The organism is Thalassospira sp. MIT121401 (assembly GCF_047125595.1).
Classification (GTDB): domain Bacteria; phylum Pseudomonadota; class Alphaproteobacteria; order Rhodospirillales; family Thalassospiraceae; genus Thalassospira; species Thalassospira povalilytica.
On sequence record NZ_CP138926.1, the window covers coordinates 1983187 to 2094982 of the forward strand.

Consider the following 111796-nt stretch of genomic DNA (forward strand, 5'->3'; position numbering starts at 1 on the left):
TGCCCGCACGTTCCGGAAGGCCGTCACGATTGCCCATCAGCCGTTTGCCACCAACACCGGGTTGTTTGGCATAGGCGTAATTGTAGGCCCACGGAAAGGCTAGGCACAGCAGGGCATTTAACAGCAGAATGAAAAGCTCGTATGTCACAGGGCACCCGTAAAGTTATGAGAATGTTGGCTTTACGTTAATTGCAGGCATTCCGGATCAGCTAGTCTGGCGCTGGAAGTCAATCATCTGCAACAAATTCCAGCAGATCACCGGGCTGGCAGTCCAGTTCCTTGCAGATTGCAGCCATGGTTTCAAAGCGTACGCCGCGCACCTTGCCCGATTTCAAAAGCGACAGGTTTTGTTCGCTGATTCCGATCCGGGCGGCGAGATCCTTGGATTTCATTTTGCGGGTGGCCAGCATCACGTCAAGTCGGACAACAATCCCCATCAGACGAAGCTCCGGTTTTCATCATCAATCCGGGCCGCTTCACCAAGCACCCAGGCAATCACGATAATCAGCGCACCAAGGAAAAGCGTGCTGGCCTCGGCATTGCCAAGGCCAATGGACAGCATCCGTTCACCGGCCGGGCGGTGGAAGGTCGCCAATACCGATGTCACAGCCCCGGTCAGCGGTTTGGCCAGTGTTTGCACCAGAAGCGCGACGCCAAACAGTTTAAGATGACGGATCGTTTCAGGCTGAAAAATCGCGTTATGGGCAAAGGCCCCGAACATCTTGCGCAGGTGAAACAGCCCATAGGCCATGATCAATGACGGGACCATCATCACCAGCATGGTGGCATATTTCTGCCACCCCGAAAGCGCGTGCAATTCCGCAAGGCTGACCGTCATCTGGCTGGTGCTGGCTTCGACCCATCCCGGCAGATACCAGACCATCGGAATGGCAAGAAATTGAAGAACGATCGCAACCGCACATCCCCAATAAAGCAGGGTGCTGAGCCTGCGGACATTTTTAAGGGTATCGGTCTTCACGGCGTGCGACGTGGATGGGGTGGACATGGTGGGGCTCCTGTCAGGTGATGTTCACGAATCGATTTATATAATTCATGTAAAACATGAATAAATTATCGAAATTAGTCAATGTCAAATTGACCGATCGCGGTGTGGTACCGGTGCAGGTCGCGGGTATCGGACTTGCGGTGTCGAGCGTTCCCTTGTGATTTTTTCAATCGGGGCAGGGATCGGGGCAATTGGAAATCAGCGCTGTCGTGGATTGTATCACGGTGTTTTGGTTCAGTTCCCCTTGCCTTGGATCGGCTGTCATGGAAAATAGGGGCATGTCAGAAAGCAAAACCAAATCCCCGATCGCCAAATCCCCGGTTGGCAAAGCCCCGGTCAGTAAGGCCATGTCGTCGCCAACCGAAACAGATTGCCAGGAATGCGATACGGCAGCCCGCCTTGGTCTGAGTACCGAACAGGGTGAAGCCGTCACGCGCGATGCGTCACGTGCTGTGGGGGCGAACCTGTCGCTGCCCCATATAGAGGCCGCGGCAAAGATCTTTTCGCTTTTGGGGGATGCCGGGCGGCTGCAGCTGGTTTTGCGGTGTATGGAGCGCCCCCAGACCGTCAGTGAACTTGCCGATGCGACCAACATGTCGCAGTCGCTTTGCAGCCATCATTTGCGCCATTTGCGCGATCAGCGGATTCTGGCATCCGAGCGCCGCGGCCGGCATATTTTCTATCAGATCGATGATGAACATATTTCGCGCGTGGTGCGTGATGTCTTTGCGCATGTGACGCACGACTGATCTGATTTTGTTTTAATTCAGCTGCTTGAAGGATGATTGCCGGGCGGGTGACTGGCCGGTCAGGCATGGCATTTTCAAACATTCAAATACGCATTTGAATGTTCTTGACAGATAGACATATGAAGCATAGTTTGAATATAACATATGAATGAAAATTTGATTTTATGAGGTGATGAATGTCCTTCGTCGCAAAATGGGAAGACCTTCCGGCAATTGGTGACTGTGCGCAGTGCCGCGCATCATTGATTGATGTTCTTTCGCGGGCCATTCCGGGGCGTGGTATTTCCGGGGACGGGCAGGGGATATCAACATCATCACCGATCAGTGCCGATGAAGACGCCACCTTGCGGGACATTCTTGCCCGCCAGGCCGATGCCAAACGCCATTACCATTGGCAGGTGTCGGGCATGGATTGCGGATCCTGTGTCGCCAAGATCGAAACCGCCCTTGGCAAAATGGATGGCGTGTCCTGTGTCGATGTCTCGATGATGCGCGAAACCGTTACTCTTGGCCTTGTTGATGATCGCCAATCTGATCGCGCCGCGGTTACTTCGTTGCTGAACAAGCTTGGCTATCCGGCCCGCGAGAAAACGGCACCCGGTATGGCGGGCGCCCCGCGCAATACATCCTTTTGCGCCGGCGATGCATGTGGCCAGGATGGCGCCCCCAATTCGGCCAGTCACAGTCACGACGCGACCGCAAAAGTTGCGGATGTTGATACTGATGCCGGTACCGGTATCAAACGGCGGTTTGTACCCTGGTCGTCTGAAAATGATGAAATTGCCTTTGCGGCCATTTGTCTGGCACTGGGCGGTCTGCTGGGGGTGATGATCCCGTCATTCGGGTCTTATGCCATGTCGGTGGCATCGGTTCTGGCTGCTGTGCCGGTAATGAAAAAAGCGATGCGACTGGCGCAAAGCGGCGCGATTTTCTCAATCGAACTTCTGATGTCGGTTGCTGTCATCGGGGCGGTGGCGATTGGTGAAAGTCTTGAGGCCGGTATGGTCGTGCTGCTGTTTGCGATTGGCGAACGGCTTGAAGGTGTCGCGGCCGGGCGCGCACGAAGCGGGGTCAAGGCCCTGATGAAGCTGGCCCCCGAACAGGCGCGGCGCATAACCGGCAATGACGTTCAGACCGTTTCACCGGCAGAACTTGCATTGAACGACCTTGTTGAAGTTCGCCCCGGTGAACGGGTCCCGGCCGATGGTGTGGTTGCATCAGGGGCGGCTGATATTGATAACAGCCATCTGACGGGGGAATCTGTTCCGGTCTATTGCAAGACGGGCGATGACGTCTTTGCCGGTGCGATTGTCACAGACAGCCCGGTGCGGATCACGGTTACCCGTGCGGCCGGGCAGACTATGCTTGATCGCGTGATCGAGCTGGTCGAACAAAGCGAAAAGCACAAGGCACCGGTCGAACGGTTTGTGGCAAAATTTGCCCGTATCTATACACCGATCATCATGGCGCTTGCCGCCGCGACCGTTATCATCCCGCCGGTTCTGTTCGGGCAGGGCTGGGAAGAATGGATCTATCGCGGCTTGGCGTTGCTTCTGATCGGCTGCCCCTGTGCGCTGGTGATTTCAACACCGGCTGCTGTGACATCGGCCCTGGCACGTGCCACCAGGATCGGACTTCTGGTCAAGGGCGGTGCGGGATTGGAGCTGATCGGGGCGGTACGCACCATGGCGTTTGACAAGACCGGCACCCTCACCGAAGGAAGGCCGAAAGTTGCTGCGATCAAAACCACGGATGGCTATGGCGAAAACGGCCTTCTGACCATTGCCGCGGCCCTTGAAACCGTGACGTCCCATCCGTTGGCCCGTGCCGTTGTGGCGGCGGCGGAAAACCGGAACCTTGAATTGCCGGTGATCGAAGATGCCAAAACCATCGCCGGTGCCGGTGTCGAAGGCAAAATTGATGGTGTGACCTATCAGGTGGGTGCGGCCAACCGGCTTGGCATCACGCCGAATGGCGATATGGCGGGCTGGCTGACCGCACAGGAAGAAGACGGCAGTACTGCGGTTGTTATCCTTAAAAACGACCAAATCATCGGTGCATTGGCGCTGCGTGATGTGGCGCGCGCCGATGCGAAGGCCGCCCTTGCTGAACTTAACAGGCTTAACATTACCCCGGTGATGCTGACAGGCGACGCCACCCGTGTGGCCAAACGCATGGCAGCCGATCTTGGCATGGATTATCGCGCTGAACTGATGCCCGAAGACAAGCTTGATGCCCTGACGGCCCTTCGGGACGATCCTAAACGTTCTGGCCCGGTTGCGATGGTTGGCGATGGCATTAATGACGCACCGGCTCTTAAGGCCGCGGATGTCGGTATTGCCATTGGTGGCGGCACCGATATCGCGCTTGAGGCCGCCGACGCGGTCGCGGTCAAGGATCGCCTGGGCGATGTTGTCAATCTGGTCAAACTGTCGCGTGCGGCGCGTCGGGTGATCCGTGAAAACATCACGATAGCACTTGGCCTCAAGGCCGTCTTTCTGGTGACGTCGATCACCGGTTTGACCGGCTTGTGGCTGGCTGTTCTTGCCGATACAGGGGCGACTGTCCTTGTGACCATCAACAGCCTGCGTCTTCTGATCGCCCTGCGCACCGCGCGATAGGAAAAAGGTCCCGAACAGAGAAAGCGGCGGTTATCGTTTCCCGCATCGATAACCACCGCTATTCCACCTTGAGAGGCCTACGGGGAGAGAGGACCCGTAGGTGAGAGACAAGCCGTTTTGGGGACAAATGCGAATGGGTTGCATTCGCGGGCTGTGTCGAGACCTGTTATAGGTGAGGGAAAAACATTGCGCAAGTGAAAATCGTTCTCATTTGCGTAAAATTTTTAGTTGATAATTGTCTTATTTAAATAGCCCGACCAAAATAGTCGGTTAATCTGCCGGTGTTCTGCGGTTTCTATGGGGCTAAAACGATAAAACCCGCAGCATTTGTGCGGGTTTTATCAACATTCATTCGGGATGCGTTTACGCCGTAATCCGCCGCAAATGGTTATCCCAATGCAGCGATTTATGAGAATCGTCGGGAAGTTCCACGCGTTTTCGGCGAATCGCATCAAGACGCCAGCCATTGCCAAGGCCGCTGGTACCGACGAATTCACCCGGGCGATCGGTTGCGGCAAGCCCGCATCCGTCCGGGGCCGCGATATGGGTCAGGAATCCATTGGTCTTTGCATCCCAGAATGTCACAAGCCCGCCGCGCGGGCACGAAATGCCAAATACCTGGCCGGATGCATCAAAGCGCACCGATCCGCAATATTGGCGCATGCGGTACTGGACATTGTCGGGGGCCTCGATCGGGCGGATTTCCTTGCCCGGTTGCCAGATACCGACAAGCGGCACCTGATCATTGATCTCGCCCTGATACTGGAAACCGGCGGCAATGGTGCCATTGGCCGCGACATCGAGATGGCGGATGGAAAGCTGATGCCAGTCATGTTTCAGCGACGCCTGATGGATCAGTTTGCCGGTCCGTCGATCAATGATCGACAGATTGGGTTCCATCGAATCGATATTAAGGGCCGTGCGCCCGTCAAAGTCGGGATGGGTGTGCAGTCCACCATTGGCAATCACCAGCTGTTCGCCGCCGGGCATCAGATGCAATTCATGCGGCCCGGTGCCAAAGCTGTCAAATTCCGCGACCCGGCGATAACCATCCTCAGCATCCCAGACCGACACAACACCGCGCGCATGATCAAAGTCATTCTCGGTGATATAAAGAAACCGCCCGTCATTGGAATAAATGGCATGTCCATAAAACCGGCGGTCTTCCGGACAATGCAGTTTGGCACGGACATCGCCGGTATGACGGTCAAGGATCAGCCCGTAAAGGCCGGGGCGGCGTTCGACGGCTGCGACATCAACATGATTGGGGCGAAGACCGATATCATGACCGCGTCCCGGCAGGGCCTGTTCAAACAGGATCTTGCCCGATGCGTTGAACGCGCTGACATAATAATCATCGGCGTCCCCGGCACTGGCCGAGATATAGACCGCGCGATCTTCGGGTGCCGGCGTGCCGGCCGCACGGGCGATATCAATCGGCAACAGGGTAAATGCCCCGCCAACCCCCATGAGTTTCAGAAACTCGCGACGTTGATGTCTCACTTTATCCTCCGTATTCAGGCCCGGTCTGGGGTGCTCAATCGCCGTCAAGCGCATTGAACCCGCCGCCAAGCTGGGTATTGCCGCCAATATCGTTTTCAACAAGCGTGGTCAGAAAATCGATCTGGGATTTGAATTCCGCCAGCTTGTCATACCCGTCAGGCCGGGCCAGAAGGTCCTCGACCGAGGCAGGAAGACCATCAAGCGCGTCGACCACGGTTTGCCAGTTCAGCCGGAACGAACGATCCAGAAGGCTGCTGTCAATCAGGGCAGCCAAACCGGTTCCTTCGCTGCCGACATCGCCCCATTTGCCATCATAGATCGCAAACAGGCCGGTCAGGTTATGAGCGATGTTGCGAAGTGACCGTTTTGATACTTCGCTTTCTGCGCGGCTGGCCTTGGCGTCCTGCTTGTTATCGCCAAGCGGTTTGCCAAGTTTCTGGGCCGATATGATCAGGATACCTTCATGCAGGGCGCGATAAAGATCGGTCGCGGCAAATTTGGCGGTGGGGTAATCCATGCTGTCGGGGCCGGCTGTCGCCATGGCATCGGCAAATTCCGGCCATTCGTCGCGCAATTCCCCGGCAATCGTTTCAAGATTGGTGGCAATGGCAGCCCCGTACTGGCAAAGGTACACGCCGTCTTCGTCACCGCTTGTCAGATGGGCGGTGTTTTTGGGATCAAACAGAACCTCTTCAAGTGCCGGGAACCCCTGAAGGGCGGCACTGGCTTCTGACAGCTGTGCGGGATCGGTATAGCTTGCCGGTTTGCTAAACAGCAATTTCCGGAACTGGCGGGCGGCGGTGCCGTGCTTGTCTGGCCAATATTCGATATGCTGATCGCGGCCATTGGCAACCATCGGTCCCATGCGCCATGGCTGGATTTCCTGCCAGATATCCATTGCCTGATGGAAATCGTCCTGAACATCTTTCAGGTCATCGGCATCCGGATCGGCGCAGAAATCCTTGATCGACGTGCTGAGTTGCGCATTGGCTTTGTGAAAGTCATCAAGTTTCGGCGGCATGACTTCATTAAGAAGATGGTTCAGAACCGGCCGGTAATTTTCATCCGGGATATCGGCATGTGCGTTCGGGGCTGCAAAACCAATCGCAATTGCGGCGGTGGTTGAAAGAAGCATAAGACGCGAACATGATTTCAGGAGCATATGTCTTTTCCGAATATTCACTTGATCTGAGGGGCTTGGCGCCGGGGCAACCCATGCCAGACTCAAAGTGACTTGAGAAATGCAAGCAGTTTCCTGCGCTCAGATGGTGGCAGCAATGTGACAGAATTGCGCGCAGCTTCTGCTTCGCCACCATGCCAAAGTACGGCTTCAAGAATGGTACGTGCCCGCCCGTCATGCAAGAATTGCGCGCGCGGATCAATCTGTTTTGCCCGTCCAATTCCCCAAAGCGGCGGAGTGCGCCATTCGCGTCCCGATGCCTGTGCTTCGGGGCGATGATCGGCAAGTCCTTCGCCCATGTCATGCAGCAGCAGATCGCTATAGGGCCAGATCACCTGTCCGGATTGCTCGGCCATGTCGGGGCGTTGGGGCAATTGATAGCGCGGCGTATGGCAGGATGCGCAACCGATTGAAGTGAAAATCTGTTGCCCGGCAATGACATCGGCGTCATGGGCATTCGGGCGCGCAGGCGGGGCGATGTTGCGCGTATAATACAAAACAAGGTCAGTGACCTGCGAATGCGCTTCGAGATTTTCGAATTCCGGGTCATTGCCATCCGGCGCGGTCAGGCAGTTTTTCTGTGTTTCGGTGCAATCGCCCGATCCGTTGGGATAAAGCGGGGTCGACAGGCCGATATCAAACTGAAAGGCATTCTGGTTTTGCTGATCAAGTGTCGGCATCCCGGCCTTCCAGCCAAATCGACCGATTGCCAACTGTCCGCGGGCAATATCCCAGACATGATTGACCCGGCCCGAAATGCCATCGCCGTCACGATCCTGGGGATCGGCCGCCGCCAGCAACACATCGTCGGGGATGGCTTCAAGCAGGCCAAGACCGATCATCGGCGGTGCCAGGCGCGGAGAAACCATCACATCGGGATGAAGCGGCCCATAGGCCAGTTCGGTCATCTGGTAATCGGGCTTTTGCAGGGTAACGACTTCACCCCCGGCCAGGCTGACATCTTGGGTCTGGTAGGTAACCTTTACACGGCCTTCGGCCTTGATGCCCGGGATTGAAAAGTCCTGAAACTGTCCGCCATAAACCGGATCGGGAATGGTTGCGATCTTGCCATCCAGATGGTCGCGCAACTGATCGGCGGTTTGCGGCGGGATTGACAGGCGCAGCAACATCGAAGTCGCGCCGTCACCCGGGGCATTTTCATCAACCGGATGGCCGCGACCATTGCGGATATGGCATCCACTGCAAGCACGCGAATTAAACAGCGGGCCAAGCCCGTCGGCGGTTTTTGTCCGGGTCGGGGCAGTCACCCAAAGCCTTTGAAAAAGGGCCTCGCCAAGCTTGAAATCAAGCCGCTTTTCAAAGGTCATATTGGCCGAATAATGGGTAAAAACATTCCGGCCATCTGCGTCGGGCCATGTGGTGTCCCCGCCGGGCAGGGCCGATGCAGACAGATCGTCAGCACGGGCAGGGATCAACGGTGCCATCAAACTGGTCAGTACAAGACCGGATGACAGAATACAGCGCAGGGCAAAAGCGGGACGTTTCATGGCGGGTTCGGTTCTTGTCATTATTATAAAAAAGCAAAACGGCGGGAGACACATCCCCCGCCGTTCAATGCCTTCAAGGCAGGTGCCGTAAAAAGGCTTAGTTGACTGCAGACGGATTGTCGAGGCTGTCGGAACCTTCGAACTCGATGCCGTCAATGCCGACAGCGGCAATGATCTGCTCGATCGATTTGGTCTGGTCAACCAGGGCATCCACAAAGGTCTGGACAACAGCGTTGCCTTCGTCATTGCCCATGGCAATCAGCTGGTCGAAATGTTCGCCGCCCTGTGCGCGGGTAACCATCGCCTTGCCAGCCAGAACCGACGTTGCAAGCTTGCCACGCAGTTCGGTATCAAGGGCTGCGTCTTTTGCTGCAACCAGATCGGAAAGCGACGGGCCTTCAACAACCGAACCGTCAATACGGGTGTAACGGCCAAGATAAACGTTCTGGATGCCCAGCGCGTCATAGTAGTGGCTGTTATGGGTGTTGTCGGAGAAGCAATCATGTTCTTCTTCCGGATCATGAAGCAGCAGGCCAAGCTTGGTGCGTTCGCCGCCCAGTTCGCCATAGGACAGCGAACCCATGCCGGTGACGATTGCGGTCAGACCCGGAACACCATCACCTTCAAGAACGGTTTCGCGTGCTTCGCCGCCTTCGGCCCACTGTGCCGTGATCCATTCAAGGTCGGATACCAAAAGATCGCCAGCCGCCTTGAGATACGCACCGCGACGGTCGCAATTGCCGTTGGTGCATGCATCGCCAGCGGCATAGTCGGTCCATTCACGTGCACCTGCACCAGCACCCGTTCCATTCAGGTCCTGACCCCAAAGCAGGAATTCAATCGCGTGATAGCCGGTGGCAACGTTGGATTCAACGTCGTCAATTTCATGCAGGCTTTCAAGCAAAGCAGCATCAATGGTCGATGCATCAATGGTTTCACCGGAAATCACCAGGGTCGGGTTGGCGACCACATTGGCGGTGTATGCCGGGTTTTCTTCGCTTTCTTCGCCATAAAGACCGGTTTCGACATAGTCGATCAGGCCTTCGTCAAGCGGCCATGCGTTAACTTTGCCTTCCCAGTCATCAACGATGGCATTGCCAAAGCGATATACTTCGGTCTGCTGATAAGGCGCGCGTGCTGCCAACCAGGCAGATTTCGCAGCACCAAAGGTCTCTGCCGACGGCTGTGCAACCAGTGCATCAATAGCAGCCTGAAGTTCTTTGGCAGTGATCAGTGAATCTTCATAACCGGCATGCGCGATGTCGGCATAGGTCGTCAGAACGTCTTTGGCGCCCGGTGCGGCATATGCCTGCACACCAAGGGTCGACACCAATGCGGCCGTCCCGAGAATTTTTGCGATTTTCATAGGAGTTCCCATCTATCCCTGAAAGTGAGCCAAGGGCAATGCCCCGCGGATCAGAGCGGCAAAACATCTTGCGCAAATGAAGAAATTTGCTCCCCGATAGTCACCCTGATCCCTATGCTTCCGTTTAAGTGATACTGCTTGTGATAATGATTTTCAATTAGAGAATGGTTTTGTTGCCAAATTTTCACGTTTTTTGAATGTGGTAACCGCAATTTGATCTGTTCATCGGCGCAATACAGGTCATTATCACTATAGTGTTTATGACCAACAGTCCCGCCAGGAGAGGACCTGATGAGCAATCAGATGTCGGATGAAAAGCCGGATGAAAAGAAAGTCAAACTTTGGGACTTCCCGGTACGCCTGTTTCACTGGTCGCTGGTTGCGGCCATTGTCACGGCATGGTGGACCAACCGGGAACTGATGATCGATATTCACGCCATTGCCGGTTACACCGTATTGGCCCTTGTGCTGTTTCGCATCATCTGGGGCTTTGTCGGCAGTTCGAACGCGCGCTTTGCATCCTTTATCAAAGGCCCGAAAAAGGTCATTGGCTATGCGCTGCGGATCCCCCGGGGATCAATGGCGGACCTGACCTATGCCGGGCATAATCCGGCGGGCGGCTGGATGGTGATGGTGTTGCTGGTTCTTGTCGCGGTGCAGGCGGTAAGTGGCCTGTTTGCCAGCGAAGATACCTTCCTGTTCTTTGATGGTCCGCTTGTTGCCCATGTCAGTTCCGATCTTGCCAGCACGATGAACTGGATCCATCATACCAACATCAATCTGATCTATGCGATGGTCGGGCTGCATGTTTTTGCAGCCCTGTTTTATCTTGTGGTCAAACGCGAAAATCTGATCGGTGCGATGATTACCGGGGCCCGGACGGTTCCGGCCGAGCTTGCGGCCCGCTTTGCGCAGATCCGCTTTGCCTCGCCAATTGCCGGGATTGCCATTCTCGCAGTATGTGCCGTCATTGTCTGGGCGATGGTGACGGTTGCGCGCGGATAGTCGCGTGCGGATAAACGGTCGGCAGATCATCATCTGATCTGCCGTGCCAATGGGAAAATGCCCCCGGCCTGAATTTTCCGGTGTGCTGCGCTGACAGCATGGGGGGTGAAAACCGGACCGGGGGCGCCCATCCAGGGGTAGGGACGGGCCAGTGTTTGCAATTTCGTTGGTTAGCTTATTTCGACCGATAGGTCTCGTGACAGCCTTTGCACGACTTGCCAAGATTGCCCATCGCAGCCCCCATGGCCGATTTGTCACCGGCTGCGGCGGCCATTGCCAATGCTGCTTCTTTCAGTTCCGGGAACCGTCCGGCAAAGTCATCCCAATCCGACCAGACTTTGTCGGTTGCCGTGGTTTTGACGGTTGCATCCATTGTTTTGGGTTCAAAAGCTGCCGGGGCGGCGTCTGCGGCAAAGGCGATGCCATTTGCCAGATTGCGCAATACCGGATCAGGAAGGTTGCAGTCTCCCTTAAGGTAACAGCCAAGGGTCCCCATCGCCCCGCCGATACCATCCATCAGCATCTGGCGGTTCTGAACCGTGGCATTGTCCATTGTCTCGTCGGCAAAGGCGTTGATCGGCATCATGCTGCCTGCGGCAATCATGGCGCTGAACAGTCCTGCAGTCACAAGGTGCTTCATGGCTTCTCTCTGTTGTATTTTGCGGGGTCTCTCTGATCGCCAAGCGGGCGTTTGATTCTTATCTGTATAAGAAGCATCTTGTTGCTTCCTGCCCGTCGCTCGGATTAGGGTCAGGACCGATTGTCCCAGTTGCGCCCCGAAAACCGGAATCACAAGCGCGTGAGTAGATCAGTTTTTTAGTATCTCGCGTCAAAGGAACTGCCCCGTTATGTCGTCTGCCACCCCGCAAACTGTTTCGAATTCTGATGACCAAGCCATTCGCGAAGGACGCGCGCGTGCCCGCAACCTGATCCGTGAATGGGATCTGAGGCATGCCTATATCAACGGTCTGTGGCAGGATGCCGACAGCCGCGAGACTCTTGATGTGATTGATCCGGCCCGCGGGGATGTGATCGGTGCTGTTCCGTTCATGCGCACATCCGAGGCCAGGCGCGCGATTGATGCTGCCCATGATGCCTTTGCCGGCTGGTCCCGCAGACTGGCAAAAGACCGTGCCGCCATCCTGCGGCGCTGGCGCGATCTGCTTGAAACCCATCAGGAAGACCTTGCGGCATTGATCACCCTTGAACAGGGCAAGCCCTATGATCAGGCCTTGCGCGAAGTCATAGGGGCAATTGCCTATGCCGAATGGTACGGCGAAGAAGCCAAGCGTGCCTATGGTCAGACCATGCCCGCCACCCAGCGCGATCGTCGCGTTGTCGTGCAAAAGCACCCGGTGGGGGTCGTTGCGGCAATCACGCCCTGGAACTTCCCGCTGACCATGGTGGTGCGCAAATGCGCCCCGGCACTGGCGGCGGGCTGTACGGTTGTTGTCAAACCGGCCGAAGATACGCCGCTTTCGGCGCTGGCCGCGGCCAAGCTTGCCGAACAGACCGGATTCCCGGCGGGTGTGTTCAATGTGGTTACCGGTCTGCCCCAGCCAATCGGCGAGGCCCTGACGGGGGATGAACGCGTTCGCATGCTGTCCTTTACCGGCTCGACCGAGGTCGGCAAACGGTTGATGGCGCAATGCGCACCGACTGTGAAAAAGCTGTCGCTTGAGCTGGGTGGCAATGCGCCCTTCATCGTGATGGATGATGCCGATCTTGATGCGGCTGTTGCCGGGGCGATGATTTCCAAGTTCCGTAACAGCGGTCAGACCTGCGTCTGTGCCAACCGCATTTTCGCTCAGGATGGGGTCTATGACGCGTTTGTCGAAAAATTCATTGCCGCAAGCAATGCCCAGACCATCGGCAACGGCTTTGTCCCGGGGACCGAAATCGGTCCGCTGATCAATCGGCAGGCGGTGGCAAAGGTCGAACGTCTTGTTGAAAATGCGCGCAAGGCCGGTGCCACGCTGGTCTATGGGGCCGAACGGCCCAAGGACGGGCATTTTGTCCGCCCGCTGGTCATGACCGATGTACCCCATGATGCCGACTGCTTTAACGAGGAACTGTTTGCCCCGGTGGCACCGGTTTATCGTTTCGCGACCGAGGATGAGGTGATCGAACTTGCCAACCGGGTGCGCACCGGTCTGGCATCCTATCTTTATAGTCGCGATATCGGCCGTATTCAGCGCATTGCCGACAATCTGGAAACCGGTGTGGTCGGGATCAATGACGGCACCACCAGCCACGAAGGCGCACCGTTTGGCGGCGTGAAGGAAAGCGGGCAGGGACGCGAAGGCGGTCATTGGGGGCTTGAGGAATATCTTGAACCCAAATACCTCAATTACGCGATTGGCGGGCAGTAACGGCCCCGTTCGAACCGGTTCAGTCACGGGACTGAACCGGGAAAGGGGATGCGGTCAAATGCGGTTGCGGCCGGTTGAAATGGGCGGATCGCAAAACGATCATTCTACTTATTGCTCTTGTCGTTCTGCGATCCTGACAAAGCTATGCAAAATTGATGAGTCGGATTCCGCGGAAAAACCGGTTTGAATTTGCCGTGTTTGGCAAAAATCCATGCAGTGCAAAGCATCAATCATGGCTGTTTTTTCTGCGACAATGGCGTAAATCGACGGGCTGCGATGCCTCGAACCCCTTTATATTAGTGTAATGCGCGGGTGTCGGGCCGGTCGGTGTCGCAGAAAATCCAGCAAAACGAGGATGTTATTTGTCATGATACGATCATGCGTTCTGCGCATGATAAGATTATGGCGGAAATGTTTCACGATATGCGCTGTGTGCATGGGTGGAGTGAGAAAACTCTTCTCGTGGGAATGCAAAAACAGGCGTAAACCCGTTTTCAGAGAACACAACGCAAAACCCAGACGCGACAAGCGCGGGATGCTTTTGAAAGGAAACGGACATGAAAATGTATCGTGATTATGACCTGGTTGCCCTGCAGCGCGAAGCAGAACGTCTCCGTGCTGTTGCAATGCGCAACATGTTTGCTGCTCTGGTTCGCAAAGTTGGCGCACTGTTCGGTGCCAACCGCAAGCCGCACGGTGGCGTACCGGCTGGCGCATAATTTCGCCAGTACAAAGAAATTCGGTGCTGACATGATCAGCACCCTTAAAAACACCTCCGCAATCCTCCCATGCGGGGGTGTTTTTGTTTGTATGCTTCACCTTGGCCCGGCAGACGGTTATTAAGGGGGATTGCTGTCCCATTCCCGATCCCGGAAAGTTGGTTTTATGAAGCTCGCCCATTACGCCTTTGGTGAAGAAAATCGCGACAACGGTACGATTGTCATTGTCCATGGTCTGTTTGGTCAGGCCCGGAACTGGACCGCGATTGCCCGTCGGCTGGCGGAAAAATACCATGTGGTCACGGCGGATTTGCGCAATCACGGCCGGTCGGGCTGGGATATGGATATGACCTATGGCGCGATGGCGGCCGATCTTGCCGAGCTGATCGGGTCCGTTTCCGATAAGCCGGTTCATCTTGTCGGGCATTCGATGGGGGGCAAGGCATCAATGGTGCTGGCATTGTCGGCCAATGCCGGACTGGTTGCCGATCTGGTGATCGTTGATATCGCGCCGGTGGCCTATGATCATGACTATACCGGTTATATCACGGCGATGCGCGGGGTCGATTTCGATAAGATCACCCGCCGCGCCGAAGTTGAAGATGCGCTGTCATCCGGGGTTTCGGAAAAAGGCGTGCGTCAGTTTCTGGCCCAGAATGTCACAACGGACAAGGACAGCGGCAAAATGTCCTGGCAGGTCAATATTGACGCGATGGCGGCCCATCTTGATGACATTACCGGCTGGCCGCAATCGGATGTCAGCGGATCCTATGACGGGGATGTTCTGTTTATTTCCGGGGCAAATTCGCATTATGTCGATTCCCGTGATCGCGACCACATCAAATCACTGTTTCCCAAGGCGGCCTTTACCAGCATCAAGGGTGCCGGGCACTGGGTACATGCCGAAAAGCCCGAAGCCGTATTGCTGACCTTGTCCGCATTTCTCAAACGCTGAACAAAGGCGGGTGTCCAATGGTCGATCTTCCAAAAGGCTGGTCCATTCCCGATCTTGCCAATATCCGCATAGACGATATCGAATGCCTGTCTGACAACTGGTATCACCTTTATCGTGTCAGTTTTGATCTGAAACGGTCGGACGGATCTTGGCAACATCAAACCCGCGAGGCCTATGAACGCGGAAACGGGGCGGGCATTCTGCTTTATAACCGGGCCGACCGAACGGTGATCCTGACCCGGCAGTTCCGCCTGCCATCCTTTGTCAATGGCAACCCCGATGGCATGCTGATCGAAGTTCCTGCGGGTCTGCTTGATGATCGTGACCCGGCCGCAGCCGTGATTGCCGAGGTCGAGGAAGAAACAGGCTATCGCATCGGCAAACCGCAAAAGGTCTTTGAACTTTTCATGAGCCCGGGCTCGGTCACGGAACGGTTGCATCTTTTTGTTGCCGAAGTTCGCCGTGATCACCGCGAAGGCGACGGCGGTGGCCTGCACGAAGAAGGCGAGGATATCCACGTTCTTGAAATCGCCTTTGACGATATCGCATCGATGATAAGCGATGGCCGCATTCGCGATGCCAAAACAATCATCCTGCTTCAGCACGGGTTACTGACCGGCCTGTTTGACTAACCGGTTTGTTTTTGACAGAGCGGCGCGTTTACCAAGGCAATTCCTGGCCGTCATAGGCAAAGAACCCGCCGGATTGTCGGGGTGTCAGGCCGTCAATCACCGTAAGCATCCTGGCTGTGGCCTGTTCGGGGTTTTGCACATCAAGGCCCGATTTGGCAAACGGGCCGGAAAGGCCGGTATCGACCGTTCCAGGATGCAGGGACACGCAAATGGCATCGGGCTTGTTGCGGGAAAGTTCAATAGATGCGGTTTTGACCAGCTGGTTCAATGCCGCCTTGGCGGCGCGATATCCGTACCATCCCCCCATCCGGTTATCACCGATACTGCCGACCTTGGCCGACAGGGTCGCAAAGACGGCCTTGCCCTTGCGCGGCAGCAACGGACAAAAATGCTTCATCAGCAATGCCGGGCCAATCGCATTGATCCGGAACTGTTTGGTCATATAGGCCGCGTCAATCTGACGCAGGGACTTTTCCGGCTGAAAGCTTTCATCATGCAGATAACCGGTCGCATCAATGATCAGGGCAAAGTCACATCCATGTGCATCGGCCTGCATGCGGGCATCCCGTGCACAGGCGTCGATGCTTTCGGGGATGTCGAAATCAAGTGACGGACGGGTTTTGCGTCCATAGGTCAGCACCTTGGCAAAATGCCCCGATGAGTGCAGATGGGTTGCAAAGGCGGCCCCAATGCCGCCGGTTGCACCAATGACAATCGCGATCTGACCGGCCGGGATACTTTTGAAGTGCGGTGTTTCAATGCCTGACATCTGCGTCCCCTGGATTGTGCTTTGCGTGGGTGGTTGCGTGATGTTTTACGGCGGTGAAGGCCGTGCAGTTCAGGATTGATGAGTGTCGGGGGGCAAAACCAAAAAGCCGCCGGCACGGGGCTGGCGGCTTTGGCAATGTTTCGGTCGGGTCCGATTATTCGGCGGCGTTGATGCGCGCGATATTCGGGGCGCTGCGGGCGCCTTTGCCTTCGTGATCGTGGCGGCGGATGAAATCCTTGATCCGCGGGCTGATCTGTTCGCGCCAGCGACGGCCGTTAAACACGCCGTAATGGCCAACACCCTGTTGCAGATGATGCATGCGCATATTGTCGGGCAGGTTGCTGCACAGCTTGTGCGCAGCCCGGGTCTGACCCATGCCGGTAATATCATCGCGTTCGCCTTCGACCGTCAAAAGGGCAGTCTTGGTAATCGCGGACGGATCAACCGGCACACCCTGCCAGCGCATGGTGCCTTCGGGCAGGCTGTGTTCATGGAACACGACCTTAAGGGTCTGAAGATAAAACTCGGCGGTCATATCCATGACCGCCAGATATTCCTGATAGAAGGATCGCTTGGCTTCGGCGCTTTCGCCGTCACCTTCGACCAGATGCAGGAACATGTCATGATGGGCCGACACATGGCGGTCCCAGTTCATGCTCATGAAACCGGCAAGCTGCATGAAGCCCGGATAAACCCGGCGCATCACACCGGCATGGGGCAGGGGCACATGCGACAGGACATGGCGTTCAAACCAGTCAAGGCTGTGCTGTTTTGCGAAATTGTTGACCTCGGTCGGGTTTTCACGCGTATCGATCGGGCCGCCCATCAGGGTCATCGAGGCCGGCTGGCATTTTTCGTTGCCGGCTGCCATCAGGGATGCGGCGGCAACCACCGGCACGGATGGCTGACACACAGCAATCATGTGGGTGTTGGGGCCAAGTTTGCGCAGGAACCGCATCAGGTAATCGATATAGCTATCAAGGTCGAAATGGCCCTGATGAACCGGGACGGTGCGCGCATCAATCCAGTCGGTGATGTAAACATCGTGATCGGGCAGCAATGCCTCGACCGTGCCGCGCAGAAGCGTTGAAAAATGCCCCGACAGCGGTGCGACAAGCAGCACACGCGGATCATCGGGCTGGGTTTTCAAGTGATCGGTTTCGCGCTTGAAATGCAACAGATCACAAAAGGCCTCGCTATGAACGATTTCTTCGGTGATCGGCACGGTTTCGCCGTCAATGGTCGTGGTTTCAAGCCCGAATTCCGGTTTTCCGTAACGGTGGGTGAAATGGGTGAACACGTCACATGCGGCCGCTGCTGCCCGACCCTGATGGGTATAGGACAGCGGATTGGCCGGATTGCGCAGCCACTTTTTGCTGGCATCCGCAGCCATGCGAAGCGGGCTTATTGTGGCGTGCTGCAATTCATAAAGGTGATACAGCATTTACTCTCACTCCCGGGTGACCGGCCTTTGGGCCTGTATCACCAACTGGTTACGGCATTTCATCCTGTTTATGGTCGTATGGGCGTCTGGCTGTGCGATACGACTTGGTATTCTGGTTCTGATCCGGGCGCGGGATTGATTGATGCCGTTTTGATCCACAACCATCGGGTCGTGAAGATGTGATCAGAAATCCTGTTATTGCGTCAAAGCCTACGACAGTTCAGCTTACTTGCAATAGCCATAAAGTATGATGAAATTCCAAATTATCGTTTTCTTTGTTGATTCAAACGAAATTTTGCCAGCCTGTCGAGTGAAATTTTGCAACGCAGCGTAAACTGTTGCAATGCAATAAGTGTTTTGAGCCTGAAATGATTGCCCTCCGCTGGGCGGGCCGCAAAAACGATCAGAAAAGCAGACTCGCCCAAAATCGGGTGCGATATCCTTTGGCGCAATATGCGACGGCTGGTTGATCCAGCTTTACGCATAAAGAAAAGGCGCTGCTATCGGGGAATAGCAGCGCCAAGTCGTGCGGAGTATATTTTCAGTCGCCATAAGGCCCAAAAGGGAAGTCGGGCATTAGGGAAGCTCTGGCCGACAGGCGGGACAGGGTATGGGTGCGGGGTTGCCTGCCGGCCAGATGCCCGTGATGGACAAAAGCAATGGTGGCTTAAAGTCCGGGCCTCACAGATTTCAATTCGAATTCACAAGAAACGTTGCGGAACGTTTCAGACAAGACCACGAAGGCTTTGTGCCATGCCCAGGGCGATCACAAACAGGAAGAAACCTGTACTGCCGACAATCGCAACAGTGCTGCAAAGCTCGTTCAGGCGGGTCGGGTTTTCGATCAGTTTGTGCATGGTATGTCCTCCTCGATCTGTCTGAAGAAACCATACTGTTCTGATTTTGTTCTCGCAAGAACAAAATTGGAACAAAATCCGGAGGATTTAATTAAGTCATTGTTTTTAAATAAATACATTGTGTTCTCGGATGTTCTCATTTTGACCGGAAAATGAGAACATTCAGCATTGTTTCAGGCCGTCAGGTAGAATGAAAGCCGCAGAAAACGGTGCTTTTGCGCGAGTCTTTGTATTCCGGACCGATGATGGGCGGTTGGGGGCGGTTGCGGTTTTACCGATCAGCGCGCTAATCGGGTATGGCGGGCGGGTTAGGGCAGGCGGGGAATGGCGGGGCAAAGCGTCATGAAAGTTTGCATTTCATCCCGGCCGGATCTGGTTGACACTGGTTTGACAAGACATTGTCTGGAGCCGGTCAATGCGGTCAAAATCAATTTGTTGCACGATATTCGGACTGGCCTAAAATGGGGGCCAACCCGGTGGTTGTTGAAGCCGTTTCGCAACAAATTGTTACGGTTAAACCGGATTCCGGTAAAACGGTCCATTTCGCGCTTGATCGCAGTGGTCTTACCCCCTGAGATCGTGTAACAGTGCGCTTTGCGACCGGTCTGGCGCAGCACTGTTGATCAGGACACAGCATTGCTGTTTGAATCGGTACAATTGGTCAGATAACAGAATACTGCCATGACCAAATCCCGCTGGCAGATGTTCAAAATCGCAGAAATGCGTGTTGTCTGGTCATGATAAACAAGCCGGCTTTGAACCATTTGGGCACCCGTCAGAATGGTTTTGCCAGCAAATGCACAAGCACCATCGGGAATGCCGGTGGTGTTATCACGGTAAAAATGCCGTGTTCCCGTCGCCTGCCAGGATCGACTGATCCGGGGTCCCACCTTGGCGACAGGAAGGAAACGTTGGAAGGCTAAGGGCAGAATGAAACAAAGGCTTAAGCATCGTATCGCTGATATCGTGATTTTCGGTGGGACCGGAGATTTGGCGTTACGGAAACTGTTCCCCGCACTTTATGAAATGGAACGTACCGGGCGTTTCGACGATGAAACCCGCATCTTTGGCGCTTCGCGCAGCGAACATAGCGACGAGGAATTCCGCTCCAAGCTGGAAGAAGCCGGGCAAAAATTCATCCCCAAGGGCGAATTCGACGCCGAAATCTGGAAAAAATTCGCAAGCCGCATCGCTTATGTGCAGGTTTCCGCCGGCGACGAGGCCGGCTTCAAAGTCCTGTATGAAAAGCTTTCCGATCAGCCCGATCGTGATCGCGTCTATTATTTCTCGACCAGTCCGTCCCTGTTTGCCGACATGGCCTTTAACCTCAAAAAGGTCGGGCTGGTAACGCCCAATTCCCGTGTCGTGCTTGAAAAGCCGCTGGGCCACGATCTTGAAAGCTGCCGTGAAATCAACGGCCAGATCGGCGAAGTGTTCGAGGAAAACCAGATTTTCCGTATCGACCACTATCTTGGCAAGGAAACGGTGCAGAACCTTATGATCCTGCGCTTTGCCAATGCGATGTTCGAGCCGCTCTGGAACAGTGCGCATATCGATCACGTACAGATCACGGTCGGCGAAGAAGTCGGGGTCGAAGGGCGCTGGTCCTATTATGATGATGCCGGTGCGATGCGCGACATGGTTCAGAACCATATGTTGCAGTTGCTGTGCCTGGTCGCCATGGAACCGCCCTATGTTCTTGATCAGGACGCGGTGCGTGATGAGAAGGTAAAAGTTCTCAAGGCGCTGCAACCGATCAATGACAGCAATATCGACAGTTCCACCGTGCGCGGCCAGTACCGCAAGGGCGCGGTGGGCGGCAAGGAAGTGCCGGGCTACCTTGAAGAAGAAGGTGCCAATGTCGACAGCACGACCGAAACCTTTGTTGCCATCCGGGCCGAGTTGAACAACTGGCGCTGGGCGGGGGTTCCGTTCTATCTGCGCACGGGCAAACGGTTGCCCAAACGTCATTCGGAAATCGTGATCCAGTTCCGCGACGTCCCGCATCAGATTTTCCCGCTGGCCAAATCGATGACCAACTATCAGGCCAACAAACTGGTTCTGCGGTTGCAGCCTGACGACGGCATTCATCTGGTTCTGAACAACAAGAACCCGGGGCCTGGGCTTGTCCGGTTGCGTCCGACCGCCCTTAACCTGTCCTTTGCCGAGGCATTCGGGGGCCGTAGTCCCGACGCCTATGAACGTCTTTTGCTTGATGCGATTGATGGCAATAACACGCTGTTCGTACGTCGCGATGAACAGGACATTGCATGGCAATGGGTTGATGCGATCCAGGAAGCCTGGAAAAACAATCATATCACGCCCAAAGGCTACACTTCTGGAACGTGGGGCCCGTCCGCGGCCATTGCGCTGATCGAACGTGATGGACGGACCTGGAACGAAGAAGCCGGGTTCTAGGATGGTGCGGCCCTGGCCAAAAGGCCGGGGCACCACATATTCAGCATGACCCCAATTCGGGAAGAAAACATGATTAACGAACGCATTTTCAAAAGCGGCGATGACATGCTCGCGGCATTGGTCAAGGAAACCGTCGAACGACTGGAATTTGCCATCGCGACCCGCGGCCATGCCAGCATTGCTGTTGCCGGTGGCCGGTTTCCCAAACCGCTTTTCCAGACCCTGTCGACCGTCCGTCTGGACTGGTCAAAGGTAACAGTTACCCTTGGCGATGATCGCTGGGTCGGGCTTGATGATGATCAGTCCAATGAAAAGCTGGTGCGCGACAATCTGTTCATCAACGAAGCACAGAATGCCCGCTTTGTGTCGCTTAAAACATCCGATAGCAGCCCCGAAGACGCGGTTGCCACCGTCAGTGCGCGTTTGCGAACCGAACTGCACTGGCCGCTTGATATTGTCTTTTTGGGGATGGGGGATGACGGCCATACCGCATCACTTTTCCCGTCCTCAACCCCCGAAGCCCTGCGCAAAGGGCTTTATCCCGAACATGGCGAGGTCGTCGCCGCTGCACGCCCGACCGTATCCCCGGTCCCGCGCATCAGCATGACGTTACCTGCCATTCTTAACGCCCGGTATATTGGGATCCATATTACCGGACAATCCAAATGGTCGACCTTTGAAACCGCGAAAAACGGCACCGATATTGAAGAAATGCCGGTTCGCGCAATTTTGCAACAGACTGACGTCCCCGTCGATCTGTGGTGGAGCGCCGAGAACCCGAAAGGCTGAACCCCATGAAACGTGAAATAGAACAGATTACAAAACGCATTATCGAGCGTTCAAAACCAACCCGCGAAGCCTATCTGGCCAAGATCGAGGCTGCTGCGTCTGATCGTCCGCATCGTTCTTCCCTGTCCTGTGGCAACCTTGCCCACGCATCGGCGGGCTGTGGTGCGGCTGAAAAGGCCCGCATCAACGGGGACGAGGGTGCAAACCTAGGCATCGTTACATCCTATAACGATATGCTTTCGGCCCATCAGCCGCTTGGCGTCTATCCCGACCTGATCAAAAAGGCCGTGTTCGAAGCCGGGGCAACCGCACAGGTTGCCGGTGGTGTGCCTGCCATGTGTGATGGCGTGACCCAGGGCCGCCCGGGCATGGAGCTCAGCCTGTTCTCGCGCGATGTCATCGCGATGTCGACGGCAGTTTCGCTGTCGCATGATGTGTTTGACGGTGCGCTTTATCTTGGTGTCTGTGACAAGATCGTTCCCGGTCTTGTGATGGGGGCACTTTCCTATGGTCATATCCCGGCGGTGTTTGTTCCGGCCGGTCCGATGCCATCGGGATTGCCCAACAATGAAAAGGCCCGCATTCGTCAGCTTTATGCCCAGGGCAAGGTTGGCCGCAAGGAACTGCTCGAAGCCGAAACCGCGTCCTATCACAGCCCGGGTACCTGTACTTTCTATGGGACGGCGAACTCCAACCAGATGCTGATGGAAGTCATGGGCCTGCATCTTCCCGGTGCGGCGTTTGTCAATCCGAACACCGAACTGCGCGATGCCCTGACCGAAGAAGCCGCACGCCGCGCACTTGCCATCACCAAGCTTGGCAATGACTATCGCCCGATTGGCAAGATCCTTGATGAAAAGGCCTTTGTGAACGGCATCGTCGGTCTTCTGGCGACCGGTGGTTCGACCAACCATACCCTGCATCTTCCGGCAATGGCACGTGCCGCCGGGATCGAGCTGCGCTGGGATGACTTTGACGAACTGTCGCGTGTCGTGCCGCTGCTGTGCCGTGTTTATCCGAACGGCCAGGCCGATGTGAACCATTTCCATGCTGCTGGCGGCATGGGCTTTGTCATTTCCGATCTTCTGAAGAACGGCATCCTGCATCCGGACCTGGAAACCATCCATACCGGGGGCATGGCGGCCTATGGCACCGAGCCGTATCTTGATAATGGCAAACTTGCCTGGCGTGATGCGCCGGCCAACAGCCATGATGAAGAGATCCTGCGCCCGACCGAAAAGGCATTCAGTGCCGATGGCGGTCTGCGTATGCTGTCGGGCAATCTTGGCCGTGCCGTGATCAAGGTTTCTGCCGTCAAGCCGGAAAACCGCGTGATCGAAGCCCCGGCAGCGGTGTTTACATCGCAAGAAGCTATGATGGATGCCTTCAAGGAAGGCAAACTGCATCGTGACGTTGTTTGTGTTGTGCGCTTCCAGGGGCCGAAAGCCAACGGCATGCCGGAACTGCATAAACTGACCCCGCCGCTGGGCGTGCTTCAGGATCTTGGTTACAAGGTTGCTCTTGTTACCGATGGTCGGATGTCGGGTGCATCGGGCAAGGTTCCCGCTGCGATCCACGTCACGCCGGAAGGCATGATGAACGGCCCGATTGCCAAGGTCAAAGACGGCGATATCGTCCGTCTGGATGCCGAAACCGGCGAATTGATCCTGAATGTCTCTGATGCCGAACTGGCCAAACGCGACTTTGCGACCTTTGACAACAAGGCCGAACATCAGGACGGCTTTGGCCGTGAAATGTTTGGCGTGTTCCGTGAACATGTTGGTCTGGCAGAATTGGGTGCCAGTGCTGCCTTCCCGGGGGAGGCAGAAGTCGCGTAATGCAGCTGGTTGGTGATATTGGCGGGACCAATGCCCGCTTTGCCTGGCTTGACGATGCGGGCAATCCCCATACGCCGATGACATTGCCGGTGCGCGAATATGCGACCATCGGCGATGCCATGCGGGACTTTATGGTCAGGACCGACTGTTCGGACTTGCGTGAATTCGCGGTGGCCGTGGCATGCCCGGCCATGGCCGATACCATCAAGTTCACCAATAATCCGTGGGTCTTCTCCAAGGAGGCGCTCAAGGCCGAGTTCAATCTTGACCGTCTTGTCGTGGTCAATGATTTCACCGGTCTTGCCATGTCGGTGCCCTATCTTGGGCCGGAAGACCTGATTACGCTGTTTGACGGGCCGGGGCGCCCGGGGCTGCCACTGGCGGTGATCGGGGCGGGCACCGGTTTGGGTGTTTCGGGTCTGTTGCCCCACGAAGGTCACTGGTTGCCGATCCAGGGCGAAGGCGGGCATGTGTCCCTGCCTGCGGTGGATGATCTTGATTACGAAATCGTCAAATTCCTGACCGGTGAACTGGGCCGTGTTTCGGCCGAGCGCATCCTGTCAGGCATGGGGATTGAAAACCTGTATCGGGCGCTGGCAGCGATTGACGGTATTGCGGTAACCCCCAAAACAGCAGCCGAAGTTGTCGATGGCGCACTTAAGGACGGGGATGCCTTGTGTCTTAAGGTGCTTGAACGCTTCTGCCTGTTTATGGGCGGGGTTGCCGGTGATCTTGTCCTGACGCTCGGCGCCTTTGACGGGGTCTTTATTGGTGGCGGCATTGGTCCACGTATTGCCGATTACATGAAACAAAGCGGCCTGAAAGAGCGCATGATCGCCAAGGGCCGCTTCCGTGATTTGATGAATGATGTGCCGGTACGTCTGATGACGGCGAAATACCCGGCCCTGATTGGCTGTGCCAAGATTTTGACGGCCTGATCAGGAAACAGGAGGAATATTTATGAGCCTTTCATCGCGTGAAATTCTGTCCAAAGCCCCGGTTGTGCCGGTTCTGGTGATTGAAGACGCCAACGACGCCGTTCCTTTGGCCAAGGCACTGGTTGCCGGTGGTTTGCCGGTGCTTGAAATTACCTTGCGGTCCGATGCCGCCGAAGAAAGCATCAAGCGCATCATCGCCGAAGTCCCCGACGCCATCACCGGTGCGGGTACCGTGATCAATGCCAAGCAGATGGAACGCATGGCTGAAATCGGCTGTGCCTTTGCCGTGTCGCCGGGCCATAGTGAAGGCTTGCTCAAGGCAGCGGCCGATACCGGATGCCCGTTGCTTCCGGGGGCTGGTACGCCGTCTGAAATCATGAACCTGCTTGATCATGGCTATGACACGTTGAAATTCTTCCCGGCCGAACAGCAGGGCGGTGTTTCGATGCTTAAGGCAATTTCGGGTCCGCTGCCCCAGGTCAAATTCTGCCCGACGGGTGGGGTTTCGCTTAATAATCTCGCCGATTATTTGGCGCTGCCTAATATTATCACGGTCGGCGGGTCCTGGGTGGCCCCCAAGGATGCGGTCAAGGCCGGTGACTGGGACCGGATTACCAAGCTGGCCCAGGAAGCAACCGACCGGGTCAACGCCCTTCGCGGCTGACGATAATCAAATCATCATACAAATAAAAAGGGACCCGTCCGGGTCCCTTTTTGCGTTTGCGGGGCAAACATTGTGCGGTGGTGGGCGCGCGGGGGACTAGCGGTTTTGCAATTGGTTCCGGTTCGGGAACGGACGATCGGTGATCCGTTCGACATACCAGCGTTCGCCATCAAATTTCCGTTGCAGACCGACATCTTCAAGTTGCGCGTCGCTAAGCGTGCTGAGCACTTCGCGCTGGTTCTTGCGTTTGCGGGCCTCGATCGAATAATTGACGATCCTGTCGATCAGGGCGCCAAACGGCATGCGTTTGGCAAAGGGATCGGTCGCGACATCGAATGGTTTTTGGGTCGAAATCTGGTGCGCCATATCGGCCTCCTGATATCTCTGGTTGAGTTGTCTTGTTGATGGTTTGATCGTCCCATATGCAAAATAAAACAGGAATTCGGTTGTTTCGCAGATTTAATGTGCAAAAATAACCAGAATGATTTGGATCGCGACCGACAGGGTGCAGGGATGAACTGGAACGATTTACGCTATTTTCTTGTTCTGGCCGAGGAAGGCAGCCTTTCCGGGGCGGCCAGACGGCTGCGCAAGGAGCACACAACTGTTGCGCGCCGCATCGAATCCCTTGAAAGCGATGTTGGGACCAAGCTGTTTGATCGTCTGCCGCGCGGCTGGCAATTGACCACGGCGGGGCAGAACCTTGTGCCGGTTGCCGAACGGGTCGAACAGGAAGCGCTGAGTTTCGAACGTCAGGCCAAGGGCGATGAAGCCGCCCACGGGGTGGTGCGGATTTCCGTGCCGCCGGTTGCGGGGCGTGTGCTGTTTGCGCCGCGGCTGGCGCGGCTGCTGACCGCGCATAAGGGGCTTGAATTTGAAATCATCGGGGCGGCGAATGTGGTCAATCTGGCACGGCGCGAAGCCGATATTGCCGTGCGCATGGTGACCCCGCGTGAACCCGGCCTGATCACGCGCAAGCTTTTGGAACTTGGCGTCGGGCTGTATGGGGCGGCGGGATATCGTGACCAGGTGCCGGAACCCGATTGGGAATTCTGCGGCTATGAAGATACGGCCTACGGGGCCTCGAAAAAGGAATGGGTGCGCACGGTTCTCGGGCGGGAATTGCCCTGCCGTTTCCGTGCCGATGATACCGAAACCGTTCGCCAGTTCATCGCAGCCGGCCACGGGGTTGGCGTCCTTCCCCGCTATCTGGGTGACAAGGATGACCGGCTGGAACTGATCCATGCCGATACCGACGGGCATGGTCGTGAAACCGGCTGGCTGGTCGTCCATCCCGACATGCGCCGTTCCCCCGGGGTGCGGCTGGTGATGGATGCGCTGATCAAGGCCGCAGATGAAATCGCCGAGGAATTCCAGATTTAAAACCGCCACCGAGCCCGCCGTCTTTCTCCGGCATCGGAGTTGCGAGTTGGGACTTCGGGGTTCAGCGTTCCGAGCTGAAAGGTCTGAGTTCCGAGTTCGGAACTTGCGGTGGGCGCTTGGGGCGCGCGTTTTGGTATGGGCCCTGCAACAGTTACAACGTCAAAGACAAAGGCCTCCGACTGGCGGAGGCCTTTTCCATGCCCTGAGGGAGGCATTGGCCGCAAAGCCGATACCCCTATCGGTTCTGAGGCCGGTATCAAAGCGTGTCGATTGCCGCAGGTCGGACCCTTGGCCGCTTTGATCTGGTTATGCGGACCGGCGGTTGATCCGGCCATCGTCGGACCGTTCAAGACCGATGTCGCGCAATTGGGCTTCGCTCAGACGGGTCAGGGCAACGCGACTTTGATACCGCTTATAGGATGCCGCCAGAGTTCCAATAATTGCCGTGATGATAGCGCTAACACCCTTGGAAATGCTGGGGCGCGAGGGTGGGGTGGTCTGGCGTGACGCAGCCATCACCGACAGGCTTTTTGCCGAAACGCAACCGACGACGGGATTGCAATCGATCTGGTTATGGATAGCCATTTTGATGCTCCTTGATCGTGGGGGCTGTTGTGCTGGACCAACATTGTCATGCGCAGAAATCCCAAGGAATTCCGATAAAATGCGCTATAGTTGTGCAATATTGCGCAGTTGAGCCATCGGCCGTTAGGCAATAGAGCAAAGTGAGTAAACTTTGCGCCGGTGACCATCATCGCGAAGGGGCGGCTACGTTCGAGTATCGCGGTTTGGCGCAGATGAGGGCTGGTTCGGCTTGGTGCTGGACGGTTTGATCGGGGCCATCGAGGCTGGCCTGATCGGGGTCCGTCAGAGCAGATCAGGTCACGTCGTGTCACTTTGTGTCACGTCACGTCGTCAGGTTATCAGGTCAGCTCGGTTTGGTGAGTTGCGACGGGCTAGCCTGATGCCGGTGCTGACGGTTGAGGGCGATGGCAATGGCAATGGCACTGGCACTGGCACTGGCACTGGCAAGACAATGGCAAGACAGGGGGGATCGATGAACTGGAATGATTTGCGTTTTTTTGTCGCGGTGGCACAGGCCGGCACCCTTTCCGGGGCCGCACGCCGGTTGGGAAAGGATCACACCACCGTTGCCCGGCGGATCGAGGCGCTGGAAGCCGATCTTGGCGCACATCTGTTTGATCGTCTGGCGACCGGCTGGAAATTGACCGAAGCGGGCGAGAATCTGGTGCCGGTGGCAGGCCGGATTGAAGAAGATGTTCTGGCGTTTGAACGTCAGGCCCGCGGTGATGAAACCGCACACGGCGTTGTGCGTATTGCGGTCCCGCCCGCCGCCGGACGTTTGCTGTTTGCCCCGCGACTGGCCGAGCTGCTGCGTGATCAGAAAAATCTGGAATACGAGATTTTGGGATCAAGTGTCATCGCCAACCTTGCCCGCCGCGAGGCGGATGTGGCGGTGCGCATGGCAACTCCGGATCAAAGCGGCCTGATCGTGCGCAAGCTGACCAATCTGCGTTTTGCGGTCTATGCCGCCAAGGGCTATACCGACCGGGTCCCGCGCAAGGATTGGGAATTTTGTGCGGACGGGCGCAACACATTTGGCGATTACCAGCAAGGCTGGGTCTGGGAAACGCTGGAACAGGAATTGCCGATGCGGGTCAAGGCCGATGACAGCCAGACGGTTCTGGCCTTTGTTGCCGCCGGGCATGGGCTGGGATTGTTGCCGCGCTATATGGCCGATCTTGATGATCGTCTGGAACTGGTTTTCGATGACACACTGGGCGAGGTCAGCAAGCCGGTCTGGCTGGTGGTCCATCCCGATATGCGCCGGTCACCCGGGGTCCGCATGGTGATGGATGCCCTGATCAAGGCAACCGAAAGCATCCCGGCCCAATTCAAATCCTGAACGCTCACACCCCCGCAGGCAAAGCCCGATCCACAGAAAGACCGATCAGCAGAAGGCAAGGCCGGTCAAAGCCATCCCATCTGGCGGGCTGATGCCAGCAACAGCATGACCCCGAACAGGGTGATGGTCGCCGCACCGGCAAAGCCGACACCACGCCGCACGATCCCCGATGTGCTGTCGGACAGATCAAACAGATGCCGGGTGCCGGTGCGAATGCCGATTGCGGCAAGCCCGATCAGGCTGATGGTCAATGCCACCCCGGCAGCCATGGCAAAGGCAGCTCCGATGCCAATCAGAAACATGCCGTTGGCAAGGGTAAAGAGCAGCACAAGAATCGAACCCGTACAGGGACGCAGCCCGACAACCACGCCACTTGCAATCATCTGCCAGCGTGTTTGCGCCGTCGGAGCAGGGGCGTTTTGATGCGCATGTGCATGGGTGTGTTGATGGCTGTCGTCATGTCTGTGTTCGTCATGCCCGTGCCCGTCATGCCCATGACTGTGATGATCGGCATGGCCGGTGTGGGCGTGATGCACGTGATGGGTATGGTCACAGGCATGGTGGGAGTGGGTGTCATCATGGTGGTGATGATGATCGTGGTTGTGATCATGGTGGTGATGTTGATGCGTGTGCCCGCCATGGTCGCAGCAATCATCCCGGCCCTGAAGAATGCGCAGGCACATCAGCCCGCCCAGAAGGGCGATCAGGGCATATGACACGACCTCCATCACCAGTCCGTTGCGGGTAATGGCCGCCGGGCCAAGATTGAGAACAAGCGTAAGCGACCCGACAAGAATGATCGCCGAGACGGCCTGCACGGCTGCGATCAGGCTGCCCATGGCGACACCCTGTTTCCAGCCGGCATCGCGCGACAGGAAATAGGTGGTGGTGATCATTTTGCCATGACCGGGGCCTGCCGCATGAAAAACGCCATAGGCAAAAGACAGGGCAATGATCATCAGTCCGGGCCAGAAACTGTCACCGGATTTGGCTTCGCGCAGGGTGGCGGTGATTTCGCGGTTAAGTTTGGTCTGGATAATGACGGTTTGACCGACAATGTCTGACAACCAGCCGGGCAGGGTGATCATGCTGTCTTCTGCCCGGGATGGTGCGGATGGCGCGGTCGGGGCGGTGTCGGTACTGTCCGACGCACCGCGGCCCAGAAGGTTTGATGACTGGGCGGCTGCCGGATTACTCGACGCGAACGAAATCACCAGGAGCAAGGCCGCCAGAACTGCCGCCATCCGCCACCTTGCCTGCGCAAACAAGATCGGCGCGGACCGGTGCGACAAGGTCAAAATAGATGCGGTTCTTTTCATCTTCGCTCATCTCGAAATGGCAGGACAGGTTCTTGGTGCCGACAAACAGTACGGGATCAACCTGTGTGAAAGCGACATCGATGTAATATTCAGCGTCATAGACAGACAGGCTGATTTTGTCCTTTTTGGGGTCAAGCGGCTGGTCAAGGGTCAGCGTGAAATCATATGTCACGCGCCGGTCATCGGTGATGTCGGCCTTGAAATCGGTCGCACCGGCAAAGGCAAGAAGTTCTTCGTTGCGGCGCAGATGGGTCAGCCAGGAAACTTCGGCAAGGGCGGCAAAGGCATTGTCGCGCAAATTGGTGTTTTCATCGCCAAAGAACCGGGTGTCATGGTTATGGTCGAATTCGTCAATCAGCGTCATGCTGAACAGATCGTCAAACAGCCAGTGCACACGAATTCCGGTAATCCGGTCATTTTCAAACACAAATTCGGCGCTGGCATCGATCCATACATGGGGATGCGCCAACGCCGCCTGACCGGTTGCCAGCAACGAGGTGCCGGCAACCAGAGCAGTCATAACGGTTTTACGAACCCTGTCCGAGGCAATCGACAAGGGCGTCAACATTCTGTGCAAGGATTTGCTGATAGGTGTCCAGCCCCGCTTTGAGATCGGCACCCAGCGGGTCAAGCGTTCCGGTACGGATGCCGGTATCTGACACAACAGCCTGAACAACTGCTGGACGGAATTGCGGTTCGGCAAAGATGCAAACGGCACCGGTATCGCGAATTTTGTCTTCGATCTCATGGAGGCGCTTGGCTCCGGGCTTCTGGTCGGGGGACACGGTGATCGACCCAACCGCTGTCAAACCAAATCCGGCTTCCAGATACTGATAGGCATCATGGAAAACGACATAGGGTTTGCCCTGAATCGGGGCGACCTTCTGGCGCAGATCATTGCCAAGACTGGTCAGGCTGGCAAGTAACGTTTTCAGATTGTCGCGATAGGCATCGGCGTGTTCCGGGTCGATTTCGACCAGTTCATCGGTGATTGCGATGGCAATGCTCGCGCCATTGGCCGGATCCATCCAGATATGCGGATCAATGCCGCCATGTTCGTGATGGTGATCTTCGTCACTGTCATGGGCGTCCGCGGCGTGATCGTGGTCATGATCACCTGCTTCTTTGGCGTCGTCATGATGATGGTCTTTGTCATGATCATCATGAGCATGCTCATTGTGATCATCATGGTCGCCGTGCGCGTGATCATCATGTTCGTCATGGTCATGGTGATCATCATCATGGCCGGCATGATCTTCATCGTGATCGCCATGCTGGTGGGCTTCCCATGCGCCACCATCGCGCATTTTACGAAGCGCCATGCCTTCGACAGCGACCAGTTCAAGCTGATGGCTGGATTTGGACAGTGTCTGCAACGGTTTTTGCAGGAAACCTTCCAGTGAATGGGAAACATAAACAACCAGATCGGCCTCGCTAAGCGCACGTGCTTCGCTGGGGCGCAGGGAATAGGCATGCGGGGAAGATGCCCCGTCAACCAGCAAGGCCGGTTCGCCGATATCCTTCATGATGGCACTGGCGATCGAATGGATCGGCTTGATGGATGTGACAACCTTGGGGGCATCATCACCGTGGGCCGATGCCGACCCGGCCGGGATGGCAATCAGCGGCAAGGTGGCAAGGGACGCGGCAAAAAACGCGCGGCGAAAAACAGGGGAGAAGTCAGGCATGTAACCGATCCGGTCTGGAGTGGGGAAGATTTCGATGACCTGATGTTGTTATGATATAACATAACAATCGGTCAAGCGAAAACTCGATACCGGTACTCATTTCAGGATGGAAATGACCGACCGACTGTGAAGCAGGCCACTGTGTTCCGGCGACCGGCGACCGCTTTGAATTACCGATTTCAGCCGTAAGCAGCGTGACGGACGGGGCCGGACCGGTCGAAGATAAATATGCAAATAGGAAAATCATTCCGCGCAAAAGGACCAAAATCGACGTTACTAGGTGAAATTTGATCCAATTAGAATTTACCAATTGATCCAAATAGAAAAATTGCACAGTCGAAACAAAAAATCTGCGAATGGAGTTGCGGCGATCCGTGCCCTGGACCGCGGTGTTGTCGGCCCAAAACAGATGCCCAAAACATAAGACTGTGCGACCGGTCGGGACTTTAATTGATGGGGTGTGATACCAATCTACCAGAGGTAGATGTTGTTCATGTTTTCGGGTTTGAGGAACGGCGTGCTTAAATTTTGCAAATGGTTGATTGTCCCGGCGCTGGGATTGTTTGTTATTGGCATTGCAATTTCAAAGCCGTCGCAGGCCGAGACATTCCGCATCGCACTTGTCGGTGACCCGAAAAGCGGGCCTTTTTCCTATCAGTACAAGTTGCTTGAACTTGCTCTTGATCATGCGGGCGGGGACCATCAGGTCGAATATATCGCATTTGACCGGGCGACGGCCAAACGCATCATGCAACAAATGGAAGATGGCCAGATCGATGTGATGTTTGCGGGCTATCGCCCCGAATTCGAGCAAGATTTTTCCCAGGTTTATGTGCCATTGACCCGCGGTATTCTGGGGCATCGGGTTTTTGTGACCCGGCCCGATATGGCCCAGGCGCTTAATGAAGTCGAGACGCTGGATGATCTGAAAGGTCATTGCATCGGGTCGGGCGCGGACTGGCTGGATACCAGAATCCTTGAAACCAACGGATTTTGTGTTGAAAAGGCGACATATGAAAATCTGTGGCGGATGCTTGATCACGGGCGGTTCGATCTTTTGAATCGCGGGGCCCATGAAGTTCATGCCGAAATCGGTCTGGCCCTTGATGCGGGGATGGATCTGGTTGTTGATCAGAATATCCTTCTGATCTATCCGCTGGATTTCTTTTTCTATGTGCGGGCCGATGACCGGGCCCGCCATGCAATCATCACAGAAGGGTTGCAGGCGGCCTATGAGAACGGGGCCTTCATGCGCAATTTCTATTCCGATCCGGGAATTGCCCGGTCGCTGCGTCTGATCCGTGACAGCAAGCGCAAGGTATTTCGCATCCCAAATCCCTATATGTCGTCGCAAACCCATGCGGTGGCCAACAGCTATTGGGAAGGCTATTAGGCGGGCTTGAAACCAGTTGGGCGGCCCAGTTGGATGGCGGGGCATAGACCGCGGGTCACAAGATCAGGAAGTCGCCAGATCTTCGGGCGTGTAATTCATTTCATGAAGGATCTCGCCGGTTTCATAATCAACCGCCTGAAGTGTCACGCCATATCCCCACAATTGCCCGATATAGCCAAGCGTCATCTGGGCTTCGGCTTTTTCAAGGCGGATGCCTTCATGTTCGGTATGCTGGACATAAAGCTGGCGATTGCCGCGGATATCGACATCGACCACCTGCATGTCGGGTTCACGTACCGAAATATCATGCATCCGGGCCAGTGACCGGCGGACCTTGCGATAGCCGTTATCATCATGAATGGCCGCGACTTCGAGATGCGGGGATGTGCTTTGATCATCGATCATGAACATCCGCATGTCGCGCATCAGCTTGGGCGACAGGAATTGCAGGATGAAGCTTTCATCGCGGTAATGTGCCCAGGCTTCCTTGAGCGTTTCCACCGGCTCATTATTCCCGGCGATATCGGGGAACCATTTGCGGTCCTCGTCGGTCGGATCGATACAGATGCGGTGGATATCCTGCATCATGGCAAAGCCCAGCGCATAGGGATTGAACCCGGAATAGCGCGGATCGTCATATTCGGCCTGAAACACGACGCGCGAATGGTAATCGATGAATTCCATCATAGCACCTTCTGAAATCAGGCCCCTGTCATACAGGCTGTTCATGATGGCGTAATGCACATAGCACGCACAGCCTTCATTCATCATTTTGGTCTGTTTCTGGGGATAGAAATATTGACCGATATTGCGCACGATCCGCAGGATTTCACGTTCCCATGCCTGAAGCGACGGTGCATTTTTTTCCAGGAAATAAAGCAGGTTTTCTTCCGGAAGGCCGAATTGGGCGCGGCGTTCCTCGATCCGCATTTTGCGTTTGAGCTCGTCCATATCCTGATCGCCCTGATCGGGCTGGGGCAGGGTGCGCCATAGATCGTTATAGGTTTCGTCTTCGTATTTGGCCCGTTCGCGTTCACGTTCCAGTTCGACCGCAAGATTGGGCTTTTCCGGATGGGAATAACGGTTAACCCCCTGTTCCATCAGGGCATGGGCGGCATCAAGTACGCGTTCGACTGCGTCAAAGCCATACCGGTCTTCGCATTTGGCGATATAGCCCTTGGCGAATTGCAGATAATCCAGAATGCCTTCGGCATCGGTCCATTGTTTGAACAGATAGTTGTTTTTGAAAAAATGGTTATGCCCGAACGCGGCATGGGCCATGACCAGCGCCTGCATGACGATGGTGTTTTCTTCCATCACATAGGAAATGCAGGGGTTCGAATTGATCACGATTTCATAGGCCAGCCCCTGATAGCCCTTGCGATACATGACATCATCGCGCACGAAGCGTTTGCCGAACGACCAGTGGTGGTACATCAACGGCATGCCGATCGATGAATAGGCGTCAAGCATCTGTTCGGAGGTGATGACTTCGACCTGATTGGGATAGACATCAAGTTTGAGTTCATTGATCGCGATGTCTTCAATCGCGTCATAGGTCGCCTTGAGCGTTTCGAAATCCCAGTCGGCACTGGTGAAAAGCAGTTTGCCATTATCCGTTTCGGAGGATCTGGTTTTGGTGCTCATAGCCGTGCCTCCGTGCGGTTTTTGGCAAAGAGTTCCCGGAATACCGGGAAGATATCGGCGGCCTTTGTTACCCGTTTAAGGGCAAAGCGCGGATTGTGCGACGCCAGCGGGGCATAGGCCTTCCACAGGGCGGTTTCGCCTTCGGCAGCGGCGAAAATCTCGGCCTCGCGCTCATCGGTGATTTCGATATAGGCGTAATACTGGCATTTCGGCAAAAGGTCTTCGGCCAGCAGGCTGGTGCATTTGGCGCCGTCATTGGAATAGTTGTCGCCGTCGGATGCCTGTGCGGCATAGATGTTCCACTGATCGGTGGGATAGCGGTCCTTGAGCACCTTTTTCATTTCTTCAAGGGCGGTGGAAACAATGGTGCCGCCGGTTTCGCGCGAATAGAAAAAGGTTTCTTCATCAACTTCGGCGGCGCGTGACGTGTGGCGGATGAACACCACTTCGACATGTTCGTAGCGACGATGCAAAAACAGATGCAGCAACATGAAGAACCGCTTGGCCAGTTCCTTCATCTGTTCGGACATCGATCCCGATACATCCATCAGACAGAACATCACCGCCTGGGTGTTGGGATCGGGGATTTGCTGGAACTGGTTATAGCGGGTATCGATCGGGTCAATGAACGGGATTGCCTTCATGCGGCGTTTGGCTTCTTCAAGATCGGCCAGCAATCCGTGCAGGCTGTCTTCGTCGGCCTTGGTCAGTTTGCCATTGGGGCGTTTTTCGGCCTTGGCCTGAAGGGCTGCGATCTTTTCTTCGAGTTCGCGGACTTCGGTGGTTTTGGGTCGTCTCAGGCCAATGCGCCGGGCCAGTGAATTGCGCATGGTGCGCACAAGGCTCAGGTTGGCGGGCGTGCCTTCAACCGAAAAGCCCGCACGCGCATTGCGAAACGCGGTGGTCTGTTTCAGGCTTTTTTTCAAAAGGTCGGGCAGTTCGAGATCTTCGAAAAAGATATCAAGGAATTCATCGCGGGTCAGGGTGAACTGGAAATCATCCTCGCCGTCGCCATCGGGGCTTGCCTGTGACCCGCCAGCCCCGGCGTCACCACCTTGCGGGCGGGCGATGCGGTCGCCCTGAACGAACTTCTTGTTGCCGGGCAGGACATAGTTGCGGTTGCCGCCCCGTCCGGCATGGTGGAAGCCCGGTTCTTTCAATGTCTTGCCGGGAATGGTGATCTGATCGCCGCTGGTGATATCGGTGATGCCGCGCGACCGGATGGTGTCTTCGACGGCTTTTTTGATCTGGGCCTTGGCCCGGCGCATGAAACGCTGTCGGTTGCCAAGACTTTTGCCTGTCGGGTTCTTGCGGCGGTCAACGATATACAGCATGGGCATTCACATCCTTGGACCGACATGCCGGGATAAGGGGCCGTCATGTCATGTGCAGGTCGCTTGGGCCTTTGGTCTTTGACAGGATGGGCGAACGGGTGCCCATCCTGCGACGGGATTAAAGCCGGGCGGACAAGGGAGAAACCGCCCGGCAGGGTCGGTAAGCCGAGGGCGTGGCTTAGCCGGCCTTATTGACGCGCATATACCATTCGACCAGACGGCGGGTCTGACGTTCGGTATAGCTTCGATCGATCATGCGTTTGACGAACTCGTTATGTTTCTTCTCGGTTTCGCTGTCTTTTTTCGAACCGAATGAAATCACCGGCAGAAGGTCTTCGACCTGGCTGAACATGCGTTTTTCGATCACATCACGCAGTTTTTCATAAGACGTCCAGGACGGGTTTTTGCCCTTGTTATTGGCACGTGCGCGCAGGGCAAATTTGACGACCTCGTTACGGAAGTCCTTGGGATTGGCGATGCCGGCCGGTTTTTCGATTTTCGAAAGTTCCTGATCAATGATCTTGCGATCAAGAAGCTGTCCGGTATCGGGGTCCTTGAAGTCCTGATCCTCGATCCAGGCATCGGCATAGGACACATAGCGATCAAACAGGTTCTGCCCGTAATCGGAATAGCTTTCGAGATAGGCCTTCTGGATTTCCGCCCCGATGAATTCGGCATAACGCGGGGCCAGTTCGGACTTGATGAAGTCCATATAATCCTTTTCGCGTTCTTCGGGATATTGTTCGCGCCGGATCGCCTGTTCGAGCACATACATCAGATGCACCGGATCGGCGGCGACTTCGTGGGTGTCATGGTTGAAGGTTTCAGACAGAACCTTGAAGGCAAACCGGGTGGAAATGCCGTCCATGCCTTCGTCGACACCGGCGGTATCGCGGTATTCCTGCATGGATTTGGCTTTGGGGTCGACATCCTTCAATGTCTCGCCGTCATAAACCCGCATCTTGGAATAAAGGTTGGAGTTTTCATGTTCCTGCAACCGCGACAGGACCGAAAACTGTGCCAGCATCTTGAGCGTTCCGGGCGCGCAGGCACCCTGTTCAAGTTCTGATCCCTGAAGCAGCTTTTCATAGATCATGGTTTCTTCGGTAACCCGCAGGCAATAGGGGACCTTGATCACCGAGATACGATCAATGAAGGCTTCGTTGTTCTTGTTGGATTTGAAGGTCTGCCATTCGGCTTCGTTCGAATGGGCAAGGATCAAGCCCTGAAACGGGATGGCGCCAAGGTTTTCGGTGCCGATATAGTTGCTTTCCTGGGTTGCAGTCAGAAGCGGATGGAGCATCTTGATCGGGGCCTTGAACATTTCGACAAATTCAAGCAAGCCCTGATTGGCGCGGTTCAGACCACCGGAATAGCTATAGGCATCCGGGTCATTCTGACTGAAATATTCAAGTTTGCGGATATCGACCTTGCCGACCAGTGACGAGATATCCTGATTGTTTTCATCGCCCGGTTCGGTTTTGGCGATTGCAATCTGACGCAGGCGCGACGGGATCAGTTTGACCACCGAGAATTTGGAAAGATCACCGCCAAATTCGTCAAGACGCTTGACTGCCCAGGGCGACATAAGCCCGGTCAGGCGACGTTTGGGAATACCGTATTTGTCCTGGATGGCGTCGCCCATTTTGGCGGGATTGAACAGGCCAAGCGGGCTTTCAAACACCGGGCTGACCTGGTCGCCGGCCTTCAGAACATAGATCGGTTCGCGTTCCATCAGTTCCTTGAGCCGTTCGGCAAGCGAACTTTTGCCGCCGCCAACCGGGCCGAGCAGATAAAGAACCTGTTTGCGTTCCTCGAGCCCCTGAGCCGCATATTTGAAGAAGCCGACAATGCGTTCGACGGTTTCTTCCATGCCAAAGAAATCAGCAAAGGCAGGGTAACGTTTGATGGTTCGGTTCAGGAAAATACGGCCAAGGCGGGGATCGGTCGATGTATCGATCAGTTCCGGTTCGCCAATCGCCGTGATCATGCGTTCCGCGGCCGAGGCATAGGCCGTTGGATCTTCGCGACATAGATTAAGGTAGTCACGGATGGTCAGTTCGGTTTCTTGCTTTCCGTCATACCCTTCCGCATACAGCTCGAAGATGTCCTTGTCTTCAGCCATGGCGCGGTCTCCTTTCAAACGTTATCCCTTTGGTATCGAACGATCGTTTCCTGTCCTGCCTGTTTTGCGTTGCAGCAGACCTGTTGATGGCCGCCTGATTCTGTATACGTCAGCAAATGGTACAAAAGTTCATTTGCCAGACAGTAAATATTTTAACGAAGACTATTTAGCTTCTGGTTAAAATCGGCAGAAGATGCCAAGAGTTTGAAGTTGTTGTCTTTGCCGGTTCGCAAGTTAATATTTGCTACTTTGGGTTGTTGTCTTTTGGCCCCGTTTCGGCAGCCCTTTGATAAAGACTTCAGACCTGAATGGGCGTCGACCTGTCGCCATGACCCGGATCGTTGCCGCTGGAAAATGTCCTATTAAATGACTTGGGAAGCAGCGACCTGTTCCGCAAGGTAAGATACAGGTATTGGCGAAAGAATTTCCATTCGGGTGATCACGGTTGAGTGACCGGAACGGGCTGTGCGCAAGGCAGTTGCCCGTGATCAGACCTGACAAAATTATTTTGCGTTTGCACAGTCGGCGGGTCGGACGTTATCACTGCACCAATCGCGAAACCGGCGGCGGTTATGGTCGCGCCGCCCAGCAGGAAGAATGAAATGACCGATGGTGCTGTAAAATTTGTCGAACCCCACGAGCTTGATCTTCTGATCGGCCAGGACGCGGTGACTGTCATCGACGTGCGTGAACCCGATGAATTCGCCACCGGCCATATCGAAACCGCGATCAATATGCCGACATCAAATTTTGACATTTCGGCACTGGTTGACCTGACCGATGAAAATGAGACCGCTCTGGTATTTGTCTGTGCGGTGGGGCAGCGATCCTTTGGCGCGGCCAATGCCGTTCTGCCCCATGTTGATTGCGCGGTCAGCAACCTTAAGGGCGGCATCCAAAGCTGGACCCGGGCCGGATTTGATCTTGAAGGTGGCAAATAAGCCCGGAATTGGTCGTCGGGCAGGGAAGGCTGTTTAATGCTGCCTTTCGCCAGACCCGTAGCTTGGTCCGTCCGGTACGCCCAGTTTGCCCAATCCGCCCGATCTGCCGGGGCCAGCCGTGAATTATCTGTGTTCTTCTTTGACCAGAACCCCAGATGCAAGGCATTCGAATGCTGAAATTGCCTTGTGAAGTGTTGCTTGCGGATCATCGCTTGTTGCAACCCAAAGGGCCGCATTCAATGCCACGCCATTCAGCATTCTTGCCAGGGCTTCAATATCGACGGATTTGATCGCGCCCTGATCGGCCAGTTCCCCAAGTGTCGCAATCGTCGCCTGCAAGCAGCGATTTTGACTTGGCCAGTTTGACGGATCGCCAAGGAAAGCCGGACCATCGCGAAGGACGATGCGCTGGATCTCGGGATCAAGGGCCAGTTCGATATATGTCCTGCCTTCGGCCATTAACCCGTTCCAGCCACCCCCGGCGGCCTCACCCGCATCTTTGGCCTTTTGGGCCATGGCCGAGTCAATTTCATCGACAACAGCCGCAAGCAGCCCGAGCTTGTCACCAAAATTATGATAAAGCGCGCCGCGCGTCAGGCCGGCGGATGCTGTCAGCTCATCCATTGACGCATCTGCATATCCCTTTTGGGCAAAGGCCTTGCGCCCTGCAGCGATCAATTTAGCGCGCGTTTCTTCCATCTTTTCAGCACGGGTCTTGGCAGTCATCAGGCACTCCGATTTTAACATACGGCACGTATGTTAATTGACATACGTGATGTATGTGAATATATCTTTGCTTCACATACGCAGCGTATCTGAATTGAGTCTAAAACGCCACATCAACTGAATTTATCTGAACAGGAGGGCTTTATGTCCCTTGCACACCAAGCAATCTTTCCCCCGAACCGTCATGCCCTTTATGAGGCGCATGGCTATTCCCCGGCCATCCGGTCTGGCGATCTTCTGTTTGTTTCCGGTCAGGTTGGCAGTCGCGAAGACGGAACCCCGGAACCGGATTTCAAAAAGCAGGTCGAACTGGCGTTTGAAAACCTAAGAGCGATCCTTGAGGCGGCTGGTTGCAGCTTTGATGACATTATTGATGTCACCAGTTTCCACACCGATCCGGAAAACCAGTTTGGCGATATCATGGCGGTCAAAGGGGTGGTCTTTGATCAGGCCCCGTATCCGAACTGGACGGCCGTTGGGGTGACCTGGCTTTCCGGTTTTGATTTCGAGATCAAGGTTGTTGCGCGTATTCCCGATGGGCAGGTTTGACGACGCAATTGATCCGCACAGCAAAACTGGCGTGATTTGATCAAATTAAAAAACCGGTCCTGTGTGATGAATGCAGGGCCGGTTTTCTGTCTTGACGAATTCTCATAAATGGAAAAATATCCCGATATTGAGATTCGAGGTTCAAGATGGAAGAAATCGAAACACGCCTTGCCCGACGCCTGTCACAACTGCGAACCGAACGCGGTTGGTCGCTTGATGAATTGGCAAAGCGCAGCGGGGTCAGTCGCGCCAGTCTGTCACGCATTGAAAATGGTGATGTCAGTCCGACTGCCAGTGTTCTGAGCAAGTTGTGCGTTGCCTTTGGTGTCACGCTGTCGCGTTTGATGCAGATGGTCGAAGATGATTTTACGCCACTGGTCAGACGTCAGGATCAGGAAATCTGGACCGATCCGGAAACCGGATATCGTCGCCGTCTGGTATCGCCAACATCGCGCAATCTGGCGGGTGAAGTCCTGGAGGTCGAAATTGATCCGGACACGCGGATTGAATATGGCGGATCGCCACGCGACGGGCTGGAACATCATCTTGTGATGCTTGACGGCATGCTGAGCCTGACGGTGGATGGCAAGCGCCATGAACTGGGGGCGGGGGATTGCCTGCGCTATCAGCTGCGCGGCGGCAATGTGTTTGAAACCCCGTCCACGTCCGGGGCGCGCTATCACCTGTTTATTGTCGAATAACCAACCTGAAAGCATCGCGATCATGGGCCAGACCAACCGGACTACCCCACCACGCATCATCACCCTTGATGCGGATGCGCTTGCCGATCGTCTTGAGGCATTTGGCGCGATGCTGCATGCCTGTGTGCATGACGGGGCCAGCATCGGTTTTATTGAGCCTTTCCCGATATCCGAGGCGGTGGCATTTTGGCGCGACCGGATCATACCGGCAGTGGCCGGGGGCAAAAGAACGCTTTTCGTCGCCCTTGATGATGATCGGGTGGTTGGCACGGTGCAGCTTGATATCGATACCATGCCCAATCAGGCCCATCGCGGAGATATCAGCAAACTGATGGTCCATCCCGACTGTCGCCGACGCGGCATTGCCCGTCTTTTGATGCAGGCCGCCGAAAGGCGAGCAGGGGAATTGGGACGCAGTTTGCTGACCCTTGATACCCGTACCGGCGACAGTGCCGAGACACTTTATGCATCGCTTGGTTTTGAAACTGCCGGGGTCATTCCGCAATTTGCCCGCGATCCGTTTTCCGAAAAACTCAGTGCGACAACCGTGATGTATAAACGCCTGCCAATATCAACGTCCCGGGCCGGGTGAACGGCGCAAATAGAAGCTTGCCTAGCCGTTTGAAACTGGGCGCGATTCTCTGAATTGTATTCAAAACAAACATTCTGGCATGCCACATTCGACTGCCGGTCCTGACCGTGCGGTGCGAATTGTATTGTTGCATTGCGGAAATTGTTGCCCGGAACAGCCCAGACTCCCTTTATTCCATGGTTTCAGCGGGTTGTGCGCCGCACTAAGGGTTTTCTGATAGATCGCCCATACCGTGCGAAACATGTTGAACCGCGCCAAAAAATAGGCGCATCTTTGCGGTCCGGCATTAAGAATTAGAATAAAAGTTCCTGGAGGAAGTCCATTATGAAGAAATTTGCCCTCGCCGCGGCCCTGATGACGGCCGTCGGATTTTCCGGTGCTGTGCATGCGGCTGATCTGACCCTGCGCATTTCGCTGCAGCTGCCGATGAAAAGCCACCTTGGCCAGAACCTTTTGATGTTCAAGAACGAGGTCGAGGAAAAATCGAACGGCGATATCGAAGTTCAGATTTATGACTCGGCCCAGCTTTACAAAGATAAAGAAGTCCCCGCAGCCGTCGGTTCTGGCGCGATCGAAATGGGTGTGGCATCGCTGACCCGTTATGTCGGTGACGTTCCGGCCGTTGACGTGTTCTATCAGCCGTTCCTTCTCGATACCGAAGAAAAGGTCCGCAAGGCCGTTGCCCCGGATTCCCCGGTTCGCGCACCGCTTGATGCGGCGATTGCCGATACCGGTGCCACGGTTCTGTGGTGGCAGGCATATGGCGGATCGATCATGCTGTCGAATGGCGGCCCGATCAAAGGTCCGGATGGCCTCAAAGGTCAGAAAGTTCGCGTATTCTCGAAAACCCAGGGTGATTTCATCTCTGCGGCTGGCGGCGCGCCGACCCTGATTTCCGGGTCCGAGCAGTATATCGCCTATCAGCGTGGCACGGTTGATGTCGGCATGACCGGCATGTCGGGCGTCAAATCCCGTCAGCTCTGGGAAGTCATGGACACGGTGACCACCACCAACGATGCCGATATCGAATTCATCGTGGTTGTGAATACCGAATTCTGGAACGGTCTGACCGAAGAACAGCGCGAAATCATTTCGACCGCGGCGGTAAATGCCGAAAACGATGTGCGTGATCGCATGTCGGCAATCGAAGCTGCTGCCTTTGACGAAGCCAAGGCCAACGGCATGACCATTTATCATCCGACCGAGGAAGAAATGGCTGCATGGCGCGAAGCTGCGAAACCGGTTTACGAGGCATTCCTTGCCCATACCGGTGATCTCGGCAAGCAGGTCTTTGAAGCTGCGCAGAAGTTCTGATCATAAAGCCGGTCCCGCCCAATTTCCGGTGCGGGACCGGATGATCTTTTTGAATGTGATCATGTCATCACTTGCCATGCCGCCGATCATGACGATCCATGTTTCGCGCTTCCGTCACCCGGTCGGCAATTGATGATGATTTCCCGCCCCTTTATCGAGATCAGGAGATGTCCGTTTCACGGTCGCGCATGATCAGCCATCCGGGTAACGGCATTTGTTTTACGATGTTTGATCGTTTTATGCTTTTTCTGGCATGGGCTGCCGCCATCCTGTTCGTGTTGGCAGGCTGCATGCTGACTTATGAAGTTATTGCCCGTTATTTCTTTATCCGTCCGACGATCTGGGCGGCTGAGCTTTCACAGCTTTGCCTGATCTGGGGGGCGTTGCTTGGCATGCCCTGGGCGCTGGCAGCGCGCCGCCATATTGCGGTTGATGCGGTCACCCGTCTGTTTTCACCCACAGCCCAGCGCGGAATCGAAATTGCCGCGATGGCGTGCATTTTCGCCTTTTCGGTGATGGTGACCTACAAGGGCTGGGAAATCTTTTATGAAAGCTTCGAGCGTGGCCGTACCAGCGGCACCATGCTTGATCTTCCGGCCTGGGTGGCAGAGCTTCCCGTTGCCATCGGCTTTGCGCTTCTGGCCATTCAGGCGGTGATTGAAATCGTCGGCCTTCTGCGCGGCAAGGATATTCCGAAAGGGGCACACGAATGACCATTCTTCTGACCCTTGCGGCGATGTTTGCGCTGTTGCTGGCGCGTGTTCCGGTGGCCTTTGCGCTTGGCGGGCTGGGGCTTGCCATGCTGTTGTTGGGCGGTTTTTCGCCCTTGATGGCGCCGCAGGCGATTCTGTCAACGCTTGATGGCTTTATCCTTCTGGCGGTGCCGCTGTTTCTTTTGATGTCGAATATCCTGTTGCGTGCCGGGGTGGGCAATGACCTGTTTGCAGCGGTCAGCGCCTGGGTCGGGCATTGGCCGGGCGGTCTTGCGGTGGCAACCATCCTGTCATGCGGTGTGTTTGCCGCCATTTCCGGATCGTCGGTTGCAACAGCAGCCACCATCGGCACGGTCGCCATCCCGGAAATGATCAATCGCGGCTATAACAAGAAATTCGTCTATGGCCTTCTGGCGGCGGGCGGCACATTGGGCATTCTGATCCCGCCATCGATCCCGATGATCATTTACGGCTTTGTGACCGAAGAATCGGTGATTTCGCTGTTTCTTGCCGGGATCGGTCCGGGCATCGCGCTTCTGGTTTTCTTCATCCTGTTTTCGATGGTCTATGCCCGCATGGGCGGACAGGAACGCGAACCCAAACAGGGATGGGCAGAACGCCGTCGGGCCACGCTCAAGGCGCTGCCTGCCGTGATCCTTGCGGTTCTGATTATTTCGGGGATCTATTCGGGGGCCTTTACCCCGACCGAGGCCGCGGCGATCGGCTTTGCCGCGTCGCTGATCATTACCGGCCCGATCATGCGGGTTCTGACATGGGATGCGCTTAAAAAGGCGGTATTCGATTCCATGGCAACCACGGTTGCGATCATTCTGATCATTGCCGGGGCCAAAATTTTTGGCAAGGCGATCACGCTTTATCGAATCCCCCAGGACATCTCGATGATGATCACCCAGGGAATCGACACCGATCTTGGTTTCATTCTGGTGGTGACGGCGGTTCTGCTGGTGATGGGGCTGGTGTTCGAAGCACTGTCGATGGTGCTGATCATGACGCCGGTTCTGCTGCCAGCGGCTCTTGCGCTTGGATTCGATCCGATCTGGTTCGGCGTCTATATGGTGATCATGGTTGAATGTGCCCTGATTACGCCGCCGGTCGGGCTGAACCTTTATGTCATCCAGTCGGTTGCCAAGGCCCGGCTGGGCGAGGTCGCAAGTGGCGTCGCACCGTTCCTGATCCTGATGTTCGTGACAGCGGCTATTCTGTACGTCTGGCACGACCTTGCACTCTATATCCCATTCAAGCTGTAAAGACCGATGACACATATAAAGACACCTGCCGATCAATTGCGTGCGCTGCTTGCCACCGGCGATCTGATCACCATGCCGTGCTGTTTTGATGCGCTTTCTGCCAAGCTGATCGAACAGGAAGGCTTTGCCCTGACCTTCATGTCCGGATTCGCAACATCGGCCGCCCGGATCGGCGAACCCGATCTTGGTCTGATGTCCTATGGCGAGGTTCTCGATCAGGCACGCAACATTACCGATGCCATTTCGATCCCGCTGATTGGCGATGGCGATACCGGTTATGGCAATGCCATGAATGTCCGGCGTACCGTGACCGGCTTTGCCAAGGCGGGCTGTGCGGCTGTGATGATCGAAGACCAGCTGGCGCCCAAACGCTGCGGCCATACCAAGGGCAAGGAAGTTGTCGGCCGCGACGAGGCCTTTGACCGTATCCGTGCGGCGGTGGATGCCAGGGATGCCGGGGCCGATATCCTAATTCTGGCGCGCACCGATGCCCGTCATCAGCATGGCCTGTCCGAGGCGATTGACCGTGCGGCGAAGTTCAAGGAACTGGGGGCGGATATCCTGTTTGTCGAAGCACCCAAAAGTGTTGATGAAATGCGCACCCTGTGTGCCGAACTGCCGGGGCCGAAAATGGCCAATATCGTCGAAGGTGGTGAAACCCCGGATCTGTCGCCCGAAGAGCTCAAGGATATCGGCTATCAAATCGCGGCCTATCCGCTGTCGCTGATGGCAGCCGCCATGAAAGCAATGGTGGAATGCCTGCAAACCATGAAGGCCGGTCAGCCACGCGATGAAAAATTGATGAACTGGGCCGATCTGCGCAACCGCATCGGGTTTGATGATTATTATAAAGAATCGGAACGCTATGCGTCATCCAGACGGGATGGCTGACAGTTCGCCTTCCTGAACAGAATGGTCTTTCGACGGGCGGTGCGTATATTGATATCATGCACCGCCCGCACTGTTTGCAGACAAATTGCGGGCAACAGACATTCAGGGATCAGCAGATGACAGAGAAACATCACGGCAGTTGCCAGTGCGGGGCGGTAACATTCGAGGTTACCGGTCGCTTTGACAGTTTCTTTTTGTGTCATTGCCAATATTGCCGCAAAGACACGGGATCGGCATATGCCGCGAATTTGTTTTCCCGGCAGGCAAAGCTCGACTGGCGTTCTGGCAGGGACAAGGTTGTGACCTATACTGTGCCCGATACACGTCACGAAAAATCATTCTGTCAGACATGCGGTGCAGCGGTGCCGCGTGAACAGTTTGGCGGTCGTCTGGTTGTCGTGCCGGCGGGATGTCTTGATAGTGACCTGATAAAGCGCCCCGATGCGCATATCATGCTGGGCAGCAAGGCTGGCTGGGATGATGATCTGCACGAAATAGAGCGGCTTGACGGCTTGCCGGAATAACCGGACCGCACAGACAAAAGAAAACCCCGTAAGCATATGCTTGCGGGGTTTCTTTTAATGGTGCCGGCAGAGAGACTCGAACTCCCAACCTTCTGATTACAAATCAGCTGCTCTACCAATTATAGCTATGCCGGCGTGAGCGGCGCGAAACATAATCCGGGCCGCCGGGGAAATCAAGTGCTTGTAGGCCGAAACTGACAAATGGTTTTCATGCCCCTGCGAACCCCGTGTTTATCGCAGTTCCTTCTGACCGGCAGGGGTGGTTATCAGCGTCTGATAGCAAAGATCGGGCCCCTTGATGACCGTAGGGGCGCGATCAATCGACAGGCCGTTATAAAGTGTTCTGATCGCATCCGGATCAGGGTGCGCCAGTGTTAGTGATTGCAGTCTGGCGCCAAGGTCGGGAATCTCGGCCATCGAGGTCGGGTCATTGCGGTGATCAATAAGCGACGGCACGGCTCCGGCCAGCGGCAGCGACCCGTCTGCCGGGATGGCAAAACTGAACGTCGGATTGTCGAACGGAAGGTCAACACGTTCGCCGAAAATGCCGTCATATTGCGCAAGAACACTGTCAATTCTGGTGGTGCTGGCAACCCAGCCACGCAGGCGCTTGCCCGCTTCCCAATCGGCCTGGACCTGTTTCGGGTTATCGAGGCCAAACCATCGCGGTCGATCCGGGCGACGGGCGACCGGATCGGATGCGATGATTTCCAGATAGACAGTGTCGCCCAGCTGAACACGATGATTGTGCGTGCCCATGTAATCGTGGCGGGTTCCAAACGGAATATCCAGATCAAGGCAGCTTTTAACGTGATCGACTCCTTCCGCCAGGGTCGGCGCGATCACAGTAAGGTGGTCCAGCTTGAGCACAACAGCATTCCCCGTACGCTAGGACGGCAAGTGGATGGGCGGTCAGCTTTTGGTACGATACAGCTCGTAAAGCGCAACCGCGGCGGCGTTGGACACATTAAGGCTTTCGATGCGGTCAGACATCGGAAGCTTGACCAGAAAATCACAGCTTTCGCGGGTCAGGCGACGCAGGCCTTCGCCCTCCGACCCCATGACGATCCCCACACGGCCATGCAATTTGGCTTCGGCCAGGGTCTGTTCGGCATAGCCATCCATACCGGCCAGCCAGAAAAGCGCGCCTTTGAGTTTATCAAGTGTCTGATTAAGGTTTCCGGCATGAATATAGGGCACGGTTTCAAGCGCACCGCTGGCCGATTTGGCAAGTACACCGGTTTCAGGCGGGGCGTGCCGGTCCGGTACGATGACGGCCGCAGCCCCAAAGGCGGCCGCACTGCGCAGAATCGCGCCGACATTGTGGGGATCGGTGACCTGATCAAGAACCAGCACGGTGCATTGTTCCGAATCCCTGTGATCGGCAATCAATTCTTCGACTGAAATCTGGGGCAGGGGGGCACAATGCATGGCCATGCCCTGATGGACTGTGCCCGGTGGCAGCATTTCATCAAGGTCGGTACGGCCGGCGGCATCGACGGCAACATCATTGCGATCGGCCTCGGCGAGGGCGGCGACAATTTCATCGCGGACATTTTCGGTCGCCCAGATTTTGTGAATCGTGCGTTGCGGATTGGCAATTGCCATCATCACAGGGTGACGCCCGAAGAGAATCAGGCGTGAATTTCCACCCGATGATCCGCCATCGCGGCCGCGCTTTCGTCCACGGCGCGAATTGCCTTCGCGGTTTTCATCGTTGTGCGGGAGGTTGTCCTGCCCGCTGTCACCTTGATGACGATTTCCTGAACGTGATTTGTTGCGACGCGACATAATGGCGGAAACCTCCGGGCCGTAAGGAACTGAATGCACTTTGTTTGACTCTGAAAGCAGAGCTTGGGGAACATATAGGAAAGGAAATACGATTTCGTGCTTTTTTTGCTGTTGACAACACATGCCCCTCCACCGTATTCCCTCCCTCGCCGCAACGAGGCCGGGCTCAAAACCCGGACGGCGTTAAGACCCTGATGGAGGGGTGGCAGAGCGGTCAAATGCAGCGGACTGTAAATCCGCCGACTTAGTCTACGCAGGTTCGAATCCTGCCCCCTCCACCACTCTCTCGCCCTCGCGAGAGCTCGCAGATAAAAATATGCGGGTGTAGCTCAATGGTAGAGCAGAAGCCTTCCAAGCTTACGACGAGGGTTCGATTCCCTTCACCCGCTCCAATTTTATGATGCAACCCGTCGGCTCGTGCGGTGGGTTTCTACGTGTTTTTTTGGTTCGGATATAGGATCTGAGGGCAATGGCCAAGGAAAAGTTTGAGCGTACAAAACCGCACGTTAACGTTGGCACCGTCGGCCACGTTGACCACGGTAAAACCACGCTGACCGCAGCGATCACCAAAGTTCTGGCAGAACAGGGTGGCGCATCGTTCCAGGACTACAGCATGATCGACAAGGCACCGGAAGAGAAAGCTCGTGGTATCACGATCTCGACCGCGCACGTCGAATATGAGACCGAAAACCGCCACTACGCGCACGTCGACTGCCCGGGCCACGCTGACTATGTTAAAAACATGATCACTGGTGCGGCACAGATGGACGGTGGCATCCTGGTTGTTTCGGCAGCTGATGGCCCGATGCCGCAGACCCGCGAGCACATCCTGCTTGCACGTCAGGTTGGCGTTCCGGCACTGGTCGTGTTCATGAACAAGGTTGACCAGGTTGACGATGAAGAGCTCCTCGAGCTCGTCGAAATGGAAATCCGTGAACTTCTGTCGTCCTACGACTTCCCGGGCGACGATATTCCGATCATCAAGGGCTCGGCTCTTGCTGCTCTGGAAGGTCGCGATGACGAAATCGGCAAAAACGCTATCCTCGAGCTGATGGCTGCTGTTGATGACTACATCCCGGCACCGGATCGTCCGAAAGACAAGCCGTTCCTGATGCCGATCGAAGACGTGTTCTCGATTTCGGGTCGTGGTACGGTTGTTACCGGTCGTGTTGAAACCGGCGTTGTTAAAGTTGGCGAAGAGATCGAAATCGTCGGCATTAAAGACACCGTCAAAACGACTGTTACCGGCGTTGAAATGTTCCGCAAGCTGCTCGATCAGGGTGAAGCTGGCGACAACATCGGCGCACTGCTTCGTGGTACCAAGCGTGAAGACGTCGAACGTGGCCAGGTTCTGGCGCATGTTGGCTCGATCACCCCGCACACCAAGTTTGAAGCAGAAGCTTACATCCTGACCAAGGATGAAGGTGGCCGTCACACGCCGTTCTTCTCGAACTACCGTCCGCAGTTCTACTTCCGTACGACTGACGTTACCGGTTCGATCGAGCTGCCGGCTGGCACCGAAATGGTTATGCCGGGCGACAACGTCCAGATGACCGCGACCCTCATTGCACCGATCGCAATGGACGAAGGTCTGCGTTTCGCAATCCGTGAAGGCGGTCGTACCGTCGGCGCAGGCGTTGTTGCGAAAATCATCGAATAATTTTTAAGATTTTGCACGATTGAGTGCTTGATCTTGGATGTGCGGGCGGCTATAAACCGCCCGCACACCCCGCCACCCGGGCGGGGATGAGCCAGAAAGAAGATAAGCTTTTCAACTTTCTGACGATCTTGTAGGAGTGTAGCTCAGTTGGTAGAGCATCGGTCTCCAAAACCGAGTGTCGGGGGTTCGAGTCCCTCCTCTCCTGCCAATTTTTCCGGGTCGTGAAACAAAGCATTAGAAAGCGGTGTAACCCCGACAATGGCTAAAACGTCGCCAGCACAATTCGTACAGCAGGTTCGCTCCGAGGCAAAGAAAGTCTCGTGGCCGTCCCGTAAGGAAACGACTGTTTCGACCATCATGGTTTTCGTGATGGTTGCTTTGGCGTCCGTTTTCTTCTTTGTTGTCGATCAGCTCCTCGCATGGGGTGTCAAGCTGGTCTTTGGTGTTGGGGGCTAAGTCAATGGCGCATCGCTGGTACGTATTGCACGTTCACTCCGGATTCGAGAAAAAGGTCGCCCAGTCGATCCGCGAACAAGCCATCAAGAAAGGTCTTGAAGGCGAGATCGAAGAGGTCCTGGTTCCGACTGAAGAAACTGTCGAGATGCGTCGCGGCACCAAGGTCAATGCCGAGCGGAAGTTTTTCCCGGGCTATGTCCTGCTGAAGATGGATCTCACTGACGAAAGCTGGCATCTGGTCAAAAACACCGCCAAGGTCACCGATTTCCTCGGTAGCCGTGGCAAGCCGATGCCGATTTCCGAAAAGGAAGCTCAGCACATTCTGCATCAGGTGCAGGAAGGTGTTGATCGTCCGAAGCCGACCATCGCATTCGAGGTTGGCGAGGAAGTGCGTGTTTCCGATGGCCCGTTTGCATCGTTTAACGGTGTCGTCGAAGGAGTTGATGAAGAACGTGCACGCCTGAAGGTGTCTGTTTCGATCTTCGGTCGTTCAACTCCGGTCGAGCTGGAATATACCCAGGTCGAGAAGCTTTAAAAAACGATCTTGAAAATTTAAGTCGCTGCCTGTATACGCAGGCAGCAATCAAGGCGCGGGAGGTCAGCCATGGCCGGACCGCGCGCTTCTTTAAGAGGTACTCTAATGGCGAAGAAAATCGACGGCTATCTTAAGCTGCAGATTCCCGCCGGCAAAGCCAACCCGTCGCCGCCCGTCGGCCCGGCTCTTGGTCAGCGCGGCGTGAACATCATGGAATTCTGCAAGGCGTTCAACGCAGCGACCCAGCAGATGGAACCTGGTATGCCGATTCCGGTCGTCATCACCGTTTATTCCGACCGTTCCTTCTCGTTCGTAACCAAAACCCCGCCGGCATCCTACTTCTTGAAAAAGGCAGCAGGCATTGCCAAAGGTTCCGGTACCACCGGTAAAGGTTATGTTGGCAAGGTGACCAAAGCACAGGTCAAAGAAATCGCAGAAGCCAAAATGGCTGACCTCAATGCATTCGACATTGATGGCGCGATGGCAATGATCGAGGGCTCTGCCCGTGCGATGGGTCTCGAGGTTGTGGAGTAAGACGATGGCCAAGACTGGTAAACGCCTTGCCCAGGCCTATGAGGGCATCGACCGTAACACCCAGTACGAACTGGCAGCTGCTGTCAAACTCGTCAAAGAAGGTGCAAAAGCAAAATTCGATGAAACCATCGAGATTGCGATGAACCTTGGTGTTGATCCGCGTCACGCTGACCAGATGGTCCGTGGTGTTGTTTCCCTTCCGCATGGTACCGGTAAAACCATGCGCGTTGCTGTCTTCGCAAAAGACGCCAAAGCAGAAGAAGCCCAGAAAGCTGGTGCCGACGCTGTTGGTGCAGAAGACCTGATGGAAGCAATGCAGAAAGGCGATCTGAACTATGATCGCGTTATTGCTACCCCGGACATGATGGCTGTTGTCGGCCGTCTCGGTAAGGTTCTCGGCCCGCGCGGCCTGATGCCGAACCCGAAACTCGGCACCGTTACCATGGATGTTGCAACCGCAGTTTCCGACGCAAAAGCTGGCCAGGTCCAGTTCCGCGCCGAGAAAAACGGTATCGTCCATGCCGGTATCGGCAAGGCTTCGTTCAGCGAAGAGCAGATCCTCGAGAACGCAAAAGCATTCGTCGAAGCAATCGTTAAAGCAAAACCGACAGGCGCAAAAGGTCAGTACCTTCAGCGCGCTGCGATCAGCTCCACCATGGGTGCTGGCGTGAAACTGTCGATTGCTGACATCGCTTCGAAGTAAGAAGTTTTTCGAATTCTGACCGGTTTTCGGACCGGTCAGGACCGGAGAGGGCCCAGGCCCTCTCTACCTGTCTGTCCCAGACTGCAGGTGGGCGAAATCATTCGCTCTTAATCTCCTGCATAGGCAGAGGTTCCGGTACTTAGTTTTTCCCCGAACGGGGCATCACACAAGGCTTGGACATCTGGCAAACGGACGGGCGTCACAGACCGGTTCGAAAGGACTGGTCGCGTCTGTGAACCTCCTTGTGGGGTTCAGGGCAATAAGCAATGTCGGAGACTAAAAGTGAACCGCGATGATAAACAACAGTTCGTAGCAGAGATGCGCGAAGTGTTCGAAGCTGCGGAAGGCGTCGTCATCACCCAGTATAAGGGTCTGACGGTTGCTGAAATTACCGCTCTTCGTGCGCAGATGCGTGAAGCTGGTGCGGGCTTCAAGGTCACCAAAAACCGGCTTACGCGACTTGCTCTGGAAGGCACCAAATTTGCTGGTCTTGCAGACTACTTCACCGGCCCGACCGCGATTGGCTATTCAGCTGATCCGGCTTCGGTCGCAAAGGTAGCCTCCGAGTTCGCGAAATCCAACGACAAGCTGGTTCTTGTTGCTGGTGCCATCGGCGAACAGGTTCTTGATGAACAGGGCGTTAAAGCTCTGGCAGAACTGCCGTCGCTGGACGAACTTCGTGCGAAACTGGTTGGTATGATCCAGACCCCGGCACAGCGTATCGCTACGCTGACCTCCAAGCCGGCGGCTCAGATCGCCCAGGTGCTGAAGGCATATGCCGACAAAGGCGAAGCCGCGTAAACCAAATTATCCAGATATCTCAGATATCTAAGTTCAAGCCTAGGAGTTATACAAAATGGCCGATCTTAAGGCACTCGTTGAAGAGCTTTCCAAGCTCACCGTTCTTGAAGCTGCAGAACTTTCCAAAATGCTCGAAGAAGAGTGGGGCGTTTCCGCCGCTGCTCCGGTAGCTGTTGCTGCTGCTGGTGGCGCTGCTGCCGGCGGTGCTGCTGCTGAAGAGAAAACCGAATTCGACGTTATCCTCGCTTCTGCTGGCGACAAGAAAATCAACGTCATTAAAGAAGTACGCGGCATCACCGGTCTTGGCCTCAAAGAAGCCAAAGAACTGGTTGAAGGCGCTCCGAAAGCCGTCAAAGAAGGCGTTGCTAAGGACGAAGCCGAAGAAATCAAGAAGAAGCTGGAAGAAGCCGGCGCAACCGTCGAACTCAAGTAATCGACGGCTTCTTGCCAAGGTCTGGGTCGGCGTCCTCTGGGCGCCGGCCCTTCCGTCTCTGTGCTCCCTGGCAATCGGGCCGGGATATGTGCAGGGGCGCGAACAGGAATTTAACGGTTGACGCTGCCAAAGGTAATCGTACATAACGTAAGGCCGTTTAGGTCAGAGGTTATCTTTGACGGCGTCGACAGCCGAGGGATCAGTGATCTCAATCAAGTTGGATGTCAAAACACATCCACGGTCATAATCAAGTGAACGCCCGCCCCGTACGGGGCTCGGGCGTCGTTGTGCTGTATGCGTTTTGCGCAAGTCGGAAACGTATCAGGGCAGGGACGAACGAGTTCGGACGGTGTGGGGAGGCGCGATTAAAGGAACGATGATGGATAAGTCCTTTACTGGTCGAAAGCGCATCCGCAAAAGCTTTGGACGGATCAGCGAAGTCGCTCCGCTCCCGAATCTCATTGAGGTTCAAAAGAATTCCTACGACAAGTTTTTGCAGACCGGAACCCCGCAGGAGCAGCGGGACGATGCAGGTCTCCAGGAAGTGTTCAAGAGCGTCTTTCCGATTAAAGATTTTTCGGAACGCGCAACTCTTGAATTCGTTTCGTATGAGCTTGAGCAGCCGAAATACGATACCGAAGAGTGTCGCCAGCGTGGCATGACTTTTGCCGCACCGCTGCGCGTAACACTCCGCCTGGTTGTTTGGGATATCGACGAGGACACGGGTGCCCGTTCGATCCGCGATATCAAGGAACAAGACGTGTATATGGGCGACATGCCGCTCATGACCGAACACGGTACCTTTATCGTGAACGGCACCGAGCGTGTGATCGTTTCTCAGATGCACCGTTCGCCGGGCGTCTTCTTTGACCATGACAAAGGTAAGAGCCACAGCTCGGGCAAATATCTGTTTGCCGCGCGTGTGATTCCTTATCGTGGTTCGTGGCTCGATTTCGAATTCGACGCAAAAGACATTCTTTATGTCCGTATCGACCGTCGCCGCAAACTGCCGGCGACCACGCTGCTTATGGCTCTTGAAAACGAAGAGTCCGAACAGCTGCGTGCCCAGCGTGCCGAAGAAGGGCGCTCTGTCGATCCGTCGGAAATCGAAGGCCTGACCCCGGAAGAGATCCTCAACTATTACTATGAGTCGGCTGAATACCGCCGTACCGCAGATGGTTGGGTTACCGATTTCAGTGCAGACCGTTATATCGGCCAGAAGCTGGTTCACGATCTTGTTGATGCCAACAGCGGTGAAGTTGTTGCAGCAGCCGGTTCGAAAATCACCAAGCGTTCTGCTGCCAAAATCACCGAACAGGGCGTCAAGGAAATCCTGGTTCCGGAAGATCAGCTTAATGGCTGGTTCATGGCCGATGACCTGATTGACGGCGAAACCGGTGAGATCCTGGCAGAAGCCGGTCACGAACTGACCGAGGAAGTGTTCGAGCAGCTTAAGGAATGGGGCGTTGATTCCATCCGTCTGCTGATGATCGACCACAACCAGGTTGGTCCGTATCTGCGCAACACCATGGCACTGGACAAGAACAGCAACCGCGAAGAAGCCCTTGTGGACATCTATCGCGTGATGCGCCCGGGCGAACCGCCGACCCTCGAGGGTGCGGAAGCCATGTTCAAAGGCCTGTTCTTCGATGCAGAGCGTTATGATCTTTCGGCTGTTGGCCGTGTGAAGATGAATGCGCGTCTGAATCTGGAATGCCCGGATACTGTTCGTATCCTGCGCCGTGAAGACATTCTGGAAGTCGTCCGTGTTCTGATCGACCTGAAAGACGGTCGTGGCGAGATTGACGATATTGACCATCTTGGCAACCGCCGTCTGCGTTCGGTCGGCGAGCTGATGGAAAACCAGTTCCGTGTTGGTCTGTTGCGTATGGAACGTGCGATCCGCGAGCGTATGAGCTCGGTCGAGATCGACAACGTGATGCCGCATGACCTGATCAATGCCAAGCCGGTTGCGGCTGCTGTGCGTGAATTCTTCGGCTCTTCGCAGCTGTCGCAGTTCATGGACCAGACCAACCCGCTTTCGGAAATTACCCACAAACGTCGTCTTTCGGCGCTTGGCCCGGGTGGTTTGACCCGTGAGCGTGCCGGCTTTGAAGTGCGTGACGTTCATCCGACCCACTATGGTCGTATCTGCCCGGTTGAAACGCCGGAAGGTCCGAACATTGGTCTGATCAACTCGCTGGCAACCTTTGCACGTGTCAACCAGTACGGCTTCATCGAAAGCCCGTACCGCAAGGTTGTCGACGGCAAGGTGACCGCCGAGGTGATCTATCTGTCGGCGATCGAGGAAGGCCGCTATGTCATCGCACAGGCGAACGAGCCGCTTAACGGTGATTTCAGCTTTACCAACGAACTGATCAACACCCGTAAAGCCGGTGACCACTATATGGCCCGCTCCGAAGAGATCGACCTTATGGACGTCTCGCCGAAGCAGCTGGTATCGGTCGCATCCGCGCTCATTCCGTTCCTCGAGAACGATGACGCGAACCGCGCACTGATGGGCTCGAACATGCAGCGTCAGGCGGTTCCGCTGATCCGCTCCGAAGCGCCGTATGTCGGTACCGGTATGGAAGTTCCGGTGGCACGTGATTCGGGTGCAACCCTGATCGCACGCCGTGACGGTGTTGTTGAATCTGTTGACGCGACCCGTATGGTTATTCGCGCAACCGGTGACATTGCCGCATCGGAATCGGGTGTCGATATTTACACCCTGCTGAAATATCAGCGTTCCAACCAGGGCAGCTGCATCAACCAGCGTCCGCTGGTGAAAGTTGGCGATGTTGTCAAAAAAGGCGACATCATCTCGGATGGTCCGTGTACCGATATGGGTGAACTTGCCCTTGGCCGTAACGTGCTGGTCGCGTTCATGCCTTGGAACGGTTACAACTTCGAGGATTCCATTCTTCTGTCCGAGCGTATTGCCCGTGATGACGTTTATACCTCGATCCATATCGAGGAATTCGAAGTCATGGCCCGCGATACCAAGCTGGGTCAGGAAGAAATCACCCGTGATATTCCGAACGTCGGTGAAGAAGCGCTCAAAAACCTCGACGAGGCGGGCATTGTCTACATCGGTGCGGAAATCAAGCCGGGCGATATCCTTGTCGGTAAGGTAACGCCGAAGGGCGAAAGCCCGATGACGCCGGAAGAAAAACTTCTGCGCGCCATCTTCGGTGAAAAAGCATCCGACGTCCGTGATACGTCGCTGCGTGTCCCGCCGGGACAGTTCGGTACCATTGTTGAAGTCCGCGTGTTCTCGCGTCGTGGCGTTGACAAGGACGAACGTGCCCTGGCCATCGAGCGCGCCGAGATCGAGCGTCTCGCACAGGACCGTGACGACGAACGCGCCATTCTTGAGCGCAACTTCTATGGTCGTCTGAAAAACCTTCTGCTGGGTCAGCAGCTCGTTGATGGTCCGAAGGGCCTGTCGGGCGAGATCACCGAAGACAGCCTGTCGGGTGTCGCACGTGGTCTGTGGCGCCAGATTGCAGTTGCTGATGACAATGTCATGTCTGACATCGAAGCTCTGAAAAAGCAGTTCGAGGAATCGATTGCTGTTCTTCAGGCTCGTTTCGACGACAAGGTCGACAAGCTGCAGGCTGGTGACGAACTGCCGCCGGGCGTGATGAAGATGGTCAAAGTCTTTGTCGCGGTTAAACGTAAAATGCAGCCGGGTGACAAGATGGCCGGCCGTCACGGGAACAAGGGTGTCGTATCGCGCATTATGCCGGTTGAAGACATGCCGCACCTCGAAGACGGTACGCCGGTCGATATCGTTCTGAACCCGCTGGGTGTTCCGTCGCGTATGAACGTCGGCCAGATCCTTGAAACCCACCTTGGTTGGGCATCACGTGGTCTTGGCGAACAGATCGGCGAACTTGTCGATGCTGTTGCCGACGGTCGTGGCGAAATGGAAGACCTGCGTAACAAGCTTAATGATGTCTATGAAGGCGAAGAATACATCGCCGGCATCAAAGAGCTGTCCGATGGTGAAGTCATCGAGCTTGGCAACAACCTGCGTCGCGGCGTTCCGATGGCCACCCCGGTCTTCGACGGCGCTCGTGAGCCGGATGTTGTTCGTATGCTTGAAAAAGCCGGCCTTGATGGTTCTGGCCAGGTTGACCTCTATGACGGTCGTACCGGTGAGAAATTCCATCGCAAGGTGACAGTGGGCTATATCTACATGCTCAAACTGCACCACCTGGTCGATGACAAGATCCACGCACGTTCGATTGGTCCGTACTCTCTTGTTACCCAGCAGCCGCTGGGTGGTAAGGCGCAGTTCGGTGGCCAGCGTTTCGGGGAGATGGAAGTGTGGGCACTCGAAGCTTACGGTGCTGCATACACCCTTCAGGAAATGCTTACGGTCAAGTCGGACGACGTTTCGGGCCGTACCAAGGTTTACGAAGCCATTGTTCGTGGTGAAGACACCTTCGAGGCTGGCATTCCGGAGTCGTTTAACGTTCTTGTTAAAGAACTCCGTTCGCTTGGTCTCAATGTCGAACTTGAGCAGAACGAATACTAAGTGTGTGGCTGACAGGGGTGCCCATCAGGGCATCCCGGTCGCCATTTCGCATCTTTCGGCCTGAAATTGGCGAAACCCGGCGAGACCGGGCATAGCGGGAGAGCCTTTATGAACGAGTTGATGAAGATCTTCGGGCAGCCGCAGGGCACCCAGAGCTTCGATCAGATCCGGATTCAGATTGCCAGCCCGGAGCGTATCCGCTCCTGGTCGTTCGGCGAGATCAAGAAACCGGAAACCATCAACTACCGGACCTTCAAACCGGAGCGCGACGGCCTGTTCTGTGCGCGCATTTTTGGTCCGGTGAAGGATTACGAATGCTTGTGCGGCAAGTACAAGCGTATGAAGTATCGCGGCATTATCTGTGAAAAATGCGGCGTCGAAGTGACTCTGGCCAAAGTACGTCGTGAACGTATGGGCCATATCGAACTGGCGGCACCTGTTGCCCATATCTGGTTCATGAAGTCGCTGCCGAGCCGTCTGGGTCTGCTGCTGGACATGACGCTCAAGGATCTTGAGCGCATTCTGTACTTCGAAAACTATGTGGTTATCGAACCGGGCCTTACCCCGCTTAAAATGGGTGAGCTCCTGTCCGAAGACCAGTATATGACTGCCCAGGAAGAATATGGCGAAGACAGCTTCCGTGCCGGTATCGGTGCCGAAGCCATCCGCGATATGCTTGCGGCAATCGACCTTGATGAAGAACGCGAAACCGCGAAAATCGACCTCAAGGAAACCAATTCCGAAGCCAAGCGCAAGAAGCTGGTCAAGCGTCTCAAGCTGATTGAGGCCTTCCAGGAATCCGGCGCGCGCCCGGAATGGATGATCCTTGAAGTGATTCCGGTCATTCCGCCGGAACTGCGTCCGCTGGTTCCGCTTGATGGCGGCCGTTTCGCAACCTCGGATCTGAACGACCTTTACCGTCGTGTCATCAACCGTAACAACCGTCTGAAGCGCCTGATCGAGCTTCGTGCGCCTGATATCATCGTGCGTAACGAAAAACGTATGCTTCAGGAATCGGTTGATGCGCTGTTTGACAACGGTCGCCGCGGTCGTCCGATCACTGGTGCCAACAAGCGTCCGCTCAAATCGATGTCGGACATGCTCAAAGGCAAGCAGGGTCGTTTCCGTCAGAACCTTCTGGGTAAACGCGTCGACTATTCCGGTCGTTCCGTTATTACCGTGGGTCCGAACCTGAAACTGCATCAGTGCGGTCTGCCGAAGAAAATGGCGCTCGAACTGTTCAAGCCGTTCGTTTACGCGAAGCTGGAACTGTACGGGATGGCCACCACCATTAAGGCTGCAAAGCGCATGGTGGAAAAAGAGCGCGCCGAAGTTTGGGATATCCTTGAACAGGTTATCCGCGAACATCCGGTCATGCTCAACCGTGCACCGACCCTGCACCGTCTTGGTATCCAGGCGTTCGAGCCTACCCTGATCGAAGGTAAGGCCATCCAGCTGCATCCGCTCGTTTGTACTGCGTTCAACGCGGACTTCGACGGTGACCAGATGGCTGTCCACGTACCGTTGTCGCTTGAAGCCCAGCTTGAAGCACGTACCCTGATGATGTCGACCAACAACATCCTTTCGCCGGCATCGGGTAAACCGATCATCGTGCCGTCGCAGGATATTGTCCTTGGTCTGTACTACATCTCCATGGAGCGTGACGGTCAGCCGGGCGAGGGCATGTCGTTTGTCAACATCGCCGAGATCGAACAGGCACTGGACGAGGGTGTTGTCACCCTGCATTCCAAGATCAATGCCCGTTACCACACGGTTGATGAAAACAACGAACGCATCACCGTTCGTGTTGCGACCACCCCGGGCCGCATGTTGCTGTCGGAACTTCTGCCGCGTCATCCGCGCATTCCGTTCTCGACCATCAACAAGCTGCTGACCAAAAAAGACGTCTCGAACGTTATCGATGTCGTTTACCGTCACTGTGGCCAGAAAGAGACCGTTATCTTTGCTGACCGCATGATGGGCCTTGGTTTCAACTGGGCATGTAAAGCCGGCATTTCGTTTGGCAAGGATGACATGATCATTCCGGACGCCAAGGAACCGCTGGTCGGTGGTACCCACGACAAGGTCAAGGAATACGAGCAGCAGTACCAGGACGGTCTCATCACCCGTGGTGAGAAATACAACAAGGTTGTTGACGCCTGGGCGCAGTGCACCGACGACGTTTCCGAAGCGATGATGAAAGTCATCTCGGCGACGGCAGAAGGTGACAATGTGAACTCGGTTTACATGATGGCGCACTCCGGTGCTCGTGGTTCTGCCGCCCAGATGCGTCAGCTGGCTGCTATGCGTGGCCTGATGGCGAAACCGGACGGCTCGATCATCGAGACCCCGATTATTTCGAACTTTAAAGAAGGCCTGACCGTGCAGGAGTACTTCAACTCCACCCACGGTGCTCGTAAAGGTCTGGCTGATACCGCACTGAAAACGGCGAACTCGGGTTACCTTACCCGTCGTCTGGTTGACGTGGCCCAGGACTGCATCATCACCCAGCATGATTGCGGTACGGATCGTGGCCTCGACATCGCAGCCGTCGTCGATTCCGGTGAGGTTATCGAAACCCTGTCTGATCGTATCCTCGGTCGTTTCACCGCCGACGAGATCGTTGATCCGTCGACCGGTGAAGTTATCGTGCCGAAGAACGAGATGGTTGAAGAAGATCACCTCGATCTCATCGAGAAAGCCGGTGTTGAAACCGCACGTATCCGTTCGGTTCTGACCTGTGACGCCGAAACCGGTGTTTGCGGCCATTGCTATGGTCGTGACCTGGCACGCGGTACCACGGTGAACATCGGTGAAGCTGTCGGTGTTATCGCCGCACAGTCGATCGGTGAGCCGGGCACCCAGCTGACCATGCGTACGTTCCACATTGGTGGCGCGGCACAGCGTGGTGCAGAGGTCTCCGGTGTCGAAGCGAACTTCGATGCAACCGTGAAACTGAAAAACCGTGCAGTCGTTGAGAACTCGGCAGGCGTCAACATCGTTATGGCGCGTAACCTCGAGATTCTCCTGATCGACAAAACCGGTCGCGAGCGTGCGAAATATCGCGTTCCGTACGGTGCAAAACTTCTCACCGATGAGGGTGCACAGGTCACGCGTGGTCAGAAACTGGCCGAGTGGGATCCGTACACCCTGCCGATCATCACCGAGAAAGAAGGTTATGTGAACTATGTCGACCTTCTCGAGAACGTAACCATTCGCGAAGTCTATGACGAAGCGACCGGTATTGCCTCGAAAACGGTTATCGACTGGAAGAGCATGCCCAAGGCGTCCGACCTTAAGCCGCGCGTTACCCTGCGTAACGAAGCCGGCGAGGTCATCAACCTGGATAACGGTCTTGAAGCCCGTTACTTCCTGTCGGTTGACGCTATTCTCTCGGTCGAGAACGGTCAGAAAGTTCATGCTGGTGACGTGCTTGCACGTATCCCGCGCGAAGGTTCGAAGACCCGTGACATCACCGGTGGTCTGCCGCGTGTTGCCGAGCTGTTCGAAGCCCGTAAACCGAAAGAACACGCAATCATCTCGGATATCCCGGGTCGCGTCGAATTCGGCAAGGACTACAAGAACAAGCGCCGTGTCATCGTTCACCCGCTCGAGGATTCGGGCCTGACCGAACCGGTCGAATACCTGATCCCGAAAGGCAAGCATCTTGCCGTTCAGGAAGGGGACTTCGTCGAGAAGGGCGATCAGCTCCTTGATGGTTCGCCGGTTCCGCACGATATCCTGCGCGTCATGGGCGTCCCGGCACTGGCAGATTACCTGGTCAACGAGATCCAGGAAGTCTACCGTCTGCAGGGCGTGAAGATTAACGACAAGCATATCGAAGTCATCGTTCGCCAGATGCTTCAGAAAGTCGAAATCACCAAACCGGGTGACACGACTCTTCTGGTTGGTGAAATCATTGACCGCGTTGACTTCGATGCCGAAAACGAGCGTGCGCTTAAAGAAGGCGGCGAACTCGCAGAAGGTGCACCGGTCCTCCAGGGGATCACCAAGGCATCCCTGCAGACGCATTCCTTCATCTCGGCCGCGTCGTTCCAGGAAACCACGCGCGTTCTTACCGAAGCAGCCGTTTCGGGCAAGACCGATACCCTTATCGGTCTGAAAGAGAACGTCATCGTGGGTCGTTTGATCCCGGCTGGTACCGGTGCGGTGATGAACCGCTTCCGTGCACTGGCTGCCGAACGCGACAAATCGGTACAGATCGAGGCAGAAGAAGAAATCGGCGACAATTTCGGCCCGCAGGCCGATGCCGACACCGCTTCACTGCCGGCAGGCGAATAACTTCGTCGCGCCAGACAGTTAAAGAATCAGAGGCGAACCGGAACTCTTATCGACGCACCGGTTCGTCTCGGCGTTTGAAGCGCCAACTCGAAGGTCCATATGGTTTTGCTTGACGCAAAAGGGGGCCGTCACTAGTATGCGCCCACCGAATCTAGGGGGGTGTAGCTGTGCCGGTACCGTTTTGTACGGTAGCGGGCGGTTTTCGCCCCCCATCGCTTGAGTGCGACTCTGACGGCCGTCGAGGCAGGAACTCCTGCATTTATGGGCGTCCGCGCGTGTTTCCGTACTGTGTATGGGGACGCGTGGTCGCTCGTCGTGCGTCGATAAGAGCAGCGCCCTAGTGGCGTCCGTTGAAGTAAAAGGGAAAGTTAATGCCCACTATTAACCAGTTGATCCGCAAATCGCGGACTCCGCGCACCCAGCGCGATATGGTTCCGGCACTGGAAGCATGCCCGCAGAAACGCGGCGTTTGCACCCGTGTCTACACCACGACCCCGAAGAAGCCGAACTCGGCACTTCGTAAGGTTGCCCGTGTCCGTTTGACCAACGGCTACGAAGTAACCTCCTACATTCCGGGTGAAGGCCACAACCTGCAGGAACACTCTGTCGTGATGATCCGCGGCGGCCGTGTAAAAGATTTGCCGGGTGTTCGTTACCACATCATTCGCGGTACCCTCGATACACAGGGTGTCAAAGACCGTAAGCAGCGTCGTTCGAAATACGGCGCGAAGCGTCCGAAATAAGGAGCAGCTCAGATGTCACGTCGTCACGCTGCTGAAAAGCGCGAAGTACTCCCTGACGCCAAATATGGCGACAAGGTTCTTACCAAGTTCATGAACGGTCTTATGCTCGACGGCAAAAAATCTGCCGCCGAAAAAATCGTTTATGGTGCCCTGGAAGTAATGGAAAGCAAGGGTGCAGACCCGGTTGCCCAGTTCCACGAAGCCATGGATAACGTGAAGCCGAACGTCGAAGTTCGTTCGCGCCGTGTTGGTGGTGCTACTTACCAGGTTCCGGTTGAAGTTCGTTCCGAGCGTCGTCAGGCTCTGGCCATTCGTTGGCTGGTTGACGCTGCCCGCAAGCGTTCCGAAACGACCATGATCGGTCGTCTCGCCGGTGAATTGATGGATGCTGCCAACAACCGCGGCAGTGCTGTCAAGAAGCGCGAAGACACCCACCGTATGGCCGAAGCCAACAAGGCTTTCGCTCATTATCGCTGGTAATTCAGACCTCAAGATCAAGAGTCGATTATGGTACAACGTACTCCGATCTCTCGGTATCGCAACATCGGCATCATGGCGCACATTGATGCCGGTAAAACGACGACCACCGAGCGAATTCTTTTCTACACCGGCAAGTCCTACAAAATCGGCGAAGTCCATGACGGCGCCGCGACCATGGACTGGATGGAACAGGAACAGGAACGTGGCATTACGATTACGTCTGCTGCGACGACCTGCTTCTGGAACGACCACCGTATTAACATCATCGATACCCCGGGCCACGTTGACTTCACCATTGAAGTTGAACGTTCGCTCCGTGTTCTCGATGGTGCCTGCGCTGTTTTCGACGCCGTTTCCGGCGTTGAGCCGCAGACCGAAACCGTGTGGCGTCAGGCTGACAAGTACCACGTTCCGCGTATGTGCTTTGTCAACAAGATGGACCGTACCGGTGCAGACTTCTTCCGCTGCGTCGAAATGATCAAGGAACGCCTCGGTGCCAACGCCGCTGTCATGCAGCTGCCGATCGGTTCCGAAGGTGAGTTCGAAGGTGTTGTTGACCTCGTTCGCAACAAGGAAATCGTCTGGAAAGACGAATCCCTTGGTGCAGAGTTCGAGTATCGCGACATCCGCGATTCCCTGAAAGACCAGGCTGAAGAATACCGTGAAGCTCTGATCGAACAGGCTGTTGAGTGCGACGAAGCAGCAATGGAAGCTTACCTCGAAGGCGAAATGCCGACCGAGGAAGTTCTCAAGAAGTGCATCCGTAAAGGCACCATCGCCGGCGATCTGGTTCCGGTCCTTCTGGGTACCGCGTTCAAGAACAAAGGCGTTCAGCCGCTTCTTGATGCCGTTATCGACTTCATGCCGGCACCGGATGACATCGACGATGTTCGTGGCGTCAAGCCGAACACCGAAGACGAGCCGGATTCCCGTCCGCTGACCGATGAAGCGCCGTTCTCGGCTCTTGCATTCAAGATCATGTCGGATCCGTTCGTTGGTTCGCTGACCTTCATTCGTATCTATTCCGGTATCCTTGATGCCGGCTCGTATGTTCTGAACTCTGTCAAAGAGAAAAAAGAACGTATCGGCCGTATGCTTCTCATGCATTCGAACAACCGCGAAGAAATCAAATACGCTTGCTCGGGCGACATCGTTGCTCTGGTTGGCATGAAGGACACCACCACTGGTGATACCCTTTGTGACCCGGCGAAGCCGATCATCCTTGAGCGTATGGAATTCCCGGATCCGGTTATCGAAATCGCTGTTGAGCCGAAATCGAAAGCCGACCAGGAAAAAATGGGTCTCGCCCTTGCACGTCTTGCACAGGAAGATCCGTCGTTCCGCGTTAAATCCGACCACGAATCCGGCCAGACCATCATTTCGGGTATGGGCGAACTTCACCTCGACATCATCGTCGATCGTATGAAGCGTGAATTCAAAGTCGAAGCTAACATCGGCGCGCCGCAGGTTGCTTATCGCGAAACCATCTCGAAAGAAGTCGATATCGACTACACCCACAAAAAACAGTCGGGTGGTTCGGGTCAGTTCGCGCGTATCAAGCTCACCTTCACCCCGGGTGAACCGGGTTCGGGCTTCTCCTTCACCGATACCGTTGTTGGCGGTAACGTTCCGAAGGAATACATCCCGGGTGTTGCCAAAGGTCTCGAAAGCTCGCTGCAGAGCGGCGTTATCGCAGGCTTCCCGGTAACCGACTTGTCGATCAAGCTGACCGACGGTGCCTACCACGACGTTGACTCGAGCGTCATGGCCTTCGAAATCGCTGCCCGTGCAGCGTTCAAAGAAGGTCTGTCGAAAGCTTCTCCGAAGCTGCTCGAGCCGATCATGAAAGTCGAAGTAGTGACCCCGGAAGAGTATATGGGCGACATCATTGGCGACCTGAACAGCCGTCGTGGCCAGGTTCGTGACATGGACTCCCGTGGCATCGCACGCGTTGTTAACGCGTTCGTACCGCTGGCGAACATGTTCGGTTACGTCAACACGCTGCGCTCCATGTCCCAGGGTCGTGCCCAGTTCGTGATGCAGTTTGATCACTATGCAGACGTTCCGCAGGCAGTTGCGGACGAAGTCAAAGCCAAATCGGCCGGCTAAGGCCAAGCCAGAATAAACGGAGTTAGAAATGGCTAAAGAAAAGTTTGAGCGTACAAAACCGCACGTTAACGTTGGCACCGTCGGCCACGTTGACCACGGTAAAACCACGCTGACCGCAGCGATCACCAAAGTTCTGGCAGAACAGGGTGGCGCATCGTTCCAGGACTACAGCATGATCGACAAGGCACCGGAAGAGAAAGCTCGTGGTATCACGATCTCGACCGCGCACGTCGAATATGAGACCGAAAACCGCCACTACGCGCACGTCGACTGCCCGGGCCACGCTGACTATGTTAAAAACATGATCACTGGTGCGGCACAGATGGACGGTGGCATCCTGGTTGTTTCGGCAGCTGATGGCCCGATGCCGCAGACCCGCGAGCACATCCTGCTTGCACGTCAGGTTGGCGTTCCGGCACTGGTCGTGTTCATGAACAAGGTTGACCAGGTTGACGACGAAGAGCTTCTCGAGCTCGTCGAAATGGAAATCCGTGAACTTCTGTCGTCCTACGACTTCCCGGGCGACGATATTCCGATCATCAAGGGCTCGGCTCTTGCTGCTCTGGAAGGTCGCGATGACGAAATCGGCAAAAACGCTATCCTCGAGCTGATGGCTGCTGTTGATGACTACATCCCGGCACCGGATCGTCCGAAAGACAAGCCGTTCCTGATGCCGATCGAAGACGTGTTCTCGATTTCGGGTCGTGGTACGGTTGTTACCGGTCGTGTTGAAACCGGCGTTGTTAAAGTTGGCGAAGAGATCGAAATCGTCGGCATTAAAGACACCGTCAAAACGACCGTTACCGGCGTTGAAATGTTCCGCAAGCTGCTCGATCAGGGTGAAGCTGGCGACAACATCGGCGCCCTGCTTCGTGGTACCAAGCGTGAAGACGTCGAACGTGGCCAGGTTCTGGCACATGTTGGCTCGATCACCCCGCACACCAAGTTTGAAGCAGAAGCTTACATCCTGACCAAGGATGAAGGTGGCCGTCACACGCCGTTCTTCTCGAACTACCGTCCGCAGTTCTACTTCCGTACGACTGACGTTACCGGTTCGATCGAGCTGCCGGCTGGCACCGAAATGGTTATGCCGGGCGACAACGTCCAGATGACCGCGACCCTCATTGCACCGATCGCAATGGACGAAGGTCTGCGTTTCGCAATCCGTGAAGGCGGTCGTACCGTCGGCGCGGGCGTTGTTGCCAAGATCATCGAGTAATTTTTTCTCTTGATCTTTGTGAAGCGGGCGGCTATGTAAGCCGCCCGCAACACTTTTGCGGCAATCGTCAACTCCAGTTGAGGGGCCGGTGTCCTTTTGAGGGCTCCGGTACATAATTACATGGATAGTCAGAACATTCGCATTCGCCTGAAGGCGTTTGACCATCGCGTGCTGGATCAGTCCACGCGCGAGATCGTCAATACGGCGAAGCGCACTGGCGCAGAGGTCCGCGGCCCGATTCCGCTGCCGACCCGCATTGAAAAATACACTGTTCTGCGGTCTCCGCACATCGATAAGAAATCGCGTGAACAGTTCGAAATCCGTACGCACAAGCGTCTTCTCGACATTGTCGACCCGACCCCGCAGACCGTCGATGCTTTGATGAAGCTCGATCTGGCTGCCGGCGTCGACGTCGAGATCAAACTTTAATCGGGAGTAAGCCGCAATGCGTAGTGGACTTATTACCCAGAAGGTCGGCATGACCCGCGTCTTCAAAGACGATGGTTCCCACCTTCCTGTAACCGTTCTGAAGGTCGAAGATCTTCAGGTTGTCGCCAACCGTACCAACGACACCGACGGCTACGTCGCTGTTCAGCTTGGTTATGGCAAAGCGAAAGTGAAAAACGTATCCAAGCCGATGCGTGGCCACTTCGCCAAAGCCAAGGTTGAGCCGAAAGCCAAACTTGCTGAATTCCGCGTTAGCGAAGATGGCCTGATTGAAGTTGGTGCAGAACTTTCTGCCGCTCACTTCGTTGAAGGCCAGTACGTTGACGTAATCGGCACTTCCATCGGTAAAGGTTTTGCCGGTGCGATGAAGCGTCATAACTTCGGTGGTCTGCGTGCGTCGCACGGTGTGTCGATTTCGCACCGTTCGCATGGTTCCACCGGTCAGTGCCAGGATCCGGGCCGCGTCTTCAAAGGTAAGAAGATGGCTGGTCACCTCGGTGCCGCACGTGTGACTGTTCAGTCCCTTAAGGTTGTCGCTTCTGACGCCGACAAAGGCCTGATCCTGATCCACGGTGCAGTCCCGGGTCACAAGGGCGCCTACGTCCTTGTCAAGGATGCCGTGAAGCGTGCTGCACCGGAAGGTCTTCCGTTCCCGGCCGCGCTCAAGGGTGCTGCCCCGGCTGCTGAAGAAGCTGTCGCCGAGGATAAGGAATAAGCATCATGAAGCTCGACATTCTCAAACTTGACGCTTCCAAGGCAGGCAACATCGATCTCGCAGAAGAGATCTTTGGTCTGGAAGTACGTCGTGACGTCCTGCACCGCATGGTGAACTGGCAGCTGGCAAAACGCCGCGCCGGTACCCACAAGGTGAAGGAAAAGTCGGAAGTTTCCGCAACCACGAAAAAATTCGTGCGTCAGAAGGGTAGTGGCGGTGCACGTCACGGTTCCCGTAAGGCTGCACAGTTCCGTGGTGGTGGTACCGTGCACGGTCCGCGCGTTCGCGACCACGCACACGATCTGACCAAGAAGTTCCGTAAACTCGCGCTTAAAACCGCTCTGTCGGCTAAAGCAAAGGACGGCAAGCTTATCGTTCTTGATAACGCGGAATTCTCGGACGCCAAAACCAAGAATCTGGTCGCAGCTTTTGGTAAGCTCGGCTGGAAATCTGCACTGATCATCGATGGTGCGCAGGTCAACGAAGGTTTTGCACGCGCAGCGCGCAACATCCCGCAGATTGACGTGCTCCCGGAGATCGGTGCTAACGTCTATGACATCCTGCGCCGTGACACCCTGGTGCTGACCAAGGGTGCGGTCGAAGCGTTGGAGGCACGTCTCAAATGACGATCATCAGCAAAGAGCGGATGTACGAAGTCATCCGCGCCCCGCATATCACTGAAAAGTCGACGCTGATTTCTGAACACAACGCAGTTGCGTTCAAAGTTGCGATCGACGCCACCAAGCCGGAGATCAAGGCTGCTGTGGAAGGTCTGTTCGGGGTGAAGGTCAAGGCGGTCAATACCTCTGTGGTAAAAGGAAAGACCAAGCGTTTTCGCGGTGTTTCCGGTCGTCGGAGTGATTTCAAGAAAGCGATGGTAACCCTCGAAGAGGGTCAGTCCATCGACGTGACTACGGGAATCTAAGACAATGGCTTTGAAGAAGTTTAAACCAACCTCTCCTGGTCGCCGTCAGCTGGTTCTCGTGGATCGTTCCGATCTCCACAAGGGCAAGCCGATCAAAGCGTTGACCGAAGGTCTTCGCAAGAAAGGTGGCCGTAACAACACTGGTCGTATCACCGCCCGCCGTATTGGTGGTGGTCACAAACGTCGTTACCGTCTCATCGACTTCAAACGTACCAAGTTTGACGTCGTCGGTACCGTCGAGCGTTTGGAATATGATCCGAACCGTACTGCGTTCATCGCACTGGTTCGTTATTCCGACGACGAGCTGGCCTACATCCTCGCACCGCAGCGTCTCGCTGTCGGCGACAACGTTGTTGCCGCTGAACGCGTAGACATTAAGCCGGGTAACGCCGCACCGCTGAAGAACATTCCGGTCGGTACCATTGTCCATAACGTCGAACTGAAAGCCGGTAAAGGTGGCCAGATCGCACGTTCAGCAGGTGCATACGTGCAGCTCGTTGGTAAGGACCAGGGTTACGCCCAGCTTAAGCTGTCCTCCGGTGAGGTACGTTTGGTACGTGGTGAATGCATGGCAACCATCGGTGCCGTGTCCAACCCGGACCATCAGAACACTAACCTTGGTAAAGCCGGCCGTAATCGCTGGCTCGGCAAGCGTCCTTCGGTTCGTGGTGTTGCCATGAACCCGATCGATCACCCGCATGGTGGTGGTGAAGGTCGTACTTCGGGTGGTCGTCACCCGGTTACGCCGTGGGGCAAGCCTACCAAGGGCAAACGTACCCGCTCGAACAAGAAGACCGACGCGCTCATCATGCGCCGTCGTCACAAGAGCTAACGGAGGAGGCTAGACTATGGCGCGTTCCGTTTGGAAGGGTCCGTTTGTTGACGGATACCTTCTTAAGAAAGCCGATACTGTCCGTGCCTCAGGCCGGAATGAGGTAATTAAGACCTGGTCGCGGCGTTCGACGATTCTGCCGCAATTCGTAGGCCTCACCTTTGGGGTTTACAATGGCCAGAAATTCTTGCCGGTGCTGGTGACCGAAGACATGATTGGTCACAAGTTCGGTGAATTCTCGCCGACCCGTACCTACTATGGTCACGCGGCCGACAAAAAGGCGAAGAGGAAGTAACGATGGGTAAGAAAGCTGACATCCGTCGGCTGGCGGATAACGAGGCTGCGGCTTCGCTCCGGGCAGTACGCATTTCCCCGCGTAAGCTCAACCTCGTCGCCGAGTCGATCCGTGGTTTGAAGGCAGAAGCTGCTTTGGCAGAACTGACCTTCTCCAACAAACGTATTTCGCAGGACGTCAAAAAGCTGCTGGAATCGGCAATTGCTAACGCCGAAAACAACCATCAGCTCGATGTCGACCGTCTCTATGTTAAAGAGGCATCTGTTGGTAAGGCCTTCGTGATGAAACGTTGGCGCGCCCGTGCACGCGGTCGTGTTGGCAAGATCCTGAAGCCGTTCTCCAACATGCGCATCGTCGTTTGCGAACGTGAGGAGGCCGAGTAATGGGTCAGAAAGTAAATCCGATCGGTCTGCGCGTTGGCATTAACCGTACCTGGGATTCCCGCTGGTACGCCAACAAGTCCGATTTCGCTGGTCTTCTTCATGAAGATCTTGCGATCCGTAAATTCATCTTCGACCGCCTCAAGCAGGCTGGTGTTTCGAAGGTGATTATCGAACGTCCGGCGAAGAAAGCTCGCATTTCGATCCACACCGCTCGTCCGGGCGTTGTGATCGGGAAAAAAGGCCAGGACATCGAGAAGCTCAAGAACGATCTGCAGAAGCTGGCAAATGCCGAAGTGCAGGTTAACATCATCGAAATCCGCAAGCCGGAAATCGATGCCAAGCTGGTCGCTGACAACATCGCCCAGCAGCTTGAGCGCCGTGTTTCGTTCCGTCGCGCTATGAAGCGCTCGGTTCAGAACGCAATGCGTCTCGGTGCCGGTGGCATTCGTATTAATGCTGCTGGTCGTCTTGGTGGCGCAGAAATCGCCCGTACCGAATGGTATCGTGAAGGTCGCGTTCCGCTGCATACGCTGCGTGCGGACGTGGATTACGGAACTTCGGAAGCACACACCACCTATGGTGTTTGCGGTCTGAAGGTCTGGATCTTCAAGGGCGAAATCATGGCACATGATCCGCTGGCATCGGAGCGTAAAGCTCTCGAGTCGGCTGGTTCCAGCCGTAAGTAAGGAGATCCAGATATGCTTTCTCCGAAACGTACAAAGTTCCGTAAAGCCCACAAAGGCCGCCTTAAAGGTGAAGCCAAGGGTGGTACGGATCTTAATTTCGGCGCTTATGGCTTGAAAGCCTTGGAGCCTGAGCGTATAACGGCGCGTCAGATCGAAGCGGCTCGCCGCGCGATCACCCGCCACATCCGCCGTCAGGGTCGTGTGTGGATTCGCGTTTTCCCGGATCTCCCGGTCTCGCAGAAGCCTGCCGAAGTCCGTCAGGGTAAAGGTAAAGGCTCGCCTGAATATTGGGCGGCACGCGTTAAACCGGGTCGGATCATGTTTGAACTCGACGGTGTTCCGTTGGATCTTGCACGCCGCGCTTTCGAGCTGGCATCGGCAAAACTGCCGATCAAGACCAAGTTTGTCACCCGTCTTGGTGAAGGGGAGTAATTAGTGATGAAAATTGCTGATCTCCGCGCTAAAAGCGCTGACGAACTGAAACAGCTGCTGCTGGACCTGCGTAAAGAATCGTTCAACATGCGATTCCAGCAGGCTTCCGGTCAGTTTGAGAACACTGCGCGGGTCCGCCAGGTCCGTCGTGATATCGCCCGCATCAAAACCCTTCTCGGTAACGAGAAGGGTGCGACCGCGGCCTAAACTGGACACGCAGAGGAGTAAACACACATGCCGAGGCGTGTATTGCAGGGGACAGTCGTTTCGACCAAAAACGACAAGACCGTGGTGGTCCGTGTGGAACGCCAGGTCATGCACCCGCTGTATAAAAAGTACGTGCGTAAGTCGAAGAAATTCCACGCGCACGATGAAGAGAACCGCTTCAAAACGGGTGACGTAGTTCGCATTCGCGAATGCAAGCCGATCTCGAAGTTGAAGTCTTGGGAAGTAGTGGTCGAGGAGTGAGTCCTCAGCCCAATCATAGTCAAGGGGTAAACCCATGATCCAGATGCAGTCCAATCTGGACGTCGCCGACAACAGCGGCGCTCGCCGCGTCCAGTGCATCAAGGTGCTGGGCGGCTCGAAGCGCAAAACCGCTCACGTTGGTGATGTTATCGTGGTTTCCGTCAAGGAAGCCATCCCGCGCGGTCGCGTAAAGAAGGGTGCAGTTCACAAAGCTGTCATCGTTCGCACCGCAAAGGAAATCCGTCGTGCCGATGGCTCGGCGATCCGCTTTGACCGCAACGCTGCCGTTCTCATTAATGCGAACGGCGAGCCGATCGGCACGCGTATTTTTGGCCCGGTAACCCGCGAACTTCGTTCCAAAGGTTACATGAAGATCATTTCGCTCGCTCCGGAGGTGCTGTAATGGCTGCCAAGATTAAAAAGGGCGACCGCGTCATTGTTCTGACGGGTAAAGACAAAGGGAAGACCGGCGAGGTTCTCGCCGCTTTCCCGGCCGAGAACAAGGTTCTGGTATCGGGCATCAATCTGGTGAAACGTCACCAGCGCCCGACCGGTGCTGATGCCGGTGGCATCGTCGAGAAGGAAGCAAAAATTGCTGTTTCCAACATCGCGATTGTCGACCCGAAAGAAAACAAGCCGACCCGCGTCGGTTTCAAGACCCTCGATGACGGTCGCAAGGTTCGCTTCGCGAAGCTCAGCGGCGAAGTCATCGACAACTGAGGGACGGAAAAATGACGCGCCTGCGCGAACATTACAAAGAAGTGGTGCGTGACGCACTCCAGAAGGAGTTCTCCTACGAGAACACCATGGAGATTCCGCGCCTCGAAAAGATCGTGATCAACATGGGTGTCGGCGACGCCACCCAGGATCGCAAAAAGCTGGAAGGTGCTGCTGCGGATCTCGCTGCCATCACCGGTCAGAAGCCTGTCTTCACCAAAGCGAAAAAGTCGGTTGCGGCTTTCAAGCTGCGTGAAGGTATGAACATCGGTTGTAAAGTGACCCTGCGTCGCGACCGTATGTTTGAGTTCCTGGACCGCCTGGTCACCATCGCGCTTCCGCGCGTTCGTGACTTCCGCGGCCTGAACAAAAAATCCTTTGATGGCCGTGGCAACTTTGCCATGGGCTTGAAGGAACAGTTCGTCTTTCCTGAAGTAGAGTATGACAAAGTCGACTCTGTCCGCGGGATGGACATTATCATTTGTACCACGGCTAAGTCCGACGCCGAAGCTCTTGCCCTTCTTAAGGGTTTTGATCTTCCGTTCGGAAACTAACGGAGGTTGGCCCATGGCCAAGAAAAGCTCAGTAGAGCGTGAACTCAAACGTGAACGCCTGGCAAAGCGCTATGCTGCCAAGCGTGCCGCCCTCAAAGCGGTTATCGCAAATCGCGAGACGTCCCCTGAGGATCGTATCGTGGCTGTGATGAAACTCGCCCAGCTGCCGCGTAACTCGGCTCGTATCCGTCAGCGTATTCGCTGCCAGGTATCCGGTCGTCCGCGCGGTGTCTATCGCAAATTCCGCCTGTCCCGTATCGCCCTTCGTGAACTTGCTTCGCGTGGTCAGATTCCGGGCATGGTGAAGTCGAGCTGGTAAGGAGGACATCACATGTCGATGACTGATCCAGTCGGTGATATGCTCACGCGTATCCGTAACGGTCAGCGCGTTGGTAAATCCAGCGTTGTCTCGCCGGCTTCGAAACTGCGTACCGGTGTGCTGGATGTTCTCCAGCGCGAAGGTTACATCCGCGGTTATAACGTTAATGAAATTCGCAAGGGCGTCAGCGAAATCACCATCGAACTCAAATATTTTGAGGGCGATGCAGTGATCAAGCAGATCGACCGCGTCTCGACCCCGGGCCGTCGCGTATACTCGAAGATCAAAGATCTTCCGAAAGTATACAACGGTCTCGGCATCGCAGTCCTGTCCACTCCGAAAGGGGTTCTCTCGGATCAGGAAGCTCGCGAGCAGAATGTCGGCGGCGAAATCCTCTGCAAAGTATTCTAAGGGGAGCCAACGATGTCGCGAGTAGGAAAAAATCCGGTGGTCGTGCCTAGCGGCGTTACCATCACCTTGACCGAAGAGCAGATCAGTGCAAAGGGCAAGCTCGGTGAGCTTAACCTGCCTCTGACCTCGGACGTATCCGTCACCCAGGAAGATAACCAGATCTTCGTGAAACCGAACAACGATAGCAAGCGCGCCCGTGCCCTTTGGGGTACCACCCGTGCGAACATCGCCAACCTCGTCACCGGGGTTTCGGAAGGGTTCACCAAGAAACTGGAAATCACCGGTGTTGGTTACCGTGCGCAGGTACAGGGTAAGAACCTGGTTCTGCAGCTTGGCTTCTCACACGACGTTGAAATGGAGATCCCTGCGGGTCTGAACGTCGTTGCTGAAAAGCCGACCCTTATCGCCATCTCTGGCGCAGATAAACAGCTTGTCGGTCAGTTCGCTGCAAATGCACGCGGCTGGCGCGGTCCGGAGCCTTACAAAGGCAAAGGTGTCCGCTACGAAGGCGAGTATATCTTGCGCAAAGAAGGCAAGAAGAAGTAAGGACTGGCACGATGAAAAACGTGAGAAGCCTTTTCGAACGCCGCAAGCGTCGCGTTCGTTTTGCGATCCGCCAGAAAGCGGCCGGTCGCCCGCGCCTCAGCGTGCACCGTTCGAACGCTCACATCTATGCACAGATCATCGACGACGTCGCTGGTACCACCCTGGTAGCAGCTTCGACCGCCGAAAAAGATCTGAAGGCGAAAGGCAGCAATGCCGAAGCCGCTGCTCTGGTTGGCAAAGCCATTGCCGAGCGCGCAGTGAAAGCTGGTGTGAAAACGGTCGTTTTCGATCGTGGCGGGTATCTGTTCCATGGCCGGGTGAAAGCTCTGGCCGATGCCGCCCGTGAGGGCGGTCTGGACTTCTAAGGAGCACGACCATGGCACGTAACCAGAATCAACAGCAGCAGGCACCGAAAGCCCGTGAAGAAAACGAACTCGTCGACAAGCTGGTTGGTATCAACCGCGTCGCGAAAGTCGTTAAGGGCGGTCGTCGCTTTGCTTTCTCCGCAATGGTAGTTGTCGGTGACCAGCGCGGTCGCGTCGGATACGGCACGGGTAAAGCCCGTGAAGTTCCGGAAGCGATCCGCAAGGCTACCGAAGCTGCTAAACGCAACATGATCCGCGTTCCGCTTCGTGAAGGTCGTACCCTTCACCATGATACGCAGGGCCATTTCGGTGCAGGCAAGGTTATCCTTCGCTCGGCTCCGGCTGGTACCGGTATCATCGCCGGCGGTGCGATGCGTGCGGTCTTCGAAACCATGGGCGTTCAGGACGTTGTGTCCAAATGTACCGGTTCGAACAACCCGCATAACGTGATCCGCGCAACCCTTGACGCTCTGGTCAACGGTGCATCCCCGCGTCAGGTCGCTGCAAAGCGTGGCCTGAAAGTCGGTGACGTCGTTGCCCGTCGCGATAGCGGTTCGGCTGCTGCCGCCGTTCTCGAAAAGGAGTAATTCGATATGGCTGCTAAGAAAAAAGCGACCGTTCGCGTTACCCAGACGGGTTCGCCGATCGGACGTCCGGCTGATCAGCGCCAGACCCTTGTTGGTCTTGGCCTGAACAAACTGCACCGGACTCGTGAGCTGGAAGATACCCCAGCTGTTCGCGGTATGATCGCAAAGGTCAAGCACCTCGTCCGTGTGGACGAGGCTTGATTGACCCCAGATCGAAAAGGTGTTGAACGATGAAACTCAACGAACTTGCCGATAACCCGGGTGCCCGCAAGGCGCGCACCCGCGTCGGTCGCGGCATCGGTTCGGGCAAAGGCAAAACTTCTGGCGCAGGTCAGAAGGGTCAGAAGTCCCGTTCAGGTGTAGCCATCAATGGCTTCGAAGGCGGGCAGATGCCGGTCTATCGCCGTCTTCCGAAACGCGGCTTCAAAAACCCGTTCAAGAAACAGTTCGGTGTTGTGAACCTTGGTACCCTTCAGACCGCCGTTGATAACGGTGTTCTTGAAGAAGGTGCAAATGTCACTATCGCTGTTCTTGCGGAAAAAGGTCTTGCCCGTCCGCAGAAAGACGGTCTGCGCCTTCTGGCTAAAGGCGAACTGAAAGCGAAACTGAACATCGAGATCTCCGGTGCTTCCAAAGCAGCTGTCGAAGCTGTTGAGAAAGTCGGTGGCTCGGTCAAGGTTCTTGCTCCGGTCGCTGCAGATAACGCAGAATAAGCTAGAATGACTTCGTGAGGGTCCGGTTCCATTAATTTACGGGACCGGACCCTCCAGTTTATGTGTATTGGGAGATGAGTGCATGGCATCCGCCGCCGAGCAGCTTGCCGCGAACCTGAATTGGTCTGCTTTTTCAAAGTCGACCGAGCTTAAAAAGCGTATCTGGTTCACTTTGGGCGCGCTTATTGTTTACCGTCTTGGAACCTATATTCCGGTTCCTGGTGTTGACCCGTCCATTCTTGCTGACATTTTCCGTCAGAATGCGGGCGGCGTTCTGGGCATGTTTGACATGTTCGCCGGTGGTGCGCTGGGTCGTATGACGATCTTTGCGCTGAATATCATGCCGTATATCTCGGCCTCCATTATCATTCAGTTGATGACGACTGTTTCGCCGTCTCTTGAGCAGCTCAAGAAAGAAGGCGAGCAGGGTCGTAAAAAGATTAATCAATATACCCGCTATCTGACGGTGCTGATCGCAACGGTTCAGGCATGGGGCATTGCTGTTGGTCTTGAAAGCATGACCGGTTCGACCGGTGCTGCTGTTCATGATCCGGGCATGTTCTTCCGCTTTACCGCTGTTGTGACGCTGGTCGGTGGCACCATGTTCCTGATGTGGCTTGGTGAACAGATCACCCAGCGCGGCATCGGTAACGGCATTTCGCTGATCATCTTCACCGGTATTGTGGCCGGTCTGCCCAGCGCGATTGCCGGCACCCTGGAACTGGGCCGTACCGGCGCGATTTCCGCTCTGGTGATTGTTGCAATCATCATTCTGGCGGTTGCTGTTATCGCCTTCATCGTCTTTGTTGAACGTGCGCAGCGCCGTGTTCTGATCCAGTACCCGAAACGCCAGGTCGGCATGAAGGTCATGGAAGGTCAGAGCTCGCACCTGCCGCTCAAGATCAACACTGCCGGTGTTATCCCGCCGATCTTTGCAAGTTCGCTTCTGCTGATGCCGCTGTCGGTTGCACAGTTCACCGCCGGTGGCAATGCGCCGGAATGGCTGACGACCGCGACCGCATTGCTTGGCCGTGGCCAGCCGCTCTATATCGCGCTTTATATCGGTCTGATCGTCTTCTTTGCCTTCTTCTACACCGCGGTTGTATTCAACCCGGAAGATACGGCAGACAACCTGAAGAAACACGGTGGCTTTATTCCGGGCATCCGTCCGGGTAAAAATACCGCGAACTATCTTGATTTCATCCTGACCCGCCTGACGGTGATCGGTGCAGCGTATCTCGCATTCGTCTGTATCCTGCCGGAACTGCTGATCGCGGAATGGTCTGTGCCCTTCTACTTTGGTGGGACTAGCCTCCTGATCGTAGTCACGGTAACCATGGATACCGTTGCTCAGATCCAGTCTCATATGCTGGCGCATCAGTATGAAGGCCTGATCAAGAAATCCAAACTGCGTGGTCGCCGCCGATAAGAGCGGCCACGGAATTCAGGGGGACGACAATGAACATTATCCTTCTTGGCCCTCCCGGTGCAGGGAAAGGCACCCAGGCCAAGCGTCTCGAAACGGGACGCGGCATGATCCAGCTTTCGACTGGTGACATGCTCCGCGCGGCAGTTTCTGCCGGAACGGAACTGGGATTGAAGGCAAAGGAAGTCATGGATGCGGGGCAGCTCGTATCCGACGATCTGATGATCGGTCTGATTTCCGAACGACTTGACCAGGATGATACCAAAGGCGGTTTCATTCTGGACGGTTTCCCGCGCACGACTGCCCAGGCAGAAGCCCTGGACATCATGCTGGAAGCCAAAGGTCTGGCACTTGACTATGTGATTGAACTGCGCGTCGATGACGCAGCACTGGTGGCCCGCATTGTCGGCCGCTATACCTGTGCAAAATGCGGGCAGGGCTATCATGACGAGTTCCAGAAACCCGCTGAAGAAGGTGTCTGCGACGTATGTGGCGGCACTGAATTCAAACGCCGTGCGGATGACAACGCCGAGACGGTCACATCGCGACTGGAAGCTTATCACAAGCAGACAGCACCGATCATTCCTTACTATGAAAAGGTCGGTAAGCTGAAAACAGTTGACGGGATGGCCGAAATCGACGAAGTTACGCGCGAGATTGAAGCCATCCTGGGGTAATTTCCCGGGCAGGGCGCTTTTTGCTTGCGGGTTGGCAGTGATGCTGGCCCGCTTTTGCAACGCTCTACCCTACCGGATCTGCCCTTGGGTTTGTTAACAGGAAACAGGAGTCTCACACAGTGGCTCGTATTGCTGGCGTAAATATCCCGACCGCGAAGCGCGTCGTGATTGCGCTTACCTACATCACCGGCATTGGCCCGGCGAAAGCTAAAGAAATTTGCGAAAAGGTCGGAATCGAAGCAGCAACCCGCGTTCATCAGCTTTCTGATGACCAGGTTCTCAAGGTTCGTGAAGTCATCGACGCTGATTACACCGTTGAAGGCGACCTTCGTCGTGAAACCGCAATGAACATTAAACGTCTGATGGATCTGGGCTGCTACCGCGGTCTCCGTCATCGTCGCGGTCTCCCGGTACGCGGTCAGCGTACCCACACCAACGCTCGCACCCGTAAGGGCCCGGCTAAGCCGATTGCTGGCAAGAAGAAGTAAGGTAGGGGAACGACAATGGCGAAAGCTCCTCAGACTCGCGTCCGTCGCCGCGAGCGCAAGAACATTACGAATGGTATCGCGCACGTAAACGCGACCTTCAACAACACCATGATCACCATCACCGACGTTCAGGGTAACACCATTTCCTGGTCGACCGCTGGTGGTATGGGTTTCCGCGGTTCGCGTAAATCGACTCCGTATGCTGCACAGATGGCTGCCGAAGACGCAGGTAAAAAAGCTGCTGAACACGGCATGAAAACCCTTGAAGTACAGGTTAAAGGCCCGGGTTCGGGACGTGAATCTGCACTGCGTGCGCTTCAGGCTGTCGGTTTCACCATTACGTCGATCAAAGACGTAACGCCGATTCCGCACAACGGTTGCCGTCCGCGTAAACGTCGTCGCGTCTAATCGCGTCGATCTTTGCGGACGACCCCGCGTTTGGGCCCGGATACGCCGGGCCCCTTCGCGTTTCTCGCGAGGGCAGATTTTTGTCCTCCTTACCATAGGCTCCAGTTGCGAAGGTGGGTCTCGTGATTCAAAAGAACTGGCAGGAACTGATTAAGCCGACGAAGCTTGATGTTACTCCGGGTACAGATGCCAGCCGCATCGGTACGATCGTGGCGGAACCGCTGGAGCGCGGTTTTGGTCAGACTCTGGGTAACGCGCTGCGTCGCATTCTGCTGTCGTCGCTCCAGGGTTCGGCGGTGACTGCGATCCAGATCGACGGTGTATTGCACGAATTTTCGTCGATTCCGGGTGTGCGTGAAGATGTTACCGACATCATCCTGAACATCAAGACCATGGGCGTGCGTATGCATGCAGAAGGTCCGAAGAAAATGACCTTGAAGGCGACCGGCCCGGGTGCCGTCACCGCAGGTCAGATCGAAACCGGCGCTGATATCGAAATCCTTAACCCGGATCTCGAACTTTGCCATCTTGATGATGGTGCTACGCTCAACATCGAATTTACCGTTGATAACGGTAAAGGCTATGTCGCAGCCAGCGCACACAGCTCTTCGGATGCGCCGATCGGTCTTATTCCGATCGATGCGATCTTCAGCCCGATCCGTAAAGTGGCCTACAAGGTGGAAAACACCCGTGTTGGTCAGGATACCGATTTTGACAAGCTGTCGCTGACCGTTGAAACCAACGGCGCACTGACCCCGGAAGATTCGGTTGCACTTGCTGCCCGTATCCTTCAGGACCAGCTGTCTCTGTTCGTCAACTTCGAAGAGCCGGAAGCGGTTGTCGAAGAGAAGAAAGAAGACGAACTGCCGTTCAACCGTAACCTTCTTCGTAAGGTTGACGAGCTTGAACTGTCGGTACGTTCGGCTAACTGCCTGAAGAACGACAATATCATCTATATCGGTGATCTTGTTCAGAAGACCGAAGCAGAAATGCTGCGTACGCCGAACTTCGGCCGTAAGTCGCTGAACGAAATCAAAGACGTGCTGGCTCAGATGGGCCTGCATCTCGGTATGGAAGTCGGCGGTTGGCCGCCGGAAAACATCGAAGAACTTGCTCGCAAGTTCGAAGATCCGTTCTAAGAACGGGTCTTCGGCCTTCGGGCCGTTATCGGAACATCCCTGTTCCAAACCGGATAATCCAGTTGTTTGGGCATCCGGCGGGCGAGTTGCCCACACCGCACGTGCATGACCTGGCCTTTGTATAAAGTGATCAGGGTGGCGGCGCGGTTTTACAATCGGTTTCGTGAGCGAAGCCAGGCTATTTAGGAGAGTTACCATGCGTCACGGTATGCAAGGCCGTAAGCTTAATCGTACTTCGTCCCATCGTAAGGCGATGTTTGCCAACATGGCAGTTTCGCTGCTCACCCACGAGCAGATCAAAACCACTCTTCCGAAGGCCAAGGATCTTCGCCCGTATGTCGAAAAACTGATTACGCTGGGCAAGCGGGGCGACCTGCATGCACGCCGTCAGGCTATTTCGATCCTGCGTGACGATAAAGTCGTTGCCAAGCTGTTCGGCGAAATCGCTGACCGCTACAAAGAGCGTTCCGGTGGTTACACCCGCGTTCTCAAGGCTGGCTTCCGTTACGGCGATGCGGCTCCGGTGGCTGTGATCGAACTTGTCGATCGCAACGTCGAAGCAAAAGGCGCGGCTGACCGCGCTCGCCTCGAAGCAGAGGGCGAAGGCGAAGAAGCAGCTGCTGAATAAGCAACGCTTCGGCCTTTAAGAAACAGAAACGGGCGATGCCATACGGTGTCGCCCGTTTTCTTTTGGCGCTTTGCAATCCCGGATGACCCGGTCATGGGACAATCTCGCAAGGCTGTGACATTGTTCATATTTCTGCCAAGGTTGCGCGGCAGTCCTTATTTTCCTAATTGAGCATTTGCTACGCGGAATGCGGTCGCATCCCCGAACTGTTTGACGAAAAAGAGAGAGTGTGTCGTGCAGGCAAGATGGATTCCCACCATTTTCACAATCGCCGTTCTGGCCCTTGGTTCGGTTGCCGGTTCCCTGAACCCGGCACATGCCCAGAACAATATCCAGAATGACGACAGGCGCCTGCCCACCAGCCAGGCCGAGATCAAGATGTCTTTCTCGCCACTGGTCAAACAGACGGCCCCGGCAGTGGTCAACATCTATACCAAAAAGGTGGTCGAGCAGCGCCAGCGCACCCCGTTCTTCAATGATCCGTTCTTCAAGCAGTTCTTTGGCGAACGGTTTGGCGGTGCTTTCGGGGCACCGCGCCAGCGGGTTGAACGTTCGCTTGGATCCGGGGTGATTGTTTCCGGTGACGGGACGATTGTGACCAACCATCATGTGATTGATGGTGCCAGCGAAATTCGTGTTGTGCTGCATGACAACCGTGAATTTGATGCCGATCTTGTCGGGTCGGATGAACGTACCGATCTGGCCGTTCTGAAATTGCGCGGGGTTGAAACCGCATTGCCAGCGATCAGTTTCGGGGATTCCGATGCGGTCGAAGTCGGTGATCTTGTTCTTGCCATCGGTAACCCGTTCGGGGTTGGCCAGACGGTGACCAGCGGGATTGTCTCGGCCCTTGCACGCGCCGGTGTGACCGGACAGGATTATCAATCCTTTATCCAGACCGATGCCGCGATCAACCCGGGCAACTCGGGCGGGGCGCTGATTGATATTGATGGCAAGCTGATCGGGGTCAATTCGGCGATCTTTACCAAATCGGGCGGATCAAACGGCATCGGGTTTGCCGTGCCGGTCAATATGGTCAAGGTCGTGATGCGTGGCCTGATCAGTGGCGATTTGCGCCGTCCGTGGATCGGGGCCACCGGTCAGGCAGTGACGGCCGATCTGGCAAGTTCGCTTGAACTTGATCGTCCCCACGGTGTTTTGATCAGTGCGATCCGTGATGGCAGTCCCGCCCAGCGTGGCGGCCTGCTGGCCGGGGATGTGGTTGTGGCGGTCAATGGACTTCCGGTCGACAATCCCAATGAACTCAAATTCAGGATCGCGACACTTGAACTTGATGGCAGTGCCAAGCTGACGGTGCTGCGCCGTGGCAAGGAAACCATCCTGTCGATGCCGCTTGAAGTCGCCCCGGAAGAACCGGCACGCGATGAAAGTGTGATCGAAGGCACCAACCCGTTCAGCGGCGCAAAGGTTGCCAATATGAACCCGGCACTGGCCGATGAGCTTGGCGTTGATACGCTGAGCGAAGGGGTGGTGATCCTTGGCATTGCCCGTGACAGTCTGGCACGGCGTGCACGGCTTCAGGCCGGGGATTATATTGTTGAAATCAATGGTCAGAAGATTGACTCGGTCGCCCGCCTGAAGGAAGTTGTCAAAGCAGGCCAGCGCGGTCGGGACTGGAAAATCGCGGTCAAACGCGATGGGAAGGTTTTGACAGGCGAGTTTACCCTGTAACCGCCACCCGTAACGAGAAGACCGTTCATGCCATCCCTGTTTGAAAGTCAGGTAACCCGGCCCTTGGCCGACAGACTGCGCCCCGCCAAGCTTGACGAGGTGGTCGGGCAGGGGCATCTGTTTGGCGATGACGGTCCGATCACGCGCATGATCAAAACCGGGCGGGTGCCCTCGGTCATTCTGTGGGGGCCGCCCGGCTGCGGCAAAACGACATTGGCGCGTCTGATGGCCGATGTTGCCGACATGGCGTTTGAACCGCTTTCGGCGATCTTTTCGGGGGTGTCGGACCTGCGCAAGGTGTTCGAACGCGCCCGCGGCCGCCGGTCAACCGGTGGCGCGACCCTGTTGTTCATTGATGAAATCCATCGTTTCAACAAGGCCCAACAGGACAGTTTCCTGCCCTATGTCGAAGATGGCACCATCACCCTGATCGGCGCGACAACCGAAAACCCGTCATTCGAGCTGAATGCCGCCCTGTTGTCGCGCTGTCAGGTGCTTGTTCTCAAGCGCCTGGATGATCAGGGGCTTGAAGAACTTCTGGTGCGGTCCGAAAAGGAAATGGGTTTTGATCTTCCGGTAACGCCCGAGGCCCGCGAAACCTTGCGCGCCATGGCCGACGGGGACGGGCGCTATTTGCTGAACCTTGCCGAAGAACTGTTTTCCATGCCGCCCAGCGACACCAGCGATGATGGCCCGCTGGGTGTGGCCGAACTGGCGCGCACCGTGCAAAAGCGCATGCCGATCTATGACAAGGGCGATGACAGTCATTACAACCTGATCAGTGCATTGCATAAATCCATTCGCGGTTCGGACCCGGATGCGGCCCTTTACTGGTTCAACCGCATGCTGGCCGGGGGCGAAGACCCGAAATTCGTTGCCCGTCGTCTGACCCGCATGGCGGTCGAGGATATCGGCCTTGCTGATCCGCAGGCCCAGCAATTCTGCATCGGTGCCTGGGAATCCTATGAACGGCTTGGCAGCCCGGAAGGCGAGCTTGCCCTGGCGCAGGCGGTGATTTATCTCGCACTGGCGCCGAAATCGAATGCCGGATATTCGGCCTATAAGAAATCGCTCAAGATCGCGCGCGAAACAGGGTCTCTGATGCCGCCGGCCCATATCCTGAATGCGCCGACCAAACTGATGAAAGATATCGGTTACGGGACCGGATATGCCTATGACCATGATCAGGAAGACGGCTTTTCCGGGCAGAACTATTTCCCCGAAGGCATGCGCCGGCAGAATTTCTATGAGCCGGTCGAACGCGGTTTTGAACGCGATCTGAAAAAACGGGTCGAGTATTTCGATCGATTGCGTCAGGAACGGCAACAAAAGCGGGACAAGAACTGATGCTGCATGGCGTCATTTTGGAAACAATCTGGTGACCAGTATCGGGATAAACACCGAACAGGGAACAGGTTAGGTTCAGGTCAACAAACGAACACGCTTTTGGAGACCTCAAATGACCAATATTCTGCACGTGAATGCATCTGTGAATGGTGAGAATTCCAACTCCCGCCAGATCGCATCCAAACTGATCGCGCGCATTGTCGCTGCTGATCCGTCCGCCAAAGTCGTTGAGCGTGATGCCAATGACGCGGAAATCACTGCACTGACCGGTGAAACCGTTGGCGCTTTCTACACCCCCGAAGAGTCCCGTTCCGACGCACAGAAGGACGTGATTGCCGTTTCCGACAAAATGGTTGCCGAAGTTCAGGCCGCCGACGTTATCGTCATCGGCGCGCCGATGTATAACTTCAGCGTGCCTTCGACCCTTAAGGCCTGGGTTGACCTGATTGCACGTGTTGGCGTGACCTTCCAATACACCGAAAACGGCCCGGTTGGCCTGCTGAGCGGCAAGAAGGCCTATCTGGTGGTTGCCACCGGTGGCGTGCCGGTCAACAGCCCGGCTGACTTCGCAACCCCGTATCTGAAGCAGGTTCTTGCTTTTGTCGGTATCTCCGATGTTGAAGTGATCGACGCGTCGGGCTTTGCGGTAAATGCCGAAGAAGCCATGGAACGTGCGATTGCCAATGTCGAAGCAGTGGCCTTGCCATCAGTTGCCTGATGTCAACGTACTGATCTGACGATCCATGCCAACCCGGTGATCGGCGAAAGCAACTTCCCCCCCCGTTCGCTGATTGCCGTGTTTGCATCCTGTGATGCCCGACTGTTCCCCAGTCGGGCATTTTGATTCCGGATCAATCCGTATTATTGTGGTGCCGTGTCCGCGTGTGTTGTCTGCCGCCAGCAGCACGTTAACAGACAGGTGGTGCCATTGAGACGACTGGTTATGTTTGCTGTTTGGGGTTTGATCGTCCTTGCCGGGATATTTGTGGTTATCCGCTTTACCGGCCTGATTGACCATATGTTGCCGGCTGGTGATCCGCCCAACTTCACCTTTGCACCGGAAACACCGGTGCCACAGGCCCGCAATTTCTTTATTGTCTGTCCGCCCGGACGATCCCCGCGCACCGACCGCGCGACGCCAAGCCCGTCATTTGATGCGACGGCTGCCACATTGGCCGATGTGATGATCGAAACCGCACCGGCACATGGCATGCAATTGATGAGCGGCGTTCCCGGGGGCAAACCGGGCCGGCTTTACTTCCTTGCCAGAACACCGGTCTTTCATTTCCCGGATTGGGTGGAAGTCGAATTCATCCTGCCCGAACAGGGCGGTGATATCACATTCTGCCTGTTTGCCCAGTCGGTGTACGGACTTGATGATATCCAGCAAAACGAAAAACGCACCCGCGCCTGGTTGGCGGATTTGAACCGTTACTTCGTAAAATAGAAATTCAGGAACCGCCGGGCCAGGCTGCCGCGGCGGTTCCCCGAACCGTTTGGAATTTGGCTTAGTTGTTCGGATCCATCGGGCGACCAAACAATGACGATACGAATTGGGTGGTCGGCACCGGAAGAAGATCTACCGGGTGATCGCCGCCAAATGTCGCCCATTTGCTGCTGGCACTTAAGGTGCTTGTGACAAGCGTCGACTGATCACTGACCTTGAAGGCTTGATAATGAATGGTGATTCGGTCCGGACGGCCCGACCACTCGGTGGCGCGATCTTCCCAATGCAAAATTTGCGGGTCGATTAAAAACTCGATACCGCGGTCTTTTGCGCTGACAAACGCTTCGTCGCGCGTTTCATCCGTCGTGGCTTTGACAACTTCACTGCTGAAAGGGACGAGCTGTTTGTAAACTTCATTGCTTAACATCTCGCCAGATCCGACGTAATTGATATCACCGAATTTTCCATCTTTGGCCTGCATGACATAGAAGCTCGTTCCGGATGGAGCTGTTTGCAACACCTGGTGATTGTCTGTACGGTATTTACTTGAGCACGCACCCAGAGAGAGTGTCATGGCGATTGCGCATAAAATCCCCAATTCACGAAGTTTCACAGAAGCCTCCTACCTGATTTATAAAACTTTTTCTTGAAGTACTTCCGTCACAGTAACCTTTAGATTGTGAATTAGAAGAGTTTTTTGTACGTGCGATAATGCTTCTTGCCCATGCCGTTTTCACACGTGACTTTTGATGTTTGAAAGAATAGGTTCCGCGCCATGCAATTTTCACCGTTGTTAATCGCTTCCATTGCCTTTGGGGGTGCTGTTGGTGCGGTCGCACGTCACAGTGTGTCTGTCATGATGGGCTCGATGCTGGGCAATGGATTTCCCTGGGGGACGCTTACGGTCAATATCGTGGGGTCTTTCCTGATGGGGGCGCTGATCGAACTTTCGGCCCTGAAACTTTCGATGGGACCGGAAATGCGCGCGCTTCTTGTGACCGGTTTTCTGGGGGCGTTTACAACCTTTTCGACTTTTTCGCTGGATGTCGCGACCCTATATGAACGAAATAATCTTGGCCTGTCGGCCTTGTATGTCATTGTTTCGGTTGTGGTCGGTATTTCGGCATTGTTCGGCGCGATGGCGCTGGTAAGGGGTATTCTGCAATGAGTGGTGTCACTCTGCGCAAGGTCAAAGCTGACGAGGCCGATATCCGGCTTGATCGTTGGTTCAAGCGCAACTGCCCGGAATTCACATTCGGGCAGGTTCAAAAGTTTCTGCGTGGTGGCCAGATCCGTGTGGATGGCAAACGTGCCAAGGCCAACCAGCGGGTTGAGCCGGGACAGGAAATCCGTATCCCGCCGGTGCCGGTAATGTCTGGTGGCGGTTCGGAACCATGGGCCCAGGAAGGTGCCTATAACCCCGCCGAAGTCCAGCAGCGCAAACAGGCCGGTCCGTCAAAATCCGATGCCAGCGAGGCAGAGCTTCAGGCTCTGCGCGATTCCGTCATTTTCTATGACGAAATGGTGCTGGCGATCAATAAACCCGCCGGTCTGGCGGTGCAAGGCGGGACCAATACCAGTCTGCATGTTGACGGGATGCTCGATGCCCTGAAACTCGACAGCAAGGAACGCCCGAAACTGGTGCATCGTCTTGACAAGGACACCAGCGGTGTTTTGTTGCTGGCCCGTTCGGCGTCTGCGGCCCATGCCCTGACCAAGGCGTTCAAGGACAAATCCACCCGCAAACTTTACTGGGCGATTGTCACCGGCGCACCTGCCGAACGCGAAGGCCTGATTGACGCACCGCTTGCCAAACTGGCCGGCAAGGGCGGGGAAAAGATGGTCATTGACGAAAAGCTCGGCAAATCGGCGCAAAGCGTGTTCCGGCAGCTTCATCGCGCCGGGCGCAAGGCCGCCTGGCTTGCGCTGTCGCCGCTGACCGGTCGTACCCACCAGCTGCGCGTTCATTGCGAGGCAATCGAATGCCCGATCCTGGGAGATGGCAAATATGGCGGGGCCAAAGCATTCATCGATGGTCTGTCCAATCAGATGCATCTGCATGCGCGCGCGATTGATTTCCCCCATCCGGTGACCGGTCATCGTGTGGTGATCGAGGCACCGGTGCCGCCGCATTTTGCCGAAACGCTGAAAAAGCTGAATTTCGATCCGAAAACGCCGACCAAATTCCTGACCCCGGAAATTCACCGTGAAAAGGAAGAAAAGCCGAAACCCAAGGCCAAACCGTCGCGTTCGCGCAAGAAATAACGCCCGATCAAATGACCCGATAACGCGAAAAGCCGACGCAGTGCGTCGGCTTTTTCGTCCCTGTCTGAAGTCAAAACCAAAAGGCGTTGAATGACATTCGAGCTTATTATCAAGCGGTATGTTAGTTTTTGCCGAAACGTTTTATGAAGGCATCATACACCCGGTTCAGATGCTGGGCATGAACCGTATTTCCCATGCGTTCGCACATTTCAGCCTGACCTTTGATCATGAACGCAATGCGCTTGCGGCCTTGCGTCGTGTGAACCATGCTCTCGCCTTCCTCGAGTGCGGTCACAATCGGGATTTGCTCACACTCGGCAATCGCGAGAATTTCTTCCTCCTTAAGGTCGCTGAAATCTATACAGTCCCGTAGCGTGAGCATCGCCTGCCTCCGCTGTCATAAAGGTCAGAACCACAGTATAGCGCGCCTTTTGGGTGATCAGAAGAAGTTCAAATTTCACCATTGGTTTCCAGTGCTTCGGGCAAAGCAAAAAATGGTTCTTGGTTGCAGATGTCAGGGACTCGATCTTTGATCGGCTTTGGATTAGGTTCTGCCTTTCCGTTAGACAGGATGAAAGACCCCACATGACCACAGATCCGCTCAGACTTGTCGTATTTGATTGTGACGGCACGCTAGTCGACAGCCAGCATGCGATCTCCCATTGCATGGACCATGCCTTTGCGCAAAACGGGCTGGATTGCCCGGGGCTTGAAAATACCCGCACGATCATCGGTCTGAGTCTGCCCGAAGCCATCACCAAACTGGCCGCCCCCAACCGTATTGACGATGCCCTGATTGATGCCATCACCGTGGCCTACAAGACGGCGTTCTTTACCCTGCGCCAGACCCCTGACTTCCACGAGCCGCTGTTTCCCGGTGTGCGCGAAGTTCTGGCCGAGCTTGACCGTCGCCAATGGCTGAGCGGTGTTGCCACCGGCAAGGCCCGCCGTGGCCTCGATGCCGTACTGGCCCGGAATGAACTTGAAGGCCGGTTCGTAACGCTTCAGACCTGTGACAATCACCCGTCAAAGCCCAATCCGGCGATGCTGATGGCTGCCCTTGAGGAAACCGGTGTGGATGCGCCCAATGCGGTCATTGTTGGCGATACCAGCTATGATATCGAAATGGGCCGTGCCGCGGGCATGATCGCCATTGGTGTCGACTGGGGTTATCATGATGTCGATACGCTTCATAAATCCGGCGCACATGCAGTGATCAGCCATTTTGATGATTTGCCTGTGGTTCTTGACAGAATATGGGAAAGTGACCGTGACGCCGCTTAAAAACCCGGATCTGGCACCGATCCGTTTTGAATTGACGATGGCAATCGATCCCGAGGACGCCTTTGATGCCTTTACCAAAGGCTTCGGGGACTGGTGGCCGACCGACAGCCATTCCATTTCCAAAAAGGACTGCCTGGCGATTGTCCTTGATCCGGCGGCCGGGGGTGAAATTGTCGAACATGTCAAAGGCAAGGACGACATTCCGTGGGGCCGGATCGATATCTGGCAGCCGGGTGAACGGATTGCCTTTACCTGGCACCCGGGATGGGATGCTGGCGATTTCACCCGGATTGATGTGCGGTTTGGCCTGAATGATTTTGGGCGTTGCGTCATTCGTCTTGAGCACGGGTCATGGGAAAATGTCGGCGATATCGCACCGGCATTGCGGGACGGATATCTGTCGGGCTGGGAATTCGTGTTTGGTGAATGTTTTGCCAATTACCTGCGAACAGCGCGCCGCTAAGCCCGAACTCAGACCATAAATTTCGGGTCTTTGGACTGAAATGCAAAAGGGCACCCTATGGTGCCCTTTGTCATGTCGATTTGATGTGGGGTGATGTGGGGTTAAAAGACCCGGTCTTCGATCAGTTCACGGTGCAGTTTGACCGGATCGCGGAACCAGTGGGTCATGAAGCCCATTTCGCGGGCCTGCTGGATGTTCTTTTCGCTGTCATCGATAAACAGGGTTTCGCGCGGGTTAAGTTTGAAGCGCGCACAAACCAGTTCGAAAATTTGCGGGTCGGGTTTGGCAAGCTTTTCCTGCCCCGATACCAGAATACCTTCAAAGTGATTTAGGAAATCAAACCGTGCCAGCGCATGTGGCCATGTTTCCGCCGACCAGTTGGTCAGGGCAAACAAGCGGACTTTCTTGCGCGCTTTGAGGTCTTCCAGAATGCCGACAGTACGTTCGATCGGGCCTTTCATCATTTCGGGCCAGCGTTCGTTCCATGCAGCAATTTCGTCATGATAGTGCGGATAGCGATGCTGAAGATCGGGGATCGAATTGGCAAAGCTCAGCGCGCCCTTGTCATGCAAAAAGTTCCAGTGCGGATGGCAGACTTCGGTCAGGAATTTTTCCATTTCCGCGGGGTCGTTGAAAATCTTGCGATACAGGTGACGCGGATCCCAGTCGACAAGAACCCCACCAAGATCAAACAGGACAGTTTCGATATCGCGCATGATGTTTCCCTATGTCTCCCCGGGGCAATGGATTGCGTGTTACGGGTTGGTTAAACCAGTTGGCACGCGCAATCGCAAGCTGCAGTTTCTTGAAAGATTGCAGATGCGCTATGATCTTGCCGGGGAACGGGAACGTAATAAGGGTCATTCCAGATGACCGGTGTGCCAACATGCCCCGCCAGGCGGTTGGTCTTGCCGGTCGATGACATGATTGTCATTTGCCAAAACCCGGTGCGGTTGCAAATGATAAACGTTCTGCAAAACAAGAATCAGAGGAGGCCTGAACATGTGTACGCTTGATGGATGTGGTTCTCACGAACATCTTGGTCCGCCGCCCAAGGCGACCGACGAAGACCGTCGACTGTTTCTCAAAGGTGCTGTTGCCCTGCCGCTTGCTGTAATTCTTGCCGATCCGATGCTTGCCCATGCGGCTGGATCGACGCTTGAAAAAGTCACGATTACGACCCCCGAAGGCGACGCCATGATGGCCGAAATCGCCATGCCGGCAACGCTTCCGGCACCGACGGTCATTCTGATCCACGAATGGTGGGGGCTGAATGACCAGATCCGCGCGGTTGCCGCGGAATATGCCCAACAGGGCTATATCGCGCTTGCGGTTGATCTGTATGGCAAGCCGCCCGCAACCACGCCTGACGGGGCCAAGGCACTGATGGCCGGGCTTGATCCGGTTGCCGCAACCCGCAAGTTGCAGTCATCGGTCGCGTTCCTTCGAAATCACAAGGACTCAACGGGCAAGGTCGGCTCGGTCGGCTGGTGCTTTGGCGGCGGATGGTCGCTTAATACTGCCCTTGCCACCGATATTGATGCTGCTGCGGTCTATTACGGCAATGTCAAAAAGACCCCGGAACAGGTCGCAACCCTCAATGCGCCGCTGATGGGGCATTTCGGCACCCTTGATAAAAGCATCAACAAAGAAATGGTCGAAGGTTTCGAGGAATCCCTGCGCATTGCCGGTAAGTCGGACTATCAGTTCTACTGGTATGATGCCGATCACGCCTTTGCCAATCCAAGTGGCGGTCGCTATGACAGCGAAGACGCCATGCTGGCCTGGGAACGCACCATGGCGTTCTTTGATCAGCATCTGGGATAGTCCCCGGACGCATTTGTATGATGAAAAAAAGGCCGGGATGACCCGGCCTTTTTATTGGTCTGATGATTGGATCAGGTGGTCTGGTTGCCGCGGTTCGCCCATTTGGTCGAACGGCGTTCAATGACGTTGAAGATCTCGTACATCGCAATGCCCATCACCGCGATCACCAGCAATCCGGCAAAGACCAGCGGCATGTTGAATTTCGACGATGCGGACAGCATCAGATATCCGACACCGACATTCGATGCCACGGTCTCGGAAATCACCGACCCGACAAAGGCCAGCGTGATCGCAACCTTGAGCGATGCAAAGAAATAGGGCATGGCACGCGGGAAGCCGACCTTGACCAGAATGTCGGTGCGCGTGGCACCAAGAGAGCGCAACACATCGCGCAATTCCGGTTCCAGTGTGGCAAGCCCGGTGGCGACATTGACCACGATCGGAAAGAACGAAATCAGAAACGCGGTGATGATGGCAGGCACGGTGCCAATGCCAAACCACATGACCAGTACCGGTACAAGGGCCACTTTCGGGACCGAGTTGAACCCTACCAGAAGCGGGTTGGCCGCATCATAGATCGCCCGGCTGGAGCCCACCAGCGCGCCCAGGATGACCCCGAACACCACAGCAATGGCAAAGCCCGCAAGGGTCGTATAAAGCGTATGAACCGCATGCATCCAGATCGCTTCATGGAATTGCCAGCCGACAATGATGCTTTCGGACGGGGTCGGCAGGACATAGGGCGGAATATTGAAGATCCGCACGATCAGTTCCCACAGAACAAAAAGACCGATCGCACTGAGCCACGGGGCTGCTTTGGAAAGATTGGGTTTCTTTTTCATGATAACTGCCCGCCCTTCTTAGGATTCTCGCACGTCACGGATGTGACTGCGCAGTTCATGGACAAGGTCGGTGAATGGCTGGGTAAAGGTGGCTTCCTGATCGCGCGGGCGGGGCAGGGGATTTTCACGCTCTACCAGAATTTTGCCAGGCCGCTTGGACATCACATAAATGGTGTCGGCCAAATAGGCTGCTTCGCGCAGGTCATGGGTCACCAGAATGACGGTAAAGGGACGTACCATCCAAAGGTTTTGCAAGATGTCCCAAAGCTCTTCACGGGTAAATGCGTCAAGTGCGCCAAACGGTTCATCAAGCATCAGAAGATCCGGTTCATGGATCAGGGACCGGCACAGTGATGCGCGCTGCTGCATGCCGCCGGACAATTCCCAGGGATATTTGTCTTCGTGACCTTCAAGGCCGACACTGGCCAGAAGTTTGCGCGCGCGTTCTTCGTATTCGGCCCGGTGTTTGCGCAACCGGTTGCGATGCGGTTTGACGATTTCCATGGGCAGCAACACGTTATCAAGTGTCGTCCGCCATGGCAGAAGAGTCGGGTTCTGGAATGCCATGCCGACAATCTTAAGCGGTCCGGCGACTTCCTTGTTATCGACAATGACAGTCCCCTCGGACGGGGGCATCAGGCCGGATACAAGTTTCAGCAACGAAGATTTGCCGCAGCCCGACGGTCCGACAACAGCAATGAACTCGCCCTTGCCGATCTTCATATTGGTGGTTTCAAGTGCCAGATCATCGCCTTCGCTATAGCGCAGCCTGACGTTGTTGAGTTCGACAAAGCTCTTCGACACTGCAGTTAGTCCCCCTGCCTGGTCTTGGTCGTTCTTTTTTGTGAAATCGGATGTGGTCAAAAGGAAACCGGGGCGGAAAACCGCCCCGGAATGCATTGTGACTTATTTGATTTTGCGGTCTTCGGCACCGGGCATGAAGATATCGGTAAAGACATCGCCAACGGTCGGCTTGTTTTCAAAGCCAAAAGCAAGTGCGACCTGATCAATCGCCTTTGCCATACGGTCGGTTTTGACCAGACCCATGCCGTTTTCAAGCGTATCGGGGGTGACGACGTTTTCATCAATCGCCATCTGAAGACGCTGCAATTCCAAGGCCGGGTCAATCAGCGGATCGACTTCCTTAAGGGCTTCGATCGCCGATGCCGGATCGGCAATTGCCGCACGCCAGCCTTTGACAACACCGCGCAGGAAGCCGCGCAGTTCTTCTGCATGGTTTTCCATCATGTCAGGCGACGCCAAAAGGCCGTTGCCATAAAAGTCCATGCCGAAATCCTTATACTGGAAAACGGTCAGGTCATCCTTGGTCACACCCTGTGCCTGAAGATTGAGGATGGATGTGAAGTAATGGCCGGAAATGGCATCAACATCACCGCGCACCAGCATCGGTTCACGCAGCGGCGGATCCATGCTTTCCCAGGTCACATCATCAAGTTTAAGCCCGGTTGCCGATGCAAATGCCGGATAAAGCTTGCGCGATGCATCAAAGACCGGGGCACCAAGGGTTTTGCCGACCAGGTCTTCGGGTTTGGTGATGCCCGATTTCTTGAGCATGAACAGCGAAAATGGCGGGCGGTCATAGACCATGAAGATCGACTTCATGGCGCGATCGGGGTTCGATGCGTTGAATTCGACCAGCGAGTTGATATCGGCAAGTGATACGTCATAGGCGCCGCTGGCAACGCGGGTAATCGCGCCAACCGAACCGTTGCCTGAGTCTATCGTGACATCCAGGCCTTCTTCGTCAAAATAGCCGTTCTTCTTGGCCAGAAGGTACGGGGCTGCCGGACCTTCGAATTTCCAGTCGAGCGAAAACTTGATCGCCATTTGCGCCATTGCCGAATGCGCGCCCAAAGCAACCGCCGCCCCAAGTGCTGCACCCAAAAGTCGGTTTGTAAAAGTCGTCATTTGTTAAGAAGCCTCCTGTTTCGGGCCGATAATGCCGACCCTGCAACCGAATAATCCCCTGATGACACAGCAATTCACATGCCATGTCGCGAATGCACCCGCTTTGCCGCGGATTTGTAATCTTCACGAAACAGAGTAGAGTTGTTTATTATTTGGTCAATGGGGCAAATTGATCAAAAATTATACAGAATTTCTTGATAATCGCCCAATCAGCGTTCTGTTCACGGCCAATCGCGATTAAAAGGCCTTGCGCAGCGCGCTGCTTTTAGGCATATGGCGATCATGCTTACAAAAACGATCAATCGCTTCTACAAAAAAGCCGAAGCTGTCGCAGATGACAGCGGTTCGGGTTGGCGCGTGCATCTTGACGGGCGCGCAGTGAAATCGCCGGCAAAGGCAGAATTCCTGCTGCCGTCAGAAGTTCTGGCGCGCGAAATTGCCGCGGAATGGGATGCGCAGGGGGAAAAAGTTCAACCCGCGACCATGCCGATCATGCAGCTTGCGGCAACCGCCATCGATCGGGTGGCGCCAAATCGTGCTGCTGTGATTGCCGAGCTGACCGGGTACGGGCGGTCTGACCTGTTATGTTATCGTGCGACCTTCCCCGAAGATCTGATCGAACGTCAGGCCAAGGCATGGCAGCCGTTGCTTGACTGGGCAAAGGACGGCCTTGGTGTCACGCTTGCCGTGACCGAAGGCGTGATGCCGATCAGCCAGGATGATGCATCGCTTTTGCGGTTGCAGGATCATGTCGAAAGCTTTGATGACTATCACCTGACCGCATTGCACAGCCTGACCACGGTGTCCGGGTCGGTGATTATCGGTCTTGCCGTGATGAACCGTCAGATCGACGCCCAGCGGGCCTTTGAATGCGCCATGCTTGATGAAGAATACGCGATCGAGCAATGGGGCGAAGACGCCGAAGCTGTCGCACGCCGCGACCGTCATCAGGCGGAATTGCTGGCAACCGGCCGCTATCTTGATCTTCTTGCCGGTCGCTAGGCGCCGGGCAGTGTTGCCAGCCATCTGATGGCTGGTTTGATATCCCTTGATCTGTAAATGTCGGGTTTCACATGGTCCGGGTTTTTGCCGTCGGGGCCGTGTGTTGGTCTGTTGTTGTCTGGGTACGTGAGTGCGCCGTGGTTTGAGTGCCTGAATGTGTGTGGTGTCTCAGTGCATCCAGCGGGCAATCAACTTGTGCTGAACCGCGGCCTGTGCAGCCACCCGGTAATAGGACAGCAATTCGCGCATTGGCGATGACATCCGGTCAAACCCGGATATGAATGCAACGATAATGCCGACCGACGTCGCGCCTTCAAGCACCAGATAACCCCCGACAAACAGCACGCAAATCGGTGCCAGCGCATTCAGAAAATTGATCAGCGCCTTCATGCCGAATTTCAGAAAGAACAGCCGCATCCGATTGTCAAATATGTCATCAATCCCGCGATTGATGGTTGTCAGCCGGTCGCGGTTTTCCGCACCCGGTGACAGTTCGGACAATTCGTCACTGACAGATCGCATCTTGTTGACTCGATCTTCGATCAGGGCGTTGATGCGCTTCTGAATAACCGGCACCAGCGCGACTTGCGGGATCAGGGCGGCCAGTCCGATCACGCTAATCACCGGCTCGACACTGATCATATAGCCCAGCCCGAATATCAGCATCCCGCTATTGACGACAGGTTGTGACAACCCGTCACCGACAAAGCCGCCCAGCTTTTCGATTTCCGAGCCGATGATCGAGACAGCGCGTCCGTTACCTTCATCTTCGTCACCGGTCTGATTGTCGGCATGAAGCCGCGACAGGTGTTGTCTGTTGTAACGGATGGCGCTTTCACTCAGCCAGCCTTCATACATGCGCAGCGCCAGCTTGATCAGGCCATGTACGATGATGATCGCCAGATAGATTGACGCCAGGATGGTCAGAAGTTGGTAATTCTCCTGCGTGATCGCATCATCGACAATCCGTCGTTGCAGCTCGATCGGTGCGATGCCAAGTGCAGCAACACTGACCGCCATCAGGCAAACAGCCACCTGGTGCCAGCCGCTCATGCGCCAGACATAGCGCCACAGTGACGGGGCAGGGCGGTCATCGCCGGTACGTTCGGGCGCGCGCGGAGAAAAATGAAATCTGGGCATACAGCTTAACTCATATGTTTGGGCGGGACTTCCGGTGGGCGGCTTGGCTGCAAGAAGCATGTCGCCGCCAACGCCCAAGGGCAAGAACTGTCTGTAATGGCGGGCATATCCGGCCGGTTGCCTAGACTTTAGTCCAGCCCATCCTGATATATCGCAATGACGTTAGGGAAATCAGGCATTTGCGGCTATTTTTGTTGTCGTTCGATCGTGTGAAAAATAATTGGCATTCCAGTACCGAATAATGCTATTTCATTTCACAGGACGCGCACATTGGGCGAAATGTGCAAAACGCCTGATCACAGCAAGGAAAACACAAATGCAAGATATCGTCGCCAAGCTCGAAGCGAAACGCGCCGAAGCCGCCATGGGCGGTGGCCAGCGCCGCATTGATAATCAGCACGCCAAAGGCAAGCTCACCGCGCGTGAACGTCTTGATGTGCTGCTTGACGAAGGTTCCTTCGAAGAATGGGATATGTTTGTCGAACATGATTGTGTGGATTTCGGCATGACCGAAAACCGCATCCCGGGCGACGGTGTTGTGACCGGGCATGGCACGATCAATGGTCGTCTTGTCTTTGTGTTTTCACAGGATTTCACCGTGTTTGGCGGGGCGCTTTCGGGCGCGCATGCACGCAAGATCGGCAAGATCATGGATCAGGCAATGAAGGTCGGCGCACCGGTCATCGGCCTGAATGATTCGGGCGGTGCCCGTATTCAGGAAGGGGTCGAAAGTCTTGCCGGCTATGCCGATGTGTTTCAGCGCAATGTCGAGGCATCGGGCGTCATTCCGCAGATTTCGCTGATCATGGGGCCATGTGCCGGTGGGGCGGTCTATAGCCCGGCCATGACCGACTTTATCTTCATGGTCAAGGACAGCTCCTATATGTTCGTGACCGGGCCCGATGTGGTCAAAACCGTGACCCACGAAGAAGTCACCCACGAACAGCTGGGCGGGGCATCGACCCATACCCAGATTTCCGGTGTTGCCGATCTTGCCTTTGACAATGATGTGGACCTGCTGTTGCAGACCCGTCGTTTCATGGATTTCCTGCCGCTTTGTAACAAGGAAGACCCGCCCGCCCATCTGTGCGAGGACCCGATCACGCGTGATGATTTCTCGCTTGATACGCTTGTGCCTGAAAACCCCAACATGCCCTATGACATGAAGGAGCTGATTACAAAGATCGTCGATGAAGGCGACTTCTTTGAAATTCAGCCCGACTACGCCAAAAACATCATCATCGGCATGGCACGCATGGATGGCCGCACCGTTGGCGTGGTCGCCAACCAGCCGATGGTTCTGGCCGGGTGCCTTGATATCGACAGTTCGAAAAAGGCCGCGCGCTTTGTGCGGTTCTGCGATGCCTATAACATTCCGATTGTCACCCTTGTTGATGTTCCGGGCTTCATGCCGGGCACCGCACAGGAATATGGCGGGATCATCAAACATGGCGCCAAGCTTCTTTATGCCTATGCCGAGGCAACGGTGCCCAAGGTCACCGTGATCACGCGCAAGGCCTATGGCGGTGCTTATGACGTTATGGCGTCCAAGCATCTGCGCGGTGATGTCAACTATGCCTGGCCAACCGCCGAAATCGCGGTGATGGGGCCAAAGGGGGCGGTGGAAATCATTTTCCGCTCCGACATGAACGACCCGGCCAAGATCGAAGCCCGCACCGAAGAATATCGCGAAAAATTTGCCAACCCGTTTGTCGCTGGTCGCAAGGGGTTCATTGACGATGTCATCATGCCGCACGGGACCCGTCGCCGTGTGTGCAAGGCGCTTGGCATGTTGCGCAACAAGGACATCAAGAACCCGGAAAAGAAACACGGCAACATTCCGTTGTAAGCCGCCAAGACAAATTGGGAGACAGAAAGAATGTTTAGCAAAATCCTGATTGCCAACCGCGGTGAAATCGCCTGCCGTGTGATCAAGTCAGCCCGCAAAATGGGCATCAAAACCGTTGCGGTTTATTCCGATGCGGATAAAGCCGCCCTGCATGTGCAGATGGCCGACGAGGCCGTGCATATCGGCCCGGCACCGAGCAACCAGTCCTATCTGATCATTGATAAGATCATCGCGGCCTGCAAATCCACCGGGGCAGAGGCCGTTCATCCGGGCTATGGCTTCCTTTCGGAAAACCAGGCCTTTGCCAAGGCGCTTGATGCCGCCAATATCGCCTTTATCGGCCCGCCGAACGGCGCGATTGCCGCCATGGGTGACAAGATTACCTCCAAGAAAATTGCTGCGGACGCCGGGGTTTCGACCGTTCCGGGCTATATGGGGGTCATCAAGGACACTGATGAAGCGATCAAGATCGCCAATGAAATCGGCTATCCGGTGATGCTGAAAGCATCGGCGGGCGGTGGCGGCAAGGGCATGCGCATTGCGCGCAATGACGCTGAATGCCGCGAAGGGTTCGAACGTGCAACCTCCGAAGCCGCAAGCTCGTTTGGCGATGACCGCGTTTTCGTTGAAAAATTCGTCGAAGAACCGCGCCATATCGAAATTCAGGTGCTGGCCGACAAGCACGGCAATGCGATCTATCTTGGCGAACGTGAATGTTCCATTCAGCGCCGCCATCAGAAAGTCGTCGAAGAAGCCCCGTCACCCTTTATCGATCCGGCAACCCGCAAGGCCATGGGTGAACAGGCTGTGGCCCTGGCGCGCGCGGTGGATTATTGCTCGGCCGGGACGGTGGAATTCATTGTCGATAAGGACAAGAATTTCTACTTCCTTGAAATGAACACCCGTCTTCAGGTCGAACATCCGGTGACCGAACTTGTCACCGGTCAGGATCTTGTCGAATGGATGATCAGGATCGCCGATGGTCAGGAACTCACCCTTAAACAGGATGACGTAACATTGACCGGCTGGGCGATGGAAACACGCGTCTATGCCGAAGACCCGTTTCGTGAATTCCTGCCCTCCACCGGGCGTCTGGTGAAATATCAGCCGCCTGCCGAAAGTGCGACGGTGCGTGTTGATACCGGCGTCTATGAAGGCGGCGAAATTTCGATGTATTACGACCCGATGGTCGCCAAGCTGATCACCTATGGCGAAAATCGTGATCAGGCGATTGGGGAAATGCGCGCAGCCCTTGATGCCTATTACATTCGCGGCATTTCGCACAATATCCCGTTCCTGGCTGCCGTCATGGCCAACAAACGCTTCCAGGATGGCAATATCACCACCAACTTCATTGCCGAAGAATATCCGGACGGCTTTTCGGCCGATGATCTTCCCAATGAAGACCCGGCAACGCTTGTTGTTGTGGCGGCATACCTTAATCAGCGTTATGCCGAACGCAATTCCGGCATCACCGGACAGGTCAGCGACCATCCGATCAAGGTCGCCGAAAGCTGGGTCGCGGTAAGTGGCGATGACCACACCCCGTTTGATATCGAGTTTGATGGTGTTAATGGCGATTACATTGTTGCCATTGGTGATCGCAGCTATGGCGTGGTGTCGGACTGGAAAATCGGTGATCCGATGTTTGTCGGTGAAATCGACGGCGCGCCGGTTTGTGTGCAGATCGATATCGAAGGTGTTGGCTTCCGACTGTCGTCAAACGGGGTGCAGCGCAGCTTCAAGGTTCTTCTGCCCCGCGTGGCAGAACTTCAGAAACTGATGCCGTTCAAAGCCCCGCCAGACATGTCAAACTTCCTGCAATCACCGATGCCGGGACTTCTGGTCAAGGTCTCCGTGACCGAAGGCCAGACCGTCCAGCCGGGCGAGGAACTTTGCATCCTTGAAGCTATGAAAATGGAAAACGTGCTGAAAGCCGAAAGCAAAGGTGTGGTCAAAAAAATCCATGCCGAACAGGGCGCAAACCTGTCGGTCGATGCCATCATCATCGAGTTCGAAAAAGACGAATAGATCACCCGATCCCTCAAGGGTGATATCCGCACAAGGCGCTGGCGATCAAATCGCTGGCGCCTTTTCTTTTAACCTGTTCAACCGCTTGCTTTTTCAACCCCTTTCGCAAGGCGATCACGCATATTAAATACAGACAACGGGGCTTTACGCCGGGTTTGCACTGCCATATGGTCGCAAATCGAGGCTGTACTTCCCGATGAATACGGCCATCCAATAACAAGAAACGAGGCGTGAATATGTACAAGCTGATTGCTTTTGATGGCGACGATACCCTGTGGCACAACGAGCCACTTTTCCGCGAAGCCCATGTGCAGCTGCGTGAAATGCTAAGCCATTATGTCCCGGCCGATCAGGTTGATGACCGGCTCTATCAGGCCGAACTGGCCAATCTTTCAATCTATGGCTATGGCGTTACCGGCTTTACCCTGTCGATGATCGAAACCGCGATCGAACTTTCCGACCGCAAGATCAGTGCCGAAGACATCCACAAGCTGGCCGAAATCGGCAAATCCATGCTGCGCGCGCCGACCCGCATCATTGATGGCGCCGAAGATGTGCTTAAACGCTATGCCCATGATCCGAAATACAAGGTGGTCCTGATCACCAAGGGGGATCTGATCGCCCAGCAGCTCAAGATCGACCGGTCCGGGTTCGAAGACCTGTTTGACGGGATCGAGATTGTCTCGGAAAAGGACCCGCTGACCTATCGCAATATCTTTGGCCGCTATGGCGTGGAGCCCGAAGACGCGATCATGATCGGCAATTCGATGAAATCCGATATCCTGCCGGTGCTTGCGTGTGGCGGGTCTGCGATCCACATTCCCTATGAAATCACCTGGGTTCATGAAATGGTCGATCAGACCGAAATTGAAAACCAGAATGTCGTGACCGCCGAAAGCATTGCTGATGTTCCGGCCATGATTGAACAACTTGAACAACACCGCACTGCTGGGAGCATGGAACATGTCTGATTGTGCCGGTTCTGAAATGTCGACGGCGGCCGTTCTGGCCAATGGCCCGGCAGCCGATCTTGATCCGCAAACCAAACTGGAACTCGAAGCCGCGGCCTTTCGCGGGCTTGTGAAGCATCTTCAGGACCGCAAGGACGTTCAGAATATCGATCTGATGAACCTTGCCGGGTTCTGCCGCAACTGCCTGTCGAAATGGTATCTTGCCGCGGCCCGTGAACGCGGTGTGGCAATGGATTATGACGGTGCGCGCGAAGTCGTCTATGGCATGACCTATGACGAATGGAAAGATAACCATCAGGCCCCGGCAACCGACGAACAGAAACAGAAATTCGTCGATACCGCCCATCTGCATGCCAAAATCCCCGGTGCAAAGTAACCTGCGTCCGGGGGAAGGAGTGCGACCATGACCGATACACGCCCCGATCCAGCCACCGGCAAAGGCAACATATCCGTTCACGCCCGGATCGAAGGCCGGGTGCAGGGGGTATGGTATCGGGCCTGGACCGTTGAAGAAGCCCGCAAGCGCGGCCTGACCGGCTGGGTGCGCAATCGCACCGATGGCACGGTCGAGGCGGTCTTTTGCGGGCCGGTGGACCGCGTGCAATCGATGATTGGGGCCTGTCACGAAGGGCCGCTTCATGCCCGTGTTGACCGCATTCACGAAGAACCCGCCCTGGAAGACGGGTTCACCGGTTTTGAAAAACGGCCAACCGCCTGACACCGCATCGCCCTGCGGTCACGTGGCGCTATTGTCAAAATAACTTAATCAGCCTTTTTCGGTGCAATCGCCGAAAAAGGCTTTTTCTTTGATGCAGTGCGATGGCATTCTAGCGGCATCCTGTCTGTATGGTCAGCATCCATTTGGTCGGGAAATCAACAGGGAGAATACAAATGACCTTTATCGCGAAATCATTCGGTGTGGCTGCCATTGTTGCGACCACCGCCTTTTGCGCGGTTGGCGCGCAGGCGCAGGAACCGGCACAGAATGACGGTTTGAACGGAACGCTTTGGCTTCAGACCTCGGTCGAATACAAAACGACCGCCATGTCGGTCTATGCCGGTGCGACCCGTCTGCTGGACGCTGCTATTGGCGATCACAGCTGGACCGCCGCCCTTGAGCAGGACGGCAACTATATGGCCAAACCGCCGGCCGTGATCCTTGACGTTGATGAAACGGTTCTGGACAACTCGAAATATCAGGCATGGGTTGTAACGGAAAACACCTATTACAGCTCCAAGACCTGGGCGAAATTCGTTCATGACATGGTTTCAACCCCGACCCCGGGTGCGCTGGAATTCACCAAGGCGGCTGCTGCCAAGGGTGTTGAAGTCTTCTATGTGTCAAACCGCAAGGCACCGGAAGAAGCCCCGACCATCGAAAACCTCAAGAAATACGGTTTCCCCTATGCCGATGAAAAGCACGTGATGCTGCGCGGCGAGATCGAAACCTGGGGTTCGGCAAAGGCACCGCGCCGTCAGGCAGTTGCCGATGATTACCGTGTCATCATGATGTTTGGCGACAACTTTGGTGACTTCACCGACGATATCGATGGCACCATTGATGAACGTCTTGCCGTCATGGACAAATACGCGACCTATTGGGGTGAACGCTGGTTCATGCTGCCAAATCCGAGCTACGGTTCGTGGGAATCGGCGGCCTTTGGTGGTGACTGGGGCAAATCCGGCGGCGAACGCCGTCAGGACAAGCTCAATGCGATGGATCCGTGGGCAGGCCCGGGCGAATAAGCCCAAATCAGCTTGATGACGATGAAAGGGCGCCTGATCGGGCGCCCTTTTTGCATGACCGGTTATAAGGCCGGTTGGATGGGGGGAAGAAGACCGTTCAGACGATCTTGCCGGGGTTCAGGCGATGATCCGGATCGATCGCATCCTTGATCGCATGCAGCAGTTTCATTTTCTCGGCACTGGCATAGCGCGCAAGCTCGTCACGTTTAAGCTGCCCGATGCCGTGTTCGGCGCTGATCGATCCGCCAAGATCGGCAACGATGTCATGAATGACGCTGTTGAGGCTTTCCCACCGGGCCAGATAGTCGGATTTCTCCATCTGGACAGGCTGGCTGAAATTGAAATGGATATTGCCATCGCCGACATGCCCGAACGGGCAGGGGCGAATGCCCGGGATCAATGCCGATGCGGCTGCGATACCGCGATCGAGAAGATCAGGCACCTTCGACACCGGAACCGACACATCATGCTTGATCGATCCGCCTTCGAACCCCTGTGCCTCGGGGATGCCTTCGCGGATGGCCCACAAATTGGCCCGTTGCTTTTCCGACTGGGCGATGGTGGCGTCTGTTGCCAGACCGATTTCAACCGCATTGCTTAAAAGATCAACCAGAAGCGTCTGCAAATCATCATTGGGGCGTGATGACGTCAGTTCGATCAGAACATGCCAGTCGGTTTGCGTGGCAAGCGGACGTGTCAGCCCCTTAAGGTAAGTGACCGACATATCATGGGCAAAGCCGCTGATCAGCTCGAACGCGGCAATGCCGTCGCCGGTATGGCGGCGTGCCAGTGCCAAAAGATCAATCGCGCAGGCCGGTGACGGTACGGCAAGCCAGGCGGTGGCAACATGTTGGGGCTGTGCAAACAGCTTTAATGTGGCCTTGGTAATGATGCCAAGCGTGCCTTCCGCCCCGATAAACAGATCACGCAGGTCATAACCGGTATTGTCCTTGCGCAGTTTGGAAAGCCCGTTCCAGATACTGCCATCAGGCAGAACAACCTCAAGGCCAAGACACAATTCGCGCGCATTGCCATAGCGGATGACATTCAAACCACCGGCATTGGTCGCAAGGTTGCCACCAATCTGGCAGGTGCCCTCCGCCCCAAGTGACAGCGGGAAAAGAAGATCATGTTTGGCACAGGCGTCCTGAATGGTTTGCAGGATCGCACCGGCTTCGACCGTCGCGGTGAAATCGCGATCATCAATTTCGATGATGCGGTTCATGCGTTTGAGATTAAGCAAAACCTGTCGCGGGCCGGCAACTGCCCCGCCACAGCGCCCGGTATTGCCGCCTTGCGGCACAATGGCGATATCATGTGCCGCACAGATCGCAACGGATTTTGCGACTTCTTCGGTGCTGGCCGGAAACAGGATGATTTCGGCCTTGCCTTCAAATTTGCCCCGGGCCTCGGCATTGTGGGATCCCAGAATGTCGGCGTCCGTGCTGATCCCCTTGGGACCCAGCAGGGTTTGCAATTCATCAATCACGCCGTCTGGCAGATGGGACATGGCAGCTTTCAGCTTTCCGGTCAGGGGGATGGATGGGGGGTGCGCGGGGCCGCTGCCCGTTTCATCCGGTCATTGATCGCAAGTCCAAGCCCGGTTTCGGGGATCGGCGCAATCGCAATGCCGTCAAAACGCGGCTGATCGGCTTCATGCAGTTTGGCAAACAGATTGGCCGCAGCTTCGCGGTCATCGCCGCTTTTCGAAAGCCACAAAACCGCATCAAATCCCTTGGTGTTGCAATCACCATATGCCAGCAGGATTTCATTGCCATATTTGGCGGGATTGGCGGTGGTGGCATCCAGACGCACCGGCAGGCCCGGCGCATAATGGCTGGTCAGCATGCCCGGACTTTTGGGGGCTGTATCATCGGTTTCGGCCATCACCACGTCACAGCCAAGAATTTCCGCAACCTGCTCTCTGGTAATCCCGCCGGGACGCAACATCACCACCCGGTCCGTGGTCAGATCAATGACCGTGCTTTCAAGTCCGACCCCGCATGGCCCGCCATCAAGGATCATACCAATCGCGTTCCCCAGCGAATGGGCAACATGACCGGCCGTGGTCGGGCTGATGCGCCCGGACCGGTTGGCAGACGGGGCGGCAATCGGGCGACCGACCGCGCGCAACAACTGGCGTGCCATCGGGTGGGCGGGAACGCGCACCGCAATGCTGGGCAGGCCCGCCGTTACCAGCTCGCACACATCACTGTCAGTCTGGCGCGGCAAAACAAGTGTCAGCGCACCGGGCCAGAATGTTTCGGCCAGCTCGTCGGCACGTTCATCAAAGACGGCATGTTTGGCGGCGGCATCCCGATCTGGAAAATGGCTGATCAGGGGATTGAAGCTTGGTCGTTGCTTGGCGGCATAGATACCGGCAACCGCATCGGCATTTGTGGCATCGGCACCCAGCCCATAGACCGTCTCGGTCGGAAAGGCCACCAATTCGCCCGCGCGCAGTTTCGCGGCAGCCTGGCTAAGGGCACCTTCGGAATAGGGTCGAATGGTCAATGCGGGTGACATGCAAGTATCCGTGAAAAGACAATCTACTCAGATACCTAGCTACGATCATGGCCAATGACAAGGAAGAACGCCCCGTTACCGTGCGATGACAGCTAAAAAAGAACTGCATATCAAGGATGAATTTGGCCCCAAACTTGGCCCCAAACAGCGCAGAGCCGCCATGAAATGGCGGCTCCAATTTACGCTCTAGCCCAATTTCGCCCCGCGGTGGTGAAACTGGACCGCGTCGCCGTGATTCCGGCGGCTATTTACGTCACCTACACTCTGTGTGGCGATAAATTCTGTATACTGCGAAATGGCGCAAAAGTCAACAAAACTGCGGGACAGGGGTGGCTTTGAGCTGTTCAAAATCAAAGCGGCCTGTCACGGGTGCAATGCACAAATGACAAGCCGCTGATCATACGAATGAATTCGCAAATATCTGTGCTGCGCAGTAAATCAGTCCTGGTATTTTACCGGTACTGACGGGCTGCGGGCGATGAAGAACGGGTTGCGAAATTCGCCTTTTCCGTAAAGGAATCGGGAACCGTCCATATTTTCAACAACCCCGCCGGCCGCCGCCAGAACCGCATGACCGGCACCGATATCCCATTCCATGGTCGGGCCCAGACGCGGATAAAGATCGGCTTCGCCCGCGGCGACAAGGCAAAGTTTAAGCGAACTGCCCGCCGGGCGCAGTTCCTTGACCGGAAGATCGCCCAAAAATGCCTTCATGGCTTCGGGATCGCCATGTGAACGCGAACCGACGACAACCACGCCGTCCTCGGGCATGTCGCGCACGGTGATGTTGGTCGTGACCGGGGCGGCATCGCCTTCGATCAGTTTCGCGCCATCCGGGCCACCGTAATACAGCTTTTCAATCGCCGGGGCATAGACCACGCCCAGAACCGGCTGGCCCTTGGCGATCAGCGCGACATTGACCGTAAATTCGCCATTGCGCTTGATGAATTCCTTGGTGCCATCAAGCGGATCAACCAGCCAGAAAAAATCGGTCTCGCCATTCACATCGGGAACATCGCCCTTGGCCGCAGATTCTTCGGACACGATTTTGACATCCGGTGTAAGGGCGCGCAGACCCGGCAGGATCACGGCCTCGGCCGCTTCGTCGGCTTCGGTGACCGGGGATGCATCATCCTTGGAACGGACTTCGAAATCGGTTTTATAGATTTCCATCATCGCCGCACCGGCTTTGCGCGCGATCTCGATCAATCCGTTTTCAAGCGCATCTGCGCTGGCAGGCAGGGCAATGGTCATTGCTGTCTCGTTCGTTGGCGTGAAAATGATGATTGATGGGGATAGGGAATTTTACGCCCAAGGTCCAGCCCGCGTTTGGCATGCCTGGCAATTTAACCTATGTCCGGCCAAACTGTTTTGCCATCGCTGTCTTGAGCGCGCCCAGCAAATCCGCGCTTAGATCACCCGGCGCGACCATAACCGGCGCAAGGGCGGGTGTGGGCGAAACACCGGCCATCACCCCGTTTTCCCGCCAATCGGGTACGATATGTTCAATGGCATCAATCAGGGTGATGGGCACAGGAATATGATTTGTCTGGATGCTGGCCCCCCAGCTTTGCGCATCCTCGCGGCTGGCAAAGACCGGGCAATGTTTGCCCGTTACTGGTATGAAGCAGCCAGCCATGATGATAAAGGCCCCAGAAGCCTTCCCATTTCGCAGCAAGTTCTAGAAAGTCGTCATATCTTTGATCGCGTGCCTGCTTGCTCGACATATCAGGCATCGCGCCAGAAATCGCTTGGCGTCACATCACGGCCTGCGATGCCGCGCGTGATAAACCGCTGGGCTTGCAGGCTGTCTGACCAGTAATCCATCGGCAATCCGGCCTTGCGTTTCAGGTGGGCGACAAAATCCCCGGGATCGGGCAACTGATCCCAAACCTGTGGCAGGAACAGCCCCCGCCGATTGCCATCCGACAGGATGATGCCGTCTTCAAACGGTGTCAGTCTGGCAATCAGATCGTCCTGGCTTTTGAACGGAAACGGGTGGGGCGGCGACAGGACCGAGATCGAAAGTTCAAGATCATCATTGATCTCGTCCTGAGTAAGACCGGTAAAGCGCGGATCATGAAACGCTGCCTTGAACGCGTTTTCACACAGATCGGTGGCAAGATCGGTGTGTGCAATGATCGACCCGATGCAGCCACGCAATTGCCCGGATTTCTTCAGCGTCACAAAACATGCCCCCGGTGCGGCAAGGGCCGGTGAGACTTCGCCCGGCGATACATGCAATGGTGCGCCGGTTTCAAGCCCGTGCAGGATCGATTTGCGGCACAGATCAAGCATGGCCGGGCCATGGGCCTTGATCAGATCCTCTGTCGCCTTGGCGAAATTGTCTTCGCTGTTGTCTGGTGTGGTCATCGGCTGGCTGCTTTCTTCATAAAGTGCCCAGGCGCCATAGCCGACCACACGGGATTTATCCCCCGTGACATCACCGGAATTGCGCATGCCCAATGTTTCGATCCGCATTTTGCGCATTCGTGCCGACAGCAACATCCCGGCCACCGGAAGCGCGCCACAGGCATCATCGCTTCCGATATTTTCCGCATCGAAAGTCTCGATCATTTTGCGCGTATTGCCATCCATGCGCCGGGCGGTGTCATAATCATGGAAATGTGACAGGTCCGATGAAATGACAATCAGGGTTTCCGGTCCACCCCACAGCTTTTCAATCACTTCATTGACCTGGCGCGGGCTGCACCGGCTGACCAGAAGCGGCACAATCCCGATATCGGTATTTTCGCCAAACAGGCGCTGAATAAACGGCAATTCGATCTCAAGCCCGTGTTCAAGCTTGTGCGCATCATCAAGCATCTGAACCTGTGGCAGCGACAGGGCGGTTTGCAGGGCCAAAAGATCACAGCGCATCGTGCCAAGCGGGGTGGCAAAACCATCGGCCTTGGCCAGTGCAATGCCCTGAAACGCCATGCGATGCGCCGGGCCAATGATCAGAATGCGCTTTATCTGCCCCTTAAGGGCGCGCACCGTGGCAAAGCCAAGGGCGGCAAGACTTCCCGAAAACATCAAACCAGCATGCGGAACAATGATCGCCTTGGGGATGGCTTTGTTTTGCGCGGCATCGGCATGCAAGGCAGCATCAATCAGCCCGTCAATCTCGCTGCGCAGGATATCAGTATCAGCAGGATAAAAAGTTCCGGCAACGGCAGGGGGGCGAATAATGCTCATAGCTTTTCTCTGATGTACCTGAAAGCCCTTTGAAGCGATGTTTCAGAGTGGTTCGGAACATTTGGACTCAAATTGGTCCAATGGTACCAAGTGTAGTGATATTCTCCCTGTTGGATGCTGAATTTATTCCCACAAATTGTGCATTCGCATCTATAGTCCGCGGACCAGTTTTGGGCGTCTTCCATTTTATCAGTTATGACTACGAATCCTTCCTCCGCTTCTTTGTTTGGATTGAAAAACATGTTGCTTGGGTAAAGTTCGCATTGGCAAGCCTCAGTCTCTCTAATGAAGCTCAGTTTCTTCAATGCAAAGTTCAGGTGGTAATCATTAGACAACAAGCCAGGGCCACTGTTCTTAAAGACGTTTTTTGTCTCCTTTCTAATTTTTTTCAAGTGCTCGGAAATTTCGAGAAGCTTATCTCTATCGCGTAACTTTCTAATTTCACAGCTGGCCAGCCAAACTTTGTGAGGAGCACGGGAAAGGAAGTGTTCTAAAATATCCAATGCGTTGTCCTAAAGTTAGATGCTCATTACAGCAGGAGATTTCTCAGCGACCTTTTGAAAAAGATAGCGATCAGGACTAGATTTTCAAAGAGGAAGCTTTGCCAAAAGAAAGCCCGCGCCATGAACATGACCACCCTGCAGGTCGATACCGTTCCCGCCCGCTACTGGCACCATCTGGATGATGGGCGTATTCAGTGCGATGTTTGCCCGCGCTTTTGCAAGCTCAATGACGGGCAGCGGGGCTTGTGTTTTGTCCGGGCCCGCGAAGGCGATGAGATGGTTCTGACCACCTGGGGGCGGTCATCGGGCTTTTGCATTGATCCGATCGAGAAAAAGCCGCTCAATCACTTTTTGCCCGGCACCCCGATCCTGTCATTCGGTACGGCGGGCTGTAATCTGACCTGCAAGTTCTGCCAGAATTACGAGATTTCCAAAGCCCGCCAGATGGACAAGCTTTCATCGCTGGCGACCCCGGAAATGATTGCCAAAACGGCCAAGGCATATGGTTGTTCGTCCGTGGCCTTTACCTATAACGATCCGGTGATTTTCCTTGAATATGCGGTGGATGTCGCACAAGCCTGCCGGGAAATGGGATTGCGCACGGTGGCGGTGACGGCGGGCTATATTGGCGATCAGGCGCGCGAGGAATTTTTCCGCCACATGGATGCCGCCAATGTCGACCTTAAGGGTTTTACCGACCGCTTTTATCATCAGCTTTGTTCCGCCCATCTGGATGATGTTCTTGAAACGCTTAAATACCTCAAACAGGAAACCGGGGTGTGGTTTGAGCTGACCAATCTGGTTATTCCCGGCGAGAATGACGGGGATGCGGAGTTTGATGAAATGACCGGCTGGGTGCAGTCCGAACTTGGCCCGGATGTGCCGATGCATTTTTCGGCCTTTCATCCCGACTGGAAAATGATGGATACGCCGCGTACCCCGCCCGAAACACTGGTGCGCGCACGCAAGATCGCCATGCAAAACGGCATTCGCTATGCCTATGTCGGCAACGTTCATGACAAATCCCATAGCAGCACCTTTTGCCATGGCTGTGGCGATATCCTGATCGGGCGGGACTGGTATCAGTTATCAGACTGGAACCTTGATGCTCACGGGGCTTGCAAGACTTGCGGCACCCATTGCGCCGGCGTGTTTCAGGCCAACCCGGGAGCCTGGGGGCCAAAGCGCCAGCCGGTGAAACTTCTTTCAACAACGTGATAGGCAAAAAGGCAGGAACGTCATGGATATCAAGCGCGCAGGATCGCAAGCCTCGACCACCGGATCGCCGGAGTATTTCACCGGACGGGTACGGATCGAACCGATTATAAGTGCTGCCGATCCGGCACGGGTGGCAGCGGCCAATGTGACGTTTGAGCCCGGTGCACGCACCACATGGCACACCCATCCGCTAGGCCAGACCATTATCGTTACGGCCGGGGTTGGCCGGGCACAGCGCGAAGGCGGCCCGGTCGAGGAAATCCGCCCCGGTGATATCGTTTGGTTCGAACCCGGCGAAAAGCACTGGCATGGTGCCGGGCCCGAAACGGCCATGACCCATATTGCCATTCAGGAAAAACTGAACGGATCGCCGGTTGACTGGTTGGAGCCGGTCAGTGACGAAGATTACCTTGGCACCGGCGCCTGACAATCATGACGTTTTTAGTAGCGTAATTCGTCGGCTTGGCTAAAGTGCGCGCGGTTTTAACGCATCTGGAAGTGCTGCATGGCTGGCATCAAAATTCGAAAAGCACGTTTGGGCGATGTCGGCGCCATTTTTGCCATTCGAAGCCGTGTGCGCGAAAACCATCTTTCCGCGACCGAGCTTGCCGAACGCGGCGTCACCAAGGCGGCTTTTGGCAAATGGCTTGCCGACGGGTATGGCATGTGGATTGCCGATCTAGATGGATCAGCAGCCGGTTTTGCCATCGCCATCCCGGCGGAGGCGACGCTTTGGGCGCTGTTTGTTGATCCCGATTTCGAAGGGCGCGGCGTTGGTGCGGCCTTGCTGCGCACGGCCGAGGAATGGCTGTTTGCAAAGGGATGCAATGACATTTCACTGACCACCGGCGCGGACCCGAAAAACCGTGCGCACGGTTTTTATGAAATGCATGGCTGGCACTGCACCGGTGATATCGATAACGGCGATGTGGAATATATCAAATCCAACCCGTCGTTATCGCTGTTTGATTTTTAGGGTGCGATTGCTTAACGCACCGGAATGCCGCCTGTTTTCTTTTGCGACGGTCCCAGCAGAACAGGACCATAGCCAATCAGGAAAGCCAGCCACCCGCCAACCCACATCAGGGTCGCAATGGCAAGAATGGTGACATAATGCGCATTGCTTTGCCCGGCCACTATCCGAAACAGGGTTGAAAACCAGATCAGGCCAAAGGCGGCATTAAGTATCAGGCTTGCGCGCAATTCCCGCCCCGTATGGCCAAGGGCGGCCCGCCCGGCAATCGCAATGATCATGCAGGCCATCGCCCCGCCGGTAAGTCCGTGCAAGGCATCGCGCGATCCGATGGCATCGGGCCAGATCATCGATGCCCCCAAAAGTCCCAATCCGACCGGCACCCAGAAATAGCCAAGATGCAGCATGGCAACAATCGGTTCGCGCCAAGTGTGAACCCCGCGCCAGCGCATCAGGCGTACGCCATGCAGCACGCCTGCCATCAACAACACATAACCGGGCAGGGCCGCATCAGGCGTGATGATTACGGTGATAATGGCCAGTGCGATACTTGCCAGACACACCATGTCAAACCGGCCAAACAGGACGGGCAGGGGCGCCGAAATCTGTTCGCGTTGCATCCAGTTGCGCGTAAAGGCCGGGATCACCCGCCCGCCAATCAGCGCAATCAGCAAAATGATCGTCAGGATCGCCGTTTGATAA

At 55.5% G+C, this 111796-nt stretch carries 119 protein-coding genes and 4 tRNA genes (2 of these 123 running past the window's edge); 86 read left to right on the plus strand and 37 right to left on the minus strand.

From position 1 onward, the window contains the following. The 3 genes from SIB88_RS08965 to SIB88_RS08975 all read right to left on the minus strand — a co-directional run. Window positions 1-148: the beginning of an MAPEG family protein gene (locus SIB88_RS08965; RefSeq protein ID WP_412557900.1), read on the minus strand. The gene continues 272 nt to the left of window position 1, outside the view; the window shows 148 of its 420 coding nt (coding positions 1-148); the start codon lies at window positions 146-148; its stop codon lies beyond the left edge, outside the window. 79 nt (window positions 149-227) lie between these two features. Further along, entirely contained in the window at window positions 228-437 is a 210-nt protein-coding gene (locus tag SIB88_RS08970) for a helix-turn-helix domain-containing protein (RefSeq protein ID WP_250282789.1), read from the minus strand. Beyond that, on the minus strand, window positions 437-1006 hold the full coding sequence (locus tag SIB88_RS08975; RefSeq protein ID WP_412557901.1) for a DUF2975 domain-containing protein: 570 nt from the start codon (window positions 1004-1006) through the stop codon (window positions 437-439). Before SIB88_RS08975 ends, SIB88_RS08970 begins: the two co-directional genes overlap by 1 nt. Window positions 1007-1284: 278 nt before the next feature. Between SIB88_RS08975 and SIB88_RS08980 the strand changes: the two genes are divergently transcribed. Together SIB88_RS08980 and SIB88_RS08985 are read left to right on the plus strand one after the other, a co-directional pair. Beyond that, the gene (locus tag SIB88_RS08980) at window positions 1285-1755 is read left to right on the plus strand and encodes an ArsR/SmtB family transcription factor (protein ID WP_228195775.1); all 471 of its coding nucleotides are present in this window, start codon (window positions 1285-1287) and stop codon (window positions 1753-1755) included. A 176-nt stretch (window positions 1756-1931) separates the two neighbouring features. Then, window positions 1932-4376: a heavy metal translocating P-type ATPase gene (locus SIB88_RS08985; RefSeq protein ID WP_412557902.1), complete on the plus strand. Its 2445-nt coding sequence runs from the start codon at window positions 1932-1934 to the stop codon at window positions 4374-4376. A 363-nt stretch (window positions 4377-4739) separates the two neighbouring features. Here the strand turns inward: SIB88_RS08985 and SIB88_RS08990 are convergent, their stop codons facing one another. The 4 genes from SIB88_RS08990 to SIB88_RS09005 form a co-directional block, all read right to left on the minus strand. After that, window positions 4740-5879, minus strand: a complete 1140-nt coding sequence (locus SIB88_RS08990; protein WP_114114307.1) for a DUF1513 domain-containing protein — start codon at window positions 5877-5879, stop codon at window positions 4740-4742. A gap of 34 nt (window positions 5880-5913) precedes the next feature. Beyond that, window positions 5914-7041: an imelysin family protein gene (locus SIB88_RS08995; RefSeq protein ID WP_412557903.1), complete on the minus strand. Its 1128-nt coding sequence runs from the start codon at window positions 7039-7041 to the stop codon at window positions 5914-5916. Between the two features lie 62 nt (window positions 7042-7103). Continuing rightward, window positions 7104-8567 carry a di-heme oxidoredictase family protein gene (locus SIB88_RS09000; protein WP_412557904.1) on the minus strand — a complete coding sequence of 488 codons (1464 nt, stop codon included), beginning with the start codon at window positions 8565-8567 and terminating at the stop codon, window positions 7104-7106. A gap of 97 nt (window positions 8568-8664) precedes the next feature. Further along, window positions 8665-9933, minus strand: a complete 1269-nt coding sequence (locus SIB88_RS09005) for an imelysin family protein (RefSeq protein ID WP_412557905.1) — start codon at window positions 9931-9933, stop codon at window positions 8665-8667. A 291-nt stretch (window positions 9934-10224) separates the two neighbouring features. Between SIB88_RS09005 and SIB88_RS09010 the strand changes: the two genes are divergently transcribed. After that, on the plus strand, window positions 10225-10938 hold the full coding sequence (locus SIB88_RS09010; RefSeq protein WP_228195781.1) for a cytochrome b/b6 domain-containing protein: 714 nt from the start codon (window positions 10225-10227) through the stop codon (window positions 10936-10938). 175 nt (window positions 10939-11113) lie between these two features. On the opposite strand, the gene SIB88_RS09015 is transcribed toward SIB88_RS09010, so the two are convergent. Further along, complete coding sequence (locus tag SIB88_RS09015) at window positions 11114-11578, minus strand: c-type cytochrome (RefSeq protein WP_068517130.1); 465 nt, start codon at window positions 11576-11578, stop codon at window positions 11114-11116. Window positions 11579-11786: 208 nt separating this feature from the next. Between SIB88_RS09015 and SIB88_RS09020 the strand changes: the two genes are divergently transcribed. The 4 genes from SIB88_RS09020 to SIB88_RS09035 all read left to right on the plus strand — a co-directional run bounded on the left by SIB88_RS09020 (window position 11787) and on the right by SIB88_RS09035 (window position 15616). Next, the gene (locus SIB88_RS09020) at window positions 11787-13310 is read left to right on the plus strand and encodes an NAD-dependent succinate-semialdehyde dehydrogenase (protein WP_412557906.1); all 1524 of its coding nucleotides are present in this window, start codon (window positions 11787-11789) and stop codon (window positions 13308-13310) included. 557 nt (window positions 13311-13867) lie between these two features. Next, a complete protein-coding gene (locus tag SIB88_RS09025) occupies window positions 13868-14029 on the plus strand; it encodes an RSP_7527 family protein (protein WP_156480797.1) in 162 nt (53 codons plus the stop codon). 166 nt (window positions 14030-14195) lie between these two features. After that, window positions 14196-14984 carry an alpha/beta fold hydrolase gene (locus SIB88_RS09030; protein ID WP_114114302.1) on the plus strand — a complete coding sequence of 263 codons (789 nt, stop codon included), beginning with the start codon at window positions 14196-14198 and terminating at the stop codon, window positions 14982-14984. A gap of 17 nt (window positions 14985-15001) precedes the next feature. Continuing rightward, window positions 15002-15616, plus strand: a complete 615-nt coding sequence (locus SIB88_RS09035; protein ID WP_412557907.1) for an NUDIX domain-containing protein — start codon at window positions 15002-15004, stop codon at window positions 15614-15616. Window positions 15617-15644: 28 nt separating this feature from the next. Here the strand turns inward: SIB88_RS09035 and SIB88_RS09040 are convergent, their stop codons facing one another. The 3 genes from SIB88_RS09040 to SIB88_RS09050 form a co-directional block, all read right to left on the minus strand. Beyond that, entirely contained in the window at window positions 15645-16385 is a 741-nt protein-coding gene (locus SIB88_RS09040; RefSeq protein ID WP_412557908.1) for an SDR family NAD(P)-dependent oxidoreductase, read from the minus strand. A gap of 154 nt (window positions 16386-16539) precedes the next feature. Continuing rightward, window positions 16540-17829 carry a polyhydroxyalkanoate depolymerase gene (locus SIB88_RS09045; RefSeq protein WP_068517133.1) on the minus strand — a complete coding sequence of 430 codons (1290 nt, stop codon included), beginning with the start codon at window positions 17827-17829 and terminating at the stop codon, window positions 16540-16542. Between the two features lie 725 nt (window positions 17830-18554). Further along, complete coding sequence (locus SIB88_RS09050) at window positions 18555-18686, minus strand: hypothetical protein (RefSeq protein ID WP_255355705.1); 132 nt, start codon at window positions 18684-18686, stop codon at window positions 18555-18557. Between the two features lie 930 nt (window positions 18687-19616). Here SIB88_RS09050 and zwf point away from each other — a divergent pair. The 5 genes from zwf (at window position 19617) to SIB88_RS09075 (ending at window position 25333) form a co-directional block, all read left to right on the plus strand. Then, window positions 19617-21104 (plus strand): glucose-6-phosphate dehydrogenase, encoded by a 1488-nt coding sequence (zwf, locus tag SIB88_RS09055; protein WP_068517136.1) that lies wholly within the window; start codon window positions 19617-19619, stop codon window positions 21102-21104. 69 nt (window positions 21105-21173) lie between these two features. Beyond that, window positions 21174-21893 carry a 6-phosphogluconolactonase gene (gene pgl, locus SIB88_RS09060; RefSeq protein WP_068517181.1) on the plus strand — a complete coding sequence of 240 codons (720 nt, stop codon included), beginning with the start codon at window positions 21174-21176 and terminating at the stop codon, window positions 21891-21893. 5 nt (window positions 21894-21898) lie between these two features. Continuing rightward, a complete protein-coding gene (gene edd / locus SIB88_RS09065; protein WP_068517137.1) occupies window positions 21899-23731 on the plus strand; it encodes a phosphogluconate dehydratase in 1833 nt (610 codons plus the stop codon). Then, entirely contained in the window at window positions 23731-24669 is a 939-nt protein-coding gene (gene glk, locus SIB88_RS09070) for a glucokinase (protein WP_101247905.1), read from the plus strand. Before edd ends, glk begins: the two co-directional genes overlap by 1 nt. Window positions 24670-24691: 22 nt before the next feature. Beyond that, entirely contained in the window at window positions 24692-25333 is a 642-nt protein-coding gene (locus SIB88_RS09075) for a bifunctional 4-hydroxy-2-oxoglutarate aldolase/2-dehydro-3-deoxy-phosphogluconate aldolase (protein WP_101247906.1), read from the plus strand. Window positions 25334-25429: 96 nt separating this feature from the next. Here SIB88_RS09075 and SIB88_RS09080 read toward each other — a convergent pair whose 3' ends face one another. Further along, entirely contained in the window at window positions 25430-25699 is a 270-nt protein-coding gene (locus SIB88_RS09080; protein ID WP_101247907.1) for a DUF1127 domain-containing protein, read from the minus strand. 147 nt (window positions 25700-25846) lie between these two features. Between SIB88_RS09080 and SIB88_RS09085 the strand changes: the two genes are divergently transcribed. After that, complete coding sequence (locus tag SIB88_RS09085; RefSeq protein WP_068517182.1) at window positions 25847-26716, plus strand: LysR family transcriptional regulator; 870 nt, start codon at window positions 25847-25849, stop codon at window positions 26714-26716. A 306-nt stretch (window positions 26717-27022) separates the two neighbouring features. Here the strand turns inward: SIB88_RS09085 and SIB88_RS09090 are convergent, their stop codons facing one another. After that, window positions 27023-27301 (minus strand): DUF1127 domain-containing protein, encoded by a 279-nt coding sequence (locus SIB88_RS09090; protein WP_412557909.1) that lies wholly within the window; start codon window positions 27299-27301, stop codon window positions 27023-27025. 379 nt (window positions 27302-27680) lie between these two features. On the opposite strand from SIB88_RS09090, the gene SIB88_RS09095 reads away from it, so the two are divergent. Further along, window positions 27681-28643 (plus strand): LysR family transcriptional regulator, encoded by a 963-nt coding sequence (locus SIB88_RS09095; protein WP_412557910.1) that lies wholly within the window; start codon window positions 27681-27683, stop codon window positions 28641-28643. Between the two features lie 65 nt (window positions 28644-28708). On the opposite strand, the gene SIB88_RS09100 is transcribed toward SIB88_RS09095, so the two are convergent. From SIB88_RS09100 to SIB88_RS09110, 3 genes are read right to left on the minus strand one after another with little or no spacing between them, the layout of a single operon-like run. Next, entirely contained in the window at window positions 28709-29887 is a 1179-nt protein-coding gene (locus SIB88_RS09100) for a nickel/cobalt transporter (protein WP_412557911.1), read from the minus strand. Next, entirely contained in the window at window positions 29835-30482 is a 648-nt protein-coding gene (locus SIB88_RS09105; protein ID WP_231856645.1) for a DUF1007 family protein, read from the minus strand. Before SIB88_RS09105 ends, SIB88_RS09100 begins: the two co-directional genes overlap by 53 nt. Window positions 30483-30489: 7 nt before the next feature. Beyond that, on the minus strand, window positions 30490-31650 hold the full coding sequence (locus SIB88_RS09110) for a zinc ABC transporter substrate-binding protein (RefSeq protein WP_412557912.1): 1161 nt from the start codon (window positions 31648-31650) through the stop codon (window positions 30490-30492). 517 nt (window positions 31651-32167) lie between these two features. Between SIB88_RS09110 and SIB88_RS09115 the strand changes: the two genes are divergently transcribed. Further along, the gene (locus SIB88_RS09115) at window positions 32168-33043 is read left to right on the plus strand and encodes a hypothetical protein (protein ID WP_412557913.1); all 876 of its coding nucleotides are present in this window, start codon (window positions 32168-32170) and stop codon (window positions 33041-33043) included. 63 nt (window positions 33044-33106) lie between these two features. Here SIB88_RS09115 and SIB88_RS09120 read toward each other — a convergent pair whose 3' ends face one another. The 3 genes from SIB88_RS09120 to SIB88_RS09130 form a co-directional block, all read right to left on the minus strand. Beyond that, complete coding sequence (locus SIB88_RS09120) at window positions 33107-34690, minus strand: SpoVR family protein (RefSeq protein ID WP_412557914.1); 1584 nt, start codon at window positions 34688-34690, stop codon at window positions 33107-33109. Beyond that, entirely contained in the window at window positions 34687-36024 is a 1338-nt protein-coding gene (locus tag SIB88_RS09125; RefSeq protein ID WP_228195793.1) for a YeaH/YhbH family protein, read from the minus strand. Before SIB88_RS09125 ends, SIB88_RS09120 begins: the two co-directional genes overlap by 4 nt. Window positions 36025-36202: 178 nt before the next feature. After that, window positions 36203-38149: a PrkA family serine protein kinase gene (locus SIB88_RS09130; protein WP_412557915.1), complete on the minus strand. Its 1947-nt coding sequence runs from the start codon at window positions 38147-38149 to the stop codon at window positions 36203-36205. A gap of 602 nt (window positions 38150-38751) precedes the next feature. Here SIB88_RS09130 and SIB88_RS09135 point away from each other — a divergent pair. Continuing rightward, window positions 38752-39090 (plus strand): rhodanese-like domain-containing protein, encoded by a 339-nt coding sequence (locus tag SIB88_RS09135; protein WP_412557916.1) that lies wholly within the window; start codon window positions 38752-38754, stop codon window positions 39088-39090. A 123-nt stretch (window positions 39091-39213) separates the two neighbouring features. On the opposite strand, the gene SIB88_RS09140 is transcribed toward SIB88_RS09135, so the two are convergent. Next, the gene (locus SIB88_RS09140; protein ID WP_412557917.1) at window positions 39214-39816 is read right to left on the minus strand and encodes a TetR/AcrR family transcriptional regulator; all 603 of its coding nucleotides are present in this window, start codon (window positions 39814-39816) and stop codon (window positions 39214-39216) included. Window positions 39817-39960: 144 nt separating this feature from the next. On the opposite strand from SIB88_RS09140, the gene SIB88_RS09145 reads away from it, so the two are divergent. From SIB88_RS09145 to SIB88_RS09180, 8 genes are all read left to right on the plus strand, one after another. After that, window positions 39961-40365: a RidA family protein gene (locus SIB88_RS09145; RefSeq protein ID WP_412557918.1), complete on the plus strand. Its 405-nt coding sequence runs from the start codon at window positions 39961-39963 to the stop codon at window positions 40363-40365. Between the two features lie 146 nt (window positions 40366-40511). Then, window positions 40512-41066 carry a helix-turn-helix domain-containing protein gene (locus SIB88_RS09150; RefSeq protein WP_412557919.1) on the plus strand — a complete coding sequence of 185 codons (555 nt, stop codon included), beginning with the start codon at window positions 40512-40514 and terminating at the stop codon, window positions 41064-41066. Window positions 41067-41088: 22 nt separating this feature from the next. Next, window positions 41089-41658, plus strand: coding sequence for a GNAT family N-acetyltransferase (locus tag SIB88_RS09155; protein ID WP_289078391.1), 570 nt, complete (start codon window positions 41089-41091; stop codon window positions 41656-41658). A 324-nt stretch (window positions 41659-41982) separates the two neighbouring features. Next, window positions 41983-42972, plus strand: a complete 990-nt coding sequence (gene dctP / locus SIB88_RS09160) for a TRAP transporter substrate-binding protein DctP (RefSeq protein ID WP_114114288.1) — start codon at window positions 41983-41985, stop codon at window positions 42970-42972. A 98-nt stretch (window positions 42973-43070) separates the two neighbouring features. Continuing rightward, on the plus strand, window positions 43071-43685 hold the full coding sequence (locus SIB88_RS09165) for a TRAP transporter small permease (RefSeq protein ID WP_228195796.1): 615 nt from the start codon (window positions 43071-43073) through the stop codon (window positions 43683-43685). Next, window positions 43682-44953, plus strand: coding sequence for a TRAP transporter large permease (locus tag SIB88_RS09170; RefSeq protein WP_068517153.1), 1272 nt, complete (start codon window positions 43682-43684; stop codon window positions 44951-44953). Before SIB88_RS09165 ends, SIB88_RS09170 begins: the two co-directional genes overlap by 4 nt. Before the next feature lie 6 nt (window positions 44954-44959). Further along, a complete protein-coding gene (locus SIB88_RS09175) occupies window positions 44960-45844 on the plus strand; it encodes an isocitrate lyase/PEP mutase family protein (RefSeq protein WP_170310296.1) in 885 nt (294 codons plus the stop codon). 116 nt (window positions 45845-45960) lie between these two features. Further along, the gene (locus tag SIB88_RS09180; protein WP_289078388.1) at window positions 45961-46368 is read left to right on the plus strand and encodes a GFA family protein; all 408 of its coding nucleotides are present in this window, start codon (window positions 45961-45963) and stop codon (window positions 46366-46368) included. A 58-nt stretch (window positions 46369-46426) separates the two neighbouring features. On the opposite strand, the gene SIB88_RS09185 is transcribed toward SIB88_RS09180, so the two are convergent. From SIB88_RS09185 to rlmB, 3 genes are all read right to left on the minus strand, one after another. Next, a tRNA-Thr gene (locus SIB88_RS09185) sits at window positions 46427-46503 on the minus strand. A 96-nt stretch (window positions 46504-46599) separates the two neighbouring features. Beyond that, window positions 46600-47238, minus strand: a complete 639-nt coding sequence (locus SIB88_RS09190; RefSeq protein WP_412557920.1) for a VOC family protein — start codon at window positions 47236-47238, stop codon at window positions 46600-46602. Between the two features lie 42 nt (window positions 47239-47280). Beyond that, window positions 47281-48159: a 23S rRNA (guanosine(2251)-2'-O)-methyltransferase RlmB gene (gene rlmB / locus SIB88_RS09195; RefSeq protein ID WP_412557921.1), complete on the minus strand. Its 879-nt coding sequence runs from the start codon at window positions 48157-48159 to the stop codon at window positions 47281-47283. 196 nt (window positions 48160-48355) lie between these two features. On the opposite strand from rlmB, the gene SIB88_RS09200 reads away from it, so the two are divergent. From SIB88_RS09200 to SIB88_RS09430, 47 genes are all read left to right on the plus strand, one after another. Then, a tRNA-Tyr gene (locus tag SIB88_RS09200) sits at window positions 48356-48440 on the plus strand. A gap of 37 nt (window positions 48441-48477) precedes the next feature. Continuing rightward, window positions 48478-48551, plus strand: a tRNA-Gly gene (locus SIB88_RS09205). Between the two features lie 77 nt (window positions 48552-48628). Further along, window positions 48629-49819, plus strand: coding sequence for an elongation factor Tu (gene tuf / locus SIB88_RS09210; protein ID WP_206927257.1), 1191 nt, complete (start codon window positions 48629-48631; stop codon window positions 49817-49819). 132 nt (window positions 49820-49951) lie between these two features. Then, a tRNA-Trp gene (locus SIB88_RS09215) sits at window positions 49952-50027 on the plus strand. A gap of 50 nt (window positions 50028-50077) precedes the next feature. Continuing rightward, window positions 50078-50275, plus strand: a complete 198-nt coding sequence (gene secE, locus SIB88_RS09220) for a preprotein translocase subunit SecE (RefSeq protein ID WP_040824880.1) — start codon at window positions 50078-50080, stop codon at window positions 50273-50275. 4 nt (window positions 50276-50279) lie between these two features. Further along, entirely contained in the window at window positions 50280-50810 is a 531-nt protein-coding gene (gene nusG, locus SIB88_RS09225) for a transcription termination/antitermination protein NusG (protein WP_068518433.1), read from the plus strand. A gap of 105 nt (window positions 50811-50915) precedes the next feature. Further along, on the plus strand, window positions 50916-51344 hold the full coding sequence (rplK, locus tag SIB88_RS09230) for a 50S ribosomal protein L11 (protein WP_068518434.1): 429 nt from the start codon (window positions 50916-50918) through the stop codon (window positions 51342-51344). A 4-nt stretch (window positions 51345-51348) separates the two neighbouring features. Further along, window positions 51349-52047 carry a 50S ribosomal protein L1 gene (gene rplA, locus SIB88_RS09235; RefSeq protein ID WP_068518435.1) on the plus strand — a complete coding sequence of 233 codons (699 nt, stop codon included), beginning with the start codon at window positions 51349-51351 and terminating at the stop codon, window positions 52045-52047. 282 nt (window positions 52048-52329) lie between these two features. Next, a complete protein-coding gene (gene rplJ / locus SIB88_RS09240; protein WP_068518436.1) occupies window positions 52330-52848 on the plus strand; it encodes a 50S ribosomal protein L10 in 519 nt (172 codons plus the stop codon). A 55-nt stretch (window positions 52849-52903) separates the two neighbouring features. After that, window positions 52904-53281: a 50S ribosomal protein L7/L12 gene (gene rplL / locus SIB88_RS09245; protein WP_068518437.1), complete on the plus strand. Its 378-nt coding sequence runs from the start codon at window positions 52904-52906 to the stop codon at window positions 53279-53281. Window positions 53282-53660: 379 nt separating this feature from the next. After that, window positions 53661-57827, plus strand: a complete 4167-nt coding sequence (rpoB, locus tag SIB88_RS09250) for a DNA-directed RNA polymerase subunit beta (RefSeq protein ID WP_068518438.1) — start codon at window positions 53661-53663, stop codon at window positions 57825-57827. Between the two features lie 108 nt (window positions 57828-57935). Next, entirely contained in the window at window positions 57936-62129 is a 4194-nt protein-coding gene (rpoC, locus tag SIB88_RS09255) for a DNA-directed RNA polymerase subunit beta' (protein WP_068518439.1), read from the plus strand. A 371-nt stretch (window positions 62130-62500) separates the two neighbouring features. Further along, complete coding sequence (rpsL, locus tag SIB88_RS09260) at window positions 62501-62872, plus strand: 30S ribosomal protein S12 (protein WP_007092427.1); 372 nt, start codon at window positions 62501-62503, stop codon at window positions 62870-62872. A 12-nt stretch (window positions 62873-62884) separates the two neighbouring features. Continuing rightward, on the plus strand, window positions 62885-63352 hold the full coding sequence (gene rpsG / locus SIB88_RS09265; RefSeq protein WP_068518440.1) for a 30S ribosomal protein S7: 468 nt from the start codon (window positions 62885-62887) through the stop codon (window positions 63350-63352). Between the two features lie 27 nt (window positions 63353-63379). Continuing rightward, on the plus strand, window positions 63380-65461 hold the full coding sequence (gene fusA / locus SIB88_RS09270; protein ID WP_068518441.1) for an elongation factor G: 2082 nt from the start codon (window positions 63380-63382) through the stop codon (window positions 65459-65461). Window positions 65462-65489: 28 nt separating this feature from the next. Continuing rightward, entirely contained in the window at window positions 65490-66680 is a 1191-nt protein-coding gene (gene tuf / locus SIB88_RS09275; RefSeq protein ID WP_206927257.1) for an elongation factor Tu, read from the plus strand. A 120-nt stretch (window positions 66681-66800) separates the two neighbouring features. Continuing rightward, complete coding sequence (rpsJ, locus tag SIB88_RS09280) at window positions 66801-67109, plus strand: 30S ribosomal protein S10 (protein ID WP_007091508.1); 309 nt, start codon at window positions 66801-66803, stop codon at window positions 67107-67109. 16 nt (window positions 67110-67125) lie between these two features. Next, window positions 67126-67842 (plus strand): 50S ribosomal protein L3, encoded by a 717-nt coding sequence (rplC, locus tag SIB88_RS09285; protein ID WP_101247949.1) that lies wholly within the window; start codon window positions 67126-67128, stop codon window positions 67840-67842. A gap of 5 nt (window positions 67843-67847) precedes the next feature. Further along, window positions 67848-68468, plus strand: a complete 621-nt coding sequence (rplD, locus tag SIB88_RS09290; RefSeq protein WP_068518271.1) for a 50S ribosomal protein L4 — start codon at window positions 67848-67850, stop codon at window positions 68466-68468. Continuing rightward, entirely contained in the window at window positions 68465-68767 is a 303-nt protein-coding gene (locus tag SIB88_RS09295; protein WP_068518270.1) for a 50S ribosomal protein L23, read from the plus strand. Before rplD ends, SIB88_RS09295 begins: the two co-directional genes overlap by 4 nt. 4 nt (window positions 68768-68771) lie before the next feature. Beyond that, window positions 68772-69599, plus strand: a complete 828-nt coding sequence (rplB, locus tag SIB88_RS09300) for a 50S ribosomal protein L2 (protein WP_068518269.1) — start codon at window positions 68772-68774, stop codon at window positions 69597-69599. A gap of 16 nt (window positions 69600-69615) precedes the next feature. After that, the gene (gene rpsS / locus SIB88_RS09305) at window positions 69616-69894 is read left to right on the plus strand and encodes a 30S ribosomal protein S19 (RefSeq protein WP_008892178.1); all 279 of its coding nucleotides are present in this window, start codon (window positions 69616-69618) and stop codon (window positions 69892-69894) included. A 2-nt stretch (window positions 69895-69896) separates the two neighbouring features. Next, the gene (rplV, locus tag SIB88_RS09310; protein ID WP_068518268.1) at window positions 69897-70277 is read left to right on the plus strand and encodes a 50S ribosomal protein L22; all 381 of its coding nucleotides are present in this window, start codon (window positions 69897-69899) and stop codon (window positions 70275-70277) included. Then, window positions 70277-70963, plus strand: a complete 687-nt coding sequence (rpsC, locus tag SIB88_RS09315; protein ID WP_068518267.1) for a 30S ribosomal protein S3 — start codon at window positions 70277-70279, stop codon at window positions 70961-70963. The genes rplV and rpsC overlap by 1 nt, the downstream gene beginning before the upstream one ends. 12 nt (window positions 70964-70975) lie before the next feature. Beyond that, window positions 70976-71395: a 50S ribosomal protein L16 gene (gene rplP / locus SIB88_RS09320; protein ID WP_068518266.1), complete on the plus strand. Its 420-nt coding sequence runs from the start codon at window positions 70976-70978 to the stop codon at window positions 71393-71395. Between the two features lie 6 nt (window positions 71396-71401). Beyond that, window positions 71402-71602, plus strand: a complete 201-nt coding sequence (gene rpmC / locus SIB88_RS09325) for a 50S ribosomal protein L29 (RefSeq protein WP_008892182.1) — start codon at window positions 71402-71404, stop codon at window positions 71600-71602. Between the two features lie 27 nt (window positions 71603-71629). Continuing rightward, window positions 71630-71863 (plus strand): 30S ribosomal protein S17, encoded by a 234-nt coding sequence (rpsQ, locus tag SIB88_RS09330; RefSeq protein WP_008892183.1) that lies wholly within the window; start codon window positions 71630-71632, stop codon window positions 71861-71863. Window positions 71864-71897: 34 nt separating this feature from the next. After that, entirely contained in the window at window positions 71898-72266 is a 369-nt protein-coding gene (gene rplN, locus SIB88_RS09335) for a 50S ribosomal protein L14 (protein ID WP_033067181.1), read from the plus strand. Continuing rightward, window positions 72266-72583, plus strand: coding sequence for a 50S ribosomal protein L24 (gene rplX / locus SIB88_RS09340; protein WP_068518265.1), 318 nt, complete (start codon window positions 72266-72268; stop codon window positions 72581-72583). Before rplN ends, rplX begins: the two co-directional genes overlap by 1 nt. 11 nt (window positions 72584-72594) lie before the next feature. After that, a complete protein-coding gene (gene rplE, locus SIB88_RS09345) occupies window positions 72595-73134 on the plus strand; it encodes a 50S ribosomal protein L5 (RefSeq protein ID WP_068518264.1) in 540 nt (179 codons plus the stop codon). A gap of 13 nt (window positions 73135-73147) precedes the next feature. Then, the gene (gene rpsN / locus SIB88_RS09350; RefSeq protein WP_068518263.1) at window positions 73148-73453 is read left to right on the plus strand and encodes a 30S ribosomal protein S14; all 306 of its coding nucleotides are present in this window, start codon (window positions 73148-73150) and stop codon (window positions 73451-73453) included. A 12-nt stretch (window positions 73454-73465) separates the two neighbouring features. Next, window positions 73466-73864, plus strand: coding sequence for a 30S ribosomal protein S8 (gene rpsH, locus SIB88_RS09355; RefSeq protein WP_068518262.1), 399 nt, complete (start codon window positions 73466-73468; stop codon window positions 73862-73864). Between the two features lie 12 nt (window positions 73865-73876). Beyond that, on the plus strand, window positions 73877-74410 hold the full coding sequence (rplF, locus tag SIB88_RS09360) for a 50S ribosomal protein L6 (RefSeq protein ID WP_068518261.1): 534 nt from the start codon (window positions 73877-73879) through the stop codon (window positions 74408-74410). Between the two features lie 11 nt (window positions 74411-74421). Then, window positions 74422-74775: a 50S ribosomal protein L18 gene (rplR, locus tag SIB88_RS09365; protein WP_068518260.1), complete on the plus strand. Its 354-nt coding sequence runs from the start codon at window positions 74422-74424 to the stop codon at window positions 74773-74775. Between the two features lie 11 nt (window positions 74776-74786). After that, window positions 74787-75362 (plus strand): 30S ribosomal protein S5, encoded by a 576-nt coding sequence (gene rpsE, locus SIB88_RS09370; RefSeq protein WP_008892191.1) that lies wholly within the window; start codon window positions 74787-74789, stop codon window positions 75360-75362. Between the two features lie 6 nt (window positions 75363-75368). Then, entirely contained in the window at window positions 75369-75563 is a 195-nt protein-coding gene (gene rpmD / locus SIB88_RS09375) for a 50S ribosomal protein L30 (RefSeq protein ID WP_007091489.1), read from the plus strand. Between the two features lie 29 nt (window positions 75564-75592). After that, complete coding sequence (gene rplO / locus SIB88_RS09380; RefSeq protein WP_101247950.1) at window positions 75593-76075, plus strand: 50S ribosomal protein L15; 483 nt, start codon at window positions 75593-75595, stop codon at window positions 76073-76075. 82 nt (window positions 76076-76157) lie between these two features. Continuing rightward, window positions 76158-77504 carry a preprotein translocase subunit SecY gene (gene secY / locus SIB88_RS09385; protein WP_068518258.1) on the plus strand — a complete coding sequence of 449 codons (1347 nt, stop codon included), beginning with the start codon at window positions 76158-76160 and terminating at the stop codon, window positions 77502-77504. Between the two features lie 29 nt (window positions 77505-77533). Then, window positions 77534-78178, plus strand: a complete 645-nt coding sequence (locus SIB88_RS09390; RefSeq protein ID WP_068518257.1) for an adenylate kinase — start codon at window positions 77534-77536, stop codon at window positions 78176-78178. A 119-nt stretch (window positions 78179-78297) separates the two neighbouring features. Next, a complete protein-coding gene (gene rpsM, locus SIB88_RS09395) occupies window positions 78298-78666 on the plus strand; it encodes a 30S ribosomal protein S13 (protein WP_068518256.1) in 369 nt (122 codons plus the stop codon). A gap of 15 nt (window positions 78667-78681) precedes the next feature. Next, window positions 78682-79074: a 30S ribosomal protein S11 gene (gene rpsK / locus SIB88_RS09400; RefSeq protein ID WP_044828432.1), complete on the plus strand. Its 393-nt coding sequence runs from the start codon at window positions 78682-78684 to the stop codon at window positions 79072-79074. 122 nt (window positions 79075-79196) lie between these two features. After that, entirely contained in the window at window positions 79197-80213 is a 1017-nt protein-coding gene (locus SIB88_RS09405) for a DNA-directed RNA polymerase subunit alpha (RefSeq protein WP_068518255.1), read from the plus strand. 196 nt (window positions 80214-80409) lie between these two features. After that, window positions 80410-80841: a 50S ribosomal protein L17 gene (rplQ, locus tag SIB88_RS09410; protein ID WP_101247951.1), complete on the plus strand. Its 432-nt coding sequence runs from the start codon at window positions 80410-80412 to the stop codon at window positions 80839-80841. A gap of 234 nt (window positions 80842-81075) precedes the next feature. Then, window positions 81076-82533, plus strand: a complete 1458-nt coding sequence (locus SIB88_RS09415) for a DegQ family serine endoprotease (protein WP_286887261.1) — start codon at window positions 81076-81078, stop codon at window positions 82531-82533. Between the two features lie 27 nt (window positions 82534-82560). Then, window positions 82561-83880 (plus strand): replication-associated recombination protein A, encoded by a 1320-nt coding sequence (locus SIB88_RS09420; protein WP_101247953.1) that lies wholly within the window; start codon window positions 82561-82563, stop codon window positions 83878-83880. A 112-nt stretch (window positions 83881-83992) separates the two neighbouring features. After that, entirely contained in the window at window positions 83993-84598 is a 606-nt protein-coding gene (locus SIB88_RS09425) for an FMN-dependent NADH-azoreductase (RefSeq protein WP_068518251.1), read from the plus strand. 225 nt (window positions 84599-84823) lie between these two features. Continuing rightward, window positions 84824-85327, plus strand: a complete 504-nt coding sequence (locus SIB88_RS09430) for a DUF1499 domain-containing protein (protein ID WP_412557922.1) — start codon at window positions 84824-84826, stop codon at window positions 85325-85327. A gap of 61 nt (window positions 85328-85388) precedes the next feature. Here SIB88_RS09430 and SIB88_RS09435 read toward each other — a convergent pair whose 3' ends face one another. Beyond that, the gene (locus tag SIB88_RS09435; RefSeq protein ID WP_412557923.1) at window positions 85389-85940 is read right to left on the minus strand and encodes a DUF4823 domain-containing protein; all 552 of its coding nucleotides are present in this window, start codon (window positions 85938-85940) and stop codon (window positions 85389-85391) included. A 162-nt stretch (window positions 85941-86102) separates the two neighbouring features. Between SIB88_RS09435 and crcB the strand changes: the two genes are divergently transcribed. Then, window positions 86103-86495 carry a fluoride efflux transporter CrcB gene (crcB, locus tag SIB88_RS09440; RefSeq protein WP_068518249.1) on the plus strand — a complete coding sequence of 131 codons (393 nt, stop codon included), beginning with the start codon at window positions 86103-86105 and terminating at the stop codon, window positions 86493-86495. Next, window positions 86492-87592 (plus strand): RluA family pseudouridine synthase, encoded by a 1101-nt coding sequence (locus SIB88_RS09445; RefSeq protein ID WP_206927261.1) that lies wholly within the window; start codon window positions 86492-86494, stop codon window positions 87590-87592. Before crcB ends, SIB88_RS09445 begins: the two co-directional genes overlap by 4 nt. Before the next feature lie 121 nt (window positions 87593-87713). Here the strand turns inward: SIB88_RS09445 and SIB88_RS09450 are convergent, their stop codons facing one another. Beyond that, a complete protein-coding gene (locus SIB88_RS09450; protein ID WP_068518247.1) occupies window positions 87714-87974 on the minus strand; it encodes a hypothetical protein in 261 nt (86 codons plus the stop codon). Between the two features lie 203 nt (window positions 87975-88177). Between SIB88_RS09450 and SIB88_RS09455 the strand changes: the two genes are divergently transcribed. Together SIB88_RS09455 and SIB88_RS09460 are read left to right on the plus strand one after the other, a co-directional pair. Beyond that, a complete protein-coding gene (locus SIB88_RS09455) occupies window positions 88178-88876 on the plus strand; it encodes an HAD-IA family hydrolase (RefSeq protein WP_068518246.1) in 699 nt (232 codons plus the stop codon). Continuing rightward, on the plus strand, window positions 88863-89339 hold the full coding sequence (locus SIB88_RS09460) for a hypothetical protein (protein WP_412557924.1): 477 nt from the start codon (window positions 88863-88865) through the stop codon (window positions 89337-89339). Before SIB88_RS09455 ends, SIB88_RS09460 begins: the two co-directional genes overlap by 14 nt. Window positions 89340-89440: 101 nt before the next feature. Here SIB88_RS09460 and SIB88_RS09465 read toward each other — a convergent pair whose 3' ends face one another. Beyond that, a complete protein-coding gene (locus tag SIB88_RS09465; RefSeq protein WP_068518244.1) occupies window positions 89441-90055 on the minus strand; it encodes an HAD family hydrolase in 615 nt (204 codons plus the stop codon). A gap of 286 nt (window positions 90056-90341) precedes the next feature. Between SIB88_RS09465 and SIB88_RS09470 the strand changes: the two genes are divergently transcribed. After that, on the plus strand, window positions 90342-91166 hold the full coding sequence (locus SIB88_RS09470) for a dienelactone hydrolase family protein (RefSeq protein ID WP_412557925.1): 825 nt from the start codon (window positions 90342-90344) through the stop codon (window positions 91164-91166). Between the two features lie 71 nt (window positions 91167-91237). On the opposite strand, the gene SIB88_RS09475 is transcribed toward SIB88_RS09470, so the two are convergent. From SIB88_RS09475 to SIB88_RS09485, 3 genes are all read right to left on the minus strand, one after another. Next, window positions 91238-92008 (minus strand): ABC transporter permease, encoded by a 771-nt coding sequence (locus SIB88_RS09475; RefSeq protein WP_068518242.1) that lies wholly within the window; start codon window positions 92006-92008, stop codon window positions 91238-91240. Between the two features lie 18 nt (window positions 92009-92026). Continuing rightward, on the minus strand, window positions 92027-92812 hold the full coding sequence (locus SIB88_RS09480; RefSeq protein WP_068518241.1) for an ABC transporter ATP-binding protein: 786 nt from the start codon (window positions 92810-92812) through the stop codon (window positions 92027-92029). A gap of 102 nt (window positions 92813-92914) precedes the next feature. Continuing rightward, the gene (locus SIB88_RS09485) at window positions 92915-93937 is read right to left on the minus strand and encodes an ABC transporter substrate-binding protein (RefSeq protein ID WP_101247960.1); all 1023 of its coding nucleotides are present in this window, start codon (window positions 93935-93937) and stop codon (window positions 92915-92917) included. Window positions 93938-94219: 282 nt separating this feature from the next. Between SIB88_RS09485 and SIB88_RS09490 the strand changes: the two genes are divergently transcribed. Then, a complete protein-coding gene (locus tag SIB88_RS09490; RefSeq protein ID WP_258548156.1) occupies window positions 94220-94939 on the plus strand; it encodes an ATP12 family chaperone protein in 720 nt (239 codons plus the stop codon). Between the two features lie 168 nt (window positions 94940-95107). Here SIB88_RS09490 and SIB88_RS09495 read toward each other — a convergent pair whose 3' ends face one another. Beyond that, complete coding sequence (locus SIB88_RS09495; RefSeq protein WP_412557926.1) at window positions 95108-96079, minus strand: ABC transporter ATP-binding protein; 972 nt, start codon at window positions 96077-96079, stop codon at window positions 95108-95110. Window positions 96080-96395: 316 nt separating this feature from the next. Between SIB88_RS09495 and SIB88_RS09500 the strand changes: the two genes are divergently transcribed. The 6 genes from SIB88_RS09500 to SIB88_RS09525 all read left to right on the plus strand — a co-directional run bounded on the left by SIB88_RS09500 (window position 96396) and on the right by SIB88_RS09525 (window position 102676). Next, window positions 96396-97928, plus strand: coding sequence for an acyl-CoA carboxylase subunit beta (locus SIB88_RS09500; protein ID WP_068518238.1), 1533 nt, complete (start codon window positions 96396-96398; stop codon window positions 97926-97928). Window positions 97929-97958: 30 nt separating this feature from the next. Continuing rightward, entirely contained in the window at window positions 97959-99959 is a 2001-nt protein-coding gene (gene accC / locus SIB88_RS09505; RefSeq protein ID WP_412557927.1) for an acetyl-CoA carboxylase biotin carboxylase subunit, read from the plus strand. Window positions 99960-100195: 236 nt separating this feature from the next. After that, entirely contained in the window at window positions 100196-100930 is a 735-nt protein-coding gene (locus SIB88_RS09510) for an HAD family hydrolase (protein WP_068518236.1), read from the plus strand. 16 nt (window positions 100931-100946) lie between these two features. After that, complete coding sequence (locus SIB88_RS09515; RefSeq protein WP_068518306.1) at window positions 100947-101306, plus strand: DUF1244 domain-containing protein; 360 nt, start codon at window positions 100947-100949, stop codon at window positions 101304-101306. 27 nt (window positions 101307-101333) lie between these two features. Then, window positions 101334-101648 (plus strand): acylphosphatase, encoded by a 315-nt coding sequence (locus SIB88_RS09520; RefSeq protein ID WP_068518235.1) that lies wholly within the window; start codon window positions 101334-101336, stop codon window positions 101646-101648. Between the two features lie 173 nt (window positions 101649-101821). Further along, window positions 101822-102676: a 5'-nucleotidase, lipoprotein e(P4) family gene (locus SIB88_RS09525; protein ID WP_068518234.1), complete on the plus strand. Its 855-nt coding sequence runs from the start codon at window positions 101822-101824 to the stop codon at window positions 102674-102676. Window positions 102677-102773: 97 nt separating this feature from the next. Here the strand turns inward: SIB88_RS09525 and SIB88_RS09530 are convergent, their stop codons facing one another. The 6 genes from SIB88_RS09530 to SIB88_RS09555 all read right to left on the minus strand — a co-directional run bounded on the left by SIB88_RS09530 (window position 102774) and on the right by SIB88_RS09555 (window position 108903). Then, on the minus strand, window positions 102774-104186 hold the full coding sequence (locus tag SIB88_RS09530; protein ID WP_412557928.1) for an FAD-binding oxidoreductase: 1413 nt from the start codon (window positions 104184-104186) through the stop codon (window positions 102774-102776). Window positions 104187-104206: 20 nt separating this feature from the next. Then, window positions 104207-105202, minus strand: coding sequence for an L-threonylcarbamoyladenylate synthase (locus SIB88_RS09535; protein ID WP_412557929.1), 996 nt, complete (start codon window positions 105200-105202; stop codon window positions 104207-104209). A 438-nt stretch (window positions 105203-105640) separates the two neighbouring features. Beyond that, window positions 105641-106456, minus strand: coding sequence for a 3'(2'),5'-bisphosphate nucleotidase CysQ (cysQ, locus tag SIB88_RS09540; RefSeq protein ID WP_101247966.1), 816 nt, complete (start codon window positions 106454-106456; stop codon window positions 105641-105643). 97 nt (window positions 106457-106553) lie between these two features. Then, window positions 106554-106841, minus strand: a complete 288-nt coding sequence (locus SIB88_RS09545) for a DUF2750 domain-containing protein (protein ID WP_412557930.1) — start codon at window positions 106839-106841, stop codon at window positions 106554-106556. 89 nt (window positions 106842-106930) lie between these two features. Continuing rightward, window positions 106931-108400: an AmmeMemoRadiSam system protein B gene (amrB, locus tag SIB88_RS09550; RefSeq protein WP_412557931.1), complete on the minus strand. Its 1470-nt coding sequence runs from the start codon at window positions 108398-108400 to the stop codon at window positions 106931-106933. Next, the gene (locus tag SIB88_RS09555; RefSeq protein ID WP_412557932.1) at window positions 108397-108903 is read right to left on the minus strand and encodes a hypothetical protein; all 507 of its coding nucleotides are present in this window, start codon (window positions 108901-108903) and stop codon (window positions 108397-108399) included. Before SIB88_RS09555 ends, amrB begins: the two co-directional genes overlap by 4 nt. Window positions 108904-109023: 120 nt before the next feature. Between SIB88_RS09555 and amrS the strand changes: the two genes are divergently transcribed. The 3 genes from amrS to SIB88_RS09570 all read left to right on the plus strand — a co-directional run bounded on the left by amrS (window position 109024) and on the right by SIB88_RS09570 (window position 111097). Further along, window positions 109024-110121 carry an AmmeMemoRadiSam system radical SAM enzyme gene (amrS, locus tag SIB88_RS09560; RefSeq protein WP_412557933.1) on the plus strand — a complete coding sequence of 366 codons (1098 nt, stop codon included), beginning with the start codon at window positions 109024-109026 and terminating at the stop codon, window positions 110119-110121. A 22-nt stretch (window positions 110122-110143) separates the two neighbouring features. Continuing rightward, a complete protein-coding gene (locus SIB88_RS09565) occupies window positions 110144-110548 on the plus strand; it encodes a cupin domain-containing protein (protein WP_101247971.1) in 405 nt (134 codons plus the stop codon). A gap of 78 nt (window positions 110549-110626) precedes the next feature. Further along, window positions 110627-111097 carry an N-acetyltransferase family protein gene (locus tag SIB88_RS09570; RefSeq protein WP_412557934.1) on the plus strand — a complete coding sequence of 157 codons (471 nt, stop codon included), beginning with the start codon at window positions 110627-110629 and terminating at the stop codon, window positions 111095-111097. Between the two features lie 11 nt (window positions 111098-111108). On the opposite strand, the gene SIB88_RS09575 is transcribed toward SIB88_RS09570, so the two are convergent. Next, on the minus strand, window positions 111109-111796 hold the 3' portion of the coding sequence (locus SIB88_RS09575; protein ID WP_412557935.1) for an NnrS family protein. It continues 545 nt past the right edge of the window; only the last 688 of its 1233 coding nucleotides appear in the window; its start codon lies off the right edge, out of view; its stop codon occupies window positions 111109-111111.

What these genes read in the sequence shown, in the direction of transcription:
- rplR (WP_068518260.1), top strand. Translation starts at nt 74,422, where the DNA reads ATGAAAAACGTGAGAAGCCTTTTCGAACGCCGCAAGCGTCGCGTTCGT.
- rplN (WP_033067181.1), top strand. Translation starts at nt 71,898, where the DNA reads ATGATCCAGATGCAGTCCAATCTGGACGTCGCCGACAACAGCGGCGCT.
- SIB88_RS09490 (WP_258548156.1), top strand. Translation starts at nt 94,220, where the DNA reads ATGCTTACAAAAACGATCAATCGCTTCTACAAAAAAGCCGAAGCTGTC.
- rplP (WP_068518266.1), top strand. Translation starts at nt 70,976, where the DNA reads ATGCTTTCTCCGAAACGTACAAAGTTCCGTAAAGCCCACAAAGGCCGC.
- SIB88_RS09130 (WP_412557915.1), bottom strand. Translation starts at nt 38,149, where the DNA reads ATGGCTGAAGACAAGGACATCTTCGAGCTGTATGCGGAAGGGTATGAC.
- SIB88_RS09030 (WP_114114302.1), top strand. Translation starts at nt 14,196, where the DNA reads ATGAAGCTCGCCCATTACGCCTTTGGTGAAGAAAATCGCGACAACGGT.
- SIB88_RS09530 (WP_412557928.1), bottom strand. Translation starts at nt 104,186, where the DNA reads ATGTCCCATCTGCCAGACGGCGTGATTGATGAATTGCAAACCCTGCTG.
- SIB88_RS08970 (WP_250282789.1), bottom strand. Translation starts at nt 437, where the DNA reads ATGGGGATTGTTGTCCGACTTGACGTGATGCTGGCCACCCGCAAAATG.
- SIB88_RS09155 (WP_289078391.1), top strand. Translation starts at nt 41,089, where the DNA reads ATGGGCCAGACCAACCGGACTACCCCACCACGCATCATCACCCTTGAT.
- SIB88_RS09520 (WP_068518235.1), top strand. Translation starts at nt 101,334, where the DNA reads ATGACCGATACACGCCCCGATCCAGCCACCGGCAAAGGCAACATATCC.
- SIB88_RS09165 (WP_228195796.1), top strand. Translation starts at nt 43,071, where the DNA reads ATGTTTCGCGCTTCCGTCACCCGGTCGGCAATTGATGATGATTTCCCG.
- SIB88_RS09495 (WP_412557926.1), bottom strand. Translation starts at nt 96,079, where the DNA reads ATGCCCAGATTTCATTTTTCTCCGCGCGCGCCCGAACGTACCGGCGAT.
- SIB88_RS09515 (WP_068518306.1), top strand. Translation starts at nt 100,947, where the DNA reads ATGTCGACGGCGGCCGTTCTGGCCAATGGCCCGGCAGCCGATCTTGAT.
- SIB88_RS09010 (WP_228195781.1), top strand. Translation starts at nt 10,225, where the DNA reads ATGAGCAATCAGATGTCGGATGAAAAGCCGGATGAAAAGAAAGTCAAA.
- SIB88_RS09050 (WP_255355705.1), bottom strand. Translation starts at nt 18,686, where the DNA reads ATGCACAAACTGATCGAAAACCCGACCCGCCTGAACGAGCTTTGCAGC.
- rplQ (WP_101247951.1), top strand. Translation starts at nt 80,410, where the DNA reads ATGCGTCACGGTATGCAAGGCCGTAAGCTTAATCGTACTTCGTCCCAT.
- crcB (WP_068518249.1), top strand. Translation starts at nt 86,103, where the DNA reads ATGCAATTTTCACCGTTGTTAATCGCTTCCATTGCCTTTGGGGGTGCT.
- rplD (WP_068518271.1), top strand. Translation starts at nt 67,848, where the DNA reads ATGAAGCTCGACATTCTCAAACTTGACGCTTCCAAGGCAGGCAACATC.
- rpsE (WP_008892191.1), top strand. Translation starts at nt 74,787, where the DNA reads ATGGCACGTAACCAGAATCAACAGCAGCAGGCACCGAAAGCCCGTGAA.
- SIB88_RS09015 (WP_068517130.1), bottom strand. Translation starts at nt 11,578, where the DNA reads ATGAAGCACCTTGTGACTGCAGGACTGTTCAGCGCCATGATTGCCGCA.
- SIB88_RS08995 (WP_412557903.1), bottom strand. Translation starts at nt 7,041, where the DNA reads ATGCTCCTGAAATCATGTTCGCGTCTTATGCTTCTTTCAACCACCGCC.
- fusA (WP_068518441.1), top strand. Translation starts at nt 63,380, where the DNA reads ATGGTACAACGTACTCCGATCTCTCGGTATCGCAACATCGGCATCATG.
- rplF (WP_068518261.1), top strand. Translation starts at nt 73,877, where the DNA reads ATGTCGCGAGTAGGAAAAAATCCGGTGGTCGTGCCTAGCGGCGTTACC.
- SIB88_RS09420 (WP_101247953.1), top strand. Translation starts at nt 82,561, where the DNA reads ATGCCATCCCTGTTTGAAAGTCAGGTAACCCGGCCCTTGGCCGACAGA.
- rpsK (WP_044828432.1), top strand. Translation starts at nt 78,682, where the DNA reads ATGGCGAAAGCTCCTCAGACTCGCGTCCGTCGCCGCGAGCGCAAGAAC.
- SIB88_RS09500 (WP_068518238.1), top strand. Translation starts at nt 96,396, where the DNA reads ATGCAAGATATCGTCGCCAAGCTCGAAGCGAAACGCGCCGAAGCCGCC.
- rplK (WP_068518434.1), top strand. Translation starts at nt 50,916, where the DNA reads ATGGCGAAGAAAATCGACGGCTATCTTAAGCTGCAGATTCCCGCCGGC.
- SIB88_RS09005 (WP_412557905.1), bottom strand. Translation starts at nt 9,933, where the DNA reads ATGAAAATCGCAAAAATTCTCGGGACGGCCGCATTGGTGTCGACCCTT.
- rlmB (WP_412557921.1), bottom strand. Translation starts at nt 48,159, where the DNA reads ATGTCGCGTCGCAACAAATCACGTTCAGGAAATCGTCATCAAGGTGAC.
- rplO (WP_101247950.1), top strand. Translation starts at nt 75,593, where the DNA reads ATGAAACTCAACGAACTTGCCGATAACCCGGGTGCCCGCAAGGCGCGC.
- SIB88_RS09140 (WP_412557917.1), bottom strand. Translation starts at nt 39,816, where the DNA reads ATGACTGCCAAGACCCGTGCTGAAAAGATGGAAGAAACGCGCGCTAAA.
- SIB88_RS09125 (WP_228195793.1), bottom strand. Translation starts at nt 36,024, where the DNA reads ATGCTGTATATCGTTGACCGCCGCAAGAACCCGACAGGCAAAAGTCTT.
- SIB88_RS09045 (WP_068517133.1), bottom strand. Translation starts at nt 17,829, where the DNA reads ATGCTGTATCACCTTTATGAATTGCAGCACGCCACAATAAGCCCGCTT.
- SIB88_RS09465 (WP_068518244.1), bottom strand. Translation starts at nt 90,055, where the DNA reads ATGCGCGATATCGAAACTGTCCTGTTTGATCTTGGTGGGGTTCTTGTC.
- SIB88_RS09525 (WP_068518234.1), top strand. Translation starts at nt 101,822, where the DNA reads ATGACCTTTATCGCGAAATCATTCGGTGTGGCTGCCATTGTTGCGACC.
- SIB88_RS09430 (WP_412557922.1), top strand. Translation starts at nt 84,824, where the DNA reads ATGTTTGCTGTTTGGGGTTTGATCGTCCTTGCCGGGATATTTGTGGTT.
- SIB88_RS09470 (WP_412557925.1), top strand. Translation starts at nt 90,342, where the DNA reads ATGTGTACGCTTGATGGATGTGGTTCTCACGAACATCTTGGTCCGCCG.
- SIB88_RS09090 (WP_412557909.1), bottom strand. Translation starts at nt 27,301, where the DNA reads ATGGCTATCCATAACCAGATCGATTGCAATCCCGTCGTCGGTTGCGTT.
- rplA (WP_068518435.1), top strand. Translation starts at nt 51,349, where the DNA reads ATGGCCAAGACTGGTAAACGCCTTGCCCAGGCCTATGAGGGCATCGAC.
- SIB88_RS09120 (WP_412557914.1), bottom strand. Translation starts at nt 34,690, where the DNA reads ATGAGCACCAAAACCAGATCCTCCGAAACGGATAATGGCAAACTGCTT.
- rplE (WP_068518264.1), top strand. Translation starts at nt 72,595, where the DNA reads ATGACGCGCCTGCGCGAACATTACAAAGAAGTGGTGCGTGACGCACTC.
- SIB88_RS09020 (WP_412557906.1), top strand. Translation starts at nt 11,787, where the DNA reads ATGTCGTCTGCCACCCCGCAAACTGTTTCGAATTCTGATGACCAAGCC.
- amrS (WP_412557933.1), top strand. Translation starts at nt 109,024, where the DNA reads ATGAACATGACCACCCTGCAGGTCGATACCGTTCCCGCCCGCTACTGG.
- SIB88_RS09455 (WP_068518246.1), top strand. Translation starts at nt 88,178, where the DNA reads ATGACCACAGATCCGCTCAGACTTGTCGTATTTGATTGTGACGGCACG.
- SIB88_RS09545 (WP_412557930.1), bottom strand. Translation starts at nt 106,841, where the DNA reads ATGGCTGGCTGCTTCATACCAGTAACGGGCAAACATTGCCCGGTCTTT.
- SIB88_RS09080 (WP_101247907.1), bottom strand. Translation starts at nt 25,699, where the DNA reads ATGGCGCACCAGATTTCGACCCAAAAACCATTCGATGTCGCGACCGAT.
- secE (WP_040824880.1), top strand. Translation starts at nt 50,078, where the DNA reads ATGGCTAAAACGTCGCCAGCACAATTCGTACAGCAGGTTCGCTCCGAG.
- rpoB (WP_068518438.1), top strand. Translation starts at nt 53,661, where the DNA reads ATGGATAAGTCCTTTACTGGTCGAAAGCGCATCCGCAAAAGCTTTGGA.
- SIB88_RS09450 (WP_068518247.1), bottom strand. Translation starts at nt 87,974, where the DNA reads ATGCTCACGCTACGGGACTGTATAGATTTCAGCGACCTTAAGGAGGAA.
- zwf (WP_068517136.1), top strand. Translation starts at nt 19,617, where the DNA reads ATGAAACAAAGGCTTAAGCATCGTATCGCTGATATCGTGATTTTCGGT.
- glk (WP_101247905.1), top strand. Translation starts at nt 23,731, where the DNA reads ATGCAGCTGGTTGGTGATATTGGCGGGACCAATGCCCGCTTTGCCTGG.
- SIB88_RS09000 (WP_412557904.1), bottom strand. Translation starts at nt 8,567, where the DNA reads ATGAAACGTCCCGCTTTTGCCCTGCGCTGTATTCTGTCATCCGGTCTT.
- rpsH (WP_068518262.1), top strand. Translation starts at nt 73,466, where the DNA reads ATGTCGATGACTGATCCAGTCGGTGATATGCTCACGCGTATCCGTAAC.
- SIB88_RS09035 (WP_412557907.1), top strand. Translation starts at nt 15,002, where the DNA reads ATGGTCGATCTTCCAAAAGGCTGGTCCATTCCCGATCTTGCCAATATC.
- SIB88_RS09535 (WP_412557929.1), bottom strand. Translation starts at nt 105,202, where the DNA reads ATGTCACCCGCATTGACCATTCGACCCTATTCCGAAGGTGCCCTTAGC.
- SIB88_RS09390 (WP_068518257.1), top strand. Translation starts at nt 77,534, where the DNA reads ATGAACATTATCCTTCTTGGCCCTCCCGGTGCAGGGAAAGGCACCCAG.
- SIB88_RS09075 (WP_101247906.1), top strand. Translation starts at nt 24,692, where the DNA reads ATGAGCCTTTCATCGCGTGAAATTCTGTCCAAAGCCCCGGTTGTGCCG.
- rplC (WP_101247949.1), top strand. Translation starts at nt 67,126, where the DNA reads ATGCGTAGTGGACTTATTACCCAGAAGGTCGGCATGACCCGCGTCTTC.
- rpsQ (WP_008892183.1), top strand. Translation starts at nt 71,630, where the DNA reads ATGCCGAGGCGTGTATTGCAGGGGACAGTCGTTTCGACCAAAAACGAC.
- SIB88_RS09135 (WP_412557916.1), top strand. Translation starts at nt 38,752, where the DNA reads ATGACCGATGGTGCTGTAAAATTTGTCGAACCCCACGAGCTTGATCTT.
- rpsN (WP_068518263.1), top strand. Translation starts at nt 73,148, where the DNA reads ATGGCCAAGAAAAGCTCAGTAGAGCGTGAACTCAAACGTGAACGCCTG.
- dctP (WP_114114288.1), top strand. Translation starts at nt 41,983, where the DNA reads ATGAAGAAATTTGCCCTCGCCGCGGCCCTGATGACGGCCGTCGGATTT.
- SIB88_RS09510 (WP_068518236.1), top strand. Translation starts at nt 100,196, where the DNA reads ATGTACAAGCTGATTGCTTTTGATGGCGACGATACCCTGTGGCACAAC.
- amrB (WP_412557931.1), bottom strand. Translation starts at nt 108,400, where the DNA reads ATGAGCATTATTCGCCCCCCTGCCGTTGCCGGAACTTTTTATCCTGCT.
- SIB88_RS09145 (WP_412557918.1), top strand. Translation starts at nt 39,961, where the DNA reads ATGTCCCTTGCACACCAAGCAATCTTTCCCCCGAACCGTCATGCCCTT.
- SIB88_RS09025 (WP_156480797.1), top strand. Translation starts at nt 13,868, where the DNA reads ATGAAAATGTATCGTGATTATGACCTGGTTGCCCTGCAGCGCGAAGCA.
- SIB88_RS09445 (WP_206927261.1), top strand. Translation starts at nt 86,492, where the DNA reads ATGAGTGGTGTCACTCTGCGCAAGGTCAAAGCTGACGAGGCCGATATC.
- rplL (WP_068518437.1), top strand. Translation starts at nt 52,904, where the DNA reads ATGGCCGATCTTAAGGCACTCGTTGAAGAGCTTTCCAAGCTCACCGTT.
- SIB88_RS09100 (WP_412557911.1), bottom strand. Translation starts at nt 29,887, where the DNA reads ATGGCGGCAGTTCTGGCGGCCTTGCTCCTGGTGATTTCGTTCGCGTCG.
- nusG (WP_068518433.1), top strand. Translation starts at nt 50,280, where the DNA reads ATGGCGCATCGCTGGTACGTATTGCACGTTCACTCCGGATTCGAGAAA.
- SIB88_RS09105 (WP_231856645.1), bottom strand. Translation starts at nt 30,482, where the DNA reads ATGACTGCTCTGGTTGCCGGCACCTCGTTGCTGGCAACCGGTCAGGCG.
- SIB88_RS09570 (WP_412557934.1), top strand. Translation starts at nt 110,627, where the DNA reads ATGGCTGGCATCAAAATTCGAAAAGCACGTTTGGGCGATGTCGGCGCC.
- SIB88_RS09170 (WP_068517153.1), top strand. Translation starts at nt 43,682, where the DNA reads ATGACCATTCTTCTGACCCTTGCGGCGATGTTTGCGCTGTTGCTGGCG.
- SIB88_RS08985 (WP_412557902.1), top strand. Translation starts at nt 1,932, where the DNA reads ATGTCCTTCGTCGCAAAATGGGAAGACCTTCCGGCAATTGGTGACTGT.
- rplV (WP_068518268.1), top strand. Translation starts at nt 69,897, where the DNA reads ATGGGTAAGAAAGCTGACATCCGTCGGCTGGCGGATAACGAGGCTGCG.
- SIB88_RS09425 (WP_068518251.1), top strand. Translation starts at nt 83,993, where the DNA reads ATGACCAATATTCTGCACGTGAATGCATCTGTGAATGGTGAGAATTCC.
- rpsC (WP_068518267.1), top strand. Translation starts at nt 70,277, where the DNA reads ATGGGTCAGAAAGTAAATCCGATCGGTCTGCGCGTTGGCATTAACCGT.
- SIB88_RS09180 (WP_289078388.1), top strand. Translation starts at nt 45,961, where the DNA reads ATGACAGAGAAACATCACGGCAGTTGCCAGTGCGGGGCGGTAACATTC.
- secY (WP_068518258.1), top strand. Translation starts at nt 76,158, where the DNA reads ATGGCATCCGCCGCCGAGCAGCTTGCCGCGAACCTGAATTGGTCTGCT.
- cysQ (WP_101247966.1), bottom strand. Translation starts at nt 106,456, where the DNA reads ATGACCATTGCCCTGCCTGCCAGCGCAGATGCGCTTGAAAACGGATTG.
- SIB88_RS09475 (WP_068518242.1), bottom strand. Translation starts at nt 92,008, where the DNA reads ATGAAAAAGAAACCCAATCTTTCCAAAGCAGCCCCGTGGCTCAGTGCG.
- SIB88_RS09295 (WP_068518270.1), top strand. Translation starts at nt 68,465, where the DNA reads ATGACGATCATCAGCAAAGAGCGGATGTACGAAGTCATCCGCGCCCCG.
- SIB88_RS09040 (WP_412557908.1), bottom strand. Translation starts at nt 16,385, where the DNA reads ATGTCAGGCATTGAAACACCGCACTTCAAAAGTATCCCGGCCGGTCAG.
- accC (WP_412557927.1), top strand. Translation starts at nt 97,959, where the DNA reads ATGTTTAGCAAAATCCTGATTGCCAACCGCGGTGAAATCGCCTGCCGT.
- SIB88_RS09095 (WP_412557910.1), top strand. Translation starts at nt 27,681, where the DNA reads ATGCCGGTGCTGACGGTTGAGGGCGATGGCAATGGCAATGGCACTGGC.
- SIB88_RS09485 (WP_101247960.1), bottom strand. Translation starts at nt 93,937, where the DNA reads ATGACGACTTTTACAAACCGACTTTTGGGTGCAGCACTTGGGGCGGCG.
- tuf (WP_206927257.1), top strand. Translation starts at nt 65,490, where the DNA reads ATGGCTAAAGAAAAGTTTGAGCGTACAAAACCGCACGTTAACGTTGGC.
- tuf (WP_206927257.1), top strand. Translation starts at nt 48,629, where the DNA reads ATGGCCAAGGAAAAGTTTGAGCGTACAAAACCGCACGTTAACGTTGGC.
- rpmC (WP_008892182.1), top strand. Translation starts at nt 71,402, where the DNA reads ATGAAAATTGCTGATCTCCGCGCTAAAAGCGCTGACGAACTGAAACAG.
- edd (WP_068517137.1), top strand. Translation starts at nt 21,899, where the DNA reads ATGAAACGTGAAATAGAACAGATTACAAAACGCATTATCGAGCGTTCA.
- SIB88_RS09565 (WP_101247971.1), top strand. Translation starts at nt 110,144, where the DNA reads ATGGATATCAAGCGCGCAGGATCGCAAGCCTCGACCACCGGATCGCCG.
- rpsS (WP_008892178.1), top strand. Translation starts at nt 69,616, where the DNA reads ATGGCGCGTTCCGTTTGGAAGGGTCCGTTTGTTGACGGATACCTTCTT.
- SIB88_RS08975 (WP_412557901.1), bottom strand. Translation starts at nt 1,006, where the DNA reads ATGTCCACCCCATCCACGTCGCACGCCGTGAAGACCGATACCCTTAAA.
- rpmD (WP_007091489.1), top strand. Translation starts at nt 75,369, where the DNA reads ATGGCTGCTAAGAAAAAAGCGACCGTTCGCGTTACCCAGACGGGTTCG.
- rplB (WP_068518269.1), top strand. Translation starts at nt 68,772, where the DNA reads ATGGCTTTGAAGAAGTTTAAACCAACCTCTCCTGGTCGCCGTCAGCTG.
- SIB88_RS09085 (WP_068517182.1), top strand. Translation starts at nt 25,847, where the DNA reads ATGAACTGGAACGATTTACGCTATTTTCTTGTTCTGGCCGAGGAAGGC.
- rpsL (WP_007092427.1), top strand. Translation starts at nt 62,501, where the DNA reads ATGCCCACTATTAACCAGTTGATCCGCAAATCGCGGACTCCGCGCACC.
- rpsJ (WP_007091508.1), top strand. Translation starts at nt 66,801, where the DNA reads ATGGATAGTCAGAACATTCGCATTCGCCTGAAGGCGTTTGACCATCGC.
- rpsG (WP_068518440.1), top strand. Translation starts at nt 62,885, where the DNA reads ATGTCACGTCGTCACGCTGCTGAAAAGCGCGAAGTACTCCCTGACGCC.
- SIB88_RS09110 (WP_412557912.1), bottom strand. Translation starts at nt 31,650, where the DNA reads ATGCCTGACTTCTCCCCTGTTTTTCGCCGCGCGTTTTTTGCCGCGTCC.
- rplX (WP_068518265.1), top strand. Translation starts at nt 72,266, where the DNA reads ATGGCTGCCAAGATTAAAAAGGGCGACCGCGTCATTGTTCTGACGGGT.
- SIB88_RS09175 (WP_170310296.1), top strand. Translation starts at nt 44,960, where the DNA reads ATGACACATATAAAGACACCTGCCGATCAATTGCGTGCGCTGCTTGCC.
- SIB88_RS08980 (WP_228195775.1), top strand. Translation starts at nt 1,285, where the DNA reads ATGTCAGAAAGCAAAACCAAATCCCCGATCGCCAAATCCCCGGTTGGC.
- rpoC (WP_068518439.1), top strand. Translation starts at nt 57,936, where the DNA reads ATGAACGAGTTGATGAAGATCTTCGGGCAGCCGCAGGGCACCCAGAGC.
- SIB88_RS09150 (WP_412557919.1), top strand. Translation starts at nt 40,512, where the DNA reads ATGGAAGAAATCGAAACACGCCTTGCCCGACGCCTGTCACAACTGCGA.
- pgl (WP_068517181.1), top strand. Translation starts at nt 21,174, where the DNA reads ATGATTAACGAACGCATTTTCAAAAGCGGCGATGACATGCTCGCGGCA.